Origin of the sequence: Serratia sp. L9 (assembly GCF_050632285.1) — a bacterium.
Taxonomy (GTDB): Bacteria; Pseudomonadota; Gammaproteobacteria; order Enterobacterales; family Enterobacteriaceae; genus Chania.
Genome location: NZ_CP192591.1, coordinates 2994091 through 3109433, shown reverse-complemented (window position 1 = coordinate 3109433; position 115343 = coordinate 2994091). Strand labels below are relative to the sequence as shown.

Here is a 115343-nt window from a genome sequence, read left to right as displayed (position 1 = left end):
TTTGTGGTCGAGTTCTGGAAATATCTTTTCTCATCGACAACAGTATTTAAATCCTGCGTCCCTAACTGTGTGGCCTCAGATAATAATCGTGCTGTACCAGAATATACAGTTGATGGAAACGTTACTGTGCCATCAGGTTTAAATAATGCACTGTATGCTGTACCTGCCCACCTAAGCGTCATTTGTCCAGTAGCAACAGTGTTATAAAGTGCTCCCTGTTCAACTGCATCATTATCCTTAAACCTGATAATAACATTAGCGCCGGGGGTCTTTGACTGTAGAACACTATCACCGAGCGACGTTGTTCCGTTATTAAACTTCACTGGGCTGGCTACAGTTTGCTCTGCTGTCGTTACTTTGCTGAGCGCGTTTGTCATTGCTGCGACAGAGTTATTCTCGCTCTCTTTTGCCGATGCTGCGCTGGCTGCGGCCTCGGCACGCATACGATCTACAGTTTCTACAATAGCCGGATTTAAGTCAGCCTCGCCAGGGATTGTGAGGAAATCATTTAGTGTGCCTGGCTGCGAGTTAAGCATTACCTGAATGCCGCCCACGCGCTCCGGAGTACGGCCACTGGCAGTAATCATTACATCATACTGACCTGGTTCAACACTCAGCGAGTAACGCCCTGTGGCGTCAGTAATGGCCTGCGAGCGAGCCTGGATTACAACGGTTGTAGAGGTTCTAACAGCACGTAATTCAATTACTACACCGACTCGAGCATCGCCAATGGGGCCTTTTAATACACCACTTATTACTGCCATATTTTTACTCTCCAAATAAAAAACCCGCCGAAGCGGGTTATGACTAGTACTTATGCCTTTTTACTGATGGCCACCCGAACCGATGCAATTTTTACCTGGCTGAGCTTCACCAACCCACAACTCATAGCAAAAAGGCGTCCTTTTATGCTCCACTGAACTACAACCAACAATAGTTAAAACTAAAGCAATGACTAAATACCTCATCATCTATTCCCTTATTTTATTGCCATCTACCAGAGGCATTGAAAACCATAGCGATTCCGCTAGTGTTATATGTAGTCCCGCTCATGCCACTGCTAACGAACTCAACTCTCATTTGCGGTGTTGTGTTTGCAGGGATAAGTACGGGGGCGAAAAAAGCGTGCATGTTGCCGAGCGTGAACCTGATGTGCTTGATGTACTCATATCAAACCCTTGAGCACCTACTATCTCACCATCCCTGTAAACATTTATTACCATACCTCCCGATCCTGAGTTACCAGGCTTATATAAACTAATGTTAATTGGACCGTAAATGAAATAACGGTCAAATGGCATTTGTTCAATAAGCTTCTTGTTAAAAAAGTTAATGCCCTGACTGGAGTTGCTTGCACTTCCGAGAGTAACAGAAACAACATCCCCAATAATTTTGTTCGCACGAACAGTTCCAGAAAAGTCCCCACTTGCAGCACTAATATCCCCTGCAAAGGATCCGCTGGTAGCCTCAATATGCCCGCGAACAATTACGCTATTAAATACAGCACCTCCATTTTTTTCAATCGACCAGCCAGTTTTCTGCTCCCAGCTGTAATTATTGGACTGAATATAGTCGCCAATTTTAGCGTTGGTAATTGTGCCATCTTTGATGTAAGCAGAATCAATGAATGTTTGTCCGCCATCTATAGCAAAAGGCGTTGATACAACTCCATTTGTCATGTTCAAGAACGCAAATCTATCAGCAAGAAATAAAACCTGGCTCTGCATGCCCTCCGGGGTATTCTCTACACCAACGCCGATCCCGGCCGTATACATCTTACCGTCTTGTGTTTTGCCGACTTTAACCGCCCACATGTCTTTTAGCTGGCTTGCATCCTCGATCGGCCCCAGCAGTTCTTGGCCGAGCTGAGTTTGAGTAATCTGGCCCGTTAGATAATCTAAAATCTCGTCAGCCTGGTTACTCGATGTGCCTTGCACCCACGCGGCCCACGGCCCAGCGTTGCCCAGGCGATCGACAAGGCGAGCCTGAAACCAAAAGTTAACGCCGGCGGCGAGTCCTGTCATTGTGTGGCTACGCTGCGGGTAGGCGTAATCACCGAGATGCATCGCGGCGCTACCGTTCGAGTTAGGGCTATACCAGATTTCCGTCCTCTGGGTATCTTCGGCGCCAGGCGGGAACGCCCAATTCAGCACGATGCCAAACACTTGGCTTTCCGTCGTGAAACTCACCAGCGCTGGCGGGTCACCAATTTTCCCGTAGAGCTGCTGCTCCGGCGCGTAGGCCCACACGCTCGAAATTTCGGCCGGATTTATCGCCCGCACGCGGGCCTGATAGCGGCCGGCATAGATGCCCTGCACTTCGAAACCCAGCGTTGACACTCGCGGGCCTGGTATCCAGTTACCGTTATCACGGCGCCATTCCGTTTCGTATGCGATCGCGTTCTCGGCGCGATCATACGTCACATAGAGAGTGGCAACGGCCATACCTTGAATCGTCGCGGAGTTTTCGCGGATTTGGACGTTTTTAGGCGGTGCCTGGACGCCTGGCGGAATAACGCTGATCGGCCGGTCTTCGATGCGGGCGCCGGTATCGATACGAGCGTACTTATCTGGATCGTGCTCGATGGCGGTGATATCAAACGATATGCTGTCTTCGTTCTCTGTGATGCCCGTAACACGGAATTGCTGAATAGCGAGATCGGTAGCATCGACCGCCCAGACAGATTCCGGCGCTGGCACTTCACTGTAGTTTGTCGATACCGTTACCACTTTGCCGCTGACCGCGCTGATTGTCCGGGCCTGCGATTTGCCACTTGGCAGGTTAACGATCAGACGTTCACCGACTTTAGCCGAGGAAACGCGATCCAGCGTGATATTACGGCCAGAGACAGAACTGATACGGCCACCAAGCGGACGTCCCGCCATTGCCTCATCTGCCACGCCGATGATCCAACCCGGCAGCGGGATATTGCCATCCATCCCCACGGTGAAGGAGATCACCCGGTCTTTGTCGTTGGTCAACAGCAGCCACTTGCCGCGCCTGATGGCTTCGGTTTGTCGGGTGCAGCCGATGGCTGTTAAGTCAGCCTGCTTGACGTTGTAACGGCGGATCAGGTTGTTATCAAACACTGGCTCTACAGAGTCCTGGTAGCCGTTTTCCGGGTCGCTCCAGCTCACCATCGCAACGCTATAATGCGTCTTCTCACTAGCGCTACTGTCCGTAAACAGCCCATCTTTAACGTTGGCGCGGGTGTAGATGTAATCAACATCCCGGGGCATATCAGCCAGCGCGTTCATGCTGTTGTTGGCCCAGTACGTCATGCCGCGAAAAATGTTCGCGAAGTCGCGCAGTACCGTCCAGGCTTCCTCTTGGGACTGGATGTAGGCGTCACACAAGAAACGCGGCTCTGTACCGCTACCACCGCGCCCATCCGGCACAAGCTGATCGCAATATTGAGCGATTGCATACAAATCCCACTTAGTGAGCGCCAGATTTTCAGCTTTTACCCTGCTGCCGATGCTGTATCGATCGTTGATAAGCAGATCGTAAAATACCCATGCTGGGTTGTTCGTCCAGGCCCATTTAAATCTGCCGTCCCATGTGCCGTTATAGGTACGGTTAACCGGATCGTAAGTCGTGGGGATACGGATAACGCTACCCTTCGGTTCACAAGACACTTGAGGGATATTTTGGAACTGTTTCGCATTAAACTCCACAAACAGCAGTGCGGTTTCTGGATAGCGAAGTTTTACGTCGATCAGCTCTGTAATCGACTCGATAACCATTTTATCTGCTACCCGGTTGCTTGCGCTGTTCGGTGTGATCCGCCGTACACGGATCTGCCACCCCGTTAAAGCAGCAGGTAGGTCAATGCGGTGGCTACGCTCATATTTTGTCGTAGTTTTGCCGTCTACAGCTGTGCGCAACACTTCAACATAAGCACCGCCATCGGTCACAACGTCGATCGCGTATTCGATGCGGTAGCCAACAACATCACCGTTATCTTGTTGCTGCTGAAGCTGCTGCCAAGAAAAACGCACGCGCACGGCGGAAAGCTGGGTATTGGTCAGCGAACGAACCCAGGGGCTAGCGCCGGTGAGTTCGGTGCCAATAGTGATTTCATTCTCAACATCCGGCATACCGGGGATATAGTCTTGATCGGGTGTACCCGACCGAAATTCCCACTTCACGCCGGGAAAATTCTCTGAGCCATCAGGGCCAATGATCGGCGTACCATCGAGAAAAATGTTGGTGCCATCCAAGCCGCCAGCTATCTCCCCTCAGCAATGGCGAGCAGGATTTTGGCATAAGAGGTAGATTGCAGAGAGTCGGGGGATTCTGTAGGCGTACTGGGGCTACTGCTGCCGCCTTTGCGTCCTTCTATTGCTGCCATTGCTTTTCTCCAGGCGTAAAAAAACCAGCCGCAGCTGGTCATTCGGGAATAATGTTTATTTACTGCTGGTCTTCGGCATAGATGCCCGCTGAAATGATGGCCCCGCCGATACGGCGTTTTCCGTACAAAATCGGCACCGGGTTACCCTGGGCGATAGTGTTTACCGGCCCGCCGAAGGCGTAGCTTGGCTTATTATCTGGGCTTTCACGTCGCGCTAAGCCGCCTTGCATTGGCGATAGCATTTGTATGACGCCGCCGATCATCATGGCTGCACCTGCTTGTAAGGCTGCCGATCCCCATGCGGCACCACCGAATGCTTGCCCCCACGGGGACATACCAATCGCGCCGATAACGACTAATACAGCTCCAAGGATGGTCTGAAAAACCCCCGCTTTTTTACTTCCGATAATCATTGGCGCGATCCTGATATCGTCACTGCCGGAAAATTCAAGCTCATCCTTGCCGATATTGTTTTTCCCGACAAACACCGAGAAAGTGAGCCCTCTCTCTTTTGCTGTTTGCAAAAAACGCTCAAAACCCGGAATGGTGACAGATAACGCCTTGATGGCTTCTTGCGGTGTGGAGATAACCAATTTATGGACCCGGCCAAATGTTGCGCCAAGAACGCCATAGAGTCTGACCATTCGATATTCGTGTATTGTGATATTCATATTTACTCCAATAAAAAACCCTCCGGAGAGGGTAGCGTTATTTTTCACAAAATATAAGAAACTATCCGCTCTTCGCTTTCTTTATGAAAGCATTAAATTCTTCATCAGACATATTTCCAAAATCATCCAAGGTAGGCTCACCCTCTCCGGGTATATACTCTTCGAAACCGTCATCAATATATGGCGTTTTCAATGAGTCAAACTTCATTTTTGCAGCAACAAGCTCTGTATATGCTTTTGCGTCAGTTGTTCCCATTAACTGGCGGTCATCTGTTAATCCGAGAATGAACGTAACTTGCTTTTTATTTCCTCCAAGCATTGCGCCTGCCAAAATTCCAACAGGGCCAGCCAAAACGCCCCCAACAGTCCCCCACCCTACAGCGCCACCTATTTTTTTTACGTTTTCCTCAGTACTAATCTCTATGGACTCAAACTTATCTCCCGTAACAGACTCCCCACTTAACTGAAAGGCTCCTGTTTTTATTGATAAAACCCCGAAACTGGTGCTGATTTCTGTATATGGAAAATTTGCATAGTGTACTTTTATGTTTGCCATATCCCCATCCTCGCAGTAAAAGTCGCATAAAACTTTAACACGCTTGACGGCAAGATCACTATCCGTTATCTTCCTTTCTACGAGGCGTCGAAACCTTAGCAAAAGCGGACAGAGCCAACCCCGTCAGTGTTGGATTTTTTATGCCTATATTTCTGTGAACGCATAGTGCGAACACACCCCGATCAGAGTCGGGAGGGCGACGAATACAACACCCGAAAGGGGAATAAGTCCGCGGTCTCTTTTGCGCCGTTTCGAACCTCCCGGCGCCACTTCGTTAGTGGCAATTCGAAAAAAGCAAAAGGAGGCTATCATGGCCATTCAAATCACAGCCGAAACCCTTTCTCCAGTTACCTATAATTCAATCGCTGTAATTACCACAGAGTTACTGGCACAGCTGTATTCCGCAGACGTCAAGCATATCCAAAATAACTTTCTGCGTAACACTGATCGATTTACGGCTGGTAAGCACTACTTCAAATTAGAAGGTGTTAAATTAAAAGAATTTAAGAACAGACCATCTTTAAGAGGGTCTGTTGCAAAACATACCCGCTCCCTCATCCTCTGGACAGAACGCGGCGCGGCCCGCCATGCCAAGATGCTTGAAACCGATCAGGCTTGGGAGGTTTTTGAGAAGTTAGAAGATCACTACTTCAACCAGTCGAAAGCGAGCCAGCCACCAGCGCCGGAGATCAAGATGCACACTATAGAACTGACTGATGAAGAACTGTGCAACCTGTGCTGGCTGTGGAGCGCCGCCGAATACATGCGCGAGCAGATTGCCGCTGCTCATCCGGCCCTTGAGTTACTCCGCTCACAACTGGCCCCGTCATTTTACTCTATGGGCTTTGAGTACATACGAACGCTGGATCGCGCAAAGCAGACTCTGGCGCGGGAAACTCAGACCATAAAACCACACGCGCATAAAATAGAGGATGCCAACTGGCGTAGTGTATTGCCTCGCCTACGCGACGTTGAACTTACACGGGTCGCCTGTATCGGAGTTTGATAATCGTCCTATCCTGCCAATATCCACCATATGGCACACGCTGGCTAAGCTGGCCGTACATGTGGTGGATCATGATCCCATCACCGAGGTATACCCCTGCGTGATTCGGCTCATCGGCACGTACCTGCATAATGATTACATCACCGACCTGCAGATCGCCGGATGCCGGGATAAATCCCGCTTCAGCATAGTGCTGCATGTAAAGGTTTTCGCCCCGGTTCCACCAACCATCTGAGCGCTCAAAGTTCGGGAGGTCGATATCACTTTCCAGCCGGTACCAATCACGCACTATTGCGTAGCAATCCCAGATACCGTGCACGAACGGGCGGCCCAGCAGCGGCTTAATCCCTTTCGTTGGCATAATCGTTCTGATATCGCCCTCCGGCCAACTGGCGATAACCCACGGCAGTTGTGACAGGTCACACTGCGCGATGTCGAGTTGGCTCGGTTGCGTGGTGGCGTCCGGGTGACTGTGAACGATAGCAACGATCTCCCCGGCGTCTTCTGCAGCGGCATAGTCTTCCGGGTGCATGCTAAATTGTTCGGTGGGCTGCGGGGCTGTATTGCGGCAGCGAAGATATTGCTGGCGGCGCCCATTTTGCACAACGATGCCGCAAATCTCGCGGGGGTAGCCCTCTTCTGCATGCGCCATGACGGCGCTGATAATGTGCTTCCTCATAGTTACCTCTTCAACAACGCAGAACCAGGGAAGCCACCAAACGGCAGCAGATTGCCTTTACCCCAGCGCGGCTCACAGCCAGTGGACAGCAGGCCCGAACATACATCTTTCGCCGGGTCGTCAACCGGGTTGCCGTCAGCATCAAAATACCGGGTTCCGGTGTAACCACACGATGCGCCGCGATACTGCCCCCTGATGCACCAGGTGCAAAGGCTGTGGATCTGCCGTGTGGGGATCATGATGCCCTGCAGGTCTGCGGGGGAAGACAGTGCAAATTGAATACCGGTGTTATCTCCGCCAGTCTTGCGATCGATGTACCACACGCTAACCTTTTCCTGCGTCGGATCGGCCTCCGGGTTACCCTCTGGAAAATTGCGAGCATCAAGATAATGCGCGTAGGTATCGCGGATCGTGACCTTGAACAACGCCAGGTTTTGATACGCAAGGCACATTGAGCCTACCGTTCCGTCGATGTTACCTACCGATAAAGTAGGACTCGGTGCCGTGCCATCGCTCGTCACTTCCAGCCCCTCAATCTCCACCGGCCACGGCTTATATTCCTGGCCCTGCCACCAGATCGACTTGGCCGGCAGCTTATCGGGGTTAGTGCCGGCCGCTTCCAGTTCTGCCGGGGTGAAAGGGATGGGGTGGCTATGAAAATACAGCTCCGGGCCGCTGTACTGACTGCCATCGACAACAAATAGCCGCACTTTGCTCCCAGGCTCCAGAACCTGGTGATCAGCGTTTATAGACATTGGTTTTCCTATGGTTTAAAGGCGGTGTCGAAAGTGGCCACAAGCTGGTACATAGGTTCGCTACGGGCATTTTTGCCCATTGCGGTCACTTGAAACTTATTGCAGGTGTAGAGCCCAAGTTCGAAATTAGGGCTCGTCCATTTAAACGATTTGTAGCCTGCGTGCCGTTTGAAGAAGTTCCTGATCTCGGTGATGCGCTGCCAGTTACCTACAAACGTTAAAGACCAGCTTTGAAGTTCGGCATTCAGCCCGTCACCAACCTGCTGTTTATACCCATCACCGAATTGCACCTCACGAACGCGGAAAGAGTGATCGCCGGTCGGGTTTACCCTGGCAGCATACGTGAACGTTTCCAGCGTCATTATCTACCCCCTTTTATCGCACGAGTGAATACACCGTTCTGCCCCAGATCTTTATCCCGCAAGGCACGATAACGCTGATCGACAAATTGCCCGATCTCATTGCCAAACTGTTCAAGCCCTGCTGGCGCCGATGTAGTCGTCTGCCCGTCGCTATGAACAGTGATATGCACTATCGGTGCTCCACCGCCACCGCCAGAATCAGCCCCCGGACGTATAGCCCGAACACCCAGCGAACCATCAGCAGCGCGAGTTAACGGCATGATCGCCTCCGGCCCCGCTTCGCCCATCAGTCCCGCGCCTTTCGCAAAAGCAAACGTTGTAGGACTGCTAACCACCTGGCCGCTGAACTGGCTCAGATCGCTAGAGGCAACGACGCCCCCTTTCGCATAAGCCATATAGCTTGTGCTCAGGCCCATTGCCCCGGTGCTTCCGGCTGCCGCTGAGGCACCACCAGCAGCCCCACCCGCAACACCACCAAAAATACCGGTAATAGTTTGCATAATGGTACTGGTGACCAGCGCTTGTGCGGCCATGTCGATCAGGTTCTGAACAATGGATTGAGTCAGGGATGAGAACAGGTTTACCGTCGCTTCTTGCCATGTTTGCGTATTGGTTAGCAAACCGGTAAGCATGTTTGTGGCACGCTCTTTCGTGCTTTGGAACAATTCAACCGTCAGGCGCTGCATATCGCCCTGGCTGGCGAAAAGTTGCAACGATGCCTCATAGCGCTGTTTGTTGGTTTCAGTTTCCGCAGCAAGAATCAACTGATTTTTACGTTGTTCCGTCAACACACCGGCGGCAGCATAGTTCTCAATCAGCGCCTGGCGCTTTGCAAGTTGGTTTTCGATGTTCTGGACTGGATCGACGTTACCAGCCAGTTCAGCAGTACCCGAAACGGCATAACGCTGATTGGCTTCAGCCACCGCTTGCAAATACGCCGTATTAATGTCCTGCTTACGGCGGGAGAGTTCTTCGGCGCTCTTGATTTCCCCGTCGGCGATTTGGCGCTGTAACTGCTCATTCGCCTTTTTCTGAATATCAGCAGCCGCTCGGTAAGGGTCTGACGCAATCGCCGCGTTGTGGTCATCCCAGCGCTGCTTTGCCTCTGTTAACGTTTTATTGAGTCGCTCCAGTTCGGCCCGTTGAGCACCCGTCCATTTGCTACCGGTCTCCAGTGACGCAGAGAATAAGGACGCGGCGGCATCTCCCTCATTCATCCTTACCCGCTCAATCTGAATTTCTTTATTCAGGTTGGCGATCTTCTGTTGATATTCACCGGTAACAGTGGCGGATTTTTTCGAGGCGCTAGCAGCATCCTGCTCCGCTTTTTGTTGCGCTTTGGTTGCTGCTGTACGTGCCTCCGTTTTCTGTTCAGCGCCCACTTTAGCGGCGATATATGCCTCATAATGGCCAGGGGGTAGCTGTAGATCATCGGCTTCAAAAGTGGCCGACCGGCGAACTTTGTCGAGCCCTTTCAGCCCAGCCAGTTGCTGGTCGCGCAATGCGCGAGTCATGGCGTCCTGTTGCTTGGTGTCCAATTTCGGTAACGGCATGCCAGGGAACGCTGGCAAAGAGGCTGATGTGACCATCCCCGTAACTCGATTTAGTTGCGCATACATACCAGCAAGCGAACCCACTGCCCCGGATAGAGCCACCGTTTTATTAATTGATTCGTTCAGTGCCTGAGTACGCAAAGCCTCTGTAGCACGCAGCTTTTCAGTTTGTTGCTCAAGGGCATAATTTTTTTGCGACAACTCTCCTTGAATCTCAACTATTTTCTGTTGTGCCTCAGCTAACGAATAAAATGTATTTAGCTCAGTGAGTCGCGGGTTCTTCTTCGCCGAAGCCTCAATGTCCTGCATGTTTTTCAGGCTATTGTTTAGTTTTCTAATTTCTTGCTCAGTTTTTGCTATTTCCGAGCGCTGCGCAGTAATTGAATTGTTGGCATCGACAGCGGTAGATTGCAGACCGGCAATCGACATGCCTGATATTTGCTTTTTCACCTGCTCAACGGTATCGCCATAGGCGACGGCCACTTTACGCGCCTGTTCGTTCTTCTCGTTGACGTACATCCAGGCGGCGCCAACGCCGAGCACGATACCAGGAATTCCTCCCACTACACTCAACAGACTGCCACCGAGCCGTGCACCAAGCGACGTCACTGAATTGAGTCGGGTCTGCGCAATGCTGCGGGCACCCACACTTGCTGCAAGTTGACTCTGTGCAACGGCTAATTGGCGCTCAGCTACGATTTGCTGTTCAAGCCCTACCGCAGCGACCTTTGCCTGCTGCGCACGGTATAACGTTGCACGGGCGGCGGCTGTTGCCGTTTTTGTCCCTTCAACCTGTGCTGCGGCCACGGCAACCTCAGCGCGATAGGTCGCCATCATATTGGCGGTGGCCGTTCCCATACTGCTGACCAAACCACCAAAATAACGAGCAGCGCCAACGGAGACAAGCGCACCAAGAGCAACGGCCACGTTATCGATATTTTCTGATAACGTATCCAAAACCCCGGATAGTGATGCAGTTACCCCGCTGGTTTTGTTTGCTTCTCCTACCCATTCCAAAAAGGCGTTTTGAACTTTCACCACAGAACGACTGACAACACCAGGCATTGAGGCATATTCTTGCTGGAGGGTGCCAAGCTGGCTGATTAACGCAGGGATCACTTTGTCAGATGTCAGCAACCCCTGATCGGCCATCGCCTTCATGTCCTTGCGGGCAATACCCATACCTGCAGCCAAAGCCCGGATCACACGGTCGCCGTTTTCGTTCACAGAGTTAAATTCTTCCCCGCGCAGAACGCCTGAAGAGAACGCCTGAGAAAGCTGTGTAATAACAGAATTGGTCTCCGCTACGCCAGCACCAGAAAGTTTCAAGCCCGTTGAAACAGCTTCTGTGACCTTCAGCACGTCAGCAGATGAATAACCGAACTCACGCATCGATGCAGACGAACGCGCAAATAAGTTGGCATTATCATTAAAAGCGGTACCGGTGCGCTGGCTGATCACCATTAACGCCGCCTGGTTATTCTTGAAGTCCTCGGTCGATTGAGAAGCCAACTTTAATCGGGCATTAATTTGCGTCCACTGATCGGCTAAGCTAATGAGATTGCCCGTTGCAAAGGCCCCCGCAAATGCTCCAGCCATACCCATCGCTGTTTGACGCACGGTAGACAATTGTCCGTTTAGCTCTACTAGTGCTCGCTGGCTCTGTCTGGTAGCGTATTCAGCTTTACGGTTTCCCTGCTCCATAGTTTTGTAATAATCGGCCCCCATGCGTGAGGCGCGGGAAATCTCAGTCTGGAACGAACTGGAGTTTGCCGAAATTTTAATGATTAACTCACGCAGCGAAGCCATATTTCACCTATAAAAAAGCCCGCTACGTGCGCGGGCATCAATCAGCCAGATTTCCCAAAAACGCTTCAAGTCCTGCGGTGTCTTCTTCCTCTGTTTCTACTGGCTCATTCCAGCGGATCAGCAAATCGCCGATAGACAGCGGGTCTTTTGTGCGTTGCGCGTTGAACGTAGCCGCGGAGATTTGCGCGGCGTGATAATCATTACGCTCATCACCGATCGGAGTCACGCGATCAAAAGCCATCCACAAACGTAATTCACTGACGCTCATCGTCTGGCGCATTTCGCCGAGGGTTTTCCCCAGGCGAAGCGCCAGCTTCATCAGGAACTGAGTTTCTGGCTCTTTGACTTTTTTCGGCATCTGCCGGGGTGGTGCTCAGATCCAGCGCCTGCTTCAATAGCCGTGCATGCACTGGCCCGTAAATTCCTGCCACCAGCTCTTTGTCTTCAGCACTGAAAACATGCGCCCCGCTTTCATCCAGCAGGGTATCAATAAACAAGACGACATCGGCGTCGATATTCCGCCTTGCTGTCTGTGCGGTGCTGAGTTGTCCGGGCGTTTCATCCTCAGGCGGCGTAATGATTTGCCGCCACTCTATCCACGCCGCACCGGAAGGTTCGCGCAATACCACGGTGGCCCCCTTCCACTCGTCAACAGTTACCGCCTTGGTACGGAAGCCCGCCAATGGCGCTGATGCCAACGCCTTGAGATTCATTTTCTTTGCTGCCATGAATTAATACTCCTTATGCGGCGGTGACAGTCACAACACATGTAGCGGTTTTGGCGCCGTCCGTAGTTTTGACTGTGATAGTTGAGGTACCAGGTGTAAGGCCAGTGATAACGCCCTTATTGGTCACCATCACGTTACCCGGCGCGGAGGATGTCCAGGTCATACCACGGTTAGTTGCTGATGCCGGGGCGATCGTTGGAGTTAGCGTGAGGCTGGCCCCCGCAACCACTGAGGCGGTGGTTTTATCCAGGGTTACACCGGTGACAGGAATGTTTACGGCATAAATCCGCAATGGTCTACCTTTGATACGCAACGTATATGATGCAGTAACAATCCCTGAGGTTGCGGCAGACCAACTGTTTTGACGCACCTGAGCCAAATATGAATATCCATTTCCAGAAGGGAATACCACTCGAATAGCACGGTAGGAATCATCCTCGTAGGCTTCCATTAGCGACTCTTGCGCATCGTCGTAACCACTCCAGTTTTTACCAATGGTCATTTCTGATGGGGCGCGAAGTCCATTTTCCATCTCCTGATCATCAGAACACAAGGTGGTCACATCAATGTCCGACTTCTGCCCCCTGTGTAGCTGAGTTCTTTGATGCTGCATGATGCGGCAAGCCAGGTAACACCAACAGGGTTTGCCTCGGTAACCTCACCAGCAGAAACGCTGATCACCGTGCCTTGCGTTTTTTCAAACTTACTTGCCATGAGTTTTTCTCCAGACATAAAAAAACCCGCACAAGGCGGGTCGGGGTCAATGATATTGATTATTGCCACACTCGGAACTCAAGCGAGGCACGGAAAAGGCCAGTTTCGGGCTCGTGGCCACTGAATAGGTGAATTTCTGCCGGGGATAGCACGGTTATAGCCGCTTCGGCCTTCTGGCGTATGGTTTTCGCCTCGTCAATGCTACTGGCGTAAACGTCGATTTGCGCCAGGTAGGCAGTTTCCGCAGCGCCACAAAACACATCGGCTCGGTTTTCGTCGGGTACCGTGTAGACGATCCACGGCGGCTTCACCGCTGGCATTCCCTCCGGCGTCAACTTGACAACGTAAGGGTAAGCCTGACCATTAACCAATGGTTTTAGCAATGGATTCAGATCGGCTTCGGTCATTTGGAAAGTACCTTATCGATCGCCTCGTTGGCTTTAGCGAATGCCGCCGCTGCAGCATCTTCCTCTTTGGCGTCATACGCGGGCCTGATAAACGGGATCGCAGGCATTCGCAAGGTACCCAACTCGACGAAACGCCAGTAAAAAGCGTTGTTTCGATTCTCTGGCTTACCGGAGCTTCGCACATGCACACCGGCCACCGCTCCTCCATCGCTCGACCGCTGGTTTATGGCGACGATATTGCGTTTCAGCTTGCCCGTTTTCTCTGGCGCCAGAGAGCGGGCTTCATCACGGAAAACGACCGCCGCTGCACGCGTCGCCTGGCGTAACACATTGCGACTTTCCGCCTTGCTCAATACCTCTAAATCTTTCGAAAGGTCGAGCAGGCCGGAAAAGTCCAGGCTGGTTCCAATCATGGTTTCACCCCACTTTTACAGAGAATTTCCAGCCGGGTACCCTTGGGATCGGGGATTGGTGGGCCGGTAATCTCCAATACAGCCCCTTTAAACGGGCCATTCAGACACAGAAGCCGGGAGGCGGCGGTAACATCGGTGCGGTGACGCATCCAAACGCGGATAGTGGCTTCTGCCTTTTCAGCACCTGAGGCTACCAATTCTCGCCCGCTGATCGCCTTCACCTCAGCATGCACAGTTTTACCGTCTTGCCATTCTTCCAATTCCTGCCCTGAAGGTAACTCCACAGTGACGAAATTCTGAATGGTGACGCGGTGGCGTAGTCGGCCTGCTTTCATGTTCCTGGGCTCTTTCGCTTGCCTTTCAATAGGTGATAAAAACCCATCGGGACTTCATGCAGTTGAGTTTCTGAAGAGCTTTCCCGGTTTTCATACCAGTGGCCAACTGCCAGCATGATCGCCAGTTTGACCTTCCCCTCAATGATTACGCCCTCGTCAACATCCTCAGGAACCTCTGTATCAAACAAGGGAAGATTCAGGTATTCCTGAGCTAAATCCCTTGCAGCCTCTGCATAAATTGTTAGTAGTGCTTCGTCGTCATCTTCATCAATTCGACATTGGGCGCGTAGTTCATCAAGTGACGGGGTCATAGCTGCCTCACAAGAGAGCGGCCGGAGCCGCCTGATTATTTCTTACCTTTCTTGGCCTCTGGCTGCTGCTCTGGCTGCTGCTCTGGCTGCTGCTCTGGCTGCTGCTCTGGCTGCTGCTCTGGCTGCTGGCCAGCGTTTTGTTGGTCACCTTTGGCGTCAACGAATTCGATGATATGCAGCTGCCCGGCAATAACCACAGCACGCTCTGGCAGTTCATCCCTCGGGTATTCGCCAGCGGGAATAGTTTCAATAACGCAACCATCCGGTGACCACTTCAATTCTTTCAATAATTTGAGCATTCTCTACTCCAATTAAAAACAGGGGCCGAAGCCCCTGCGATTAAGCCGCAGTTCCAATTTTCAGCAACTTGATAGCCTGGGAGTCAGACAGCATGCCGCCTGTGCGCTTGGTGGTATAGAAGCCAACAAATGGCTTGTTGGTGTACGGATCACGCAGAATGCGGGTACCAATGCGATCAATGATGGTATAGCCGCGCTTGAAGTTACCAAATGCGATCGCCTTGGCATCCGCCGCAATGTCTGGCATCTGCTCATTTTCAGCAATACCATATCCCGCCAAAATGGAAGGCTGGCCCAATTCCAGGCCAGGACGCCACAAATAGTTACCCTCAGCATCCTTCAGAATACGCACCTGGAACAGGGCGTTATTGTTCATCATGAACTTTGCCCCGCCACGGTGGACTTTGCGCAAGGTGTACACCAGTTTAATAATGGCATCAGCAGTGACACCAGCAGCGGCACCGGAAGCAATGTGCTGAAGCACCCCAAATGCCCGCTCTTTATCAATTTCAGCATTTGAGCTGTAGGCCAGAAAACCTTTTGGCTTTTTGGTACCACTTCCGCTGGTGAAAGCGATCTCTTCCTGCTCTGCGAACTCGGTAGCCAGTTCACTGTTGATCCAGCTTTCCGCATTGAAGAAAACATCATCAAGCATCATCTGGGTAGCCTGTGGGAACCCGTAGATTTCCCCCATGAACGGGGTGATCTGCCCAAGTTTGGAAGGGTCTGTGGCCGGGCGCGGTTCAGTTTCACCAACCCAGCCGGAGGCAGTGCCGCCGAGATTGACCAGCTTTTTATACTCAGAGCCACCAATAGTAATGATATTGGCCTCTTGGCGCATCACCACCTCATCCTTTAACAGGTTCAGGATGGAGCGATCTAGCTCTTCAGGTACCGCATAACCACCATCAGAATCAACGCCCACCTGTAGTGCTTTTTGCTCCAGATCACGCAGCCCATCTTCCTTACCCTTACGGACAAAATTCATAAAGGCTTCTTTATGCTCTTTCACTTCCTTGGTTTGCGTACCACCGCCAGGACGCTTGACCTGCTTCAGTTCTTCTTCCAGTGCGGTTTTCAGCGCATCCAACTCTGACAGTTTACCGTTGAGGGTATCAACCGTTTCCGCCAGCTTGCCTTTTTCCTGCTCGATCGCCTCCAGGCGTTTGTCATTTTTTGGGTAAATGTTTCAAAACTACCTTTCAGTTCCTGCGCGACCAGTTCTACGTCTTTGATATCAACTGCCATAATATGATTCTCCAGATTCAGAATTTAATAGATTTCAGAATGTTAAGTGCGGCATCTGCGCCACCGGCTTCACGCGAGGACAGAGCGCTGTAGCCTTCGGCCATAAAAGCCTTGGCTTGAGAGCGGGATAGTCCAACGTCGCGCAGGACTCGCTCAATGTTCTTGGGTAACGGGGTTTCACCACGGGCAAATGCAGATTTAACGTCACTGATCCGCGCTTCATCATTGGCCGCGAACGTTACGGGGCTGACCTCCCACAGATCGATCTCCTTCAGCAGAAATGCGTCCTTGGTGCGGTCGTACTCCCAATCCTTGAGCATGTACCCAATAGAAAGGCCGGTTAAAGAACCGGCCTTCATGTGAGCATGTGCGCGTTTTGCCAGGGGATCGTCATCGATAAGTAATCGCCCTTTAACAAATAGCCCCACGTCATCCTCCCTCATCTCGGTATAGACGCCGATCGGCTCATCTGTTTTATGCTGCCAAAGCATGGCTGGTTGGCCCCCTTTGGCCTTCCAGTTATCCAGGGATTTAGTGAATGCCCCCGGAATGACGATGTCGCTGTAACTGTCCTTCACGCCAAAAACTGAACCATAGCCTTCAAACTCACCGGTATCACTGACCGACTTCAGTTTTAGAGGGACGTCCAGCCGCTGTTTAGTCATCACCATCAGTGTTTTCCTCGGTTGGTTTGCGCTTGCTGCTCTCACTCGGTTTGGTTGTCATGTTCATTGGGGTAAGGTAGATATCACCGGCATCACGCGGGTTAAGCTCCTCCAACTCACGGCATTCGTTCGGCGAGTAGATCCCCCAGTTAATACCGGTCGCATAGGCTTCAAACCGCGATTTCATATCGCCGCGCAACAGCGCCCCGGCGTTAAACTTGGCGTAAAAGCGCCCTTGGGCGGAGGGTTTGACCAAACCGATATTGATCCGCTGCTCAATGCGGGTGAGGTAAGGCACCAGCGAGTAGTTGATAAACCCAATCCCCAAGTTTTCGATATTGTTGAAGGTGGCTCTATCCGTGTTCTGTACCATATGAAGCGGAACGCGGAAGATCCTGCATATTTCTTCAAGCTGAAACTTGCGGGTTTCCAGAAACTGGGCATCTTCAGAAGTGAGGCTGATTTGCTGCCACTTAAGCCCCATCTCAAGGATCATCGGCTTATGGGCATTTGATAACCCCTGGTGGTTGGTTTCAAAATCATTTTTTAGCCGGTTAAACGCATCGTCCGTCAACACCTGATCGGTCTGCAAGACACCGCTGGTAACTGCCCCATTTCCAAACAGGCGGGCGCCATGTTCTTCCGTAGCCATTCCCAACCCGATCGCCTGCCGCGCATACGCAATAGGACTTAAACCCGTTAAACCATCAAGCGTAAAAATACGAACATGCCAAATCTCTGACTGGTTCAATATGTCTTGAGAACCATCAGGGAATGTCACCTGGTATTCTGGCTCCCAATTGCTGTTGAGCTTTGGAGCAACGCTGCCAGGATCGAGGGGAAGTAGCTCCACCACTTCACCTAAGGCCATGACCTTGTAAGCGTAGAAATTCCCCCGTAAACATAGGCAAGCAATCAACAGTTCCCAAAACTCCTGAGGAGTCATATAGCCGTTGGGTTTCACTGACAGCAGTTTATTCAGCCGCTCTTTAACCGCCCGTTTATTGCCGCGCTCCAGTTGCTCATACAACCCGCAAGGGAGCATGCCTACTGATTCGGCCAGCACGCGAACACAACTGAAAACGGAGGTTAGCTGCATGGATAGTTGAGGGCTGATCCGCCTGCCAGCATAAGTGTCGTAAGAAAGGCCGATGATTTCGGCCAGTTCTTTCGGCGTTAACGACTTGTCTGCCGATTTCCGAAACATGCCAGGAAAGAACATCAGTCCCCCTTATCCGGCTTCACTGGATTAAACATTTTTGACACCAGCCACGACCAGAGAAGACAGAGCAAGCCAGCAGCAATGAACCCAGCGGGTGGATAAATTAGCCAAACGCCATAGGTAAGCAACAGCACACCGGCAATTCCCACCAGAACAGACAGCGTGGTGAAAAAATATAAGATTCTCATAGGGTGACCTTTATCAAAGGGTGCGTAAGCCGTGGGTTTGAATGTGCTCAGATAGGCTTTCAACATCACTTCCGCCGTTAACCAGTACCCGGCTCATGGCCGTAAACAAGGCTGCAGGGCCGTCGATCTTGGCCTCTGGGGTCGATTTGTTGGGAAAAATGTTGTCGTTCTTGTCCGGCTTGACGGTGACGTTGCTCATCATCCAGTTCATTACCGGGTGATTGCTGTGGTGGAGTCGCCCACTGTACACCAGCGCTTCGATTTCCTTCATCGCCTCAGAGAAATTGCGCACCGTCTGTGGTACCTCCACCAGCGGCAATCCCTCTTCGGCCAGCGCCAGGCTAAACTGAGTGGCGCTCCAGGGGTCAAAACCGATTTCACGCAGGCTTTCACCCGCGACCCACTGTTGCAATTCTTCTTTGATCTGCGCGTGATCGATAACATCGCCATCGGTCAGCGTCAGCTTGGTAAGCTCGGCCCACTTACGGTACAGCTCGGCCATTTGGCGGGAACAACGCTCCAGTCGCCCTTCCGGCAGCCAAAACTTGAAATCGGCATGTACATGCCCATTATTGGCCTGCCAAATCTTCACGGCGGCGCAGATATCGATCTTGTTTGACAGGTCAACACCGACCCATAGCGGGTAGGTCTTCAATTCATGCTGTGGCGCGATGAAGTCACACTCACCCCATTTCAGCATGTCCATCCAGGCGGCCTCGGCGGTCACCCATAGGTTCATGTGTTTGGTGAAGAAGTTATGACGAGCGGAAACCTGCTCTTTAGCCTTCTTGGCCAGGCGGCGCAAATCATCCCAGCGCTTACAGATACCTAGCCCTGGATTGGCTTTCTGCCAGACCTTTTCATCAAAGGGATCGTCCTCTTTATCCAGGGTAAAAATGATGCCGAAGAAGGTATCATCTTCAAACTGGCCGGTGGCCGCCCCCTGCAAAACCTTGATGGCGTAATCGCGCAGCTCGTAGCAGATCCCCTCCTTGTTAAACCCCGATGTAGTGATGCCGAATAATAATGATTGCAGACGGGCACCGGTCGCGGTTTCCAACACATCCCACACATCACGGGTTTTATGAGCGTGAAGCTCGTCAACAATGGCACAATGGATGTTCAAGCCGTCGAGATTATTGGCATCGCTGGACAGCGGGCCAAAACGTGACGAGGTTTGCTCCTGAAAGATCGCCAGCTTGTTGAACTCAAACAGCCTGCCCAGCGTTGTCCGGGCCTGCTTGATCATACTTTTGGCATCTTCGAACACGATACGGGCCTGCTCGCGGGTGGTTGCAGCGGAATAAACCTCGGCCCCACCTTCACCATCCGCACCAGTCATGTACAGACCAACACCGGAAGACAGCGTAGACTTGGCATTTTTACGCGCCACCTCGCTGTATGCTGTACGGAATCGGCGCACCATCACAGGGCGGCCACTGCCATCATTGCGCAGCACCACTTCACCGGTATTTTCATCCACCAGCGGAATGATGAAGCCGAAGATGTTGATCAAGATAAAAATATGCCAATCCATCAGTTCAATGGGCTGGCCAGCCAGCGCACCTTTAACGTGTGGCACGAACTTATAGAAATTGAGGATGTGTTGCGCCCGAGCCTCGCTGAATGTGATCCCGCGCTCCGGCCCGACTTTCAGATCATTAAGGAAGCGTTGGCACGACAGCCTGACCAGTTCGCAGGCAACAATTTCCCCCGCCACGACGCGCTCGGCGTAGCGAATACCATCGGCAACTTTAGCCATTAATCTCTCGCTTTCATAAACTCAACCATCGGATCAACCTGGTCGGGACCGGTGGTATTAACTTTTGAACGGCTGGAAGGGGTCATTCCAAATTCACCCAGCATCCCGCGCATGCGTTTCCATACATCAGCTTTCATCGCGGCCTGTGGGTGCGGCTTGACTAAACCCTCATCAGTTTTATAACTGTACCCTTCCTGATCCAATACTTCGCAGTGATGCCGGTACTCGGTATAAGCTTCAACCAACAATTCCAAAGCCCGCGCATCGAGCTGAGACATAACGCCGAGGGCGTCAAGTTCTTCGGCCATCCGCTTAAACCAATACTTCCCCTGCTTATCAAAATGCTTGGGAGTTGGGGGTACCCCTGAAGGGGTTTTGGCTCGTTTTGATTTATGGCCCGTTTTGATGGGTTCCCCTTGACCAAACGTAGATGGGTAGGGGTTTTCGGTGGCCCTGACATAATCGAAAACTCCTATTAATCATTGCTTGGGGTATCCCAAAAAAAGTTTCTAACCTGCGGGTGTGTGAGAAAAGGTAAGGCGGCGGTACTTTGGGCGAAAGGTTACAGAGATTTGATCCCCCTCCCGCAGATGAGAATTGATATCATTTGTCTAATTTGGTCTGAATATCCAAATCGACGCGTACTGGGTTCTCTACCATTTCATTGGTAAGGTGGAAAGTTGCAGCAATACAGGCGATTTCACCTGGTACAGTGGTAATGGTTGTCTCGGCATGTTGCTCAAGCAAAGCGCCCTCTACAGTCAATCCGTACCCAAAGAACCGACCGCCTTTATATAGGTGGGCAAGCTGAATAGGTTTACTTTTCATCTCAATCTCTCCGTTGCTGTCTTGCTGCGGTGGCAAGGCCAGCACAGGCTTTCAAGGTTAGAATCATCATCGGTACCCCCATGTGCTTTAGGGAGGATGTGATCGACGGTTGTAGCCGGTACCGCTCTGCTGTTACGCAGGCAGTTCTGGCAGATGTGGTTATCGCGCTTCAAGATGCGATCGCGGCGGATTGTCCAATCGTTACCATAGCCGCGCTGGTGCCTGCTCTTGCCCTGCTGGTGCGTCTCCCAGCCGGTATTCTGATGCTCGGTGCAATAGCCTGAGCGGTCGGTTGTGGTGTGGCGACACCCATGCTTACGGCATGCTCTCGGTATTCTGGGTGGCATGGAGTACCTCAAATAGAAAAGCCCCGGACTATGCCGAGGCTCTTGGTTGTCCCGCCGCTGCGGGTTAATGTTTGGTAGCTGGGGTGGGATTCGAACCCACGGTCGATACTGTATAGGCCACGTGCACCACAGCTCGATCTAGCTCATGTCACGCTTAGTCCCGTCAGAAGCAAAAGCTTCGGCCATCTCGCGCACCCAACTATATTAGAAAGCATCTTACAACATTATCGAGCGCCCACGTATAGACGCTCTGTAATGTTACTTTGTCACATTATCCCGCTGCCACTTAATCAGCCCCTCGATGCGAGAGGCGCACACGTCCAGCTCGTTCTGTGCCACCTGCAACGCCAGCACGGCATCACCGAACGTGGTACCGGTGAACGGGGTCTGTTCGCATTGTTGGAGCAGTACAGCGGGCGGGTATACGTAGATCAGTTGCGGGGCCGGTGCGGGCTTAACCCTCTCGGCGCAGGATACGCTTAACATCATCAGGCAAAGGCTGATTGCCAGCGTCGCTATGCTCCAGCGCCTGGCGTAACGTTCTGTTTTCAGCATCGGCTTTAGCCCTCTTTTGCTGTTCTATCCGTAACTGTTCCTCAGTGGCGCGACGGTCAGCGCTAGCAGCATCCGTGAGCGCAGTGATTGTCCCGTCACGGTCTTCCACTGCATCAATCAGCGCTTTGTTCGTGTCGCTTAACGTCTGGTTTGCGGCGTTGGCTTTATCGAGTCTACTGGTAAGCACCGCGTTAATGCCGCCAAGAGCGATAGCCACAAGCAATGCGCCGATTAGGCTGTATTTCTTTATCGCCGTCATGCGGGGTAATCCTTAAGCGTTAACTGGAAGTGCGGCCCGTCTTTAAGCGTCTTCCAGTCGCCGCCCCATTCAATTGGGATATTCAACTCACTACTAGCCCGCTTAAATGCGGTGGCGATCTGCTCGTAGTATTTCCATTCCCAACTAATATCCCTGCCGAGATATGCCACCACGTCAACAGCATGTCCGGTAAGATGGCGGCTATTCAGTGTTTGGCTTTTGCCTGCGGCCAGTAGTTCTTTCTGTCGCTCCTTGCTCCGCAGCCCTTCGGTAATGCCAAAATCAACGGCGGTAAGCTCAAGGGCACGACGAACTACTTTCACCAGCGCCGGGTTTACGCCCACAAGGTTTCCTTCGCTGCGCTGGCTGAATCTAAAATTATTGGTCATTCTTCCGATCCTTATCGTCCATCGGCGGTGTGTTGGTTTTCATGCTGGCGAACATGCGGAGGATAGCGATACACCGCTCTACCCCCATCCCACCAATCACCACACCGACAATCAGCGCGTTATCCTGGCTCATCCCGAATAGCTCAAGGGAATTGATAACGCCCAGAGTAATTAACAAACAGATAAGCCCCGCATAGAGCGCATCAAGCCACGATTTACCGTCACGTAGCGTTAATAGCGTCGCCATGCCGAACGCAGCGAAAGAACCGTATACGGCGGGGGCGTTGAGTTTTATCCACATAAGAAACGCCTCGACAAAGCCGGGCGGCAGATTGTTGTCCATTGCCAAAACTCCGGCGTTAGATATGAAAAAGCCCCGGACTATGCCGAGGCTCGTTTATTCCTCCGGATATATCTCCCCGAAGGTTTGATCAAATCGTTCTTTCTCAAGCTCCACGCCCAAGCCAATGCGGCCCAGTCTTATGGCCTCTTTTATAGTGGAGCCTGAACCCATGAAAAAATCAGCCACAACTTCACCGGGGCGACTGCTGGCACTGATGATGTGCGCCATCATGGCTGCTGGTTTTTCACAGGGGTGTTTACCTGGGTAATACTGTACCGGCGGGTATGTCCAGACATCAGTATACGGCACATCAACTGTGACGCTGAAGTGACGCCGCAGATGCTTATCTTTTGATTGATATGGCCCAGGATAATGACCTGCAAAGATTATTCGCTCAGTAGCGGGAAAATACTTTCGCAGGCTCTCTTTGTTCTGGCGCTTCCACGGGCCTGATGGTTTGGCCCATATGATATGGCTCAATACATCGAAGCGCTGACGAACTAACAACTCAGTATCTGACGCCAACCGGCTACCGCAAAAAATGTACATGCTGCCGTTCGGCTTTAGCACCCGCCAAAACTCAGCCAGCAGCGCATCCAGCCAGGCTAGATAGTCTGCTTCCGTTTTCCATTGGTTATCCCAGGAACAGGCTTTAACACGGTAATACGGCGGATCGGTAGCGATCAGGTCAATACAGTTGTCAGGCAGGGTTTTGATGTATTCGACTGTGTCAGCGTTGACAAGACTAGTAGCTGAGATCATAAGCGCCCTCTTTGATAGGCTCATACCGCTGTTATGCAGCATGGGCAAAGGTTCGCTTGTGACTGAAAAGCATGAGCACCTGGCGGTTAGTGTGCTGATAACACCTAACCGCCGCCCATTTCACAAACTTAGTAAACGACAAAACCTCGCAAAAGCGAGGTTTTTTGATTGAGTAAGCTACTGACTGCGTAACTATTCTTACCACACTATCGTCATTTTTGCGTACGCGTTAATGATTTTTACTTTAATTTCGTTTATGTTCTGAAATACATAGCAATGAAAATAAAAAAAGATGAACCGATTGTTGTACTGGAAGTAGCACTTCAATCGCCGTTACTCATATAAAATTAGAGGGCGTACCCTTGGCTAATGGTGAGCTTTTAATCAACTCGGAAGAAGAAGCTTTCGCACTAATTGAGAACTATCTTGCTGGCTATCCGCTTCCCGACCACATATCATTTGATGGCTGGCCTAGCCTATCGTTTAGGTTGGAGGGTGATAATTTCCAGCAAAGCATTACCCCTTCTGTAATGAAGGGCTTCATTGAGATGCAAAGCCAGATCAACAAATCTTACGCTTTAGCAAAGTATGGAGTCCCCGACCCGCGCAAATTGACAAAAGAAGAACGGGAAGATCTCGAAATCAAAGTCAAAGTTGAGAAAGGGTCATCTGTTTTCAATGTCGATATCGATGGTTTTTTGACCAAGCTTGGTCAGGAGTTAGTCGGAAAAATGAGCCCACAGGAAATTATGGTAACGTTGCTGGGCGCAGCCTTGATATGGGGCGGCGTCTCCATATTTAGACGTTTTCTCGATAACAGGAAAGAGGTTCGCTTATCAGAACTCAATAAAGACGCTGATAAGGAGCATCTGAAAACCATGCAGTCCATGTCCCAAGAAGAAACCAAGCGTTTGGAGCTAATGACCAGATTCATTAACAAAACGCCTCTTCTAGACAACATGGAAAGGATGTCATATGACGCTAAAACTGAAATGGTTAAATCATTCGTTCGGGCTGATGAAGCTGAAATCGATGGCATTATTCTCGATTCTGAAATGGCAAAAGAGTTGACCACTAACGCCCGCAGAAGATCAACAGAAATGCGGATTGATGGAATTTACCGTATTGAAGAAGTGAACAACACCGATCCTGAAGCTTTCAAAGTAAAAGCCAGGAATACAGTTACAAATCAGAGGCTTACCTGTCTTGTTCAAGATATATTTTTAGATGAGTCTGGAAACAAAGATGCTCTTGTAAGAGCTGAATGGGAAAGAAGACCTGTTCATTTAAGCATCAATGCTAAACATGTAGATGGTGAAATTAAGTCGGCCATCATTTTATATGTTCGCGATACTGAAGATAAGCCCGAGTGATCGGGCTTTACACTTCAACAATCCATATCCATCTTCACATCCAGCATAGCCAGGCAACCACCTACAAACCCCTCTGCTGTCTGCATCATCTTTCGCACCGTACCATCTGAGCACTTCCAGCCTCGGGCTATTGAACGTATAGATTGGCCATAATAGTGGTGCCTGATAACCAGCTCATACTCTTCAAGCTCAAACTTTTGCATTCTGGCCACGCAGCCATCGATCATTAGACCATCATTGTCACTGCATGCCTGCTTCCCATTAGATTGCGGCGGTAAAAGCCCTTTAAACCCGGCTGCTATGCTGGAATAGCCAACGCCTTTGTTATCTCGAGCCCACACTCCCCACCGGGACAAAACTTCATACATGTCTCTCATACTTTTGCCCCGCGCTTGTTTGCCGTAACGATTGCCCCGATGCCGTACGCCCGATCGATAGTACGCGCCAGGTGATAAAGTTGGCTGCCGTGTTCGGCCTCCCACGTCGCCACATCGTCATGTAGCTTGTCGTGGCACCTCCGCGTTAATGGGATGGTGAAAATATCGTGCGGTTTGGTTCCGGTACCGCCGAACCCCTGATCTATAATATGGTGCGGATCATCGGCAGGCTGGCCGCAGCCGCAACAGCACATCTGCGATTTAACCCACTGGGTGTATTTCTCGCACTCCCAGCGCTTCATTTTTGGCCTCAACATAAAACCCGCTGGTGGCTCGGGATCGACATCGACAGATAGCACCGGCTTAATCTGCTCAACGTATTCACTAATTATTTCCACCGGCGCCCGCTCCCAGACAATATTCGCCTCTTTCTTGGGCCCGGAAATGAACTCTGCAGGTGGTAGACGAAGGAATAAGCGGGCGATTGAATCAGGAAGCAAATCAGAAACACGTTCCATAACCGCCCAACAGAATAATTCCGGCAGGCTCAACTGGTGGTCTGCGTTAAAACCGAAATGTGTACGGGCACGGTAAACAACAAAATCTGCGGCGTTCGTGATAGCCAACTCATCAAGCGCTGGCAATGTTTGTTCAGAAAGTATGTGTTCGTGATGCCAGCAAAGGCGCACAGCGCCGACGCCATAGCGCAAAGTGCTCATATTCTTATCGTGGTAATCGGCGGGGGATCTCCCCACTGGCATGTAGTTGAGCGCTCCATCCAGGACACCAGCGAATTAATGCCACCAGCCGCGTAAATAACCCGGCTATGACGGAAGAAGGAAGAAAGGCGCGGATCCGTTGCCAAGTGCTGGTTGGCCATCGGTAACAATCCAGACGGCAGATCCTGCAGCTCTTTCGGTTCAGAGGAAATCAGCAGCCGCACGCGGCCGCTGAAATGTTCTAGCAACTCACGACCAGGGCGCAGTAATACCACGCCCAGATCACGCTGCAGGTAAGGCGTTAACAGCATCCTCATGCTGCCACCTCCTGGCGCGGTACGCACATTTCGGGCAGGTTGGCTCGAACCAGCGCTTCGGCGAACGGCGGAGGAACGGCATTGCCACAACGGGCTACCTGCTTATCTTTCGCGTATTTCTTGCCACGGAAGTCCTGATCGATGATGTACCAGGAAGGGAAGCCCTGGGCAGCGTAAAGCTCATGTGGCTGCAGCATACGCATGCCGATATCAATGATCTGATAATCCACGCCTTCAACCGTTACCAGGCCAAAGCGATCGTTGGTTGTGACGGTATGTAGCGGATCCGCCAGGCTTACCCCGTCTTTGTCGGTACCGTAGTATTTCAGCAGGAAGGCACGAACCTCACCAAAATGATTGCCGCCGGCGGTTACCGTTTGCAGGGGTACGGTAACTTCCTGCCCGATATTGGTGCCGCGCATCTTAATGAGGTTCGACGTAACCAGAGCGTGGTGATCGACAGTCGTCACAGTGTGAACCGGTTCCGCCAGATCCGTGCCGGGCCCAGTATAGTTGCCTCCGAAGTGCTTGGCTAAGAACGCGGAAACCAATTGACTCTTACCACCGCCACCCGCCGTGATCGTGCCGTTTGGCTCATCCACTGCATGCCCTACGCTATTGCCAAACTGACGAGCAACGATCGGAGCCACCAGCAGGTGCTCTGCTTTCGTCGTGACCGTTGTCAGCGGCTTATCCGCATCATAAGCCAGACGATCCATACCAAAACCAGTCTGACCGATACGGGCAATGACGGGCGTCACAAGCGCGGCGCGGGACTCCTTCACAATAGTATGCATAGGCTGATCGGCGCTACGCGGTTTGCCTTGATACTCTGAACCACCTGCACCAGCAATAACGGGGCTAACCAACGCATAGCCGTGAGTTTTTGTGATCGTCTGTAAAGGCTCATCAAGCGGCTGACCACGGAAACAATCATAGGTCGTCTTGGTGCTGGTATGGTTGCATTTGACGATAAACGGCGTTGGATTGTCGATCACAAAGCGCTGAATGCCTCGGGCGATGCGGCGCAGGGTGTTCTCTGCCAGCGGGCGTTTGCGCTCGAAGATACTCGAGCACGGAATAGACCAATCAATGCACTCCGCCGCGGTGCGCCATGGCTTCAACTTGCCGCTTTGCACTTCCAGCGATTTCGGATCCCCGTGCGTTGGCTCCGGCCAGACAATTGGCCGCCCGTCGCAACGCATCAACATGAAGAAGCGTTTACGGATGGTTGGCGCACCGTAGTCACAGGCCCGTAACTCGCGGTAATCGACAACATACCCCAGACCGGCAATCAGCCGGCGGTGGTCGTCACTACCCTCTTCAATGCCTAAAATATCGCAGCATTCGGCCAGCGCAGGGTGATCTGCAGCTATACCGTTGGTCAACATTGCCACGAACCCTGCGAAAGTTTCCCCTACGCGGTCAGGACATGGGTAATCATTGCCGTTTTCGTCGGTGGCCAGCGGCCCCCACGTCTTGAACTCCTCCACGTTCTCCATCGGAATAAATCGAGGGTTTACCCTTAAAATCCATCGGATAATGATCCAGGCAAGGCCGCGGATCTCCTTTTTAACTGGCGTCCCCCTCTCGCTTTTGAAAAATGAGAGCAATCGGGACTAAACCATGCCAAGCCCACTGGCCGCCCTGCAGTTGCGGCGACTGGGTCTACGTCATAAACCGACTCACAATAGTGCAGCGTGTCCGGGTGATTGGTTTCGTGCATGGCAATAGCATGCGGGTCGTGGTTGATCGCAATATCAACACTGCGGCCAATAGCCAGCTCGATCCCGGTGCTCGCACCGCCGCCACCAGCAAAGTTATCAGCAATAATCTCACGCATGAGCGCCTCCCATTGATTCAGCCATACCGGCTACAGCCGATAAAATCTCGTGGCTTGGCATGCGCTCTAACCACATTCTGTTGATATGTGCCTTCAGCTTGTTCTGCTGGACCGCTGGTAATTCGATAGCCTGTGGTACCTGTTCAAACATCAAGCCAACCTCCAGGGGCCACACTTTGTTTTCTTCAAATGTGGTTTCCACTTCTTGCGGAATAATTTCTGGAATATTTTGGGGCTGGATTTGTGGCGCCAGGCGCTCCGCTTGCCATCTGATCTGCGCCAGAAATGCCCTGCCCTGGGCTTCAAGCTGATCTCGGCTGATATAGCTCGTCGCCGGACCGCGCCACGTCTTATCAAATACAGCGATCGCGCCGGCAAAGAATGCACCTGTCGGTACCTGCTTTTCGTCTGCCGGCACAAACCATTTAGGGACATCGAAGCCAACGCGCCCGCGAATGAACGCAATGTGATCGGCTTGCTCCGGCCACCAAGTTTCGGACGTTGCAGCTTTGATCAGGAAAACATATCGGCCGCCGAGCTCACGCATAGCCATTGTGTGGGCCATGATGTGCGTCATGCCGGTAATGTACCGGCCTTCATGCTGTTGGGTGCGAGAATACGGCGGGTTGCCGAACGCTGCGCCGTGCAGGTCTGCCAGCTTTTCTGACCAGTCTTGTGTGAGAGCGTTATCTTCAGCAGTGTAGAACGCCGGGCATTTGCTATTTTCGCCGTCGCTGAACAGGTCCAGCACCAGCGGGCCAAACATAGCGTTAATCCCCCAAAATAGCGGATCAGGCGTACACCACTGATCACCAACTTCATTCAGCATGTGGGATGGCTTCAGGCGCAACGCCTCGAGTTTTTCGCAATAAAGGCTCACAGGTGCCCCCTTTCTTTCCCGGCGCGGGCGTACAGCTTGATTAAGCGATATCGGCTTTCGGTGTTCATCCATTCAAGATTGCTAACCCATCCACGTCTCTTGCAGATTTTTCGATAGCACATGTCTTCCCACCACAAACGCTTCAACTCGCGGATCTTCCACCACCGGCGGGCCTGTTGCAGCATGGCGATCAGCGGATAAACGTTAACGCCTAAAATCTTCTGTGTTACTGGTTTCATGCTGCTTTCCCTCCGCTTAATCGCTGTGTACATGCCGTCCAAATACGGTTCCAGGCATCAGATGAATAAAGCTGATTCATACTGCGCACATTGGCGGCATCAGCAGCCTTGCGAGCCTCAGTCTCAATTTGGCTTGGTTTTTTCAGTGGGAGCGCGGAGCCAATGAAGCGCATGTATGCCGCGTCACGTTCGGTATTGTCTTGATCAGGGGTCTCGCCGGGTCTTAGCCACTTTCCGTTTACTGCTTGCGGACGACCGGACTTGTCCCATTTGGTAGCGCTTAACAAGTAACCTTCGAACTTGCTTGGCTGATACAGGGTTGAAGGGCGCAGGTATTCGGCCATTTCTGCCGATGATCCCCAGTGCGCTTGCTTGTAGTCGGCAACCAAACACAGATCATCGGTGGTATGGCCTTCGCGCAGCCTAGCCCGGATATTCTCCAGTGTGCCAGTTGCTGGCTGGTACTTAGAGCCGGTGACCATGTTTAGGTGTTTTAGAACCTGTTTAGCCTGATCAGTAATTTCAACCTCAGGGTCGGTCTGCACAGCAGGCTGACCAGTAGGTTCTATGATCTGTTTGTGTTGATCTGTGTACTGATCTGTATAGAGATAGGATTCCGCAGCTTCGCGGCTTTGTTCACGCACTTCTGCGTTTTCCATTACGCGCTTCTGCGGATTGGATTCCGCACTTTCGCGTTTTCCATTCCGTGATTCTGCGGAATCCAGCACTGGCGGGAATATCAGGGCAATTAGCTTATCGCCGTCGATACGATAATGGTTGGTTGGAGTACCGTTTACCTTACGGGTAGACACTTCAATAACACCGGGCAAATACTTCTTGCGCAGCTTGGCCACAACCCGCTGAACCTGGTCTTCACTCACGCCACGCAACTCGCCAGCAAGCTCTTCATGGGTCTTATAGAACCAGCCATCATCCTGCGACGATTTACCCGTCCAGAACACCAGTTGGTTAAGAACCGCCGCCAGCGCGAATGCCTGCTGATCACCGGCGAAATAATCCAAGTACGGGCCAGGGATCACGATGCAGTTCTTCTGCCCAGACATAGCCTGAACAACGTCAAATATTCTGCTCATATTACAAACCTGAAAAAGCGTGAACGAAAGATGATCTGCGCCGTGGTGATCTCCCACGAGTAACCGACCGGACTGTAGGTAACGGTCTGTTTTTCCTGATCAACATCGTGGACAAAGACCACAACATGGTTGTTGTCGCGATAATGGGATTGGGCCTGAATGGCTAAAGTCTTCATATCAGCTGCCCCTCAGTTCTGAGGAATAGCGATCGGAGATCCACTTAATACCCCGCGGGGTTACCCTGGTCTGGGTAAAAGCGCGGCCAAAGTCAGACGTGCCGGTTTTTACGGTGAACAGGCCATCACGCTGCTTTAGGGCATGCGGCAGGAGGTTGCCAGACTGGCGGAACAGGGCTTTATCGCGCAGCAATGCATCGATCATCGCCTTCTCTGGCATGTTCAGGATCTTGGCGGTTTCACGCAGGCTCTTTGCGCCACTGGCATCAACGTAGTGATCGACAAAGGCCACTTTCGGGGCGTCGGTCTGCACCTTCTGTTCCAAGGCTGCTTTCTGCTCGGCCATGTCTGCTGCTAGGCGAAGTGCCTCGGGCAAAGATTGGGGCACTGGTGGTGCAGTTGCGTTTTCCAGTTCCTGCCAGCGATCGACTACGGCGGCAGTGAGCTGGGGGGATAGGCGGGCGACGAGAACCAGGGAATCGCGTTTGTTGAAACGGTACTCCTGATAAACGTTGCCGTTGTGCTCAAAATCGAACTCAGCCAACGGCTGGGTTAAAAGGTGAGCAGCATGCAGCCGTTCTGCTGAGCGTTTCACATCCGAGTGGTTGCTCTGTACCAAGGCTGCAATTTCACGGCTGCTCATAGTGGGCAGCACCGAGTTGGTTAATTGGTTCACTTGACACCCCCACGCTCCCAGCGGCGTTTGACAACAGCCACAATAGCCAGTGCTCGACTGTGGGTGCAGGAAACCCAACGGGCTGCTATCCTGCGCTTGTACTGAAACGGTGATTGCTTATCACCACCCGGCAACGCCAGACAGCGAAGTTGCGGTTGCCGATAAGTTGTTGTTAAAATGCTCATGCGATTATTTCTCCACACACGATTTATTCGCACCCGACGCCCGAGGCTGCAATCCTTGGGCGTCAACCTTTTCAGCCTCGCAATACACGCGGTATAACAAGGTCATGTGCTCCTGCCACTTCGCCATTACTTGATAGCTGGTTTCATCCAGATCTTGGCGTTCTGACCTGTCGATAACACCATCCGCAATAGCCTGACGTACTCGTACCGAATGCTTGCCAATCCACTCAATGGACTCCATCAGACGCACGTTGATATCAGCGTTATCAACCTCTTCAAGCTCCACCAGCGGCACATTGACGCTATTGGATTGGCGAGAAAATGCATCAGCGATATGCTTTGTGCCGCCAGCCTGTTGCAGAACCATCGCCCACCCCATGGGAAAAATCTGATCTCCACCAGTACGAAGGCGGTTAAAAATTGCGTCTTGTGTGACGTCCAAAATCTCTGCAGCTTCGGTATACCCGCCCGGTAAGGCTGCAATAGTTTTTCTGACCGCGGCCACCAGCCAGACTGGTTGTTTCTCCGCTTGCCAATTTGGTTGTTGCCCCACGGTTACCCCCTTGGATCTGTGGTTTTGGTTAAGCTGCTGGTGCAGTAGCATCGCTACCATCGGGCGGTAGAAGGGATTCAAGAATTTGTTCTGCCGTTATTTGGCTGCCGGTTGCAGTTACCAAAGCAGGTATGTAGCGAGAGCTGATCTCAGCCCCGCCTAGCCACTTGCTAATCGTGGACTGCCCTACCCCAATCCGTTTTGCGAGTTCAGACTGCGAACCTGCGATATTGATCGCTTTCTCAACAATTTGGTTCATTACGTTATTCCCTCCATCATAATTATTCTTGATTATGCTTTAACGAATAACATTATGCAAGTCATTGGAGACTTTGACAGGGTATGCTTGAGGGAATAAGTTTGAGGCATGAAAACATTATCTGAACGATTGGCGGAAGCCATGGCAGAGACGGGCTTTGAAAGCCAAACCAAGCTGGCCAAAGCGTCAGGGGTTGAGCAGTCTGCGATCTCTAAAATTCTTGCAGGTGCAAGCAAAACATCAAAGCATAGTGGCAAGCTGGCTTTAGCTATGGGTATAAGTGCTGATTGGCTGATTAATGGTGCAGGTTCGATGTATGGCGGCACGGAGAGTAGCATTCAAAAAATAGATGTATCTAAACTCGTGAAAGTCTATGACGAGAAAGGGTATACAGGAGAGGCTATTACCTGGCTAGCTGAGGTTCCTGATAATTTTCGAGCATACATAATGAAGAGAAACACGGGTGTAGCGCAAGCCCCAGCAGGCTCTGTTGTAGTAGTGAATCCTGATCAACCTCCAGCAACAAATGATCTTGTTGTTACAATAGTATCCGGATCAGTCTCAGTCTTTAGGTATCATATCTCAGGTGATGGCGGAGGATTTTTGTCTGTTGATGATCCGCGCATCCCCCTTACCTCTGTACGCTCTAAATCGGATATCGTCGGGCCAATAATACAAGTATTCATACCTGAATTAAGTAAGTGAACCACTTGTGAGTCAGGTGCAGGGGAGCTATCAAACTCTCCTGGTCTTGTTCTAACCAACCACGTACCCATCTTATCCCCCTCGCTTCACCAGACACTCTTTCGCTAAATCCTTCAATAAAGAAAAGGCTGTATATCCATACAGTATACAAGCGCGCAATTAATGTCACTGCAAAAAAAATTATACTTCAATTTTTCATAAAAAATTTCCATTGGAATATTTTTTGATATTCGTCATTGACTAGATATATTCCCTATCGCATAATCAATTCACCGAAGGCGCACCGCCACCACATAGCAACGAGGCGCATGAAGATCGGGATGATTCGCTCAGGTAACTTTCAGTAAGGGGTTTGCGATGGCTGACAAAGTGATGACGCTGGAGACTAATACCAGCGTCTTAGTAGCTCAAACTAAGGTGATAGCCGAGATCATTAAGAAGTTTGACCCGTTACTTAAAGAGTATCCCGACGAGATCATCAAAAATTTTCTCGTCGCCCTCAAGGGTTTCATCTTCAGTTACAACGTGACCACAGTCGGCACAGATGGCTCCCGCAAAACTGTCAGGGTGCTCAGATATCGCAGCGGTATCGAAGACTTCACAACCGCATTCTGGGCAAGAGAAATTAACGTTCTCCATTGAAGGTTCCTTTTCTTGGTTGATTAAGCACCACCAAGATAACACCGCCGCCTGAGGTGGAGAAGTATCCAGGCACACAACGGCCTGCTCACTCGCTTCTTCCCTTAATACTGGGGCGATGTGGATCCTAACCATGAGTGAGCAGACCGTTGTGGAATTGGCTGGTGGGCTTCAGGGCGTTGTCTGCCAACCACCACAACCCTGATTAAGGAATGTACGAATGAAACCTACAGATCTAAAACCCGGAATGCGGGTACTGATTGAGTTAATCGCCGGGACTGGCGTTGCTGCGGGAACATTCATCCGACGCGTTCCACATCAGCCAAATCGGCCTGCTCATAGCATTATCCGTGTTGATGATTTTGCCGGACTTGATGGCCCTAAGGATCTTGGCGATACCCCGTACTCAGATTATGAGGTGTCTAGGCGGGTTTCGCCGCTACAGAATGCGAACCGTAGGGCATAACCTTGCCGGAGCATGTACGCCGGTCACACCGCGCCGCCAGTTGATCCTGGGCGTTATCAGGTCAGTGAGATGCCAGCACTCTCGATGGTAGTGACGGCGGGAAGTAGACCGCTGACAGTTAGCAAAGACCAACCCGGCCTCCTGATTATTCAGGCAGTCCCGGCAACCGAATTCACCGAGTTTGGTTACCAAGACTGGATGGCTTACCACTTTCAAGACGGTCTTATATAAATGTCTACCAAGTGGCGTGTTCGCGACGTAGGCGCGGTGACAGCTGGGAAAGACCAGCACACAACGGCGTGAATCATTTCCGGTCCGTTCATTATGCGAATGAATTGGTCACGGTAGCCACACAAGCCAGTACGCAACTGGCCCGAGTGGAGTTAAGCGCGGGGAACCTTGCCGGGAGAGTGAAGGCCCGGGGAGATGGTTCACACCGTTGTGATGTGTACAAGCGTACTGCACCGCAGGCGGGAGGAAGACCGGAAATCGGCTGTGCGGCCACCATACCGCCAATACAGCGAACTGAGCGGCCGGAAGTAAGCAGGGGTAGCGCCCTGGTGTCACAACACAATGCTGTGTGTAGTCTTTGGCGGCCAGTCGATCTTCAACCAACACCAGGGGGAAGGCGACAATGTTCATAGGCTGGCCGCCCTTTTTACACACCAGGTGACGTACTGTCCGGACCCTTAAACCTGGATAGTCTAAGAAATACCGGAACGGTACGCCACCTGGTGTGTGGAGAAACATTGCGGCCCAGGCCGCTCCGTAGAGGGCTATTCAATGAGTGAAGATCGTAAAACTAACGTACCGGATTTTCTCGGGGAGTTGGATGCAGGCGTATTTATCAACAAAATCTCGGCAGCTTTAAACGCAACATCGCTGGGAGTTCTTAATAATGGCGGAAAAGGAAAGGTGGTACTTACCTTTGATATTGACCGCCTCAGTAATTCAGTTGAAGAAAAACGCGTCAGTATTAAGCATCAACTGAAATTCGTCACCCCTACCCCGCGCGGGAAAGTTTCAGAAGAAGATACCACTGAAACGCCTATGTATGTCGGCAAGGGTGGCAAGCTGACTATTCTACAGGAAGACCAAGGCCAATTATTTACGGTCGGTGGGCATCCTGACGGAAAATTAAAAGTCGCGCAGTAATAACGCGCATCTCTCAATCCAATATTAATAAGGATTAATTATTATGTCTCAATTAGACGGATCCGCAATCGCTCAAATTCAAGCATTAACGTTGGGAGCATCATTTCTTGAAGATGTAAAACGTACCGATTGCCCTGTTTCTGTTCTACCTAAAGATATTGATGTGGTTAGCCTGGAACGCTTCAGTGAAAACCGCTTCCGCTTCCGTGGCTTCATGGGAACAACAAGCATTGATGACTTCGTGCGTTACTCTGTTGGCTACGCCAATGCTGATGTACCTGCCCGCTGCTTTATCGATGCGGATAACATGAGTGCACGCTCTGTGTTCAACATCGGCACGCTTGCCGTTCCTGGTCACGCCGATAACGTCGCAGAGATCCAGCTCAAGAAAACCGCGCCATTCGGCGCACTGCTGGCCATTGATGGCAAGCGCCTTAATCAGAAGCAGATCGCAGAGTGGCTAGAGGACTGGAGTGATTTCCTCAATGCGTTCGACGCTGACGGACAAGTCATGTCAATTGCTCAGGCCGCTAGCGCAGTGCGTCGTGTCAGCATTAAGCAGATGCAGGAAGCAGATCATGAAGATGGTGATTTCAGTGGCAAGAGATCGCTAATGCAGAGTGTTGAGGCCACCAGTAAAGAGATCATGCCAGTCGCATTTGAATTTAAGTGTGTGCCGTATGAAGGCCTTGGCGATCGCCGTTTAAGTCTTCGCAACAGCTTGCTGAAAAGCGATGAACCGTGTTTCGTCCTCCGTATCGTGCAACTCGAAGCGCAGGAAGAAGAGATTGCTATCGAATTCCGTGATTTGCTGATCAGCAAGTTCGATGGCGAACCAGTTGATACCTTTATTGGTAATTTTAAAGCCTGATTTTTAATTAAGTAATGCAGCTTCAAATACCCCAGCAATGGGGTATTTGGTGAAGTATTGCCTAAACTGTGTGGGGAAATAATTATGTCATGGATTAAAACATTCACTGGAAAGCATTTTAATTATGCCAATCCAAAAATGGAAAGTATTTGCATTGAAGATATTGCACAAGCGTTATCTCATGAGTGCCGCTTTGCGGGTCACCTGCCTGAGTTTTACAGCGTAGCCCAGCATTGCGTTTTAGTAAGCCAAATCGTTCCGGTTGAATTCGCGCTGGAAGCACTATTACATGATGCTTGTGAGGCATATTGTAAAGATATTCCATCACCTCTGAAAAAACTTATTCCGGATTATTGCGGGATTGAAAACAGCATTGATTTTGCTATCCGCCATAAATTCGGATTGCCTGCAACAAATAGCCCGGCAGTGAAGCATGCAGATCTGGTCTTGTTGGCAACCGAGCGCCGGGATCTGGATATCGATGATGAAGAGCCATGGCCGATGCTTGCAGGCATCGAGCCATCAAAAGAAATCCTAGTATCCCCTGTTAACCCTATTCAGGCCCGCACCATGTTTATGCAGCGGTACCAGCAGTTGTATGAAGGCCGTGTGATGACAACTGACAGCACTAAATACATCGTCATTCAGCAAAGCGCCTGGTGCAACGATAGCAGTAGCGGGATTTACTACAGCTCAGACCTCGTTGAGTTCGATAAACGCGATAAGGCCATTAAACATGGATTAAAGCAGTGCGATTGCGACGATTTCAATATCGGTGTTCTCGTTGACGGGTGCCTTACATCACTCGACTGGATGAATGAGGTGGTGGATAACAAGCCTGAAATACTGGCCGAAATATCAGAGCACCTTTGCATTCACGAAGCCACACCTGCGCCAGCGGTGCCGGATGATTATTTCACGTCACTTGTGGTAAAAGCACGACTATCTGCCGACAAGGCAATAGTCAAATATCCACAGCCAAACTATGTATTGCTGAAGGTGGCCGAGGAGGCTGGGGAAGTTGTGCAGGCAGCTGTCCACTATGCTGAAAACCGCATGAGTTGGGAGCAGGTGGAGGGTGAAATTGTGCAACTGATGGCGATGCTTATCCGGCTGGTAACCGAGGGTGATCAGGTGAATGGTATTACTCCTCCCGACACCTGTCGTGCCGCAGCGCTCCAACCTGGAAACGAACTTGTAAGCCATAGTTACAAGTTGCCACCCGGCTATAAGCTGGTTCCAGCGGATCCGACACCGAAGCAATGGGCTGCCGGGATCAAAGCCATGGATTATGGAATCGACAAAGTCACGCTCGTATATAGAGCAATGGTTACCGAAGCACCTAAACCGGAGGGTTACGATGAATGATTTAATGCTTGATCTGGAAACCATGGGCAATAAGCCTAACGCGCCAATCGTGGCGATCGGTGCCGTGTTCTTTGAACCAGCCACAGGCGAACTGGGCAAGCAGTTCTATACCGCGGTGAATCTTTCCAGCGATATGGCGGCCGGTGCCGTGCCGAGTGGGGATACCATTAATTGGTGGCTGATGCAGAGCAGTGAGGCCCGGGCGGCAATCACAACCGATGCGGCAGTAACCATTAACGTGGCCATTTGCTCACTCAGTGATTTCGCTCGCCAGCACGGTGAAAATCCAAAATATCTCAAGGTGTGGGGTAATGGAGCCTCCTTCGATAATGTAATTCTTCGCAGTGCATATGAGCGCTGCGATTTACCGCCGTGCTGGAACTGGTTCAACGATCTGGACGTCCGCACCATAGTGCACCTCGGCCAACTGATTGGGTTTGACCCAAAGCGTGATCTCCCGTTCGCCGGTGATCGGCATAATGCCCTGGCCGATGCCATTCACCAGGCACAGTACGTTTCAGCCATCCACCAGCGGTTATTGGCACCCCACCAGCAAGATCTTTAATTTTGGCGGCCCGTTGCAGCGGGCCTAATTTGTGTGGAGAAAACCATGGCTAAAGAAGGCAAATTAATGCGCGCCAGCTTGTGGCTAAAGCGTGAGTTCGAGGAAGGATCAATCCCTGATAAACGCACGGTTAAGCGCTGGATTGAATGCGGGCGGCTGCGTGGAAAGGTAATTGATGGAATGTCTTGGGTTTATTCGTCAGAACGCTGGGGCGTTGAATCGGAAGTATCCCGAGCCGTCAGCCAACTGATAAGGGAATCATAATGGCCGCCCGCCCGCGCCGGAGAGAAAACCGGCATTTGCCGGATCTGCTCTACTTTGACAGGGCGGCCGGTGTATATCGCTTTACCCTGATAACAGGTAAGCGCAAGTCAATCGGCAGCGATCGTGCCATGGCGATCGCTATCGCCCGCGAATATAACAACCGCATGCGGCCGGAAAATACCGTTTCTGTAGATTCTTTGATCAGGGAATCCGGAGGTATTCAAGGTGAGGCTTTGCCATTTGCCGAGCATGTTGATCACATCATGACCCGGGCAAAAAAAGACGAGCAGCCGTCAGAAAGCACGCGCGACGATTGGAATAATGACGCCATCCGGGTGAAAGAATTTTTTGTTGATATTCCGGCGTGCGATATCGAACTGGAGCACGTTAACGCCTATATAAAGGAATACCATGCTGAAGCATCAGCGAACGTGCAAAACAGGAAAGTCAGCTTCCTGAAAAAACTATTCAGCTATGCGGTCGATGAATCCCTCATGCTTGATAACCCGGCCACACGCAAGAAAATGCACCGGATCGATGAAAAGCGGCGGCAGCGTCTTTCTCTCGACACCTTTCTGGCTATACGCCGTTCCGCAGCCCCCTGGTTGAGAACAGCCATGGACCTGGCACTACAGACGACGCACGCCAGGCTTGAAGTATCCCGGATCCGTTACTCAATCAAGGAGCCTAAGAACGGCGTGTGCGGTTGCGTGTGGCTGGATCAGCCGGAGAATGGTATCTACGGCATGCTGTACATCCATCGGCAGAAAGTACAGAAAAAGAGGCATCACACGTTGCTATACCGATCGGTGATGAGCTGAAACGGATTATTGATGATAGCCGGGATAACGTGGCCAGCCCTTACATTGTCCACCGGATACCGGCCAGAAGTGTGAAGCCCAGCAAAGAGGTTTCTCACCCTACCCAGGTTGCGCCGGACTATCTCAGCCGGGCATTTTCAGATCTGCGTGACAGGCTCAAGCTATGCGATCACCTGCAGATGGATGAGCGCCCAACGTTTCATGAAATCCGCGCACTGGCCGCGCATTTGTTCGATACCCAGGGAATTGATCCGCAGGGGCGCATGGCTCACAGCGATGCAAAATCTACCAAGATCTACACCAGCAATCACATTGATTGGGTTGTCGTTCCACACGGAGAAATTAAGGCAGGATAACGCTAAAATGGCATGGTAAAACCGGGCTTAAGCTATTGATGTGTATAAGCTGGTTTTTGCGCAAAATGCACTGTTTGCATAGACAGTAAAATGAAGTAAAAACCAGCACTGGCGCGGCTTGCAGAGGAATAGACCTGCTGACATGGGGTGTCGGGGGTCGGAGGTTCGAATCCTCTCATGCCGACCAAACTTTTATAGAGAAACCAACCTGTTACGGTTGGTTTTTTTATGTCTGCCAACATGAGGGTAAAAATCCCGATGAAACGCCTGGCGTAACCAGCACGTCTATCCTCTATTTAACTTCTTTATATCCAGGCGGCTAGCCTCGTATCTTTACCCTTTCCGTTTTAACTTACCCCCCCAATGATCATATTCAAAAGTGTTCAATCTCCTTCCTAAAACTAGCGGGTAAACTGGTGAAGCAGACCGTAAGGTTTTCGTTAAATACCGGCCCATTATAGTTGAGAAATTATACGGTTAACCTGGTTGAGGATTACCGTGGCAAATAGTGCGTAATCTTGGTCACCACGGCGATACTGTACGCCCCCCAAAAAGAGTTAACACAAAATTTCCCCACCCCTCTTGCGTTTCCCCCTTAGCTTCAGTCAAAATAACTGTATACATAAACAGTAATAACAGGGTTGAGCTATGTTCGTTGAATTGGTGTTTGATAAGCGTAATGTTGCAGGCATTCCGGGTGCAGATGAAATCATTAAAACCGAGCTGACAAAACGGGTACACCGTATCTTCCCAGGTGCTGAAGTGAAGGTAAAACCCATGCAGGCCAACGGCCTGAACTCCGATGCCAGCAAAAGCGATCGGGAGAAGTTAAACCGCATGCTGGAAGAGATGTTCGAAGAATCGGACCAATGGTTGGTCACCGATATTTAAGCAACCATTCTCTGGCGGGTTAGCCAAGCGTTTAACGCTCCCGCCTCCCATACTCAATCTGAATACTTAGGATGACCTGAGGATAAAATATGATTGACCATACAGGTATTAACGTTCGTGATTTTGCTCAAAGCCAAAGATTCTACACTGCCGTATTGGCGCCATTAGGTTACGCATTACGTTTACAGGTGGGCGGCACGGCAGCAGGCTTTGGCGAGAACCCTCTACGACCTGGAGATGATCCTGGCGGCGCGTTCTGGATTTCAGAGGGAGAGCCCAGTACACCCAGGATCCATATTGCATTCAGAGCCACTAGCGAAGCACAAGTGGATGCATTTTATGAGGCCGCCTTGTCTGCAGGAGCCAGAGATAACGGGGCCCCAGGGTTTCGCCATCATTATCATCAGAATTATTACGCCGCCTTTATCTACGACCCAGACGGCTATAACATTGAAGCGGTGTTTCACGGTGTAGAGGCCCCCCAGGCTTGATGCTTAGCTATTTTTTGGCCGTTGAATGGCTGGGCATCGCGCATATAAAAAAACCCCAGCATCGCTGCTGAGGTCTCTATATGGTGCCGGCTACCGGAATCGAACTGGTGACCTACTGATTACAAGTCAGTTGCTCTACCTACTGAGCTAAGCCGGCGAAATCTGTTGGAAGTCGCGCTTTTTCCGTGGAGCGCAATATAATACAGCCCCAGGGGAACAATCAAGGGTAATCAACAGATTGTTGATTCTTTTGCCTAAAAAAACAGCTTTCAGACCAAATCTCATCCGCACCCCCAATCTTTACAGCTTAGAAACTGACAGACCACACGGCAGCGGCCTAAAAACCGCCCTTGGCTGCTCATTTTAGTGGCTAAAAATGGCCACGCCGGAGGCACTAAACCAGAGCTGGCCCATCGATTTTATGCATGATGTACTGGGCTGTGGCAGACGCTTCCGGACCTTCAATGTGGTGGATGATTTAACCGTGAAGCACTGGCGATAGAAATTGACCTGAATATTCCGGCGCAACACGTTGGGAAAGTGCTGGACAGGATAGTGGCAAACCACGGCTATCGTTGAGTTGGTTGAAATTTTTAATACCGGCACAATCGGGTTGCCGGTAGAGGTTCCCGGCCCGGTGGAGAAAATAACCACATTGCACCCTGCGGCCACTAACCCGGTTACTGCATCAACATCGTTTCCCAGCGTGCAGGCCAGTGATAGCCCAACATCTGGCATCGGTTCCGTATAATCACATACCGCCGGGATCCCTTCAATCAGGAGCATCCCGAACCAGCCAGATTGGGTGTTGCAGATTGATGCCTGATAATGCTTTCCCAAATCATTACGTTAGTTAGCCAAGGTAAAGCCATTGCGATAACAGCGCATGAAGCTGCGAAGGTTCCAAGGGTTTGTAGAGCACCAGATAACCTTCACTTTCCGCTTGTTGCAATATCGCCGAATTAAATTCACCGCTAACCATGGCACCGCAAGCCTGTGGCAGACGTTGAAGCAATTCCTGCAAAATGTCGAACCCGCTCTCACCGGAACGCAAGCGCTGATCGCACAGGATCACCTGAGGAACAAAACCACAGTCAAGCACGGCAAAAGCCTCCTTAGCGGAGGCTACGCAGCGCACCGTTACCCCCAAGCTTGCATCAGGTTTGTCCAGGCGGAAGTAACCAGCGGATCGTCATCAACCACCAGGCAGGTGCCGCAAAGCGGCCCATGCGGCACCAAGCAGGGTTGTTGCTGGGGAAACAGCGGCGTTGTGGCCGGCAGACCTTGGCTGATAGGCAGCCGTAGCCAAAAGCGTGAACCTTTCCCTTCTATCGAACTCATGCCGCATTGTGCCTTCATCAGCTTCGCACACCTTGCCACTACCGCCAGCCCCAATCCATGCCCGGCGCTATCTACACGCCAGGCAAGCTCAGGGCGATAAAAAGGAGAGAAAATCTGAGGTTTTTCGGCATCTGCAACACCAATGCCGGTATCCCAGACCTCTATCGACCACTCTTCACCGCGTGGGCGAACGCAGATCAATACCCCGCCTTGCGGGGTATAACGTAACGCGTTGTGCGTCAGGTTAATTAATGATTGCTTGAGCAACGCCAAATCGCCAAGGACCACGCAGCGCCGCTGTGGGAGTTTTGAGCGCAATATCAAGCCCCGGTTATTCGCCTCTTCACGAAATAGCGTGATGACGGAATCGATTAACGGCGCCAACTCAACATCCGTTTGCGGAACATTGACCGCTTTGCTTTCAATGATGGTCAAATCTAGCAGTGAGTTAAACATCAGATGCAAGGTACGCACACTCTGCTGTAAGTCGCGGAGCTGCGGGTTTAAGGCAGTATCGCGATTCTTATGGACGATCGCCTCAATCAAAAAACCCATTGCGTGGATCGGTTGGCGAAGATCGTGACTGGCCGTGGTGAGGAACAGGTTTTTATCCTGCAACGCTTGTTCTGCCTCTTCTTTCGCTAAGCGGAATTTTTCAGCCAGCAGGCTCCCCTCTTCTTCCAACCTCACCTGCTGCAGGAAGAAAGCATGAGAGGTCAAAGCATGACGATAGATTGCTATGCCATACAAGATATTAAGTAGCAGGACGATTGGCCAGATATCACCATATCGCCAAGGAACCAGAACCAGTAATATTCCCCAGCAGCTGATAAAAAACCGCTGGAATGCGCCAAATAACGGCGTCAGGTGCGTCGCATTCGCCGCCACGATGGCGGCAATACTGATATTGAGCAGCAAAATGAAATCAAATGATGGGTTCATGGCGGTTACCAGAACCAGAGAAGAGAGACCAACGCCATGCAGCAGTGCAAGCCGGTTAACCCAAGGCAACCACAAAGCCAACATGGCGGTTTCCTCTGTCGTACTCAGCTTGCGGCGATAGTGACGGTGCCAAAACCTGGCACACAAGGCGGCAAGAAAATAACAGGCAGTCCAGCAGATGACCGGGGTCAACGGTAAGTGCAAATAGTAGAGCCAGATGGCAAATACCGTGCCAACGAAAGGAACTGCATTAATACTAAATACCAGCCGCGCCAACACGTTATTTAGCAAACGAATTTGCGAGTGTGAATTGATACCATACTGCGCTTTGCTACTGAGGGGATTGATCATAATGTCGGACGCTGCCCCTGAAGTAACGTAATAGCCTCAACTCTGTTGGTGACGCCAAGCTTGCTGAGGATGCTGGTTATGTGCTCTTTGATGGTCGGCTCCGACACCGCCAGCGCAATGGCAATGCGCTTATTCGAGAACCCCCGTAACATCATCGCCAACACTTCTGTTTGCCGTTGGGTCAGCCCGAATGTTTGAAAATGGGGGAGCGATGAGGGGAGCAGTGCTGGATCCGAGGTTTCAGGAAACCAAAATTGGCCATTCTGCAGTGCGGTGACCGCGCAGTTAAAAACCTGGGGTGAGTCGTGTTTGTGAACAAAACCGTGTGCCCCCACCTCACGGGCCTTGTGCTGGACATTGTTATTCTCATCCCCGCTGATCACCAGCAGGCGAATAGTGGAGGCTTTTTGCAGGAGCTCCCTGATCAATTGCAGTGCGGTGCCATCGGGCAGCCAAAAATCCAGCACCAGCAGCTGAGGGGAGCCTTTCTCCTCGATGAAACGATCGCACTCTTGGCGGCTGGCAGCCACATACGCCCGCTTATAGCCGCAATGCGTATTTAAAAAAGCCGCAATGCTGTTAGCCACCATCGGGTGATCGTCAACGACCAAAGCGTAGGGCTTACTCACGTCACTCTCCTTTTGCCGCCAATGTAACGTTTGCCTTGACCTGGGTAGACTCTATCACTAAGCCAAACACGTTAAATGACAATATTACACGTTTGGTTCCTCATTCACCCTCCCTACTTCGGTAGGGTTGTGCTTTTTTCTTCATATAAATACTATTTAAACGCATTAGCAAGAGCGCTATTGCGATAAGCAAAGAACCGGAAATGCTTGCTACCAATAAAAAAGCCCTCAAGTGACTGCGTTATCTCAATGAAACACCAGTGGAAATTCAATCTTCAGGCAAAGACGTCAATCTCCAGCCGGAGAGTTTTTCTTTTTAGTCGCCTGAGAACAGGCAACACAAGCGCTAATAGCTTGAGTTAATAGCGTTTATCAACAGTTAACTAATTGGATTAGGATATGCGTAAATATATAGGGAGCGTAATAGCAATTTTACTGCTTGTTGGTTGCAGCTCTATCGGGGAAGACAAATTCAGTTCATCGTATGTGAAGTCACATATTATAGCAAAAAAGACCACCAAGGCAGAAGTACAGGCTATTTATGGCGTACCGGATGATCAAAACGTTTATTCTGACGGGACTACCGAGTGGCAGTATGACAAGAGCGGCAATCTGAGTTCAGCATCGTCCATTGTTGGCTATATTCCTGGCGCAGGAGCCGTTTCCAGCGCTCTTGGTCTGGCGAATACCGCCTCAAATGCCTCAAGCAGTGCAACCAAAGCATCTGCAAAAATGTCAGGCGATACCGAATACCGTGCAAATCGATTTTATATCAGATTTGACGATAAAGGCGTCGTTGACTCATGGCATATGTAGATCACATTAGTGGCTTTCCGATGCGAAAAACTCTCAGCTGCTTGATTATCCTACCGCTGTTGTCAGGTTGCTCTGCGCTCTATGGCAATGGTGGGAACTTTGCGAAATATTATCAAGGCAGAAGTATTGCTGAAGTTAAAGCCAATGAAAATTATATTCCTTGTTCCTATCAGGAACTGACAGTTAATACCTTGGATGAACAGCAGTTCAGAGACATTGCCAATTTGCGTTTGAATGCGTACAGGCAGGGTTATGTCATTGTTGGCGAATCACATGGGGAGGGAACCTCGACTGCATTCACCAAGAACGATGTCACTGGCTTGGCGTTGCAATTATCGGTCTGCTTGGCTTATTGGGGTAACTCTGGTTTTTCATATGCTGAGAATCAAACCCGCACCTATTACGAGCAAGTGGTAGACGGCATCTATTATGATAATAATGGACAAGCGCAATATGCGATGCGTAATGAAGAACGCTATCAGCAAGTACGCGTAGATTATTACAACTTCCATTCTTATTATTTTGCCAGACTCAATCCAGATAAAACGTTTGGCGCCTGGTATCAGGAGATATCGCCTGAGCAGAAAAAAACGCTAGGCCTCAATTACGGTGTGCTGATCCGCGCCATTGCCAGTGGCAGCCAGGCAGAAACAGAATATAACCTGCGAGAAAATGATATTTTGCTTGAATACAATGGGCAGCAATGCACCATAGATAACAGCCCTGATTTTTGCGGTGTTAACGTTCCCGTGCATACTGCTCGCGTATACCGCAATGGGCAAATCATCAACGTTGACGTTAGGGCACGACCGGTAAAAAGCAAGTAACAAACACTGCCGGAGAAAGCTTGGTCTATCGCTCCCAAAAGGAGCGATATCGTGCCTGGTATGCTTTGTTACAGAGCAACTGGCCCCCTCAGCATAAATAGCATATTCACACCCAACCCCGCAGAAGCCAAAATCAGCTTTTCCTTGATACCCCCTCAGTGAAATACTCATATACAGGAATTTTCACGCCACTTAGTATCCCGCTATCAAAAATAAAGGCCTGATGACATATCAATAGAAGATTTAAATGATAGCGATTATGTCCGTATTCCTGCTGGCCGGGATAGTCGATGGCATACTGAAAAACAGCATAAACAAAAAACCCCAAGCTCTTTCAAGCTTGGGGTCTGTATTTGGCGGAAGGACAGTCTGCTTCCTTGGCGCGCAATATAATACAGCCGTACACAAACAATCAAGCAGAATCAACCGACTAATTTGTTTTTCCGTTCAAACGAACATAAATCACCCTAAACTCAAACAACCATTGATGGCATACTCGATGGCATACTGACATCTCAAGGATTTTACAGATGGCACTCCTCACCGATACCAAAGCCCGGAATATTAAACCGGACGATAAACCCTTGCCGCACGGTGGTATAACCGGCCTGACGTTGCACCCTTCAAACAGCAAAGGTCATGGTAAATGGGTCCTGCGTTATGTTAGCCCGACGACTAAAAAGCGCCGCAATGCCGGGTTAGGCAGCTATCCCGAAATCAGTATCGCCGAAGCAGGCAAACAAGCGCATGCCATGCGAGACCAACTCACCAACGGGATCGATCCGCTGGAGTTCAAGAAGGTTGTTGCAGCAGACAAACCGGTGATCCCGACATTTACGGATGCTTCGCGTCAAGTTCACATAGATTTATTACCCGGCTGGAAAAACGACAAACACGGGAAGCAATGGATAGCCACACTGGAACAGTACGCCTTCCCTTCCATCGGTTCATTACCACTGGACACAATTACACCTGCACATATGGCTGAGGTCTTGCGCCCGATTTGGTTGTCGATCCCAGAAACAGCAAGTCGCGTGAAACAGCGCTTGCACGCTGTAATGGCCTGGGGATGGGCACACGGCCATTGTGTGGCAAACCCTGTCGATGTGGTCACCCGTCTGCTGCCCCAGCAGCCTAGCAAAGCGATTCGGACAGAGCACCAACCTGCCATGCCTTGGCGAGATATCCCAAACTTTGTCGCTGTACATCTGCGCAATGCCAGACGCTTCGATTTAACCCGTTCGCTATTAGAATTGCTGATCCTAACAGCTTGCCGCTCAGGTGAGGTCAGAGGGATTCAGTGGTCTGAAATTGACTTCAAAGCTGCTGTATGGACTATCCCAGCCGAACGCATGAAGGCAGGCATTATCCACCGCATTCCATTGGTACCTAGAGCCATTGAGATCTTGGAAGGTATGAAAGGGTTGCATGACGAATTGGTGTTCCCCTCACCCCGTAACCAATCATTACTGTCTGATATGGTGTTAACTTCGTTCTTGCGCCGCATTGAGGCTCCCAGTGATACGCCAGGGCGTGTGGCAACAGCTCACGGTTTCCGCTCTAGCTTTCGGGACTGGTGCAGTGAGCAAGGTTATCCACGGGACTTGGCTGAGCGTGCATTAGCACATACGGTGCAAAACAAGGTCGAAGCAGCGTATCACCGTACTGATTTGTTGGAACAACGACGACCAATGATGGAGAATTGGGCTGATTTTGTTATTAAGCAAGCTAATATGAATTTAACAGGTATATAAGGAATGCAGACCGCCTCGCCCGATTGGCCACTGTGCCGGGATGCGTTTTCCCATGCTAAAAAGCAACCAAGCAAGCTATATTTATGCTGACATACTGACAACACCAGTAGCGACACTGGTGTTGTTAGCTCTAGCCAATTTATTTTTTCCTTTTTTGGTATTTTCTCTTCAAATTCTTAATGGTTTTATTTTTAACAAATTGTGCTGATCACGACTTGTTTTGCCTGTGCAACAACGATATCTGGCGATCAACTGCTGAGTTATATTAAATTGACCCCATCGAAAACAAACCGCACCTTAAGAGCTAACCAACTAATATTGTTGCGTTTTTTCCTTATTCCTAAGAGGATAAGAAGAGCATCTACATCACGCTTGCTAAGAATCACTGAACAACATTCGCCGCTATATCATAAAAAGTAGTGACGCATTTTCGGCTAACGGGTAAGTGAATAAAATCGTATGATTGACTATCCAAGATAGCCTTAGAGAAGAAGACACCCTGCCAAGGAACTGGCCAAAATCAATGAACCTTCTTATTATCAAGTCCAATTACTCATCTGAAAGGTACACACGGGTTTTAACATCCTGCTGGTACTGTAGTCCCCCCTGAATTTAGTCTTACCGCATTGGTTTTACCATGAGGCACTGCTAGTCCTTCGCCCAGAGCCGTTGGGCCCTGCTGCTCGCGCGCAAAAACAGCCTTAAGGTATTTGTCCTTGTCGTGCAGTTTTCCCTGCTGATCCAACTTGTTTGCTAGGGCGATTATCGCCTCATCGCGGCTTTCAAACCTTGTTTGCAGCGCGATCAGCGACGGATTGGTTAGAGAAGTCAGGTTCATCATTTTCCCCAAGTATTGGTTTATGCCTTTGCTATTATTGGTACATATACAATACCAATTAACCACCATGAAACGGTGAATATGATCTTGTAGTCCCTCCAGTTTTTAGTATCACCGCCAATGAGGATCTCCGGCCAGTTTTTGCCTCGCATAGATAACCGGTGGCATATCACCCAGTGAGCTATGCGGGCGTTCCTCGTTATATTCTGTGCGCCAGTCTTCTGTTAGTTCACGTACTTCAGACAATGTTCTGAACAGATACATATCAAGTATTTCTGTTCGCAACGTTTTGTTAAATCGCTCGATAAATCCGTTCTGCATCGGCTTTCCGGTCTGAATAAAATCGAGTATCACTCCATGCATCTCTGCCCACTCGGATAAGGCCGCGGCAGTGAGTTCTGGCCCGTTATCACTTCGTATATTAGTCGGGTAGCCGCGTTCTGCACTTAATCGCTCCAGAATGCGCACAACACGATGAGCCGGTATATTCAAGTCAACTTCGATTGCCAGTGCTTCCCGGTTAAAGTCATCAACTACGTTAAATAACCGGAATCGCCGCCCGTCGCTCAAGGCATCACTCATAAAATCAACTGACCAACAGTGGTTCATTTTATGTGGAATAACCAACGGCTGTGGATGCCTGTTCGGTAAGCGTTTTTTCCTTTGCGTCGGAAGTTGAGTTTTAACAATCGATAGATCCGGTAAACCCGCTTTGCATTCCACAGTAATCCTGCTTGGCGTAACTTATTGAACATAAGTCCAAAACCATAGGCCGGATACTGATATGCCAGTTTTTGTAGCGCCTCGACCACAGGCAGATCCCGTACTGTGTTCGGGCAATAATGCAACAGGCTTCGACTGATACCGATAATCCGGCACCCGCGTCGTTTGCTGGCCTAATGTTCCGTCATGACGTAACGCACCAACTCACGCTTTTCGGGTACCGTTAAAGTTTTTTTGAAACAACATCCTTAAGAATTTCATGATCTAAGCTCAAGGAAGCATACATCTGCTTTAACCGACGGTTTTCCTCTTCCAGCTCTTTCATTCGTTTGATATCAGAGGACTCCATGCCGCCGTATTTAGATTTCCAGTTGTAATAGCTGGCTTCCGACACACCGTTTTCACGGCACACATCCTTCACATGCCGACCCCCTTCAACTTCTTTCAGGACCCTCAGGATCTGAGTTTCAGTGAAACGCGCTTTCTTCATGATGAGCCTCCGTTGGTTGTATTTTAACCAGAGAACTCCATTAAGCGGTAAGACTAAATTCAGGGGGGACTACAGTTTACTGAAGATCGATCCGGGCATGCCAATTATTGAGAAGAAAACGAAAGGTTTTTTATCTGACGGCACTATCTTTGAATTCAGCAAAAATCATATCAGCCCGGTCGAATACAAATTTACGTTAATCGCAAAAAGGAGAAAGCCCTTCTGAGCAGATCTGTTATCCAACCTGGGCATTTATTCTAGCACGCTTCATCAACTTTCAGACTCGGTTAACACCACGCTGTTGCTTGGCATCACTCAGGTCAAAATAGGGGTCTGAAGCCCAACCGTACGAAAACGTACAGCAAGCTTATTTATTAACCAATCATGTCAGGTTTGATTAGAAACAGACATGTTATTGAGGCGGCATATTTTTTGTAAAAATCAATTTATCTTCATCGATTGCATAGTAGTTACCGATTCTTGCCTCATTGATAAAACCTTGTTTACTATAGAATGCTCGGGCTGCGCTAAATTCTATTTGGCTTGAAGTCTCAACTAGCAACAGTCTGGCATGTTTATGTCTCAATTCATTTTCGACCTTGTTAATCAAAGCCTGACCAACACCCTGCCGCTGATGAGAAGGATTGATCCACAACATCAATAGGTTCCACACATTATTAGTCATTATTTCTGGGGCACAATATGCAATCCCTGCCAGGCCCTGCTGTTCCGCGCTAAACCATAACTCTTCTGAATTGCCAGAAAGATAGTTTTCCAGCATTCCCCGTACATGCATTAACCCTTCCTCATCAAATTGACCACTAACCTTCAACATATTGAGTAGTGGACCAACGTCAGAAGATTCAACTGGACGGATAAACATAAATTTTCCTTTTTACGAGGTGAGATTGAAGTCGTCAGTTTGAATTATACCCTAGTGATAGCATGTCGCACTTCGCAAAAAATACTATCATATACAATGATTTATTACTTTTGATACCAGAGAATCACTTAATCTAGTACCTATTAAGATGAAAATAACAATGGCACTTGTCGGCTATACTCGGGTTTCAACGACTGATCAGGATTTGACTCACCAGGTAGAGGTTTTAACCGCTGCGGGTTGTCGCGGGTTGAGTCTGGAATAGTGCCTGCGATACAGTTCTGATACTACCATAACGTATAACGGCCTGAAAATTCTTGATCTGATTAGTTTTCGGTAGCTCTCTCATAATTCATTCCATATATAGCGGCTGAAAATATACAATCAAAATATTTATTTATAATAATAGTTCACAATTTTACTTTATCAAGAGCCAGCCACAGCTGTCGCTGCAGAAATGGATCCCAACTGGATTTTATTGTGCCAAGGGTGATTTTTACATTCACTCAGTAATTCACTCAGCATCACTCTGGAGACTTGTGTCAACGGTAAACGGCGAGAATATATAAAGTTATAGGATGCATCAGGCAGAAAGTCTTCGATGGGTATTACGCTCAATTTCGATTTGAGATAAGGTACCTGGACTATTTCTTTCGCTGCAACAGTCAGAAAATCAGCATCCAGAACCATCTGCATAGCCATTATCGCGGTATCACCATGGATAATTTGTTGTCCAGCTTGGCGGCCGTCAGGGAAAAGCACCTCTTCAAGTTGATTATAGTACCCCATTTTAGTCGATGGCAAATACCATTTTTCATTCCTGAGCTGATTCAAAGAAGTGCTTTGTGCCAGTGGATGACCAAGGCGTGCCAGCACACCACAGGGGGCGGTAAAAAAGGGTTCCTCAATAAACTCGGTGCTCAGATTACTTGCAGGTGAGGTTGTGCCAATCACAAAGTCCAATTTCCCCGCACGCAACGCAGGTAGAAGGTCTGAAACTTGACCTTCGGTGAGATTAACACTGATCTGTGGAAAACGTTTTTGAAAACGCTTTATTGTCAAAGGAAGCATGGTAAAAAAAGGCAAAGCCGAACTGCCAATTGCAATGGTTCCTCTGGAATCGACACTGAGTAGTTTTGCATCAATAACTGCACGTTCCAGTTCTTTTAATATCAGCTGTACTCGTTTTTCAAACAGTTTGCCTGCCTCTGTCAGTAAAACACCGCGAGGCCCTCGGACCATCAGCGAGGTTCCCAGCATCTTTTCTAGCTCACTCATTGACCGAGTCAACGCGGGCTGGGTTTGATTCAGGGCTTTAGCTGCTGTCCGGAAACTGCCATGCTCTATAATTGATTGAAACATTTTCAGTTGATTCGGCTTGGGTAATTTATTCATGAGCATAAAATCAATGTTTATCCGTTAATGATTACGCTATTTTTAGCATCCACTGTTAAATAGGTTAAAAAAATAACACCTAACAGTCTCTTTAACCAATCCATGCCAAACGAACCTCGCCGTTAGCCAAAATAAATGCATTCCTCCTTATAAGCATCAGCTCAGCACTTGTGTTCAAATAACTGACTCAACTTCCAGACTGGTTTGTGTTTCACTCCTCACCGGGTGTTTAAACCTTTGATATAGGGAGAGTGTATTGAGATTGTGCATCACCAAAGGGCATAACGAATTCATGCCAAGCTTTGCCAACGCACTACGTTTGTAGTGACTTATCGTCTTGTAGCTCAGCTTTAAGTCGACGGCGATCTTAGCAAGCGTTTCTTCATTCAGTAGCTTTTTCAACACCAGAAACTCGCGCGATGAAAGTCTCTCTGAGGCCCTTTCGAACTTCTCGCTGCTTTTCTCGCTCAAGATAATAATGTCCCACAGTTGCTTTTGTAATTTATCCAGCGTTGTTGTGCAATCCAGGCTTTTCCAAGCGCTATTAAACTCGTAGAAATAATGATTTAACATTTCAGTATACGTATATTCTGCCATCAAAACGACCTTACCAGCAGTATGGGCACAAGGTAACCTCCCCCAACTAACTGCAGAAACGATACCAAATTGCACTCATAGTGATTTAACATCACGATAATAATATCCACCTCTGCTAAACGACCTAACAGCGTTTTGGATTGTTCAAAATTACGGGGATAGGCAACAATCTCAAGATACTTAGCTAGCGGTGAGGAACTAATCAATTCACCCAATCCCACACGAGTAAAATTGCAAGAGCATTCCAGTATAATTTTTTCTTTCTCATAATTCATTCATTAATTTCATCGTGATACAACGCATTACTTTATCCAGATATCTTCGAGGATATATACCATAGGCATATTAATAGCTTTCAATAGCGCTTTTTCTATGGGGTTTTTTAAATATCAGTATTAATGATGCGTTTACTGGTAAGGAAAAATAAGTATTTAAACTTAACCTACAGGATTGTTGATAGTGTTCTGAATAAGTTTCGATTGTCCATATAGAGGCTACCTTTGTCATAAAATCCCTTTAATAACCTAGTAAGCGAGCATTTTTTGGTCGGAGAGGCATCCAAGCCAGATTCAAAGAAATACATGCCTAACTCAATTTTACAGAGCAAGTATCTATTGTTTTGCTAGGTAATTAATTGCATTCTCCTGTAATATACCTTCGATATCGAGTTAAACAAGCCGTAGTATAAGATTAACCTTACAGGTTGTGAAGTAATTAATTTTTATCAGTGATAAAAAAACTTCTTTGCATGGTTTTAAATTAAAATATATAGTGCACTTCGCTGAGCATTATTTAGAACAAATGACCCGTTCATCGGTTCACTTTCTTAATAAAAACCTGTTGTTTACGTGTCTCATTAATTCGTGAGGTGAAGAGATCACCCCCTTGTCCGTAAACATCAGATTGTCCTGCTCGGCAGCCAACCTAAGGAGTGTTGACGTTTCTTAATGATAAGGACGTCGTATTAATTGTAATTAAGGAATGCATTAATGAAAAAGATCCTTCTGCCTGCTGTCGCTGCTGCTGTTTTGTCTTCTGGTATGGTCCAAGCTGCCTCGACCGGTACCATCACGTTTAACGGCGAATTGACTGCCACCACCTGTAACGTGATTGTTGACGGTCAGGCTGCGGACGCGACTGTCGCTTTGCCAACCATTGGCACCAACCAACTGGCATCAGTGACCAAAACTGCGGGCGCCACCGGCTTTGTGATGGCTCTGAGCCAATGTTCTGGTACGCTGGAAACCGCATCTGCGTTCTTTGAAGCTGGCTCTTCTGTTGACCAGGCCACTGGGCGTTTGAAGAACATGACCGGTGATGCAACAGGCGTCAGCCTGCAACTGCTTGACGGTTCAGCCACAGGGACTTCCGTGATCCAGGCGGGTAACCAGAGCCAGCATCTGAACACTGTCTACAAAGATATTTCAGCCGGTAGCGCCAATCTGCCTTACATCGTTCGTTACTACGCAGAAGCGCCGACTACGGCAGGCACCGTAGTCAGCAACGTGGTTTATTCCATTCAGTATCAGTAATCGGTTATGGGAGGGGTTCTCCTCCCTATCGATATGCCAGTCAAGAGGTTAGTATGAAATTTTTCTCTCACACAACGCGCCAAATTTGCGCCTTGGCGGCGGCCGCACTGTTCAGTGCGAACGCTCTGGCCAGTGTGGTTATTAGCGGAACACGGGTCATTTATCCGTCGGATGCCAAAGAAGTCAGCGTCAAAATCACCAATGGCGGCCCCTCTCCCGTGCTGTTACAAAGCTGGATCGATAACGGCGATGCGAATGCCAAGCCCTCGGCTATCAAGGTGCCATTTGTGTTGACCCCACCCATGAATCGGGTCGAAGCCAGCAAAGGCCAAACGCTGCGTATCAGCTATGCCGGTGGCAACTTACCTATGGATAAAGAAAGCGTATTTTGGCTGAACGTATTGGAAGTCCCGGCCAAAAGCCAAGCAAAAACCGCAGAAAACCGCCTGCAAATGGCTTTCCGTAGTCGTATCAAACTGTTCTATCGCCCGGCAGGGTTGCAAGGCAATGCCAACGAAGCAGCCAAATTGGTCACCTGGAGCAGTAAAGGCAACACTCTTCAGGCCACTAATCCAACGCCATATCATGCTTCTTTCGCGAACCTGTCTGTTAACGGTAAAAAACTCGACGGCGTAATGGTGGCCCCGCGCAGCACGATTGATGTGGCATTACCAGGTAACGCTGGGAATAAAGTGATCGGCAGTTTCGTCAATGACTATGGTGCCGTCAATGCTTTTGACGCTGTCATAAAATAAGCACCAGCTACCCCCTCTTTATCTAATTAATATAGTAATCATTATTCAGGAAATCAGTTCTTGAAGGGATTTCATTATGTCAAAATCTTTGCAATGTGCCCCCCAGAGCCGGCTATCTCCTCTGGCTATGGCCATTATATCGACGTTCTTTGTGGCCAGTGTAAGCGCTGAGACAGCGGTTAATACCCCACAGGAAATCGTAAAGAACCTGGAGTTCGATGCTTCTTTCCTGAATGTTGATGACGAGAAGTCCGTAGACCTCAGCCGCTTTGCTAATGGTTCTTCGGCGTTACCTGGCGTGTATAGAACCGCTCTGTATATTAATGAGCAATTGATCAGTAATACCGATATTGAATTCAATGCACGGGCAGATAAAAGCGTCTACCCCTGTCTGACCAGCGATATCATTAAGAATATTGCGTTTAATTACGATAAATTACCGACGAACTTTTTAAGCCAGAAGAATAACGGTGATCAATGCCTAGACCTGCAAAACCAGCTACCAGAGGCGCAGGTTAATTACGACAGTAATGAGCAGCGCCTGGATATTCTGATCCCGCAGATTTACATGCTGAACACCGCCCGTGGCACCGTAAGCCCGGAATTATGGGACAGTGGCGTGCCTGCTTTGCTGCTGGGTTATAACGTCAACGGCTATACCAGTGATTCTCATGGAACCACATTCAACTCACTGTTTGCTGGCGTGAATGCCGGGATAAACGTAGGGGCCTGGTATCTGCGTCATAATGGCTCTTATACGCGCATGGACAATGGGCCAAGCGAGTACAGCAACATCAATACCTATTTGCAGCGTGATATTCCGCAGTTAAAAGCCCGCGTGCTGATCGGCCAATCGAATACCACCGGGCAGTTGTTCGATACGCTGCCATTCACCGGTATTCAGCTCTCCAGCGACGAACGCATGTTGCCGGAATCCCTGCGCGGTTACGCACCGGAAATCAGGGGATCGCCCGCACCAACGCCCGTGTTACCGTGCGCCAAAGCGGTCAGGTGTTGTATGAAACCAGCGTCACACCGGGTGAATTCCTGATTAATGACTTGTACCCGACCGGTTACGGCGGTGACCTTAACGTGACCGTGCGTGAATCGGATGGTACAGAGCAAACCTTCAGTGTGCCTTACGCCTCCGTGGCTCAGTTACTGCGCCCCGGCTCGTCACGCTATTCCCTCACTGCCGGTGAAGTACGCAGCGATAATCTGCGTGAAAAACCGGCTCTATACCAAGGCACTTACCAGTACGGCTTAACCAATGCCATCACCGGTTACGGGGGTCTGCAGGCCAGCCAGGATTACTATGCACTGCAACTGGGGGCGGCGGTCGGTACTCCGATTGGCGCATTGGCGTTCGATGTCACCCAGGCACGGACGCATCTGGGCAACAGCACCAACGCGAACGGACAGCATCAATCTGGCAATTCGCTGAGTGGGCAAAGTTATCAGATCAGTTACAGCAAGCTGATCAGTGAAACCAACAGTAACCTGTCACTGGCCGCCTACCGTTTCTCGACCAATGGCTACATGGATTTCATGACCGCCATGCAAACCCGTGATGCGGTTGCACAGGGCTATTCGCCGGATTGGATTTCACGCGCCAAAAATCGTTTCACCGTTACGGCCGGGCAAGGCCTACCCGAAAATTGGGGGCAACTGTATATCAGCGGTTCGGTGCAGAATTATTGGAACAAAGAAGGCAGTGAGAAGCAATACCAGGTCGGATACAACAACCGCTATAAGAGTCTCTCTTACGGTCTCAGTGCCAACCGCAGCTACTCAAGCCTGGGAATGACGCAGACCAACTACCTGCTGAGTTTCAGCCTGCCATTAGGGAGCAGTGGCCAGAGCCATACTCCGCAGTTGCGCCTGGATTTGGCCCATGACACCAGTGGCAGGACCGGCCAGCAGGTCGCCGTTTCAGGCACTGCAGGCCAGGAAAACCAATTCAGCTATGGCGTAACCGCAATGAATGCCAATCAGGGGATCGGCTCCAGCGGGTCAGTGAGCGGTAACTACCGCAGCCCGGTGGCGGCTCTGAGTAGCACCTACAGTACCGGCAAAGGCTACCAGAGCGCGTCTGCCGGTATTAACGGCACGGTGATTGGCCATGCGGGAGGCGTGACGTTTACGCCGTATACCTCGGACACCTTCGCGCTGGTGGAAGCCAAAGGGGCAGAAGGCGCCAGCGTATCGTCTTATCCTGGGGTGCGCATTGACTCACGCGGCTATGCGTTGGTGCCGTATCTGAATCCATACCAGATGAACGACGTCAGCATCGACCCGAAAGGCACCTCGTCCAATGTGGAACTGGATAATACCAGCCAGAAAGTGGCGCCATATTCCGGGGCAGTGGTGAAGGTGAAATACACCACCAAACAAGGCACGCCAATTCTGATCAATGCCACTTACCAAGGGGAGCCGCTGTCGTTTGGCGCCGATGTCTTTGACAGCAAAGGCAACAGCGTGGGTTCTGTCGGTCAGGGCGGGCAACTGTATGCTCGCGTGACAGAAGATCGCGGAAAACTGAGAGTGAAATGGGGTGAAGGACACGATACGCAATGCACCGTCAGCTATCGGCTGATGCCGCAGGCCAAAGAGCAACAGGTGGATCAGGTCCAGCAGTTTACCTCCGTCTGCCAAACCGAATTAGGGAAGATAACCCCAGGCCAGTTTGCTTATGCAGGCCAATCTGCCCATTACGCAATGAACAAAGAGAGACGATAGATGAATCAATACATGAAATTATTCGGCAACAAGAAGAGGGTATCCCTGCTCTCTTTGTTGCTCAGCACGGTGGTGATGTTTTCCCATCATGCTAGTGCAGCGCCAAACTGTTCACTTGCCCCCGGCAGTAGCGAGATCACTGCGCCGATGGTACTGCAGGCTCAAAATATCACTGCAGGGGAGGATTTGCCCAATGGCACGGTATTATTTAGTCAGCTTTTCACCCAGGCAGCCTTCCCCAGTATCACTTGTACTGCTTCGGCGACAGCTTATACAGCATCGACACAGTATAGTTATACTGCCAGGCCTAAACCCTTGTCGGCCTGGAGTGGCACTCCGCATCCAGGTCAGATTTACGAAACGGGTGTGCCCGGGATTGGTGTTGTTGTTTCGTACTACGGCAGAGCATTTCCTACGTACAGAGAGACTGGCATAGCTGCCCCTGCTGGCACAGTTTTTGGTTATAACAATATACCTCTGGAGTTTGATGTCAGTTTTATCAAGATTGGAACCATCGCCCCAGGGACAATTAAAGGTGCTGATTTACCCTCAGTAGCCATGGAGTTTATCACGCAAGGCAGTAATCCTGTGAGATTATTCTCAATGAGCTTTACAGGGGCGATAAATATAGTTGCACAAACCTGCCAGACATCTGACGTAAATGTCCCTATGGGAACAATCAATGCCGATCAGATTTTTAAAGGAAAAGGAACCGCGTCCAAATGGGTAGATGCATCGATAAACCTTACCAATTGCCCACAATTTTATGGTGTTAAAGGCAGGGGCTATTACTCCAATAACGGTATTGGCAGCCTTTCTTTACCAGCGAATCAGGTTAGTTTGATGCTAACTCCTAATACCTCCGTTATTGACAGTAGCAAGGGAATTATGGGGCTAAAATCCGGATCAGGGAGCGCCTCTGGGGTTGGTATACAGCTAGCCTACGGTGAAGTAAATGCCCCCTCTCCAGACTTGGTCAATTTTGATGTATTTAAGAACTACATAATGTCCAATGGTGGAGCTACAACGCAAAAGCTCCCTCTGGTGGCCAGATATATACAGACCGATGAACGAGTCACACCAGGGCGTGCAGATGCAACGGCAACCTTTACCATCAATTATTATTGAATAATATGCGCTAAAAAAATTGGATGTTTCTTAAGCGTCATCCCAGCTCCGTCTGGCGAATATCTGACACATTCGACAAAGGGGTTCCCACCAAATAATAGTGGGAACCAAAAATGTCATATATCCAGAAAAATGGGGAAAGAGTTAATCTCCCCATTTTTAACGGAGGTAATAAGTAGAGCAAGGTCATGCGGTGAATATGCTGCATCGGTGTGTAGCCATTCAACGCCATATTCGGTCGTTCGTGATTATAAAACCATTGCCACTGAGTGGCATAGTTCTGCAATTCTCCCAACGTAGAAAATAGGTACTGCCCAGCCAGTCATAACGCACTGTCCGGTTATATCGTTCAATATAAGCATTCTGCTGAGGTTTGCCGGGCTGAAAAAACGCAGGGTTATATTCTGCTGAGCTGCCCATGACATCAGTATCTTGCCGGTATATTCTGGCCCGTTATCACACCGAATGGCTGCGGGTTTTCCCTTCCATTCAATGAGTTGCTCCAGTGTTCTGACCACCCGAGTTGCAGGCAGGGAAAAATCCACCTCAATGGCCAGGGCATCACGATTAAAGTCATCGATCACATTCAGTAAACGGACGGAGCGACCATCCGAGAGCTGATCATGCATGAAGTCCATCGACCAGCATTCGTTGCTACTTTGAGGCACTACCAGCGGCTCAGGTTTATCCCGTTTCAGTCGTTTTTTCGGCTTTATTCGCATGGCCGAGATAATCATTAATCCAAAAATAATGACAAACGGGCTAGAGATAAAGGCAATCAACAGAAATCACTTCCATAGAAATGATAAGCCAGCAGTATGGCGGAAATAATCAGGGCCAGCGTACAAATCGAGCCTGTCCATAATTCTGTGTAATTGCCCACCTAGTCTAAACGATCACCGAACTCGATAATAAAACGACTCATGGCCAACCGCCAGTTTTGGATCGGCATATTCCATTTTTTCGACGCAGCCTGGATCTCCAGATAAATCACTTTGCGCACTGAGTCGTCTGTCGGGAACACTTTACGTTTCTTAATCGCCTGCCGGATCACGCAGTTCAGCGATTCGATAGCGTTGGTCGTATAGATGGCTTTGCGGATATCTGCAGGATAACCGAAGAACGTGTTGAGATTTTCCCAGTGAGTACGCCAGCTTTTGCTGATTTGCGGGTATTTTTCATCCCAGACGCTGGCAAACTTATCTAGCGCCATCAGGGCCGCTTCCTCTATCGGGGCCTGGTACACCGTTTTCAACCCGCTGGTGACCGCTTTGTAGTCTTTCCACGACACGTACTTCAGGCTGTTACGTACCCTGTGGATAATACACAGTTGGATGTGGGTTTGCGGATAGACGCTGTTTATCGCATCGGGGAAGCCCTTCAGGCCATCCACGCAGGCAATCAGGATGTCTTGAAGCCTCCGGTTTTTCAGTTCGGTCAACACGTTGAGCCAGAACTTGGCCCCTTCATTTTCTGCCAGCCACATACCCAGCAACTCTTTCTGACCCTCGGTATTAATGCCCAAGGCCAAGAAGACGGCCTTGTTAATCACACTGCCATTATGACGCACCTTCACCACGATACAGTCAAGGTAAACAATGGGATACAGTGCATCAAGAGGTCTATTTTGCCACTCGGTGACCTGCTCTTTAACGGCATCAGTGACTTTGGATATCAGCGTGGGTGACACGTCGGCATCGTACATTTCTTTGAATGTCGCAACGATTTCCCGTGTGGTCATCCCTTTGGCATATAAGGATAAAATCTGGCTGTCCATCTGCGTGATACGCGTCTGGTTTCTCTTGATTAACTGAAGCTCAAAGATATTCTCACGGTCGCGAGGTGTATGCAGTTCGAACTCACCATCATCAGTGAGGAGCGTCTTTGACGAGTAACCGTTACGGGTATTCGAGCCCGCTTTTGGGGCGTTCTTCTCATGGCCGAGATGCTCGGTAAGCTCAGCGTTCAGAGCCGTTTCGACGGTGAGTTTGGTCAACATACGAGAAAACTGGTTGAGATCAGCTTCGGTTTTAAGACCTTTGGCTAATTCAGCAGCAAGTGCCTTAAGTTTCTTTTCGTCCATAATTTGCCTGTCTCTGTGGTTAGGAAGAACATATCAAAAACAGGCAATTACACAATTTAAATTACAGTCTCATTGGTTGTTCGCATCTACCTGCACTTGATGTCATTCCTGAGTTGATTACTCATTTTAAGCGGCAATACAAAGACTCTCGGATACTCAAAATCAGTAGAAATGCATGATAAAATTTTCGGTACATTCATCGAACGTGAGTATTACCTGCAATGACCAAATCTACACATTAAATACGTGACCCATAAATCTTAAGTATTATAATTTAAAATAGACACTTACGATGGCTTTTTATCCTGTCACAAAATAGTAACTTAGTGAGTTAAACGACTTTGTTAATAATGGATTGTAAAATATTTTTTCTCGCCAGGAAAAAAGCCAATAAAGACTATGATTTAACCGTTAGACCATGAGTAACGTTACTCATTAATAACATTCACTTCATTGACTCGGTGTCAGTAAGGAAAACCATGACGAGCTCATCAACGAATAAACTGTCCCTAGGAGCACTTACCGCTTTGGTCGTCGGCTCCATGATAGGCGCCGGGATATTTTCTTTACCGGCAACCTTTGGGCGTGCTACAGGAGGGTTTGGCGCCATCATCGCCTGGTGTATTGCCGGCGGTGGTATGTTAATGCTGGCTTTTGTTTTCCAAACCTTGGCGCAACGAAAACCCAATCTTGATTCTGGCGTATTTATCTATGCCAAAGCCGGGTTTGGTGATTATCTTGGCTTTGCCTCCGCTCTCGGCTTTTGGGCCGGTACCTGTATCGGTAATGTCTCCTATTTTGTATTAATCAAATCAACACTGGGTGCCTTCTTCCCTATATTCGGCGATGGGAATACTATTCCGGCAGTACTGGTGGCCTCTGTCATTCTTTGGGCTTTCCATATTCTGGTATTACGCGGTGTTAAGAGTGCAGCTGCTATCAACACCATTGCCACCATTGCCAAAATTCTGCCAATCCTCATTTTCGTTATCGTATTAATTTTTGCCTTCAAAAGTGACGTTTTCATGCTCAACTTCTGGGGAGCACCGCAGGTGACCAGTCTGGCAGGCTTAGGGGATTTGTCGCACCTTAATGATTATGGCTATGTGGGTCACGCTGCCGCCACAATCACGGCAACGGCCGAGCCTGAATCGCTGTTCAGTCAGGTACGAAGTACTATGTTAGTGACTGTCTTCGTGTTCCTGGGGATTGAAGGCGCCAGCGTTTATTCCCGCTATGCCAAAGAACGCAGCCACGTAGGTATTGCTACGGTGATGGGCTTTATCGGCGTGCTGTGTCTGCTGGTGTTAATCACCATGCTGTCTTATGGCGTGTTGTTACGTCCCGATCTGGCCGCATTGCGTCAACCTTCAATGGCCGGGGTTCTGGAAGCTATTGTTGGACGTTGGGGAGCTATCTTCATCAGCGTCGGCCTGATTGTCTCGGTATTAGGGGCTTATCTTTCCTGGTCGCTGCTGGCGGCAGAAGTGCTGTTCTCCGCCGCGAAAAGCCAGAGCATGCCCAAGGTGTTCGCGACTGAGAACAGTAATTCAGTGCCCTCTGCTGCGGTTTGGTTAACTAACGTCACGATTCAAGTTTTCCTGATCCTAACACTGTTCAGCCAGTATGCCTTCCAATTGGCCCTTGAGTTAACCAGTTCCCTGACGCTGATCCCTTATCTGCTGGTCGGGGCTTATGGGCTGAAACTGGCCTGGACCGGGGAAACCTACGAAACCGATAAAACCGACCACAAAAAGGATCTGATATTCGCCATTATCGCCACCTTCTATGCCCTGCTGATGCTGTACGCCGGGGGTATGAAATATCTGCTGCTCTCCGCCATTATCTATGGCCCCGGCACGCTGTTGTACATTATGGCTAAACGTGAACAGCAGGCAAAACTGTTCACCCCGGCTGAAATGGTGCTCTTTGTAATCGTTATGGTCGCTGCAATTGTTGCAATTTACAGTATTGCAACGGGCGTTATCACAATCTGATCGAGGCAAGTCATTATGTCGACTAAAAAAAGGCACAACCCAAGTTTGGTGTTCATTCTGAAGTAGGGAAATTGCATAAAGTGATGGTGTGCGCCCCTGGCAAGGCGCATAACCGGCTGACACCAAGTAATTGTGATGAGTTGCTGTTTGATGACGTGCTGTGGGTGGAGCGCGCCAAGCGGGACCATTTCGATTTCATGACCAAGATGCGCGAACAGGGTGTTGATGTGGTCGAAATGCACAACCTGCTGACCGAAACCCTGGCATTGCCAGAGGCCAGAAAGTGGATCTTGGATCAGCAGATTGTGCCGAATGAAGTTTCGCTGGGGATCCTGAATGAAACACGCAGCTTCCTGGATGGCTTGGCTCCACGTGCGTTGGCTGAGGTATTGATTGGTGGCCTTTCCACTATCGAACTGGCGAAAGAGGGCTATGCTGACCATGAAGAGCTGAAGCTGATCCGCGAAGCGGTGGGGATCACCGAATACCTGTTGCCACCGTTACCCAATACGTTATATACCCGCGATACCACGTGCTGGATCTACGGCGGCGTCACCTTAAATCCGTTGTATTGGCCTGCCCGTCATGAAGAAACCATTCTGACGACGGCAATCTATAAATTCCACCCGGACTTTGGTTCTGCCAACGTCAATGTCTGGTGGGGGATCCCACTGTGCACCACGGCACTGCCACCCTTGAAGGGGGCGATGTGATGCCTATCGGTAACAAAACGGTATTGATTGGTATGAGTGAACGGACTTCGCATCAGGCGATCACGCAGTTGGCTGCCGCCCTGTTCGCCAATAAACATTCGGGTGTTGAACGGGTGATGATCGCCGCCATGCCGAAACTGCGTGCGGCCATGCATTTAGATACGGTATTTACCTTCTGCGATCGTGATGTCGTCACGCTCTATCCGGCTATCGTTGACCAGATTAAAACCTTCTCCCTGCGTCCGGATGAGGGTCCGACCGGCATGAAACTGAGCCGTGATAGTGGCACCTTTGTTGAAGCGGTGGCCGGTGCATTAAACCTGAAAAAACTGCGGGTAGTGGAGACTGAAGGTAACGATTACGATACTGAGCGCCAACAGTGGGACAGCGGCAACAACATGGTCGCGTTGTCTCCGGGTGTCGTGTTGGCTTACGATCGTAATACCAAAACCAATACCCAATTGCGTAAAGAAGGGGTTGAGGTGATTGAAATTGTCGGCAGTGAGTTGGGCCGTGGGCGTGGCGGTGGCCACTGTATGACCTGCCCAATTATTCGTGACGCTCTGGATGACTAATAAGTCAACAGTCAGGGGGAGCTTTGCCCTCTGACTTTCTCCCTCTGTTATTCAGGTACAAAGCTTACTCTAAAAGTACCCAACCCCTACTCAGTTGGTATTTGAGATCAACGGTAAGTCAGTACAAAAAGTTAGCGGTGCTTAAATTTGCTCTGAAGAGATTGTATCGTGAATATAAAACTTGTTGCCGTGGTAGTGTTCACCCTTTTTCTTTCCGCTTGCGACAGAGAGCGCCCAGAGAAGAACGAAAGCGTTCGGCCAGTAAACATTTTTGAGGTAAGCAACAGTGCCCAGCAAGGGGTGCGGATCTTCCCCGCCAGGATCCTCGCGGGCGATCGCACCGAACTGGCCTTTAAGCGCCCCGGGCAGTTGGAGCAGTTGCGGATCCGGGAAGGGGAACGGGTCAGCCAGGGGCAAATCATTGCTAACCTCAACAACAATGATGCGCGCCTGCGGCTGCGGGATCGGCAAGCCGCCTTCGATCTGGCACAGGCTCAGTTCAACCGTTTTGCCACGCTGAGCGCACGTAATGTCATTCCGCGCGCCGAACTTGACGTCCATCGGGCAGCCCGTGACTCGGCCCAGGCGGCGTTGAAACTGGCCAAGGAAGAAGTCAGTGATATGCAAATCCGGGCACCTTTTGCCGGCATTATCGCCACCGTGAGTGCCCGCAACTATCAGGTGATCCCGGCTGGCCAGCCGATAGCCACATTGAACGCGCTGGATTCACTGGATGTGGTTTTCAATATCCCCGAAAATCTGTTTATCGTCATTGATGAAAACAATGCGAAATACCAACCCATTGTTCAACTTAATAATCTGCCGGGCCGCGAGTTTACCGCCCGCTATAAAGAGCATACCTCCAGCACCACGGCAGGGTCATTAACCTACCAGATGACCCTGAGCATGCCGCGTCCGCAAGACCTGCCCATGCTTTCCGGTATGAGTGGCACTGTCAAAATCAATCTCGGCAATCTGGCCGGGGCGGCTCAGACCGCCAACGTGATTGTGCCCGTCGAGGCAGTCTTTAACCCGGATAACACCGCGCGTAACCAGCCCCACGTCTGGGTCATCAAGGATCGCGATGGCAAGCTGTTTGTTGAATCTCGCCAGGTTGAGACCGGGCAGTTAACGGCCAACGGCATCCAGATCGTTTCCGGTCTGGCCGATGGTGAACGGATCGTTGCCGCCGGCACCCGCGAACTGCGCCCAAATCAGGAAGTGCGCGCTTGGGTCCGTGAGCGAGGTCTGTAATGAAACTGACAGAGAACTTTATCAACAACGGCACCCGTATCTGGTTGGCGATCCTGCTGCTGGGTGTTGGCGGCGTGCTGGCGTTTCTGAATATCGGCAGGCTTGAAGATCCGGCCTTTACCATTAAAACGGCGGTGGTGGTGACCCGTTATGACGGCGCCTCCGCCCAGCAGGTGGAAGAAGAAGTCACCCTGCCGCTGGAAAACGCCATTCAACAACTCCCGTATATTGACAACGTGACCTCTATTTCCAGCGTCGGGCTGTCGCAAATCACCGTCAATATCCGTGCCGAGTATGGGGCGGCCGAGCTGCCACAGATCTGGGACATCCTGCGGCGGCGCATTGGCGATGCCGCCTTGCGTTTACCGCCGGGTGCCAGCCCGCCGATAGTAAACGACGATTTTGGCGATGTTTACGGCTTCTTCTTCTCTTTATATGGCGACGGTTATAGCAATCAGGAACTGCGCAACTTTGGTGAGTTGTTACGCCGCGAACTGGTGGTGGTGCCCGGCGTGGGCAAGGTAGCGATTGTCGGGGTTATACCGGAAGAGGTGCAGATTGAGATTTCCCGCGCCCAGATGACCGCCGCCAATATCATCCCCCAGCGGCTTTACGACCTGTTAAGCAGGCAAAACGTGGTGTCCAACGCCGGGGATCTGTTGGTGGGCAGCGAGTCGATCAGGCTGCATCCTACCGGTGAGTTTGCCAGCGTTCAGGAGTTGGGTAACCTGCTGATTAGCGAACCGGGCAGCCCCCGCAGCGTCTATCTGCGGGATATCGCCACTATCAGCCAGGGCGTGACGCACTCCCCCAACAATATCTACCGCGCCAACGGGCGGCCTGCGTTGTCTATCGGGGTCTCTTTTGCCCCCAACGTTAACGTGATTGTGGTTGGCGAAGCGGTCAAGGCGCGTTTGGCCCAGTTGGAGGCAGAACGCCCGGCCGGGATGGATATCAGCGTCTTCTACGATCAGTCTCATGAAGTGGAAGGGGCGGTTAACGGCTTTATCATGAACTTCTTGCTGGCACTGCTGATCGTGGTCGGTACCCTGCTGATTTTCATGGGTGTACGCAGCGGGCTGGTGATCGCCGCTTCGCTGGCGTTAAACGTGCTGGGCACACTGCTGATCATGAAGCTGTTCAATATCGAGCTGCAGCGTGTTTCACTCGGTGCACTGGTGATCGCCCTGAGCATGTTGGTGGATAACGCCATCGTGATCGTCGAAGGGGTACTGGTTGGTAGGCAACAGGGGAAAATACCCTGAAGGCCATCAACAACGTGGTAAAACGCACCATGTTTCCGCTGCTGGGGGCCACCGTCATCGCCATCCTGGCGTTTGCACCGATCGGTCTGTCGAACGATGCCACCGGGGAATATTGTAAATCGCTGTTCCAGGTCCTGCTTATCTCGCTGATGCTGAGCTGGTTTACCGCATTGACCCTGACGCCAGTCTTCACCAAATGGGCGTTTGAAAAACAGAAAGTCGCCGAGCCAAAAGCCGATGAACCAGCCAAAACGCCTTATGATGGCTGGCTGTTCCGCGCCTATCGCAATCTGCTGGGTAAGCTGCTGCGCCAGCGCACCATAACGCTATCGGTATTGGCGGGATTACTGGTGATTTCGGTAATAGGTTTTGGCAACGTTCGCCAAAGCTTCTTCCCGCCATCCAATACGCCGATTTTCTTTGTCGATCTCTGGCTGCCCTACGGCACCGATATTGCCTACACCGAAAAAATTGCCGCCCAGATCGAGCAGCATATCAAGGAACAAAGCGGCGTCAGCGATACCATGGTCACGATCGGCCAGGGGGCCATGCGCTTTATGCTCACCTATAACGCGCAGCGCCAGTATTCCAACTATGCGCAGGTCATGGTGCGGGCCAAACAGCTAAACCAGATCCCTGACATGATCGGCCAGATAGAAAGCTATGTACGCAATAATTTCCCTCAGGTGAATGCTCAGGCCAAACGCATCATGTTCGGGCCATCGAATAACAGTTCTATCGAGGCCCGCTTTATCGGCCCGGATCCGAATGTGCTGCGTTCGCTGGCTGCCAAAGCAGAGAAGATCGCCAGTGCCGATCCTGATGCCGATGGCGTAATGCATGACTGGCAAGAGCGTAGTAAAGTCATTCGCCCGCAATTCTCGGATTACCTTGGCCGCGAACTGGGGGTGGATAAACGTGAAATAGACAGTGCGCTGCGCATGAGCTTTGGTGGGATCGCCGTGGGCCTCTACCGCGACGGCACCCGGCTGATGCCGATTGTGTTAAGAACACCGGATGCCGAGCGGCTGAATGCGGAGCGGCTGAATGACGTCATGATCTGGAGCCAGGCGCGGCAGGCATTTATCCCTATTGACAACGTGGTTAACGGTTTCACCACCGATTGGGAGGATCCGTTGATCATGCGCCGGGATCGTAAACGCACTTTAACGGTACAGGCAGACCCAAGCTCGCAGAGCGGCGAGACCTCCGCCGAACTGTTGCAACGGATCAAGCCTGGCATTGATGCCATCCCATTGCCTCGAGGTTATGAGCTGAATTGGGGTGGCGACTATGAGAGCACCAAAGAAGCCCAGGCTGGGTTGTTCACCAGCCTGCCGGTGGCCTTTGTGATCATGTTCATCATCACCGTGCTGATGTTCAGCTCGTTGAAAAATGCCGTAGCCATTTGGCTGACCATCCCGCTCGCACTGATCGGGGTCACGCTCGGCTTCCTGCTGACGGGCATCCCGTTTGGTTTTATGGCGCTGATCGGCTTGCTGAGTTTAAGCGGCATGTTGATCCGTAACGGTATTGTACTGGTTGAAGAGATAGGCTTGCAGCGGCAGGAAAAACCGATCCTGGAAGCGATTATTGACGCGTCAACGTCACGTTTGCGCCCAATATTACTGACCGCTTTTACCACCGTGCTCGGTTTGGCCCCGCTGCTGAGCGATGCCTTCTTCCAGAGTATGGCGGTGGTTATCATGTTCGGCTTGGGTTTTGCCACCGTGCTGACGCTGCTGGTATTGCCCGTGATCTACAGCTGCATGAACTCCGACAGCAAAAAGGCGATGCCGGAAGCGGAAGTGTGATTAACGTAAGCACAGCTTCCCTTTTGGGGCATAGATAAAGATGGTTTCACCAAGTGCTTAATTTTTTAGCATGCTCTGGTCGGAGGAAAACAAGTTAGTAAATTGATTATAAATCAAAACGCTTCATCAACATGAAAGTAAGCAACTCCAGTTAAAACCCATGCGGTATGTGTGTAAGGTTCTCACCAATGACTTTAGTTTTACTGACTAAAAAACACACAGACTAAAAAATGCAACCAATTCGTGAGGTGACCCATGCTTTATGTCGACATTCCAAGCCGTGAAGAATATGCCTATCTAGCCGATATTCGTTCTGATGCCTGTATTTCGATTTATATTCAAACCTCCCCTCTGCATCAACAATTAGAAGCCAGCAAAATTCAGCTAGGTAATTTTATCAAGGAGGCGCTGTTGCAGGTAACGAGCGAAGGTTTGGATAAACGTCGTATTGCCTTGCTGAAAGACGAATTGTACTCCGTGCTGGAAGACGAATCTTTTTGGGATCTGCATGCTCGCAGCCTGGCGGTGTTTGCCACACCAGACAGCGTCCGAACCTACCGATTGGCAAATGAATTATCCAATCGGCTTCAGGTAGGAGAGCGTTTCTACCTCAAGCCACTATTGCGGGCATTAACCTTCCCACATTCGGCCTACATCCTCGCATTGTCTGAAAATCAGACGCGTCTGATCGAATTCTTTGCTGATTCACCAGCAGAAGAAATGAAAGTGCCAGCGATGCCCACACGCTTTAAGGACGCGATGGGGGACGCTGCATTAAACGATCACCATCATGGCGCGGTGCATCATAAAGTACGACTGGCACAATATACACGCAGGATCGATCAGGCATTACGCCCTTTGTTCGCCAGACATGACTCTCCCCTGCTCCTCGTCAGTACCGAGCCGTTGGCTTCGATCTACCGTTCCACGAACACGTTGCCTAACTTGACAGATGAAACATTTTTCAGCAATGCCGAGCATCTTGGAGCCTCAGAATTGGTGACGCTGGTGCGGCCATTAATGGATAACTATTATCAGGCACAATTGAACGCGCTAGCGTCACGCTTTGAAGTGCGCTCTGGCGAACGCCGTGTCACCCAGGATTTCTCAGATGTGGCCAGGGCTGCCACGTTCGGCGCCATTGACCTATTACTGATTAACCTCGATTGTACGATGAGCGGGACCATTGATGATCAGGGATTAATCACTTTCAGCGGCAACAAGGATGCAAGCCACTACGGTTTAATTGATGAGATTGCCAAGCGGGCGATAGCTACAGGTGCAAGAGTTTTAGCCGTACGCAGTGAGGATTTGCCTTCCGGAGCCGATCTTAACGCCATCTTACGCTACCCATTATAACGGGATTCGACTGTCAAAACTGGTCTGTGAAAGGATCATAGACCAGCGCTTATTAACAGAACATGGAATAGTTAGGGCTTAATGCACCAGTGGAGCTAGAAGATCACATAGTGAATAACAGTTTTTTTAGATTATTCCCCCTAACACCAAACAAAGAAGGACAACCCGGGGCCAGTGACACACTGACATTTTCCACAAACAAAAACTCCAAGCTCGTAAGAGCTTGGGGTCAGTATTTGGCGGATGAAAAGTCAGCCTGTCAACAATTCAACTCAGCGCAATTCACCTTAAAATATAAATATAAAACAATCAGTTAAAAATAAACCTACTCAAAGCCGCACAACCGCACCTAACCAAAATCAACCATTGATGGCATACTCGATGGCATACTGACATCTCAAGGATTTTACAGATGGCACTCCTCACCGATACCAAAGCCCGGAACATTAAACCGGACGATAAACCCTTGCCGCACGGTGGTATCACCGGCCTGACGTTGCACCCTTCAAACAGCAAAGGCCATGGTAAATGGGTTCTGCGTTACGTTAGCTCAACAACTAAAAATCGCCGCAATGCTGGGCTCGACAGCTATCCCGAAGTCAGTATCGCCGAAGTAGGAAAATAAGCGAATGCCATGCGCGAGCAACTCACCAACGGGATCTGCAAGTCTGTGTCACCCCCTTTCCTGATGCCTTACAAAGACATTCTGACTTTTATTTCTGGTACCACCACAAAATCTGTTTTTGGATTAAAAGGTGGATTGGAAATAAATTTAAAGCCTGGTGTTACGGTAATATTGGGTGCCAATGCGAGATTCCAGTAAGTTTCTATCCCTGTCTGCTCACGCTGGCCACTACCTGGAAATATATTATTAAAGGGACGTGACCACATTCCAGCCACCGCGACTTCTCCATTAATACCAAATGGATTAAGGAAAGCAAGACCTCCTGTTGCTATATTGTTGGAAAATGTTGTAGAGATACTTCCGCCACGAGCCTCGTTATAGGTGTAAGAAGCAAAGCTGACGATACTCCCCCATTGTTTCTCAGCCAAAAGTTTGAAACCGCTTCCGGCTTCGTTAGGCGTGGTTTCTGGGGAAAAAATACTGCGTGTTCCCGCATGAAAAATTAACAACGAGAGTTGATCATATTCACCATTTTCTCGACGCCATTGTTTACCTACTTCTAGCCCTGAAAACAACTCACTTGATTTTATGTGTGACCAGTTCAGACTGCCCTGGCTCGGATTTCCGTTCATGTCATTCAGGACACCATGGATATAAAATCCATTGTCATCAGACCGCCATCTGAAAGATAGCCCTGCTCTAAAAGCGGGATAAGGAATTGTCTCCGAAAATGCCAATGGGCTAGCAGTGAAGCTAGCACGAGCATCTTTGAATCGAAATGTATTAATGGTAGCCTGTGGGGCTTGATTACCCACGCGGAAACTAAATTCGGGGCCGACTCTTTGTTCCCAGAACAAATCTTCAATTTTGTATTGTGAATTCCATGAAGTGAATTCGTATGCCGACCAAGACGATCCCATGTTTAAAGGCCCAAATGGGGCTGGCCAAGTGTCGCCCCCCCAACAGGTCCCCTCCAGCCGGCTCTTGCAACTAATGAACCTTTATAAGGCACATCCCTTTCGACAGGCGTACAAGTTAATCCGGTCGCGAACTTCAGTAACGGAATATCCGCGTTCCGTAATCTGGCGGGCGCTTCCTCTTTAAATTCAGGGGTAAGTCGCGGTGTTTCAATACGCTCCTCTCATATTCAAACTATATGGCAGGATCGTCTTCCGAGGTGGGGTCAGTCCACTTTAAGTTTCTTTTCGTCCATAATATGCCTGTCTCCGTTGTTGGAGTGAACATATCAAAAAAAGGCAGATACACAATTTTAATTACAGTCTCTTTTTCGGGCATCTTTTGGGTTCCCCGTTTTGTCGTCACACCTAAACCAATTAGGACTGCATTCACAACAATGCCAGCAAAAAAATGTTGATTTTTGCAGGCATTACATCGCCTTCTTATTTTACTGCTGCTCGGTGTTTAGAAAACACCATCAAATGCCACCCCAAAAAAGCGATTGTAGAGGAACCAAAATGACAGCCCGCTGTAAAAATGCAAACCACTTCTCAGTACAACTTAATAAAAAATGGATCATTTGTAACCTCCAATTTTTGATCTTTTTTCATTACAACTGAAAATAAGCGGCGACCTTGGCCGCTGTGTTTTACAGTGGTTACTGGCCCATCGCATCTTTCTTCATTTTATCTTTTTTCATATGTTCTTTTTTAGTGCAATCCTTGCTCATGCAATCCTTTTTCATGTTGTCCTTAATCATACCATTATTGGACATCTGACTCAGATTATTCTTTTGCATCCCGTCGCTGCTCATACTATCTGCCGCATAAACGCTTGGGATACCCAGCATCAACGTGCTACATATCATTATCGCGAAAAGTTTTTTCATGGTATTTCCTCTGTCATTTTAACAAACACCAGTCAATGTATTAGATGTCAAGATAGCATTTATATGCCATCAAACTAATAATAGTATTTTTCCGGGTACCCATCCGTAACATATTGGTTAAAATTAATTAACTGAATTTAAGCATTCTTTTTTCCTCTCAGCTTCGTAACTATCAATAGCAACAGTGTATGATTGAGGAGCTTTTTTTGGTGTCATGCAAATACTTACAGCCTCTCCTAACAGAGTCTGATTTGAGAGGGAAATATCTTTGATTAACCCCAGTGCCTTGTGAAGAGTTAATTAAAAATGATAACCATTTGCTAAGCAGTAACCGTATAATACCTCGCACTGTATTATTCGTAAATATCAGCGGTTCCAAATGCATGGTTATTATTAGATAATGAGGTAATAACATAGTATTTTGCCCCCATCATACTGGCAGCCATTGACAACTTAGTCTCTAGTTCATCTTGAGTTTGAGCGGTGCCACTGATCGTACCAACCTTTTTATGCCCTTGCATCTCTTCAACTTTCATTTTTGCTGCGGCCTGACTTATTTCCATTGCAGAGCCCATTTTTGACATCTCAGCTTTATCATCAGCAAATGAGTTAGCTGACAGCCAAAATATTATGCATGCTAATGATGTTGCAACTATTAATTTCTTCATCGTATTCCCCTTCTAATGCGTAAAATAAATTTTAGAAAGATAGTCTGCTTCCGATATTGAACTCTGATCTTAGCTGAAAGTTAGGATTTAGCAAAGGTTAGCCGCCGTATTGAAGTTGATATAGAAAGCTGAGACTGGAAAGCATTAGCAACTGTCTCCTCGTCGCAAACCTGAATGATTTTAGTTCTTAACATATGTCTCAACCTAGATCCTTTGAGGTGGTTTACCTGCTTTCCGGAGTTTTTACTTACTGGCTTTCTCCAGCTTCAGAATGTTATCGACAACTTTTCTGGCTGACGACAGTCGCTCGACATCTATGTCAGTCCATTCACAATCATCCAGATTACCTGGCCTGCCATATTCATGCTTGGTCATGTAAGCCACGATCTCTTCGGTGTTTTTACCCTGATAAAATTCATCATAGACGTCATATGCTATCTCGGCTTTTTAACTACCGTTCTTACGGCTACTGTGGCGGCAAGCCAGAATGCATATCTTAACCGCGCATTTCCACGTTTTGATAATTTGTAACCGCTGTGCTTTTTCCCGCTCTGAAGGGCGCAGAGATTAAAGCCACAGAAGTTGAGGTACTGCCGGTAATGGGCGAAACGCGTCAAATCGCCACTTTCAGCAATTTTCATAAGGGCAATGACAGGTCCAATACCCGGGATCGTACATAAATGCTGGTAGTCACTTCGTTCCTGTAAATAATTTTCTGCCTGCTTCTCAAGTTGTAATCGCTGACCTGAAAGCTCAACATATCGATGAAGTTGTAATCGGAACGTGGCTACAGCAAGAGAATCATCTGACAACGGTAATGCAATGGAATTCTCAGCAACATCATAGAGATGTTCAAGAAACTGTTGTTTATACTGTTTCCGGCCAACAACATCCCATGACTGTTTTACAAACAAATCCCGGCTCATTGACGTGATACAGAACGGTGTGGGAAATAGAAGTAAAAATTGACAAAAAACTCTGACCGGGACGTATGCAGAAATTGTTCAGCCTCGGGAAAATAAAGGGTCAGGTAATGATTAACCAGGGTGTTCAGGCAGCGGGTACGTGCCAGTGTAACCTGATGGTAATTGTTTGATATTTCCTGTATATCTATAGTGTTATTCACCAGTGGATAGTAAAATGGTGAAGAGAGCCCTTGTTCCAACAAATACATAATAACACTGGCATCTTTACGATCATTTTTATCCCAGGTTTTAAATAGCATCTCGCGGGCTCGTGCACATCTGATAGATGAAACAAGATGACATTGTACTCCTTGCCTATGTAACAACCATGCTATGTTGTGGTGATAATCAGCTGTAGGTTCAAAGGCCGCAATAATATCGCTATGGGGTGAAGAGGTAAGCGCAAGCAACCGGTTGAACCCTTCCAGGGTATTTTCAATGCGCAGATAAGATGTTCGTCCATCTGGATGCCGAATTTTTGCATCGTGATGTTTTTTAGCGATATCCAAGGCAATTAATGTCCCTGGCATGCCGATGTTGCTAACAATAATGTTCATTGATTTTCTCCACTAGTGACAGGCATTACAAGTTGTAGAGAATCGCTGACTTAAACGCTAGTTGGGTACATTCAATAGGTATCATGGTCCGGAACTTATCTCTCTGGCGCTGGCTGAATGAGCAGAGAAACATGCAGTAAAACTGGAATTTATCAAACCGGGAAAGCCAACACAGAATGCGTTTATCGAACGGTTTAACAGGACATACCGAACAGAAATACTGGATTTTTATCTGTTCAGAACGCTGAATAAAGTGCGGAAAATCACGGAGAAATGGTATCGGAATATAACTGTGAACGCCCGCATGAATCGCTGAACAATATGACACCGGAGGAATACCGACAGCATCGTTATTTGGCCGGGAACTCAAAAAATGCATGGAACTAAAACGGGTCTATTTACATGCTGACCTGTCACTGAACAATGTGACTGATGCAGAAGCTTTCCCGGGTCTCATCAGGCAGACCCATCGAAAAATCAGGTCAGCCGCCGCCGACGGCGCTTACGATACTCGGTTATGTCACGATGAACTGCGCCGTAAGAAAATCAGCGCACTCATTCCTCCCCGAAAAGGCGCAGGTTACTGGTCGGGCGAGTATGCAGACCGCAACCGTGCTGTTGCGCATCAGCGGCTGAGCGGGAGCAACGCCCGGTGGAAATGGACAACGGAGTATAACCGTCGCTTGATAGCGGAGACGGCGATGTACAGGGTAAAACAGTTGTTCGGTGGCTCACTGACGCTGCGTGATTACGATAGTCAGATTGCGGAGGCTATGGCCATGGTGCGTACGCTGAACAAAATAACGAAGGCTGGTATGCCTGAAAGTGTGCGTATCGCCTGACTGGCACCGACCTGCTACGGGGAGGCTTATTCCAAATATGATTTATTCAACAAAGCCATTAATCTGCTAAAACGATCGGCCCCCTTTATTTGATAGCTAGTAACTATTAAAAATAAACAAAACAATCGTTATTGTCGATATGTTTCACAGATCGGTTTCGACAATTCGATCGGTATTAACAATTTTACCCCCTTTACCTTCCTGAAAAGATCACTAAATCCATACCTTCTGGTGGCGCATTGTTCACAGCCTGATTTCAGTTGTGCTGTCAGTAAGTTACTTCGTGCTGAAGGAGAACCGGCTCGTTCGAAGGAGTTGAGGTTTTAACGTGGTAAATGTGTGCACTGAAGTAATAGAAATGTGGGGATTACCTTCCTTGCGGAAAGCTACTTGCTGTGTTGGTCTATTTTTCGTAAAAAATAGCATAAAAAGTTAAACGCAATACATTAAATGTGATATTTATCACAATTATTGATTTTTGTTTAAATTTTTATTATGTGAATTAAGTCACATTTATTTGCGTTATTTTAACCACCTAAATTTCAATGGGTTGTTTTGTAATGATAAATTATTTTCTTCCTTGAGGGAGGCTGGTTTTGGCCTGAATTGCATTCGTTTCTCCACGCGAGTATTTTATTTTTAGCAACGTTGTGTACCCTAAAATTAAAATGAGAGAACACCTTATGCGATTAATTGACTTTTTTCCTGAAACATCGATTTCTATTAAAAATTCAGCACGAACGTGGCAAGAGGCTATTGATATCTGTATGGCTCCGCTATTGAGACATCATGTCGTTAATGAGAATTACGTTCAGGCGATTAAAGACTCAACTGTCAATAATGGACCATATTATATTCTGGTGCCCGGAGTAGCAATGCCTCATGCAAGACCAGAATGTGGTGCCCTAAAAACAGGGATGTCATTAACGTTATTAAAAAACGATGTTCACTTTGGTGAGGATAATGAGCCTGTGCGCTTGCTTATAGGGTTGGCCGCGTCGGATGCCAATTCACACATTGATGCAATTCAGGCGCTGAGTGAACTATTGAGTGAAGATGAACATCTGGAATCTCTTTTGAGAGCAGAAACGGAAAAACAACTCGCGGATATTATTTCCCGCGTATAATAACTCATTCCGCTATAGGATATTATCATGGAAAATAAGTCTGCTCGTGCAAAAGTCCAGGCTTTTGGGGTTTTTTGACTGCAATGGTTATCCCCAATATTGGTGCATTTATTGCCTGGGGTTTTATTACCGCATTATTTATACCTACAGGTTGGATGCCGAACGAAAATTTTGCCAAAATTGTTGGCCCGATGATTACCTATTTGCTGCCGGTGATGATTGGTTCAACGGGGGGCATCTGATTAGTGGTAAGCGTGGTGCGGTGATGGGGGGAATTGGCACCATCGGGGTGATTATCGGTGCAGATATTCCTATGTTTATCGGTGCAATGATCATGGGACCACTCGGTGGGCTGGTGATAAAACACATTGACCGCTTTTTTGAAAAACGGATACCTGCTGGTTTTGAGATGGTTATCAATAACTTCTCTCTAGGCATCGCCGGTATGCTCCTGTGCCTTCTCGGTTTTGATATAATTGGCCCAGCCGTACTGATTGCCAATAACTTTGTTAAAGCAGGCATTGAATCACTGGTACAAACAGGGTATTTACCTCTGCTCTCGTTGATTAACGAACCCGCTAAAATTCTTTTCCTTAACAATGCTATCGATCAGGGGGTCTATTATCCTCTTGGGATGCAACAAGCTTCAGAAACTGGAAAATCGATCTTCTTTATGGTCGCTTCTAATCCAGGGCCTGGCTTGGGACTGTTGCTAGGTTTTACCCTGTTTGGTAAAGGCATGAGTAAGAAATCTGCTCCAGGTGCGATGATCATTCACTTCCTTGGGGGTATTCATGAGCTTTATTTCCCGTATGTGCTGATGAAACCGCTGACACTTGTTGCAATGATTGCAGGGGGAATGTCCGGGATCTATACCTTCAACTTACTTGGTGGTGGTTTGGTAGCAGGACCAAGTCCAGGCTCGATTTTCGCTTATCTGGCATTAACACCAAAGGGGTCGTTTGTTGCAACATTGGTGGGGGTGACAGTGAGTACGCTGGTTTCTTTCGCAATTACCTCCTTTATCCTGAAAATGGAAAAAAACACGGGTGTGGAAAATGAAGAGGAATTCGAACAGTCAACCAAAGCGATGAAATCGATGAAACAGGAAGGGGCACGTTCATTCCGTCAAGTGAAACGTATTGCGTTTGTTTGCGACGCAGGAATGGGGTCCAGTGCTATGGGCGCGACAACGTTCCGTAAGCGTCTGGAAAAGCAAGGACTCTATATCGACGTTAAACACTACGCGATTGAAAATGTGCCTGATGATGCTGATATTATTGTTACTCACGCAAACCTTGAGGGCCGAGTAAAACTTGTCACTGATAAGTCGTTAATCTTAATTAAAAACTATATTGGTGATCCGCAATTAGATGATTTATTTCAGCAGATTGTCACTGAATCCAAAAACTGATTTCTCGAGGTCATTATGAAAACCAAGGTTGCTGCTATATATGGTAAGCAGGATATCCGCTTACGTGAATTTGAACTTCCAGAAATAACAGATAATGAATTGTTGGTCAGCGTTATATCTGACAGTATCTGTTTGTCAACATGGAAGGCTGCATTACTGGGTAGCGATCATAAGCGTGTACCCGATGACTTAGAAAATCACCCCGTGATTACCGGTCATGAGTGTGCGGGAATAATTGTTGAAGTAGGTAAGAATCTTCAGAGTAAATATAAGAAAGGACAGCGTTTTGTTTTACAGCCAGCAATGGGGTTACCTTCTGGTTATTCCGCTGGATACAGTTACGAATATTTCGGTGGCAACGCAACTTACATGATTATTCCGGAAGTGGCAGTTAATCTGGGCTGTGTTCTACCCTACAAGGGGTCCTATTTTGCTGCGGCATCCTTGGCGGAACCGATGTGCTGCATTATCGGTGCGTATAACGGGAATTATCATACAACGCCGTATGTCTATGAGCATCGCATGGGAATTAAGCCAGGCGGCAACTTGGCGCTGCTTGCTTGCGCCGGGCCTATGGGTATTGGTGCCATCGATTACGCCATTAACGGCGGCATTCAGCCTTCGCGAGTAGTGGTGGTGGATATTGATGAGGCGCGTCTGGCACAGGCAAAAAAACTGCTGCCCGTCGAGTTGGCCGCTGAGAAGGGCATCGAGCTTTTCTATGTCAATACTGCTGGCGTGGAAAACCCGGCAGAAGCGCTTCGCGCATTAACTGACGGTGCAGGTTTTGACGATGTCTTTGTTTATGCCGCCGTACCCTCGGTGGTGGAATTGGCTGACGAACTGCTGGCGGAGGATGGTTGCCTGAACTTCTTCGCTGGCCCGACGGAGAAAGACTTCAAAGTACCGTTTAATTTCTACAACGTGCACTACAACAGCACCCACGTGGTCGGCACCTCCGGCGGCTCCGCCGACGATATGAAAGAGGCCATAGAACTCAGCGCGACGGGACAATTGCAACCCTCTTTTATGGTCACGCACATCGGCGGGCTTGACGCCGTGCCGGAGACCGTACTCAACCTGCCAAATATTCCTGGTGGCAAAAAGCTTATCTACAACGGCGTGACAATGCCGCTGACGGCGATTGTCGATTTCGCTGAAAAAGGCAAAACCGATCCGCTGTTCAGAGAACTGGCGCGACTGGTAGAGAAGACGCACGGCATCTGGAACGAAAAGGCGGAGAAATATCTGCTGGAGCAGTTTGGCGTTGATGTCGGGGAGGCTTTGGAATGATGTCACTGACCTGGTCGCTGGTGCGTACGACGGAACAGGCGGCGCTCGCCGCCTGGCCACAAACGGGGTGCGGCGACAAGAACAGAATTGATGGCCTGGCGGTCTCGGCGATGCGCCAAGCGCTCAATAACATCCCCATGCAGGGGCGGATTGTGATTGGTGAAGGGGAAATTGATAAAGCGCCAATGTTGTGGATTGGTGAAGAAGTGGGTAACGGTATGGGTATAGAGGTAGATATTGCTGTGGATCCTATCGAAGGCACCAGGATGGTTGCGATGGGGCAAAGTAATGCGCTGGCGGTTATGGCTTTTGCTCCACGTGGCAGTCTGCTGCATGCGCCTGATATGTACATGAAAAAACTGGTGGTAAATAAGAAGGCCAAGGGGGCAATTAATCTGGCATTACCGCTGGAAGATAACCTGCGCAATGTTGCCGACGCGCTCGGTAAGCCTCTGGAGATGTTGCGCATGGCGACATTGGATAAACCTCGTTTACGGCCAGCAATCGAAGAAGCCTCTCGTCTCGGTGTGAAGGTTTACGCACTGCCTGACGGTGATGTCGCCGCCAGCGTATTAACCTGCCAACACGATAATCTGTTTGATGTCATGTTTACGATAGGTGGTGCACCGGAAGGCGTGATTTCTGCCTGTGCAGTGAAAGCTCTGAACGGTGACATGCAGGCTGAACTCATTGATTTTTGTCAGGCTAAGGGCGAATCGGATGAACATCGGCAGATAGCGGAAAGCGAGCGCCGCCGCTGTGCGGAAATGGGAGTTGATATTAATCGTGTTTATTTTCTTGATGAATTGATAACCAGTCGAGATATTTTGTTCTCTGCTACGGGTGTCACCGGTGGTGATCTGCTGGGAGGGATTCAGCAGATGCCTAACGGCCTACATACACACACATTACTTATCTGTGGCATAGACCAAACATGTAATATAATAGACTCCCTACATTCCTGGTGATTTATCGAGATACGAATGACAACGCTGACAGAGGATGATGTGCTTGAGCAATTGGACGCACAAGGTGATTTGCTCTCATTTATTACGATGGCAAACAGCATGTTGCAACATGGCGTCAAGCAATTTCTGCCGTCGTTATTCGTTAACAACGATGAAGAAATTATGGAGTATGCGGTGAAACCGTTACTTGCCCGTAGTGGACCATTGGATGATATTGATGTGGCATTACGTCTGATTTACGCCTTGGGGAAAATAGATAAAGAGTACTACGCTGATATAGCGCATTTTTCTCAATTCGGACAATATTTGCAGGAGCAGAAGGTCATCCCCAACTTTACGGATGATATATGTTGGGATTTCATCTGCAACGTCAATTGTATAATCAAGAACGTAACGCTATATAGTGCATTAACTTCAATGAAGTTCGCTGATTTTTCTACTTGGTCAGAACTCCGGTTTAGAGGCATGATCAAAACGGCGTTAGTACTGGCAGTAACAGCAATATTAAAGGAACTCACACCTTGAAAGTAATGTTGACCATTAATGGGCTGGTAGTTGAGGCTCATTATAGTGATAAAGAAATTGCTGATGTTCATCTACCGTTACTTCGGAAATTGGCAGACCGGAAAACTATCCCCTCACACAAGCGAAAGATTATTTTCCTCAGTGCACCTCCGGGTACTGGAAAATCTACGTTAACCGCATTTTGGGAATATCTAGCCCGGCAGGATCCATTATTGCCAGACATTCAGACCCTGCCAATGGATGGTTTTCATCATTACAATGATTGGCTTGAAGAACATGGCTTGCGTCCATTTAAGGGAGCCCCGGAAACGTTCAATGTTGATAAACTGGCAAAAAATCTTGAGCTGATCCGTGATGGTGATGGGGAATGGCCACAGTACGACAGGCAACGGCACGATCCGATAGAAAATGCGATCAGGGTCATGGCACCGGTAGTGATTGTGGAGGGGAACTGGCTGTTGCTGGATGATGATAACTGGCGAAGTCTTGAACCTTACTGCGATTCTTCCCTTTTTATTCAGGCGCCTACTGATACATTGCGCGAACGGTTGATTGCCCGGAAGTGTGCTGGCGGTTTAAGCGCTAACGAAGCGAGAGCGTTTTATCTGCGTACGGATGGTCCAAATGTCGAGCGCGTTTTGGCGCATAGCCGCCCGGCGGATATCACCCTGACGATGACTGAAAGTGGGGAGTACCGTTTTAGCTGATTTAATTTATTCCAATAATAACGTAAATATCATCAGAGTATAATTATACATTTCATTCTCCAGGCTGGCTATTTATTGGTGATAGCCATATTCCCTGGCTATGTATTATCTCTTTTTTTGTGAGTTTATGTTCTTGCCTTCCTGGTCGCACTTTAATGGTTTTGCGCATATAACCTGGAAGTTATTTAATGGTTTAATATACAAGTACAGGAGTGTTTACTATGTCTAAGATTTTTGATTTCGTAAAACCAGGCGTGGTGACGGGTGACGATGTTCAGAAAATATTTCAGGTAGCTAAAGAAAATAACTTCGCTCTGCCAGCCGTAAACTGTGTGGGGATTGACTCAATCAATGCCGTTATGGAAACCGCGGCGAAAGTTAACGCACCGGTTATTATTCAGCTCTCTAACGGAGGTGCTCAATATATCGCGGGTAAGGGCATTAAGGGTGACGGCCAACAGACTGCTATTTTGGGGGCTATCTCTGGCGCGCACCATGTGCATCAGATGGCTGAATACTACGGCGTGCCAGTGATCTTGCACACTGACCACTGTGCAAAGAAACTGTTGCCGTGGATCGATGGCCTGTTGGATGCTGGTGAAAAACACTTTGCTGCTACCGGTAAATCGCTGTTCTCTTCTCATATGATTGACCTGTCTGAAGAATCTCTGGAAGAGAATATTGAGATCTGCTCCAAATACTTGGAGCGTATGTCCAAAATCGGCATGACTTTGGAAATCGAACTGGGTTGCACCGGTGGGGAAGAGGACGGTGTGGATAACAGCCACATGGACGCGTCTGCCCTCTATACCCAGCCGGAAGATGTTGACTATGCGTACACCAAACTGAACGCCATTAGCCCACGTTTCACCCTTGCTGCGTCCTTCGGTAACGTACACGGCGTCTACAAGCCGGGTAACGTTAAGCTAACTCCGACCATTCTGCGCGATTCTCAGGAATATGTTTCTAAGAAACATAACCTGCCGCACAACAGCCTGAACTTTGTCTTCCACGGTGGTTCGGGCTCTTCCGCTGAAGAAATCAAAGACTCCGTCAGCTACGGTGTCGTGAAAATGAACATCGATACCGATACCCAGTGGGCAACATGGGAAGGTGTCTTGGACTACTACAAAACTCACGAATCTTATCTGCAAGGCCAGTTGGGCAATCCGAAAGGCGAAGACCAGCCGAACAAGAAATACTACGACCCACGAGCCTGGCTTCGTGCTGGTCAGTTGACGATGATCGCGCGTCTGGAGCAAGCATACAGAGAGCTGAACGCCATCGACGTTTTATGATCGGCTATTAGCGTTCATAACAAAGACTGATTTCTGTTAAAGAGTTAAATATGGAGTTTACAATGCCATCAAGAACAACCCTGGCGAATGCTATTCGTGCACTGAGCATGGATGCAGTACAAAAAGCCAAATCCGGCCATCCGGGTGCCCCGATGGGTATGGCTGACATTGCCGAAGTCCTGTGGCGTCATTTTCTAAACCACAACCCCCGGAACCCGTCTTGGGCTGATCGTGACCGCTTCGTGCTGTCCAACGGCCATGGATCTATGCTGATTTACAGCCTGTTGCACCTTACCGGCTACGATTTATCCATGGAAGAACTGAAAAACTTTCGTCAGCTTCATTCCAGAACTCCGGGCCATCCAGAAGTAGGTTACACACCGGGCGTGGAAACCACCACCGGTCCATTGGGGCAGGGTCTGGCTAATGCGGTCGGTATGGCTATCGCCGAGAAAACCTTGGCAGCGCAATTCAACCGTCCGAGCTACGACATTGTCGACCACTTCACGTATGTTTTTCTCGGTGACGGTTGCATGATGGAAGGCATATCCCACGAAGTCTGTTCTTTGGCGGGTACCCTGAAGCTGGGTAAACTGGTGGCGTTTTACGATGACAACGGCATCTCCATCGACGGTCACGTCGAAGGCTGGTTTACTGATGACACTGCGAAGCGTTTCGAAGCCTACGGTTGGCACGTAGTGCGCGGCGTTGACGGTCACGATGCTGACGCGATTAAATGCGCTGTTGAAGATGCTCATTCCGTTACAGACAGACCGTCTCTGCTGATGTGCAAAACCATCATCGGTTTTGGCTCGCCAAACAAAGCGGGCACACATGATGTTCATGGTGCGCCACTGGGCGATGCGGAAGTCGCAGCAACTCGTGAGACACTTGGCTGGAACCACGCTCCGTTCGAGATCCCGCAGGACATCTACGCGCAGTGGGATGCGAAAGAGGCTGGTCAAGCGAAAGAAGCGGCCTGGAACGAAAAATTCGTGGCCTACACCGAGGCCTTCCCGCAGGAAGCCACTGAATTCACCCGTCGTATGAATGGCGACATGCCCGCGGATTTCGACGAGAAAGCGAACGAGTTCATCGCTAGACTGCAGGCAAAACCCGCAAAAATTGCCAGCCGTAAAGCGTCCCAAAATGCTATCGAAGCCTTCGGTCCGCTGTTGCCTGAATTCCTTGGCGGCTCCGCTGATCTGGCACCGTCTAACCTGACTCTATGGTCCGGTTCGAAAGCCATCAATGGAGACACTACCGGCAATTACATCCATTACGGCGTGCGTGAGTTTGGTATGACCGCGATTGCCAACGGTATCGCTTTGCACGGTGGTTTTCTGCCGTATACCTCGACCTTCCTGATGTTTGTGGAGTATGCGCGTAACGCGGTGCGTATGGCGGCATTGATGAAGCAGCGTCATGTGATGGTTTATACCCACGATTCCATCGGTCTTGGTGAAGACGGTCCGACTCATCAGCCGGTAGAGCAACTGGCGTCATTGCGCATGACCCCCAATCTGAGTACATGGCGTCCCTGTGACCAGGTTGAATCTGCTGTGGCGTGGAAATACGGCGCTGAGCATCACGACGGCCCGACGGCGCTTATTCTGTCCCGCCAGAATCTGGCGCAGCAGGAACGTACGGAAAAGCAACTGGCGAACATCGCCCGCGGCGCGTACGTACTGAAAGACTGCGATTGCCAGCCGGAATTGATTTTTATCGCCACGGGTTCTGAAGTGGAACTGGCCGTGGCGGCGTGGGACAACGTGTCTGCTGAGGGCATAAACGCGCGCGTGGTGTCCATGCCATCCCCCGATGTTTTCGATAGACAGGATACTGCTTACCGGGAATATGTGCTGCCAAAAGCGGTGAGCGCCCGCGTGGCTATCGAAGCGGGCATTACCGATTACTGGTTCAAATACGTGGGCCTTGATGGTGCAGTGATCGGTATGAACACATTTGGAGAGTCAGCACCGGCTGAGCAGTTGTATGAAACGTTTGGTATTACGCTTGATAAGATCCTCCAGAAAGCGAAAGAGATTATCTCGTAAATAGACTTGCGCCTTATGAGGATCGATAATTCACGGTCAGCACTATCGGCCGTGAGTTTTGCATGATCATTAACATTCGTCAAAAACGCTGCTATGTGATGACAGCGAAATCGAGTTGAACACGCCGCGTGACCGTGAAAACACCTTCGAACCTCAGTTCATCAAGAAAAACCAGACACGTATTGCGCAGATGGACAGCCAGATTTTATCTCTGTACGACCAAGGGATGACCACCCGCGAAATCGTCGCCACCTTCAAAAGTGAGCATTATCACCGAGCACGGCCAACTGATTATCCGCACCACGCCAGCCACGGAGGGGAACGCATGAATATCACCTTTACCCCTGAACCGATCCCGGAACTGACCCTGGCAGGCGGCACATTGGCCGCATTGGGATTTACCCCTGGTACGCCGTTGCAACTGACGCTCCAACATCACACACTCTGGATCACTGTTGTCACCGATGAAGCCACCTGGAACGCACTGTGCGCGGCTAGCCAGCACCGCACGGATCTGGGAGTGGATTAGGTGCAGGAGAACGGTGAGGTGATTATCGGTGGCGACTGGATCGTTGAGTCTGGGATCATCGATGTGGCACAACTGGAGATCACCGCTGCACCCGGCGTGATCCGGTTGCAGCGGCAAGAAGATGGGGGATTTAAAGCATAGAAGCAAGAACCCCGGCCAAACTGGCCGGGGAGCATGACTATTCAATGAGGTCTTTCTTCGCCTCTTCCAGCACAGCTAAAAACTCATTTAGTGGGAACTTCATTGCCACTTGTTCAACAAGTATTCTTGCGTCAGCAAAGAACTCCACTTCAATATTGTCTATTCCTTTATCTTTATTAAGTTGGCAAAGTATTTGATCTTTATAAGAGATCTCCGCTGTCAGTTCTTCATAGCGAGAATCACTAAAGAAGACAACTTCAAAATCAGTACGCATAATTATTGCGGCCTCTTAGGGTCTAAAAATCCAGAGAAAGAACCATCAGAGTTATAACGGATACCACGTCCATCAGGTAACCGATATTCAACCCCGCCTCTTGAAAGGTCTGTTCTCACTGTGTTTGCATTATCCAGCACTTCATTCACAAAACGACCAGCAGCTTCATTCTTCTGAACTGGATTACCTTTTAATGGCTCGAAAACACCACCGGATCTACCAGCATGTTTTTCCCAAGCCCTTGCAGCAGCAGACAATCCCTGCTTATTGATGGGTTCATTGGCTGAAGAGACCAGATCATCTTTCTTAAACCGGTCGAAGTTATCTGCATTATTCCGAGCGTTCTCCTCGTCCTGAGGCTCCCAGCCACCTGGCGTTCCAGATCCTGTCCCGCCCGCTTCTGCTTTCTCTTCATCCGTCAGATCCTTCGCCACATTCGGCTGACGCGCGTTCTCTTCACGAGACTTGCTTGGATCTGAGCCATCATCCGCATCCCAGGCTTCATTTCCGCCTGCACCATTGATGGACGTATTCGGCAGCGCTACCGGTGGCGGAACCGGCACAGGAACCGCCAAGAAGTTATTCTCCACCGCATTCTTACCAGCCTGAGCGCCTGTCAGAGCGTTGGCTGTGCTATCCCCTGTCACGCCACCAGCCAGTCCAGCCGCCAGTGTCGATAGCGCACTGAGACTCTGCTTCTGCTCCTCACTCAGTTTAGCAATTTTTTCCGGTGTATCTGCGCCATATAACTTCTCTGCCAGATAACGCGCGGCCAATTCACCACCAGCCGCACCCACCGCACCTGCGGCTGCCGAGTTGCCACTCACTTGCGCCGCTATAGCCCCCCACACCGCATGGGCAAGCGCGTTGGCCGTTTCATTCGTACCAGTAGACTTCTTGATTTGCTCTGCCACGTACGGGCTCAAACCACCCGCCAGCGCCTGAGCCATATCACCACCAGCCAGCCCCTGCAACGCCGCCGTTACCGCCTGCGCCGCTTTCTGCAAGTCGCTGCCCGTTCCATACTGCTTCATGGTCTCTTTATACGCAGCCGTGTCTTTCAGTTTGCTGGTGTAGTCATCAAGCTCTTTCTGCTTGGCATCGGGTCCCGGTTCCGGCGGCAGTTTTCCTTCTCTCGCCAGCTCCGCCTTCGCCGCATTCAAGCCGTTTATTTCCCCCTGCGTGCGGATGATATCCGCCGCCTGACCACCAATCTCCCCAATCAGCTGTGCCTCCCTCAGCCTATTCTGCTCCTTCTCCTTGTCGAAGATCGGCGCGATGCTGCCGTTGGCATTCTCCGTATCCCGGCTCAGATCGGCGACATTTTGCTGTTGATTGTCCTTGTCACGAACGGTAATAGTGCCTTCGCTCACCGCCGCTTGCGTGGTGCCGCTGGCATGGCCGCTGCCATTCAGCCCGGACAGCATGCCACCGGCCAGGTTGCCCTGGAACTCCTTACCACCAAAGTCACCACCGCCGCTGATCCCTACACCCACATGTTCAACATTGTAATCCGCCTGGTTATGCAGGTCACTGAACCCCAGCGTCCCCGTATCCAGGCTGTTTTTGTCCGCAGCGGCCGTTGAGCTGATTACCGCACCATCCAGTTGAGTATGCTCGCCAACCTTAACGTCAAAGCCACCTTTGCCCGCAAAGATCCCGGTCTGCTCCTGCACCGAGTCATAATTGCTGTGCATCTTGTCCTGACTCAGGTTCAGGTAGCCGGAGCCACTCATCGAGCCCCAGGTGAAGCTACCGCCAGCACTGGCGTTCTGCTGCTTCATGTCGTACCGGTCGTTGTCCTGTTGGCTGGAGAGCGTCAGGTTGCGCCCGACGTCAACATCCACGTTGTCGCCGCTAACTTGTGCACCGGCCAGGGTGGTATCGCGCCCGCTGTTCATGGCCAGCGTCTTGCCGCTGTCGATGGTCGTCTCTGTCCACTGCGTTCCGGTGCCTTTTTCACTGCCTTTGCCTGCATTGACGTTGGCAAACACCTTGATGCCCGTGTCTTTACCCAGGCTCAGGCCGATACCGATTTCACCGCCGCTGCTCTTGTTACTCCCCGTCTGCTGCTGGGTATTGGCGGCCCCGGTCAACAGGATGTCACGGGAGGCATCAAGGGTGGTATCACCACCTGCCTTCAACTGGCTACCCGCAATCACCACGTCGCCACTGTTGGCACTGCTGCCTTTTCCGGTCGCAGTTACTGACAGATTATTACCCGCCGTCAGCGTCGAACCGGTGGCAGTGTCAGAGACCTGTTTTTGCGTGGATGATGACTTCTGGGCTCCCAGGGAAAGGCTGATACCCACCGCATTACCCGCATCACCCTTGGCATTATCCAACACAGCGGCCTGGCCTGCCTGCACCCCAGACAGCGCCGCTTTGGTGCCCTGCAAGGCGGCCAAACGGCCATCGCTTTCACTTTTGGCACTTTGTGCCGTCGCTATCGCCGAGTTGGCCGCAGCCCCCGCCGCACCGGAGAGCGCTACGGTCAAACCACTCTGCTTTTGCTCGAAACGTTCTTCTACCGTACGCAGGTCATGTCCCGGTTCGATAATGACGCTGTCGCCAGTGACGTTGAGATTTTTACCGGCAATCAGATCCGCGCCGCCGATATGTGCCTGGTTGCCAGCAACGATGCTCATGTCGCCACCGGTTGAGCCGATGGTGCTCACGCTCTGGCTTTGCGTAGTGCCGTCTTCATTCACCTGATGGCGCGAGCTGGAACTGCCGATCGTTACCCCGATACTGCCGGTGCCCATCAGCCCGCTCTTTTTCTTCTCATCCAACCGATAGCTGGATTGCTCTTCTGTTGCCGCCAAAATCTCGACGTTATTGCCTGCTTGCAGGTTAACTTTGCCGTCACCGACGACTGCAGAACCCTTCACCGACAGATCGTGACTGGCAGACAGCGATACGTTATCGCCGCTCAGCAGCGTGCCTTTTTCCTGTGTGGTGGTGTCTTCCCGCACCGTGTGGGTGGTGGTCTTCGACAGGAATCCTTTCTTGGTTTTGGTTTCTTCGAAGAAGGCGTAGTCGCTTTCGGTGGCGCTGTTGAGCGTCAGATCGCGTCCGGCACTTACCGCCACATCACCGCTGGCCTGCACCTGTGCCGCATTCAAGGTGGCATCGCGATCGGCGTGAACAGTGGTGTTACCCCCACTGGCAATCTCCGTTCCCTGCTGGCGGATGGACTCGTCCACCTGCAGGCGTTTACCTGCCTTGCTCTCGCGGTATTCGCTGGTTTGCTGGGTGTTGAGGTTCACGTCACGCCCGGCGCTCAGGCTGACGTTGTTATCTGCTACCACCGCTGCCGCCTGCAAGGTCACATCCCGGCCTGCATTCAATGTCACATCACCACCGCTGGTCAGCGTACTGCGTGCCACGTCGGTAACGGTATTCAGGGTGCTGCCCTTGCCAAAACCTGATTGGGCATAACTCTGGGTCACCTGATTGGCGGTGATCGCGATATCCCCCCAGGCATCCAGCCACACATCGCCACCGGCAGACAGGTTGGCGCCAGTCAGACGGATATCTTTACCGGCACTCAGGCTCATTGACTCCAGCGAGGTGATAGAGGCGGTATTACCCAGCGTGGTGTTGGTGAACCCGACAGACTCGCCGTTGAGCCCTCTGGCATGGACGCTGTTGGTTTCTGCCAGCGTGAGGTTATTGATGCTGCCATCAAGACTTTCCAACTGCACCGTTTTACCACTGATGATTGAACCGATATTGTTGATATCGCCAATCGCACTCAATTGCAGATTTCCGCCCGTATTGAGCAGGCCCGCATTGAGGTTGCTGATACTGTTCTGGCTATCGAGCGCCAGAGTATTCTGCGCGGTCAACGTGCTACCACTGTTGGTGATATTACCGGCAGTGAGCGCGACATTTTTCCCGGCAATCACGCTGCCGTTATTGATCGTCACGTCTTTTGGTGACAGGTAGAGCTTCGGCACCATCACCGTCTGGCCATTGATGCGGGTCGCTTCCCACCACAAAATGCTGCTCCCCAGTGCGGCGATCTGCTGCGCCGTCAACGCAACGCCGAACTGCAGCCCCAGTGCCTGCTGTGCTCTGGCGGCGTTGTCCATCAGGGTCTGCATCTGCTCCAGATCTGAACCTATCCCGTTCAGATAGCGACTCCCGGTCTGATTGATCAGCGCATTACTGACATAACGGGTATCAAAGGCCGCATCTCCCAGGAAACGGTAGTCTTGATCCGGGTGGAGGTTCAGGCGGTCAAGGAAATAAGAAGAGCCGATAAACTTGTCCTGCACCGTGAACTGTTCGTTGGTTTCACGCGGGCTCTGGCCTGGGGTTATCCCCAGTAGCGCGTAGAGATCGCCAAACAGACTCGGATCGAGTTGCCCCAGCCCGTTGAGTTTCGGGTTGGTGGTGATCAGATAAGCGCTATCTGGATCGGTAGACGCAACAAAATAGCCGTTTTCGCCCGTAGGCAGGGGATACGCGCTGGTATCGACCGTTTTGCCTTGATATTGATTCAAACCATTGCCGCCCGAACCGACCAGATCCTTGCCATCGGTGGTAATGTTTTGTAACGCAGTTCCGTCCCCCAGGTTGGCGCTACCCTGACCATCGTCGCCGTATTTTCCTAACCCCGAGAGTTCAGGCGTGACGTTATCCAGGCCGCTGCCGCCGTTAATCTGTTGCAGGGCATTCTGCAGGCTGTCCTGCCACTCAGGGGAATTGACCGCCGCCTTATCATTGGCAGACAACGCCTGTTTCTCTACGGCACCGCCGATAGTCTGTTGGCTCAGGGTATTGAGCGTAGGGGCAATGAGGGTATTGCTTATCCTTCCGGCGTCGGCCGTGGCGTTGGTGTTGCTGATATCCTGAGTAAAGTTTGCCGTGACATTACCACCCGCCTGAATAACGGAACGGTAATTGTCATCTGAGGTCGTTTCTGTGGTATGGCCTGCCAAAACATAGTGAACCGTATTTTCGGTTTTGGAGGTGCCCGCAACGGGTGTATGACCGTAGTAAGGATTAGTCGCGTCTTTACGTACACCATCGATATAGTTGAAAACCGCATACTCGGTGTAGGCACCGGATTGATAACTCTGGTTGTTGAGCGTGGTGCCCGACAGCACAATATCGCCATTCGCCAGTAAGACACTCGCCTGATTATTAAGGTAATCGGCCTGAACCGTTAAGTTGCCACCCGCAGACAGGCGTGCGCTACCTCCCTCGGCAGAGGCTTGTGACAGGCTCTGGCTGACGGCAAATTGCCGGGTTTCATTACCGGTGGTAGGTAGGTAGTAATAGGTTTTATTGGCATAGACAAAGCAGGGGGCACCACCACAAGAACCGGATGTTGAATACCACGTGACACTGCTTTGTGTCAGCGTATCCAGCCCCAAGACATCAATAGGGATATCGGCAGAAGCACTGTTCAGCCAACTGTAAGTGTTACTCATATCAAGGGTCTGGGTTGAGTAGCTCAACCCGGTACGCTCATTGAGCAAACTGGCGGTGTTAACGGTGATATCACCATTTTGTGTCTCAATGGTGCCAGAGCTGTTCACCACTTCAGCGTTGGCATTGCCCGCCATATCACGCTGCATCCACAGGCTGTTGCCTGCCAGGATGTTACCGCGCAGGTTTTTGATGCTGTTGGCCAGCAGATACAGATTGTTACCGGCATACAGCAGGGCGGTGTTCACCAGGTTAGTGGCATTCAGCGTGAGCATACCCAGCGTGCCGGTAAACCCGTCAACGGTGATATCACTCTGGCTGTTCAGGGTCACGTCGCCCCCTGATTGCAGCGTTCCGGCTGCATTCAGGGCAATAGCGCTACCACTTAAGGTGCTGGCACCCTTCCCGCCGGTGATTTGACCGCTGTTGGTCAAAACGCCGTACGTCGTGAGATTGATGCTTTGCCCCTGCAAAGTGCCCTGATTGGTCAACGTTCCCTGGCTGTTGATATTCAGGCTCAGGCCTGCGGCAATCACGTTTTGGCTGGTAAAGGCATTCACCAGTTGCAGCGTCAGGTTGCCCAACGCCACGACTTGGCCCTGTTGGTCAAAGCTGCCACTGCTCAACAGTAAATCACCTCCGCTGAACATTTTCCCCGTCGTCTGAAGGGCCACCTGGCTGGCATTGATGTTAAGCCCGGAGGTGCCGAGCAGCGTACCGCCGTTGGTCAGTTGCTGGGTATTCAACGCCAGATGACTTCCCTGGACAGTACCCTGGTTGTTCAGGCTGCTTCCCGTGAGCGTGCCCTGTAGTTCAGCCAGCAAGGTGCCGCTGTTGTCTGATGCATCTGCATTCAGCAATAGGGTAGCCGCCTGCAGCCAACCGGTGTTGGTAAATTGCCCACCATGGAGTGACAGATTGGAGCCCGCAAGCAGGCTGCCGTCATTACGCCCTGACACCCTCCCCTCGATCCGGGTGTCAGCACCGCTTTGCATCAGGCCGATATTGACCCAGTACGGAGAGGTTATGGTGAGTGCGTTTTGGCTGAGGAGGGTGCCTGTCGTGTTATTGGTCAGTCCACCGGACAGGTTCAGCGTTAAGCCTGTTTCACCTTGTATGCGCCCGCTGTTGTCCAGCGTACCGCCGTTAACCCACACGTCGTTCCCCTGGATTCGCCCCAGGTTGGTGAATGAGGCCGCATCCAGTTTCAGGTCACCGGCTGTCAGCAGGGTATTATCTTGTTGTTGGGTGAAAGCCCCACTCAGCGCGACCGTCAACCCGTCGACACCGCTGATTTCGCCCTGATTATTCAGGCTGTCAGCGTGCAGGGTGAGGTTTTTTGCCAACCACAGCCCGGCGTTGGTCAGCGAAAGTGCCTGTAGCGCAGCCGTACCATTGGCGGTAATTTTGCTGCCTGCCGTCGCATTCAATGCCTCAGACAGAACCACTTGCAATGCATCCGCACTCTGGATAGCGCCACCGTTATTCAACGTTTGAGCATTCAGCAGGATCTGTTGCCCCTGCCAGCGACCCTCGTTGGTCACCGTACCGCCATTAACTCTTAGCGTGCCCTGAGTCAGCAGTGAGCCTTGGGCGCTGTTCACCAGCGCCAGCAGCGGGCCAGAAAACGCCTGAATGCCCAGCGTTAGCGACTGCAAGCCGATCAGCGTGCCCGCGTTATTCACCACGGACTGTGTCAGGTTGAGGACGTTACCTTGTACTGCACCTTGGTTGTTCAAGGTAGCACCAGCCAAAGACAGGCTGCCGTCACTCAGCACGGCACCGTTGTTGGTCAGCGTGTGTGCCTGTATCTCACCGTTGCCCTGGTTAAGCAGTGACCCTTCATTCATCAGCTCGTTGGTGACGTTGGCAGCCAGAGAGTCGGTACCCAGCAGGCTGCCACGGTTCAACCAGTCTGTGGCCGTGATGTGGGTTTGCCCGCCCTGGATCGTTCCTTCAGAGGTCAGTTGCCCAGCATTTAAAGACAACACGCCGCCCGACAGCGCACGGCTTGACGCGCCCAAAGTCAGTGCATCAGCGTGGGCATCAAGCCAGTCGCTTCCCTGCCACAGCCCGCTGTTATTCAGCGTATCGGCATTCAGCATCAACCGGTTGGCCACCAGCTTGCCGCTGTTGGTCAAGTTGCTGGCGCTGAGGTTCAACGCATTCAGGCTCGCAATCTGCCCGCTGTTTTGCAACGTGTTGACCGCGGTGCCAGTTAAACCCGACACCGCGTTTATCGATCCCGTGCTATCCAGGCTGTCGACACTAAACGTCAAGCTATTTCCCTGCCAGAACCCGGCGTTGGTGACAGCACCACTGTTAATGACCAACTCACCTCCGCTCAGCAGTTGTGCACCGGCGAGTACGTTCAGCGCGGTGCTATTGAGCGTCATCCCGGTATTGCCCTGCATGATGCCACTGTGAGTCACGCTGCCGCTGTCCAGTACCAGCGTATTGCCCGCCAGAACACCAGCATTGTTCACCGATTGGCTGCGGAAGATGGCATTTTCACGCGCAATGAGTTTGCCGTCTTGCTGGTTGTCAAAAGCGCCCTGCACATCCAGGCTCAGATTGTTCGCCACAATACTGCCCTGGTTGGTAAATTGCTGACCGGTGAGAGACAAGTCATCATTCACCTGCAATAAACCGGCATTGTTCAACTGATCGAGCGCCAGCGCCAAGGCACCACCGCTGATCAACTTGCCGCTGGCCAGGTTACTGATGTTAGGGATGGTCAATTGCAGATGGCTGTTGCCCTGTAACAGACCGCTGTTGGTCAACTGTGGCGCGGTCAATATCACCGAGTCTGCCGCCAAGGTGCCCTGATTGAGAATATCGGCTGCGGTGAGTTCAAACCGATCCTGGCTCAGCAACAGGCCGCTGTTGAGCATGTCACCAGTAAGCTCTGCCGCCAGGCGTTCTTGCGCCTGGGCACTGCCGCTGTTCTGCCAGCTCTGGGCGTTAAGCGTCAGTTGTTGCCCCTGCATCGCGCCCTGGTTGACCAACTGCTGGCCATTGAGGCGTAGCGCTCCGTTCGATAACATCTGCCCTGCGGTAGCATTCTTGAGCTGGCTGCCGGAAAGTTGCAGCGACTGGCTACCCTGTATCAGCCCTTGGTTGATGACGTCACCCACAACCGCGAGCACGGTGGCGGCCAGCCACCCGGCGTTATCCAATGAACCCGCCAAGACATTCATCCTCTTCTGACCGAGGATCTTGCCCTGGTTGGTCAACGTATTAGCCACTTTCAGGCTCGCCGTTTGCTCACTCAGCACATTACCCGCGTTGAACCACGCCTGAGCCGACAGATCCAGGGTGTTACCCTGAAGCAATCCGGCATTGGTCAGAGAGTCTGCTTGTAATGCCAGTTCTCCGGCGCTAAGTAATACACCTCCAAACTGGTTATCCAGTGAGTTGGTTTTAACGTTGAGCTGATGGCTACCTTGCAGAGTCCCGGTATTGAACAGAGACGTCGTATCCAGGCTCAGCGTCGTCGCGGCCAGCAGGCCGTCATTGTTGAACTGCGGGGTGGCCAACGTCAGAGAGCCACTCGCGCTGACGGAGCCACCTTGCTGGTTGCTGAACCGTTTGGCCAGCGACAAGGCCATGATGGCCGCCTGTATGACTCCGGCGTTGGTCAGGTTATCTGCCACCAGGCTCAGCGAACCGCCGGTGAGTAAACGCCCACGGTGACTCACGTCCGTCGCCTTGATGGAAAACGCGCTATCGCCCTGCAACGTACCACTGTTGGTGATGTTGGTGGTGTTCAGGGTCAGTTGGTTTGCCGCCAGTTGCCCGCTATTGGACAACGCCATCCCGGTGAGGGACAACGTCTGCTTGGCCAGCAGTAAACCGCCTTGCTGGTTATCCACCTGCTGGTTTTTGGCCGTCAGGTTCGCGGCATTGATTTCGCCGCTGTTGATCAGTTGATCGCCACCCAGTAGCAAATCCCGATCGGTGGTGATCAGTCCGGCGTTTTTCAGCGTCGGGATAGCCAGGGACAAGGCGTTGGCCGTATAAACGGTGCCGCCTTGCTGGTTGTCCATCAGGCGGGCGATAAGATCCAGGGTCTGAGTACCCTGAAGCAGGCCACTGTTGGTCAGCGTCTGGCTGTTGACTGTCAAGACAGGAGCGACCAGTGTGCCTTGGTTAGTCAGGCTGCCTGCATTCAAGGCCAGCGTTGCGGCATGGCTTTTGCCGCTGTGTAACAGCGAGTCGGCCTCTACCGTCAATGCCCCTTTTGCCGTCTGGGTGCCTGCCAGCGTGGCTTGTTGAACCTGGATGGCGAGGTTGCCCCCGCTTTGTAGCTGAGCCCGCGACAGCGTGTTCAACGCCGTGCCCCGCCAGGTCAGATCGCCCCCGGCATTCCATTCGCCGTCTAATGCGGCGTTGAGCGCGTTGACCGAAATGTTGCCCTGACTGGTCGTGATGGCATCTGCCGCCGTGGTCAATGCATCGCTGCCAAGGAATAACCCCGAGGTGCCAGAAATCAGGCCGTTCTGTTGCAGCGTTCCTGCCCACAACGTGAGGCTGTCATCGCTCAGTAATTCGGCGTAGTGGCCGTTGCGGAACGTACCGCTGACGGTAAGATCGGCTTTGCCTTTGGCACTCAGAATACCGTCCTGATCCACTGTCTGGCTGGAGACGCTCAGTGCTCCACCGCTCACTATCTTGCCACTGTTGGTAAGCGACAGGCCGCTCAGCGACAGGCTACCCTGACTCTGAGCTGTGCCACTATTTCCCAGATTGGCGAGGGTGCTTTGTATCGCCCCATTGGCCATCAGTGTGCCACTATTTACCAGCGAAGCACCGCTGAGGGTCAGGTTTTGCCCGGCGGTCACTTGCCCTTGCGTCAGACCGGTATTGAACAACGTCATGTCTACATCGCGTGCCGCATCAATCTGGCTGGTACTGTCCACCAGCACGTCACGGGCACGCAGGTTGACATCGTTTCCAGCGGTCAACTTACCGGTGTTCAGTTGCAACTTACCGCCACTGGAGAGAACGATATCCCGATCGCTGACCAAAGTGCCGTTCTGTTGGCTGAGGTCACCCTGGCTATTCAGTGCGATGGATTGGCTGGCTTTGTGGTCACCCAGCATGCTGATACTCTGCCCCGTCGCCGTGAGCGCACCGCTGGCAAGGCTGTTGTTGACCGTCAGTTTGCCGTTGGCATCCAGGGTGATATCCCCGGTGCGGGCATTGAGGTTGCCGAGGTTGACGCCCACGCCCTTGTCACTGGAAACCAGATGGATCCGGTTGGCATACATGCCACCCAGCGCACCGGTATCGATCGCAACTTTTGGCACATCTCCCTGACCCGCGATCGGGGTGACGTTACCCTGTGCATCCACTCGGTTGGCCCCCAGGGTAATGGTGGCATCCTGGGCATAAAGCTGGGCGTTGATCTCGGTGGCCCGGGCGATCAGGGCAAATTTCTCACTCTGGCTGGCATCCAACCCTTTGCCTTGAATTTTGATGGCCCCTTGTGTGACTTCCAGCGCCTGCACTTTGCCGTCAGGCCCTAGGATCGGTTTGCCGGTTGTTAGCGTGACATTAGGGGTGTTGATAAAGCCACAGCCATCGCAGGTGATGCCGTAAGGGTTGGCCACCATCACGTTAGCCTGCTTACCCGCCACTTCCATATAGCCCTGTAGTTGCGAACGGTTTGGCGCAACCACTTCGTTGATAATGCCTTGCGCTTCCTGGCCAGCCTTCAGATTGGGGTTATTCTGGATCAGGCCGCCTAGCTGGGTCTGATTAAGCTGCCCGGTGGCGTTGTTGAGGATCAGCCCCTCTTTACCCACGTTGAAATCGTTATATTTATTATGGGAAATACCGGCCTGATTAGGCGTGGCAATATTGACCACCGGCACACCATTGCCAGCCTGATCGAGCCGGGTATTACCTTCGGCAACGTTTACGCCATTAGCAAAAGCCGGCAGCAACGGCTGCCAGACCAAAACACCGCACAGGGTATAGCTCAACCAACGCAGAGTGACATGAACGGGTTGATTGTCTTTCTGCTTCATCCTTGAAACCTTTTCCTGTGAATTAAAGAACGATGTTAATGCGGTAATAAACAGAAACCCGATCTGGTTCCAACCAGTCAGGGTGAGCCAGCGGCCAACCAACGGTAAATTGGCTGCTGAAATAACGGTTGCGGTTACCCAACCCAACCGCGCCGCCCCACAACGTGCCGGAAGCGTAGCTATCCAGATTATCGTGACGCAGATAACCGCCATCCACTGCGGCTAACAGCGAAATATCGCCCAGAGTCGGCAGGCTGAACGGCGTCCAGTTAACCTCGTTACGCCAGTAACCTCCTTTGTCGCCAGAGAGATACTGTTCCTTGAAGCCACGCACCGAACTCTCGCCACCGAGGGTCAAGCGCTCGCTGCCGTAAAGGCTGCCGGGCGTCCATTGGCCATACAGGCTGGTGAGATAGTTCCAGTCTTGCGCCAACGGCAGGTAATAACTGCCGGAGAGGGTGTATTTATCAAACTCCGCCCTGGGGGCTTCGCTTACTTTGCCGCTGTCATCTTCCGCGCCTAGCCAAGGCACGCCACGGCTATAAGAAGGATTGAGCGTGGCAAAGCCGCCCCACAGTTTTTGGCTATGGCTGACGCCGAACGATACGCTGGTCAGTTTGCGGCTGCTGCTGTCCAGGCGAGTATCGTTGAGATAGTTGCGGTTGATACGGTGCGTCAGGCCCAGCGCCAGTCCGGTTTTCAACTCACTGTTGCGGAACAAGACGCGTGAGACGTTGAAGCGATGGGTTTGGCTGTCGCCGCTAGATCGCCAGTCAAAGCCCTGGTTGTCGATCGTCGAGAGGTAATCGCTGTAGGAGTAGTTGTAATCCACCTGCCAATAGCCGTAAGGCAGGCTGACACCGGCCTGAACGCTACGGGCATCATGATCGTTGGCGAAATCGCTGCTGCGCGCGCCGGTCACAAACCACTGATCCGCCAGCCCCAACACATTGTTGCCGGTCAATGACCCGTTAATTTGCCCGGTGCCGGTGCTTTTCTGTCCGCTGTTATCAAAACCCAGCCCCAGCATCACCGGGAACTCGGGTTTGGCGGTCAGGTTGACCACCGAATAACCCGGTTGGCTACCGGGCAGGATTTCAATCTGTACCGGTTGCTGGCGCAGGCGGTTGATCTGCTCCATCCCCTGTTCGATATCGCGCAGGTTAAGGGTGTGCCCTACCAGTCCGGGGAATGCCATCTTCAGCATCCGGTCGTCCCGTTGGTCCAGCAGGATCTTCTCTAGCTGGCCTTCCAACACCCATAGCTTCAGTTCGCCATGAGACAAGTCTTGCTCGGTCAGGAAGGCACGGCTGGTGATATAGCCCCGCTCGATATACCAATCGGAAACCTGCTGCACCAAGGTATTGATCTGAGACAGGTTCAGGCAACGTTGCAGATAAGAGTGTGTCAACGCCTGTCGCGCACTGGCAGGCAGAAGGTTGGCACCTTCGAAGCGCACAGTATTGATGGTGAAACACGGACCGCCGGGGGCCGTAGCTGCAGGCGTTTGCGGCAGCACCGGCGTCAGACTGCGTTGCAGTTCCTGGCGTTGCTGTTGGTTTTGCTGCAACAGTTCACGTTGCTGCTGTTGGATTGTATCGCGATCTGCGGGGCTGAGAAACGCGCCTGAAACGGGAAAGACCGCACAACTCACTACCATGAACGCAACATTGCTCCACGCCTGCTTCCTGCATGCCAACATGAGTGATCCCTGACGGTGTCAAAAATGATAAGAAATGTGTCAATTTATATTTGAATTATCCCGTGATGGAGAACAAAAAGCAACCAGACAACGTGTAATATGCTGCTTTGGTGAGCATAATCCATTAAGACTGCTGTAGACTCGTAGAGGCTACGAGGTCATGCCCACTTTTCATCAAGGCGCTTCTGTGGGCAGAAGCGTAACTGACATCCCGGAAACTTGCGCGAGGAGGTCACAGGCTGCCAAGGCCTCAACAACGTGTCGGACCTCACCCACAACCCTGAACACCAGCGGTGTGATTAATCGACCTTCTGAGGTAAACGCCGAGTTTAACGCTGACTTGATCACATACAGTGCAGGATCCGATCCACCGGATACACCGTTATTCCACTCGGTCAGAGTGAGCAGTTCATTACACCACCCCTGTGCCTTGAGGCTCTCAATGGCATACGTCAGCCTGAACAGGTCGTTTTGGTGTTTCAGCGCGCCCGTGCAGGAGGACCAGACGTACTCCAGTCGGGGTCTGAGTTTGGCCTCAATGCCTTGTTTGCGCCCCTTGTCGAGCAACTGCTGAATGTCCAGTGCCATACTGCGGGGAAACCGTTTCTGTTTTTGCGCTGTGGCCAGCCAGCGAACAAGAAACAGGTGTTCCGCCATCAGAGAGGTGACAGTGCCTTGCTGAACGGCAGTGTGTAACGCTACAAGGGCACAAAAAGCGAGATGGGCAAGGTCTTTTACGGTCTGGTCGGGCGGCGTTGTCATTAGTGCTATTAATGGTCAGTGAAATGGCTGCCAAGAGTAATGGAGCGAGATGTCTGTGACAATCCCCCTTGCATCAGCAATGATGAGTATCAGGCGCAGAGGTATGCCGGTACCGGGCGGAGGGTATCGGTGAGACGGTCCCATACCTGAACCTCTGAGGTCGTAATACGCATCCCCTTTTTCTGAGTATTGCCACATCGGCTGCGATCCGCTGCATACCGAACCAAAACAGACCATCCAGCGCCGTTACCGCCAGCCCGTTTTCCAGCGCCCGCTTAAGCCGCTCGCGCGGCATTTTTATTTCCCTGGCAATCTTCCGGTAGGGCTCTGCGGTTTCGCCTGACGATACTTCCCGGCGAATGCGAGTTGACATACGGTATTGAAATTCATCCGGTATCTTACTCAAATCAGACTTCACGCTGTAAACACAGCCAAAACGCTTGCCGTTAAACACCGTGTTTTTCTGACTGAGTTGCAGTTCATCACGCAGCTCGGCAATCAGTTGCGGGGCGCGCACCAACAGCAAACGAAAAGGCAGTTCAAAACTGGTGACATAATCCACATTCAGCAAGGCGATACGCAGACGCTCGATGCTTCCAGCCCTTACTTGGCGGCATTCTCCGATGACTTCAGCCCACTGCTGCGCAAGACGCGGCGTTTCATTGACGTCCACGAAGCTGTATTTTTCAATCTGGTAATCAATACGTTCGATCATGCTGGGCTTCCCTTCATCTACCCACCGCTAATTTAACAACGGCATACGATAATCGAAAGCCAATTCGCATGTTGCAGATAGCCTGCATGCATGCGTATCGCTCATCTCATCGTTGAGCCGTTGACGTTGATTAAAAAACTCAAACTATTTCAATAGCAGCATCAACATGCACAGAAACAGGGGCTGCAATATTGCAGCCCCTACTGGTGCCAGACCATGATGCCCTTAATAAATGACGCGTGGCAACGTCATCCATTTAAGAGCCTTACGCTAACAGGTCATCAGATGCCCCAAGATGTGTCACACCGAATGTAGGTGCCCCATCCGGCAACACTAGTCGAGCGCAAAGATCCATTTCAGTCATAAACGTCAACGCACACTCAACCTCATCGAGTATGGCATTGTCTCCGTTCACTACGTGGAGGCAACCCGGATAGAAATATTCCTCCTGTACAGCGTCATTGGCATAGTAACGCCCTCGCTCTTCGGTCACCGTCTTTTGCCAGTACTCACCAATCTGTCTCGCCAATTCTGGAGCAGTATTCGGTTGCTCTGTAGGATACAGAAACAACATTTGTAAAAAATGCCCTTTCCGCTGACCGAACTCAAGATGCCAGAAAACACCTGCACAATGCTGAAACTCAGCGTGGGTACGCATATGGTTCAGAAGTTGCTCACGGTCTTGTATTATGCGTTCCAAGGGTGTGTCAGCCTGCTGATAAGAGAGTTCAATCCCTATCGCCGCAAAGGAAGTATGGGCTGCATGGACCTCAGCCAACAGCGAATAGGCTGCATTGCGACTTTGAAGCCCCTCGTGAACCCAATCGTTCACAGCCTGCTGATGCTCATCGCTTGAATCCGCCTCATACAGCTTACCCATCAGATCCATCCAAAACTTCTCGCCAAATCGTTCATCCTCCTCTACAGACGCTATAAACTCGCAGCACCGCTGCAGTGTCGGGTTAAAGAGACGCAGCTCAGGCCAGGCTTCCATCATGTGAGCTATACGCCTAGACAAAGACTCTACAAAACTGAAGTTGTAATTACTCGTTACCACACTCAATGGTAGGATATGCATCAACAGGTAAGGTTCGGCCAAATCGTCGAAGTCTTTTGTTATTATGAGTGTGTTGGAGTCAGATACATCTGACCGCTGTGCCAACAAGAATGTCAAATAAGTAAAGAAATCATCCTGCCTCGAAGCACTGAATGTTTTAAGCATATTATTCATTGTTAATTCCCTGATTAAATATTGTTGTTAACAGACTGGCGGGGACGGCCACGCGGTGTGTCTGACAAAGAAGGTAATTCACCTTTGCCAAACGAGCGCCCATTTTCAGGTAGAGCCAGGCGTATCCATTCATCAGCTTTGGTCAGGTAACGTACACCGCGTAATAACCCCTGCTGCATACGAGAGTCGTTCCAGGAAACCATCCCTATCCCTAACTCGGTATATTGCTCTTTTCGGGCATTACAGTTGTAATAACATCCACGTCCATCGGTGATGTTTTGTTTCCAGTACTCACCGATCAACCCAGCCAACGTCACGTCTTGCCGTACCTGAGCACCATCGAAGAAAAAGAACATGTGATAGTGATAACGTTTCTTATTACCAAACTCACACTTCCAGATGTACCCTACGAGGTGCTGAAAAAGTCGATTGGCTTTGGCATTACGGAACAAGCGTTCACGGTCAGCACATGTCTGTTGAGCCGTAACAGTCTGCTTTGCATGCTCACCGTAAGAGATGTCAACACGCACCACCAGCAAGCGGCTATAGCGCTCAAACAGCCGTACAACATAACGTTGAGCGCTACGGGTGTTCTTCACGCTTGCACGTTGGATCTTACCCAGAGCCTTACGGTATTGAGGCGTATTCACCGCAGCACGGAAATCTGCCAAGAACAGATTCAGTATTTCCGTCCTAAGAGGCTCTGTCCTTGCCAAGACCGAAGTAGGGTCAATAGGCTCAGCCGCAAACAGGCAGTCAGCCAACCAGTTGAACCACTGGATTAACTGATTCAAATTGCGACCGAAGTAAACTGAAGGCTGTTGTAGATGGAATTCCAGCGCCTTTAATAACTCTTTAGCTATCCCAGCCACGCGAGGAAATGCGCCTTGCGTCATAGGAATATAAGCCGTACTTTCAGCTAACTTCTGAACACGTTTAACTTGTTCGATGAGAGCATCCAGTTCATCATTATCTCTAAGTGCAGATAACGTGTCGTAGTCAAGCGCACCGAATGTTTCATCATGAAATAATAAATCTGATTTATTAATCAATGACGTTGCTGACGCCTCAGGTATAAGTGAGTTACTCTTTAAGAATTTATGCATAATACCTCATAGCTCTTCTGCAGGCATAACCAGCCCACAGGAGAGCATGCTCCTAAATTAGTTCATGTTAATGAAATAAAGCACAGTCAGTTTACTATCAGCCATCACAGGCAATAGCTACCCAGTCAACGTTATTGCTAACAACGTTGCTATTACCTTGCAAGTGAACGCCCAGATGTAGTGTTACTAGTGACAGGTATCGATTACTTACCTGCTCCATTGGCATTATTTCATGGCACTACTACTGATATTGATATATAAAAAACTACAATAACCTACTGACTTCAACTATAAGCTATAGCCTGCGCTTTATTTCCCGTTGGTAGCTATAGACGCAGACCCTACCGCAGCCTGGTTATAGCAAGTTAGTGATCTGGGCTGAGGCCTTTGCTACGCAGCACGCAGCGCTTTTTGCCCTTCAATCCAGATATCGACTTCCTTTTTATCCCACCCAACAGCCCCCTTGCCAGTGAGGCCAAGACGAAACGGTTTAGGGAACGTCGGATCATAGTACTTCGACTTCGGGTTCAAACGGTTGCGCACAGAGGACACGGATATCCCCACCATTTCGGCTACAGCACCAATACGTAAAACATTAGGCATAACAATAACTCTTTGCGTTTCCAAGCATACTGACTGCCTGTATTTATCAATCAACACTCAAGCATCAGCATTTGCCTACTTGAGCAGCTCAGGAAGCGACGACCTAGCAATATGTGCATCCGTGCTATTTTCAGTTCGCTTGAAGTGTCACCTCATGTACTAACAATAATAACTTGTCACATAGGAAAAAATAATAACCAGCGGGGAAATTAAGGGGTTGGTGTATTTTTATACAGTACACTTTAAAAAAGTTTAATCCGCTTTTTATCATTGTTTTTCAATTAACTATAACCATTGCCGATCCTCTAGGAAGAAGTTTTACTAACTTTGATTTTATCCTTTCGTTTGATAGTTTTCTCTGTTCTGTAACTTTGTACCGCAACTTTCAGCTCTTCCTCTGTCATATCTGCAACCTCCGGGGTTGCCCGGACTCTATGTATAAAGTCATCGAAAAAATCATAGGCACTCCCCTCCCCTATGCCTAGAAAAGTTTCAGCTTTACTCAAATAACGCTTTTTGAACACCGTAGGATTAGCAAGGCTTTTATCTTTTTTTGAGAAATTATGAAGTTTTTTATAAAAATCTGGAATCTTGATAGTGACTTGGTTTTTAAATGCCCATAGGTAGAGATCCATAACAGCTAAGATATGATTGTCGAAGATGCTTAGCAGGCGAATATCGGTGAAAAGTGTCTTTTTATTCATGATGGCCTGCTGCAAGCATACTTCATATTTTTTACACTCTTCAGTGTCTTTGCAGTTATGGCACGCATGGCACTCATGGCATTCGCAACATTTAATACAATAGCGGCATTCATGATATTCCGATCGCCAAAATCGCAATGATGATTTTATGGTGCGTAGGATATCCTCATCATTACTACCAAGATTAATTGCAACAAATAAAACCCCAGGAGTTGGAATATTATGCGACGCCAAAACATCTCCTGTCTTGACCGACTCCATTGGACCATACCCTGCTTTAATAATCATTCCCGACATACGTTCAACCATCTGGATATAACAACGCTGAATATCCTCACCTTTTAAAAGCCTAGCGGCACTAGTTTGATATTCAATATATGCTAAACTCCCCTTCAGATCAGCCTTCTCTTTTGTATTTTTCTTCCTGAAGTGACTTACCTCCTGATTCGACCACTCTTCGCTATACTTATATAAGCGTGGGTTGCCATTGATAATGCAGTCATATTGCTTTGCTGAGCTTATGAGTAAAGAGTGGTTCGCATGTAACTCATTTTCTTTAGCGGATTTTAAATTGACCATAAGTTCATACCTAGCCAGTATCTCATTGATCAAATCCCCTACTGTAATACCTTTGAAAACATCATAGTTTTTGATATCAAACCATCCAAGATCTTCAAAAGTTGCTTTACGATTCATTTCCCCTCCTTGTGATAACTGCACTACAGAAAAAACCAATCTTCACCAGCTCTACTCGCTCAGACCCCGAATATGATCATCATGCCTGACGAGCTATTCAGTCAAGCGCACTCACGCAAAAATGACATCTCAAGCGAAACTTTCTGGACCACATTAGCTTTTAAGAAACTCTTACAGAGCAAAAACAACCCAAAAATTCCTTAGCGATAAGCGCTATTTTGCTACTTGTAGCAGAGTTGCCGGTGTCGCAGCCCTTATTCTTAGAAAAAATATAACTACAATTTGTGGTAAGGGACGCTGTAGACGTCACAGCGTTCCGGGCATTTATGGGGCTTTAGCGAAACTCTCTGTTTAACCCCACAGTGCCGCCTAATCCGATTCCTGTTCGTCAGGCCAGCATTTTGCCTGAAGTTTACTTCATATCCCACCTCACGATGGGCTGCCTTACCGTTCGGCTAACACTTACCTTGCCGAGTGCGTAGAGGGCTTTCACCTCCAAGTAGCCTATTTGACCACCAGAACCAGCCCAGTTGCGCTGACAACGCGCGACGCGTCATACTCTACGCAGCATAAAAATAGGCCTCTACACTGGAGGCCTATTGGACACAATAACTAACATGCCTGTTAGACAATGAGCGGCTGATGGAAATACTGCCCCGCATTTACGTAAGTTGTATTATTAGGGCCTATGCCAAAAGTGACTCGACCGGTATGCGCCAGGAGATCCAGCGCTGCGACCAACTTTTCCTTATCGCGAAGCCCACTAGGCCCATTGCGGCGAATATCGTTTTTCTTCATGTACATGACATTTTTTCTCGAAATTTTCTGTCAAGCCAAACTAAAAGCTCGCTGGCATCTCTGGTGTTCTGCAAACATTCCGCATCAGGTGAAAACATGCGCAACGCCTGGTAGGCATACCACTGGCAAATATCGAAAGCCGCATCTACTTTCGTTCTTGAGATCTCACCCTCACCTTCTGTTACATACTGGAACAATGCCGCGATACGAGCAATGTTGTTGGCCATTTTGGACGCTATATCGCTGATACTGTGATAGGTACCCTCCGGCCGGATCTGATGTTCAATATGATTGGCATACTCCATCCAACGCACTTGTGCTTCACGGGAAAAACAAAGTATCTTGCGTGGCTGAGCATTGACATGGCTTTCTAGCAACTCACTAATACGTGCATGTAAACTGTCCAAACCGTCTCGGTGCATATAACGACCATCAATAAAGCGATAACCTTTAGTTGAAGTGGATTCATCAACTTGCGCAAACAGACAGCGGGCAACAAACCCACTGCCACGCAGTACGTCCCCCTTACGCCGCAAAAAACGATCATTAACCGCTCCCTGTACCTGCAGCGAAAACGTCAGTCGCCCCTCTGTGATCTGGATACTCTCGGTCGTTTTACGATCAATCGACATTGACCCTCCATCCCAAAGTTGGTTAAGCGAGCTCAGATCCTGCATGACACCGCGATCTAGGATAGTCCCCCCTCATCAGCAATCAGTCCTACGCTACGGCCCACGCCGTCCATGTCCGCCAACAATGCCTGCGGCGTGGTGTTGCTGTACAACAGCTTACGTAAACACGGACGTTGGGGCTCACGAGCTTTGTGCTCCAGGAGTTGCAACTCTTCAGCCTCCGTTGACTCATTGCGCTTCGTTTTGCGCTTGAGCACGTTGAAATAAGCTGATTGTTTCGTGCTCCATATCTGATGACGAGCCTCATAATCCTTTTGAAGCACCATATGCGCCTCCGACATGGCCAGATCAAAAGCGCGGAATGGTGCCATAATCTCATCATCAACACTGGATTTACGCTCTCCCGATTCGGCAATAGCGTAGGTGTACAATGACGTCGGATGGACCAACCCCTCCATCGGACTGACGTCTATATGGCCTTGACAAGCCAAAGAGATGGCCGCCAGTAACGCATTGGCGATCAACCCTTCTGGGGCCTGCGTTTTATTCCTCACGTTATGGAAAGTTTTGTTCAGCATCTCAGGTAACGCATAACAGGGGAAAGGATACTGCATTAGCGGTAACATACCTGGTTGCCAGTTAGTAGGTATATAGCTCATGATATTATTTCTCTTGATTGAAAGTAATGTCATCCCACAAAGTGCCACAACGGGGAGAAATAATGAGAATTGACAAACCATTGCAGATAGACACTTTTTGCAATGGACGCTAAAAGACAATAAAAAATCGACAAACGTTCTACTTGAGCATATGAAACATCTTACTGTTATAATTAATTCGCATTGCATCATATTGAGCAATATTGAAACCGGTCGACTTGCGCTCCTATGCACGATACTGTGCCGCAAGTATGAAAGAGTATTAACCCGCGATAAACTCGTCTATAGATAAACCGGTAACGAAAAAAGTGGGAACGGTAAAGTTATTTTTAATCTCACACACTAATTAGGTCAAGGCGTACCTTCATTTTATTTCACGATTGGGGCGTATTTCGTTCCATTGTGCAAATATATTTTCACCGGTTCTTGTTTTTAATAACCCGCTGCTTCTCGTTCACTATTTTTTGAATGATTTCTACCAGTCGTAGAAACGGCAGACATACTTTAAAATTTTAGGGTATCTGGGGTATCTGGGGTATCTGGGGTATCTGGGGTATCTGGGGTATCTGGGGTATCTGGGGTATCTGGGGTATCTGGGGTATCTGGGGTATCTGGGGTATCTGGGGTATCTGGGGTATCTGGGGTATCTGGGGTATCTGGGGTATCTGGGGTATCTGGGGTATCTGGGGTATCTGGGGTATCTGGGGTATCTGGGGTATCTGGGGTATCTGGGGTATCTGGGGTATCTGGGGTATCTGGGGTATCTGGGGTGGGTATCTGGGGTATCTGGGGTATCTGGGGTATCTGGGGTATCTGGGGTATCATTTTTTCTCGTTTCTGTTAACCTTGTAAAGATGCATTTCTCACTCTGAGATTTCTGATGCCACTGACTGACGAAGACATGGATGCTTTGATAGCAACCGGCAAAGCCTATCGGCGTTATGATGGTTTGGGGTTGTATGTTCAGGTATCAAAAACCGGAAAACGTTACTGGCGCTACAAATTTCGCTTTGATGGTGTAGAGAAACTCTACGCATTAGGCAAATACCCCGAGACTTCCCTGGCCGAAGCGCGACAAAAACATTCAGAAGCCAAAGAGAAAGTCGATGCAGGGATCAATCCTTGCCATACGCGTAATGTCGCCAAATTCATGCGTGCTGTGAAAAACAAAACCACATTTCAGCAAGCTACATTAAGCCTGTACCACCAGCGATTACAGAATAAACCTGAGGCTAAAGAACAATTTTCAGCATTGCTGGAAAGGCTGGAGCAGGATGTTTTCCCCTACATTGGCGCACACCCAGTTCTGGAAATAACTCCTGTTGAGTTGATGACAATCCTGTTGAGAAAAGAGCAAGCTTCTGGCTCAACCCCCGAAACACAAATCATGCGCAATTTTTGTGCTGGGGTCATTAGTACTGTCATCATGCAAGGCGATATCTATGGGGAATTAACATCGGTTTTTCCCTGTGCTGATAGCGAGAAGTGATATCACTAAAGCCACAGCCACCAAGCTGGAACAATTTGAACTCACCGACTTTTTATTGCATTGCAGAGTTATCATGGAACACCGCAGCATTAGGCTATTGGTGCGCGAGTACTCTCAGAGCGAGGCCAATTACTGCAGGCTTATGCCACTGTCATCGAAACAATTGAAGGTGGTGGTGCGTTAGTGCTTGGCATTGTATTTCCTACTTTTTTATTCCACGGCCCACCAACCGTGAATCAACACATTTTCACACCTATATCACTGAAGGGAATTACGCCACAGCATCCACCGTGGCGTGTGTTTTCCACTCAATGAAACAGGTTGTAATATGCATGATGAGAAGCCCTCTCTTTCACCGTTATCCCGCTGGCTGGATGCCTTATACGCCAAAGCTCTACAAGGTGGTCCAGGCATCAGTTCTGCCCATCAGTTGGTAGAGCAGTACCGCAATACCTTCTCAACCCCGCAAAGCGCCGCTCTGAGTCTGGTTCGCTGGGAAGCCGCCAAGGCGGCTACCAGTGGGTTTATGCTGGGTGTAGGCGGTATAGCCACACTTCCCGTTACGCTCCCCGCCAGCCTGGTTGGGCTGCTGTTGCTACAGTTCAGGTTGATTGCTGCCATCGCTTTGCTGGCTGGGCATGATGTTCACGACGTGCGTACCCGCTATCTGGCTTATCTCTGTCTCGGCGGCACTGTCGCTAAAGATGGCTTGCAGGCGTATGCCACCTGTTTGTTCCAACAGATGTCAACACGCTCCCTTGAACAGGTGACTGAAAAAACCGCCACAGGCCTGGCCGCTCGGCTGACTACTCGCCTCCCCACGACTCCTCTAAGCCATCTTGTGCCACTGCTGAGTGGTGTGGTCAGCGGCAGTCTGGATTATCTGGCTGTGCGGTCATCAGGGGCATTAGCCTGCGCCGCCTTTCTGCACAAGGTCTGAGCCGACTTTTCCTCACCTGCCGCGTCACACCCTGTCCAATTTATCCCCTTAGCTTCGGGAAAATCACCATTTTGGTCGCCATACCCTGTCAACCCCCTCCGTTACAGTAGTCGCCAGTTCACGACCTACGGCCAACACAGGAGAAATACCATGGCGACCTACCGCATCGACCCCGACCTAACGTTTTTAGGGCAGTGCTCCAACGAGGACCTGGGCGCACTGGTCTCTGTGCTCACCCACGATACCAAAGATGGCAAAAAGCGCTGGTCGGAAAGCCTGACCAGCACCCCGGAATACACCCTGTTTTATCCCGACCACCAGAAGTATTGGACGGCTATCGGGGCTGAACTCCAGGCCTTTGGGGCCAACAGTCTGGCGACACTGACCCGACTCAACAAAGGTGTGCTCTACCGGGAGTTACTGACGGATGTGTGTAAAAAGCTCAAGGTCAACTTCAGCAAGGAGAGCTCCATCGAAACGATTGAACTGAACATGTTGTTGAAAGTAATGGAAAAAAGCCTGGCGAAAATGACCGAAGAGGAGCTGCAGCAGTTGTCACGTGACATGCAGCTCAATCTGTCCAATCCCACACCTCAACTGGTGTTGATGGCGCTGCAAGCCGCCATTCGTACCTCGGGAGTCGCAGCGCTGGAACTGGCCACACTGCTGGCCATTAATATCATCAATACCTTGGGCGGGATTGCCACGATAGGGGCCTACTTTGTTGCACAACGTGCACTGACCGTACTGGCCGGTCCCATCGGCTTGACGCTCAGCTCCGCCTGGCTGATTGCCGATATCACCGGCCCGGCCTACCGGGTCACCGTACCGGCCTGCATCATTGTGGCCTACCTGCGTCAGAAACACCTCGCACAACAATAACCAACGCCCCTGTACGGTCGTGCAGGGGAACCTTTCACTCAGGGAATCGATTATGTCCGCACAGGAACGTCGCCATGACAGGCTCGCTTACCGGCTGGCCTCCATCATCAGTCGGCTCTTCAATGGCGAATCTCTCTCCGTGGCTGCGTTGGCACGGGAGTTCAATGTCTCGTTACGTACACTGGACCGGGATTTCAACACGCGTCTGGTCGGTCTGGATATGGATTACCGTGAGGGCTGTTACCGGCTGGCTGACTCGCAACGCCCCTTTCGTACCGACAGGGACATCATCCAGTTTGCCAGCATCACTGACGTGAAGCAGTTCTTTCCCGCACTGGACAGAAAGCTGTTATCCATTTTACTCAACAAGGAGCTGGACTCACCCTACATCGTCTATAACGCGCCGCCTAAACGGCTGCCGTCGTTATTCGGCGGATTTTATGTCATTACCCAGGCCATTGTGGAAGACCGCATTATCCGCTTTGTTTACGAAGGCCTGAAACACGCAGCCGCAGAGCCCTACAAACTGATTTATTTTGCCGGAGATTGGTATCTGTGTGCTGCCATCAACAACATCATTCAGGTGTTTGACATGCACCACCTGAGCGATATCACGCTGACCATCAGCACATTTGTCAAAAAGGAGGCCATCAACAGCATCATCAGCGAAGAGAAGTTCATCACCGCGTTACCGCATTTTCAATATATCAAGGCATTGACCGCATCCGAATCGGGTCAATAAATATCACAGCATCGTCTATTACCTTGTCAATGAAGGGAGCATCATGTCTCTATTTCGCAACCTTGCTACGGCAACGGGAATTATCGGCACCCTGCTTACTGCCTACCAGGCACAAAAAGCCGCTGCGGACATAATGAAAGCGAATGCCTTTTCATCAGAGAATATTCGTGCCGGGCGAGTGGGTGCCCTCTTCATCACCACACTGTTTATCGGTGGCCTGGCAGATGCCCTTATTAAACGTACATTCACCTGAAAAGCAATTATGCCGCCGACGGACACATTCATAGACCCGTTTATATTTACACTAAATAATCAATAAGGAATCCTTAATGAAACTGACATTATCCCAATCTATCGTAGCAAGCCTGATTTTTACCTCTACACTGACGATGGCCGCTCCGTGGCAAAGCGGTTACAGCAACGGTAACGACGTCTATGCCACCACAGATAAAAGTGGTTCGGTCAAATTCGTGTTGTCCTGTGATGGCTTTGCCACAACGGCAGCCGAAATCGTCAATGCCAAGAGTAACAAACAGCTTGCTTACAACTATGCCATTCCCGGTGTCACCGTTATGTCCGTGACGATTGATGGTCGATCCTACTCTGCGCCATTCAGTCAGGAGGTCTACAACACGCCACAGAAATTTTCAGCCTTCTATAACGCCTTCCGCAATGCACGCAGCCTGGAAATGACCGTGGGGAATAAAAGCTATACTTTCCCAACCGAAGGGCTCAAACAGGCGTTTCCCGCTTATGGCAGTCATGATTATAAATGCCATGTGGAAAAATAACGGCATTGATTGTTGATGAATCTCAGCGCTTTATTTTTCGTCAATAAATATCTATACCAGCGTGATTAACTGAATTTAATCAGGCAAGAAGACTGACGCTCTTCTTGCCTGTTATTCCTATCATTCTTTAACACAAGAGGAGATATTAATACTGACGTATTAATACACTTCATAAACCCCCTTCCTTTTATGGTTTCCCCCTTTCGGTCTGTTATCCATAGTATTAACGACATTAGTGTAAAAATAAATTAGCAGTGTTCAACAGGCCCCCCGGTTATCCGGTGGAACCTGTTTTGTTATTTAGTGATATTTGAAAAAGGAAAGACTCATGACACGTTTAGCCTCCCGTTTTGGTCGGGTGAATTCCGTTCGCCGCGACCGCCCATTAACCGTTGATGAGTTAGCCCAGTACGTGCCCAGCGTCCTGGGTGACGACAAGCATCAATCCCGCAGTGCCCGTTACGCCTACATTCCGACCATTACGTTGCTGGAGCGGTTGCGCGAAGAAGGTTTTGAACCGTTCTTCGCTTGCCAGACCCGTGTGCGGGATGTGGATAAACGTGAACATACCAAGCACATGCTGCGACTGCGTCGTTCAGGGCAAATCACCCAGAAAGAAGTACAGGAAATCATTCTGTTAAATAGCCACGATGGCTCTTCGAGCTATCAAATGCTGCCGGGCTGGTATCGTGAAGTTTGTTCGAACGGGTTGGTTTGCGGACAGAGTTTTGGCGAAATTCGCGTGCCACACCAGGGTGATGCGGTGGAAAAGGTGATTGAAGGGGCCTACGAGGTCTTGGGGATATTTGACCGGATAGAAGAAAGCCGCGAAAGCATGCTGGCATTAACGTTGACGCCGGAACATCAACATGCACTGGCGCACGCAGCACTGACCTACCGTTACGGCGAAGAACACCACCCGGTGACCGAAAGCCAAATCCTGATGCCTCGACGATGGGAAGACAAGAAAGACGATTTGTGGACAACTTTTCAACGGGTTCAGGAAAATTTGAGTAAAGGGGGATTATCGGGTCGCAGTGCCAAAGGCAAACGGGCTCAAACCCGTGCCGTCAAAGGCATTGACAGCGATATCAAGCTCAATAGAGCCTTGTGGGTAATGGCAGAGCAACTTAAGCAGGCGGTGGCTTGATGCAACATGTTCCCGCTGACGCACAGCAGACAGACGAACATCCTGTGCCATTGGACAACGAACCCGGCAGTCGCTCGATATCCGATGACGATTTATGCGCCTGGTGCAGCCATCTTTGCTATCGACCGGGTGAAAGCAGCCTGTGCCGATTCGTCGAGGTAAAGGGGCATTGGCCTGCCTGCTTTGATACTGATGGCTATGCTCAATCCTGCACCGAACTGCACCTGATAATCCCTACCATGCTTCAAAACGGCTAAGCACAGCAACGCTCACCGTCTTTGCCTGACGATAAACGATCGGTTTAGACGATCGGTTTACGATTATTGATCTGCACAATCAATTATCTTTGCCGTTTATCGCCCGATAGGATGGGTGGGGTTGTCTGTTGGTATTTCCATAACACTTCAGCAGCATTTTTGTTACACCAACATCAGGGAAACACCTTGTCCGTTATCACTGCGATAACGGTTTTCAAGAAGGCAAGGGAGAGGCTGTCAATGACCACCTGATCCTCAATAAGCCTCTATTAAATCAATACGTTATTTTATTACCGACCACTACGTGCAGGCTCCACCGGTTTTTCCGGTGGGGCCTGTTTTGTTATTTATCTCATACAGAAGGATATTTTTCATGAATACACATTCTACACCGCCTACAGCAATCCCTCAGACCAACACAATGACCGCCACGGCAGTACCAGCCCAACAGCGCTCACGTTTCTGGCCACAGCACTTCGGCAGCATACCGCAATGGCTCATTCTAGAGGCTCACATCTTTGGTTGGCTGGATCGTCTGTGTGCAGACTATCACGGGGGTTCCTGGAATTTTTATACACTCAGTAATGGCGGGGCCTTTATGGCTACAGAAGGCGATGAGCGATGGTCACTGTTTAACGGTATGAATGGTAATGGTGCCGACATGAGCGCCGAAGCCGCAGGCATCACCGCCTGCCTGATGGCCTACAGCCACTACGCCTGCCGCATCGAAAGTGAGGCGATGACCGACCATTTCTATCGCCTGCGGGAATACGCGCTGCACCACCCCGACAGCCGTGCCATTTTCGCCCTGATTGACTGAGAGCACCGACATGAACTCCTCAACATTATTGGCGTCAACCGCCCTGCCGTTAACGGCACAGCGCACGGTGAAACGCGCCCTGTCATTGCTGGAAAAACACCTGCGTGAGCCAGGAGCATTGTTCACCTCCACCAGCACCGCACGCGACTGGTTACGTTTACAACTCGCAGGACAAGAACGTGAAGTGTTTATCGTGTTGTATCTCGACAATCAGCACCGGTTGCTGGCGAGCGAAACCTTGTTCACCGGCAGTATCAGAAGCACGGAAGTTCATCCCCGTGAAGTCGTGAAGGCGGTGCTTCGTCACAACGCGGCGGCTGTCATTCTGGCGCACAATCACCCCTCTGGGGAGGCTGAACCCAGCCAGGCTGACCGGCAGATCACTGAAAGGTTGGTCAACGCGCTGGCACTGATTGATGTGAAGGTCTTGGACCATCTGATTGTCGGTGGTCTGGATATCGTGTCATTCACCGAACGCGGCTGGTTACCTAGCTGATAGCCAATTTCTTCCATTCTATTTTTCAGCATTGCGCTGATGTCGTGCGTCTCCCTCTTTATAAGGAACCTTCTCTATGGCTGGTTATTTTCACACCGCTCTCGCCGTGAGCTGATCGCGGCACTGATCCAAACCGATGACACTGAACACTATCAACACGTGACGCTGGCGCATGCGCTACGGGGCAATGTCCTGTGGTCGGTTGTCCAAAGCACACCGAAAGATCCGTCCAAAGCCTCCAGAACCGCGATCCACTGTACCCTGATGCAAGGTTCCGGCGGAAGTTGGGGCTATAAGGCGATGGATGAGTCGGTACAGCCTTGTTATTACTCCTGCCCAAAGATCTACCTGACGATGGCCCCGGTCATCAGCCCGGAATGGCGTGAGAAGGTATTGGCACATCATCAACGCCGTTACCCGCAACCGGGTGCAATAAAGGAGGGGGACCGATGATAGCAACAACACCGCTTTTACGTTTTGGTCTGCAATGCAGTTCGGCCCATATCAGTGAGAGCGACAATTTGCTGCTCTACCAGATCTCGCATTGTCAGGATGAATTCAGCGACGGTGAATGGATTGCTTTTTCCGGCACCGGCTACCTGCTGCGCTTGGATGCCTGGACCCACCCGGTATTGCAACTCAAACAGCTGGGGCTGTCCAAAACCTGCCGCCGATTGGTCACCACGCTGATGAAACGCCATCATCTAAGCTACTTACATATAGATGCCCTGGGTGAGGTCTTACCCGACTTTACCACCTTCGACTGGTAATACCCTCAAGTTTCGCTTTCGCATTATCTCTCTACTTTACAAGGACATTGGCTCATGAATAGGAGCGCATCACCCGTGTCTGGCGTCTTTCATTTTCTGCAACATGGCAACGTGACATCGCAGGACTGGAAAGCCTTATGCCAGGCGATCACCACCGCTTACCAGGAACTGTGTCAACACCCAGACAAGCTGGGATTAACTGCAGCACCCGTTATCTGTGAACACACCGGCAACAGCCGATACCAGTTCGACAACAACCTGATGGGATTGGGCATGCTCGGTTTTAACGGTGAGCGGATTACCCATCTAGCAGGCGATCCATTCATTCTCTACCAGCGCCAAACACCCTATGCACTGATCCGCTGCGATACGCGAGGCTATCCCTACCAGTGGCTGGTGATGGCTGCACTGTTGTTGGCCAATACGCAGTGCCCCACTACCTGGACGATTGAATCTGATATCCCCGTGAAGCACTGGCGAAA

Annotated in this window: 98 protein-coding genes, 1 tRNA gene and 24 pseudogenes (2 of these 123 only partly in view); 51 read left to right on the top strand and 72 right to left on the bottom strand. The window is 50.2% G+C overall.

The annotated features are described in order from the left end of the window. The 4 genes and pseudogenes from ACQ86O_RS14695 to ACQ86O_RS14680 all read right to left on the bottom strand — a co-directional run. A protein-coding gene (locus ACQ86O_RS14695; RefSeq protein ID WP_431221733.1) for a prophage tail fiber N-terminal domain-containing protein crosses the window boundary here: on the bottom strand, positions 1–764 show its 5' portion. It extends 1051 nt beyond the left edge of the window; 764 of the gene's 1815 nt are visible here — the first part of the coding sequence; the start codon lies at positions 762–764; its stop codon lies off the left edge, out of view. Positions 765–1076: 312 nt separating this feature from the next. Next, positions 1077–4354: pseudogene (locus ACQ86O_RS14690) on the bottom strand (host specificity protein J). A 59-nt stretch (positions 4355–4413) separates the two neighbouring features. Next, on the bottom strand, positions 4414–5025 hold the full coding sequence (locus ACQ86O_RS14685; RefSeq protein WP_431221732.1) for a tail assembly protein: 612 nt from the start codon (positions 5023–5025) through the stop codon (positions 4414–4416). A 61-nt stretch (positions 5026–5086) separates the two neighbouring features. Next, complete coding sequence (locus ACQ86O_RS14680) at positions 5087–5581, bottom strand: hypothetical protein (protein ID WP_431221731.1); 495 nt, start codon at positions 5579–5581, stop codon at positions 5087–5089. A gap of 310 nt (positions 5582–5891) precedes the next feature. Between ACQ86O_RS14680 and ACQ86O_RS14675 the strand changes: the two genes are divergently transcribed. After that, complete coding sequence (locus ACQ86O_RS14675) at positions 5892–6587, top strand: ORF6N domain-containing protein (protein ID WP_431221730.1); 696 nt, start codon at positions 5892–5894, stop codon at positions 6585–6587. Here the strand turns inward: ACQ86O_RS14675 and ACQ86O_RS14670 are convergent. From ACQ86O_RS14670 to ACQ86O_RS14540, 27 genes and pseudogenes are all read right to left on the bottom strand, one after another. Continuing rightward, entirely contained in the window at positions 6559–7266 is a 708-nt protein-coding gene (locus tag ACQ86O_RS14670) for a C40 family peptidase (protein ID WP_431221729.1), read from the bottom strand. The genes ACQ86O_RS14675 and ACQ86O_RS14670 overlap by 29 nt on opposite strands. A 2-nt stretch (positions 7267–7268) precedes the next feature. Further along, positions 7269–8021 (bottom strand): phage minor tail protein L, encoded by a 753-nt coding sequence (locus ACQ86O_RS14665; RefSeq protein ID WP_431221728.1) that lies wholly within the window; start codon positions 8019–8021, stop codon positions 7269–7271. A gap of 8 nt (positions 8022–8029) precedes the next feature. Next, positions 8030–8383 (bottom strand): phage tail protein, encoded by a 354-nt coding sequence (locus tag ACQ86O_RS14660; RefSeq protein WP_431221727.1) that lies wholly within the window; start codon positions 8381–8383, stop codon positions 8030–8032. Further along, complete coding sequence (locus ACQ86O_RS14655; protein ID WP_431221726.1) at positions 8383–11745, bottom strand: tape measure protein; 3363 nt, start codon at positions 11743–11745, stop codon at positions 8383–8385. The genes ACQ86O_RS14660 and ACQ86O_RS14655 overlap by 1 nt, the downstream gene beginning before the upstream one ends. Positions 11746–11782: 37 nt before the next feature. Then, the gene (locus ACQ86O_RS14650) at positions 11783–12013 is read right to left on the bottom strand and encodes a phage tail assembly protein T (protein WP_431221725.1); all 231 of its coding nucleotides are present in this window, start codon (positions 12011–12013) and stop codon (positions 11783–11785) included. 79 nt (positions 12014–12092) lie between these two features. Beyond that, positions 12093–12473, bottom strand: a pseudogene (locus tag ACQ86O_RS14645) (phage tail assembly chaperone); the annotation flags it as partial. 13 nt (positions 12474–12486) lie between these two features. Next, positions 12487–12702: an Ig-like domain-containing protein gene (locus ACQ86O_RS14640; RefSeq protein WP_431225732.1), complete on the bottom strand. Its 216-nt coding sequence runs from the start codon at positions 12700–12702 to the stop codon at positions 12487–12489. 48 nt (positions 12703–12750) lie between these two features. After that, positions 12751–13187 (bottom strand): annotated as a pseudogene (locus tag ACQ86O_RS14635) (phage tail tube protein); the annotation flags it as partial. 59 nt (positions 13188–13246) lie between these two features. Continuing rightward, positions 13247–13594, bottom strand: coding sequence for a tail completion protein gp17 (gene gp17 / locus ACQ86O_RS14630; protein WP_431221724.1), 348 nt, complete (start codon positions 13592–13594; stop codon positions 13247–13249). Continuing rightward, the gene (locus ACQ86O_RS14625; protein ID WP_431221723.1) at positions 13591–14007 is read right to left on the bottom strand and encodes an HK97-gp10 family putative phage morphogenesis protein; all 417 of its coding nucleotides are present in this window, start codon (positions 14005–14007) and stop codon (positions 13591–13593) included. The genes gp17 and ACQ86O_RS14625 overlap by 4 nt, the downstream gene beginning before the upstream one ends. Continuing rightward, on the bottom strand, positions 14004–14342 hold the full coding sequence (locus ACQ86O_RS14620) for a phage head closure protein (protein WP_431221722.1): 339 nt from the start codon (positions 14340–14342) through the stop codon (positions 14004–14006). The genes ACQ86O_RS14625 and ACQ86O_RS14620 overlap by 4 nt, the downstream gene beginning before the upstream one ends. Next, positions 14339–14653 carry a head-tail connector protein gene (locus tag ACQ86O_RS14615; RefSeq protein WP_431221721.1) on the bottom strand — a complete coding sequence of 105 codons (315 nt, stop codon included), beginning with the start codon at positions 14651–14653 and terminating at the stop codon, positions 14339–14341. The genes ACQ86O_RS14620 and ACQ86O_RS14615 overlap by 4 nt, the downstream gene beginning before the upstream one ends. Before the next feature lie 35 nt (positions 14654–14688). Next, a complete protein-coding gene (locus ACQ86O_RS14610) occupies positions 14689–14952 on the bottom strand; it encodes a hypothetical protein (RefSeq protein ID WP_431221720.1) in 264 nt (87 codons plus the stop codon). Between the two features lie 40 nt (positions 14953–14992). Continuing rightward, positions 14993–16200: pseudogene (locus ACQ86O_RS14605) on the bottom strand (phage major capsid protein). 17 nt (positions 16201–16217) lie between these two features. Further along, the gene (locus tag ACQ86O_RS14600; protein ID WP_431221719.1) at positions 16218–16871 is read right to left on the bottom strand and encodes an HK97 family phage prohead protease; all 654 of its coding nucleotides are present in this window, start codon (positions 16869–16871) and stop codon (positions 16218–16220) included. Beyond that, positions 16858–18087 (bottom strand): phage portal protein, encoded by a 1230-nt coding sequence (locus tag ACQ86O_RS14595; protein WP_431221718.1) that lies wholly within the window; start codon positions 18085–18087, stop codon positions 16858–16860. Before ACQ86O_RS14595 ends, ACQ86O_RS14600 begins: the two co-directional genes overlap by 14 nt. Next, positions 18087–18275, bottom strand: a complete 189-nt coding sequence (locus ACQ86O_RS14590) for a hypothetical protein (RefSeq protein WP_431221717.1) — start codon at positions 18273–18275, stop codon at positions 18087–18089. The genes ACQ86O_RS14595 and ACQ86O_RS14590 overlap by 1 nt, the downstream gene beginning before the upstream one ends. A 13-nt stretch (positions 18276–18288) precedes the next feature. Continuing rightward, entirely contained in the window at positions 18289–20037 is a 1749-nt protein-coding gene (locus ACQ86O_RS14585) for a terminase large subunit (RefSeq protein WP_431221716.1), read from the bottom strand. Then, positions 20037–20497: pseudogene (locus ACQ86O_RS14580) on the bottom strand (phage terminase small subunit P27 family). The gene ACQ86O_RS14585 and the pseudogene ACQ86O_RS14580 overlap by 1 nt, the downstream one beginning before the upstream one ends. 143 nt (positions 20498–20640) lie before the next feature. Continuing rightward, complete coding sequence (locus ACQ86O_RS14575; protein ID WP_431221715.1) at positions 20641–20865, bottom strand: hypothetical protein; 225 nt, start codon at positions 20863–20865, stop codon at positions 20641–20643. Next, on the bottom strand, positions 20862–21212 hold the full coding sequence (locus ACQ86O_RS14570; RefSeq protein WP_431221714.1) for an HNH endonuclease: 351 nt from the start codon (positions 21210–21212) through the stop codon (positions 20862–20864). Before ACQ86O_RS14570 ends, ACQ86O_RS14575 begins: the two co-directional genes overlap by 4 nt. Positions 21213–21284: 72 nt before the next feature. Next, positions 21285–21413, bottom strand: a pseudogene (locus ACQ86O_RS14565). Positions 21414–21470: 57 nt separating this feature from the next. Then, positions 21471–21701 (bottom strand): Rz1-like lysis system protein LysC, encoded by a 231-nt coding sequence (lysC, locus tag ACQ86O_RS14560; RefSeq protein ID WP_431221713.1) that lies wholly within the window; start codon positions 21699–21701, stop codon positions 21471–21473. After that, positions 21667–22026, bottom strand: a complete 360-nt coding sequence (locus tag ACQ86O_RS14555; RefSeq protein ID WP_431221712.1) for a hypothetical protein — start codon at positions 22024–22026, stop codon at positions 21667–21669. The genes lysC and ACQ86O_RS14555 overlap by 35 nt, the downstream gene beginning before the upstream one ends. Next, positions 22023–22415, bottom strand: a complete 393-nt coding sequence (locus ACQ86O_RS14550; RefSeq protein WP_431221711.1) for a M15 family metallopeptidase — start codon at positions 22413–22415, stop codon at positions 22023–22025. Before ACQ86O_RS14550 ends, ACQ86O_RS14555 begins: the two co-directional genes overlap by 4 nt. Beyond that, on the bottom strand, positions 22405–22758 hold the full coding sequence (locus tag ACQ86O_RS14545; RefSeq protein ID WP_431221710.1) for a phage holin family protein: 354 nt from the start codon (positions 22756–22758) through the stop codon (positions 22405–22407). Before ACQ86O_RS14545 ends, ACQ86O_RS14550 begins: the two co-directional genes overlap by 11 nt. Before the next feature lie 54 nt (positions 22759–22812). Continuing rightward, entirely contained in the window at positions 22813–23520 is a 708-nt protein-coding gene (locus ACQ86O_RS14540; protein ID WP_431221709.1) for a DNA-methyltransferase, read from the bottom strand. 362 nt (positions 23521–23882) lie between these two features. On the opposite strand from ACQ86O_RS14540, the gene ACQ86O_RS14535 reads away from it, so the two are divergent. Then, the gene (locus ACQ86O_RS14535) at positions 23883–24893 is read left to right on the top strand and encodes a hypothetical protein (RefSeq protein WP_431221708.1); all 1011 of its coding nucleotides are present in this window, start codon (positions 23883–23885) and stop codon (positions 24891–24893) included. 14 nt (positions 24894–24907) lie between these two features. On the opposite strand, the gene ACQ86O_RS14530 is transcribed toward ACQ86O_RS14535, so the two are convergent. The 12 genes from ACQ86O_RS14530 to ACQ86O_RS14475 all read right to left on the bottom strand — a co-directional run bounded on the left by ACQ86O_RS14530 (position 24908) and on the right by ACQ86O_RS14475 (position 32211). Continuing rightward, a complete protein-coding gene (locus ACQ86O_RS14530; protein WP_431221707.1) occupies positions 24908–25261 on the bottom strand; it encodes an antiterminator Q family protein in 354 nt (117 codons plus the stop codon). A 5-nt stretch (positions 25262–25266) separates the two neighbouring features. Next, on the bottom strand, positions 25267–25980 hold the full coding sequence (locus ACQ86O_RS14525; protein WP_431221706.1) for a DUF968 domain-containing protein: 714 nt from the start codon (positions 25978–25980) through the stop codon (positions 25267–25269). 5 nt (positions 25981–25985) lie between these two features. Then, on the bottom strand, positions 25986–26306 hold the full coding sequence (locus tag ACQ86O_RS14520; protein WP_431221705.1) for a hypothetical protein: 321 nt from the start codon (positions 26304–26306) through the stop codon (positions 25986–25988). Continuing rightward, a complete protein-coding gene (locus tag ACQ86O_RS14515; protein ID WP_431221704.1) occupies positions 26303–27799 on the bottom strand; it encodes a DNA cytosine methyltransferase in 1497 nt (498 codons plus the stop codon). The genes ACQ86O_RS14520 and ACQ86O_RS14515 overlap by 4 nt, the downstream gene beginning before the upstream one ends. Before the next feature lie 32 nt (positions 27800–27831). Further along, entirely contained in the window at positions 27832–28149 is a 318-nt protein-coding gene (locus tag ACQ86O_RS14510) for a hypothetical protein (protein ID WP_431221703.1), read from the bottom strand. Next, positions 28142–29029: a phage N-6-adenine-methyltransferase gene (locus ACQ86O_RS14505; protein WP_431221702.1), complete on the bottom strand. Its 888-nt coding sequence runs from the start codon at positions 29027–29029 to the stop codon at positions 28142–28144. The genes ACQ86O_RS14510 and ACQ86O_RS14505 overlap by 8 nt, the downstream gene beginning before the upstream one ends. Next, positions 29026–29268, bottom strand: a complete 243-nt coding sequence (locus ACQ86O_RS14500; protein WP_431221701.1) for a hypothetical protein — start codon at positions 29266–29268, stop codon at positions 29026–29028. The genes ACQ86O_RS14505 and ACQ86O_RS14500 overlap by 4 nt, the downstream gene beginning before the upstream one ends. Beyond that, positions 29265–30362, bottom strand: a complete 1098-nt coding sequence (locus ACQ86O_RS14495; RefSeq protein WP_431221700.1) for a conserved phage C-terminal domain-containing protein — start codon at positions 30360–30362, stop codon at positions 29265–29267. Before ACQ86O_RS14495 ends, ACQ86O_RS14500 begins: the two co-directional genes overlap by 4 nt. Then, positions 30359–30538: a DUF4222 domain-containing protein gene (locus tag ACQ86O_RS14490; protein WP_431221699.1), complete on the bottom strand. Its 180-nt coding sequence runs from the start codon at positions 30536–30538 to the stop codon at positions 30359–30361. Before ACQ86O_RS14490 ends, ACQ86O_RS14495 begins: the two co-directional genes overlap by 4 nt. Before the next feature lies 1 nt (position 30539). Further along, positions 30540–31214, bottom strand: coding sequence for a phage antirepressor KilAC domain-containing protein (locus ACQ86O_RS14485; protein ID WP_431221698.1), 675 nt, complete (start codon positions 31212–31214; stop codon positions 30540–30542). Positions 31215–31403: 189 nt separating this feature from the next. Next, a complete protein-coding gene (locus ACQ86O_RS14480) occupies positions 31404–31952 on the bottom strand; it encodes a YmfL family putative regulatory protein (RefSeq protein ID WP_431221697.1) in 549 nt (182 codons plus the stop codon). A gap of 28 nt (positions 31953–31980) precedes the next feature. Next, on the bottom strand, positions 31981–32211 hold the full coding sequence (locus tag ACQ86O_RS14475) for a transcriptional regulator (RefSeq protein WP_431221696.1): 231 nt from the start codon (positions 32209–32211) through the stop codon (positions 31981–31983). 108 nt (positions 32212–32319) lie between these two features. Between ACQ86O_RS14475 and ACQ86O_RS14470 the strand changes: the two genes are divergently transcribed. Then, positions 32320–32916, top strand: a complete 597-nt coding sequence (locus ACQ86O_RS14470) for a helix-turn-helix domain-containing protein (protein WP_431221695.1) — start codon at positions 32320–32322, stop codon at positions 32914–32916. Positions 32917–33366: 450 nt separating this feature from the next. On the opposite strand, the gene ACQ86O_RS14465 is transcribed toward ACQ86O_RS14470, so the two are convergent. Continuing rightward, the gene (locus ACQ86O_RS14465; protein ID WP_431221694.1) at positions 33367–33555 is read right to left on the bottom strand and encodes an ECs_2282 family putative zinc-binding protein; all 189 of its coding nucleotides are present in this window, start codon (positions 33553–33555) and stop codon (positions 33367–33369) included. A gap of 1249 nt (positions 33556–34804) precedes the next feature. Between ACQ86O_RS14465 and ACQ86O_RS14460 the strand changes: the two genes are divergently transcribed. From ACQ86O_RS14460 to ACQ86O_RS14425, 8 genes and pseudogenes are all read left to right on the top strand, one after another. Next, positions 34805–35176: a hypothetical protein gene (locus tag ACQ86O_RS14460; RefSeq protein ID WP_431221693.1), complete on the top strand. Its 372-nt coding sequence runs from the start codon at positions 34805–34807 to the stop codon at positions 35174–35176. Positions 35177–35219: 43 nt separating this feature from the next. Further along, positions 35220–36047 (top strand): YfdQ family protein, encoded by an 828-nt coding sequence (locus ACQ86O_RS14455; RefSeq protein WP_431221692.1) that lies wholly within the window; start codon positions 35220–35222, stop codon positions 36045–36047. An 84-nt stretch (positions 36048–36131) separates the two neighbouring features. Continuing rightward, positions 36132–36656: pseudogene (locus ACQ86O_RS14450) on the top strand (HD family hydrolase); the annotation flags it as partial. Between the two features lie 751 nt (positions 36657–37407). Beyond that, positions 37408–37980: a 3'-5' exonuclease gene (locus tag ACQ86O_RS14445; protein ID WP_431221691.1), complete on the top strand. Its 573-nt coding sequence runs from the start codon at positions 37408–37410 to the stop codon at positions 37978–37980. Between the two features lie 45 nt (positions 37981–38025). Next, positions 38026–38244 (top strand): hypothetical protein, encoded by a 219-nt coding sequence (locus tag ACQ86O_RS14440; protein ID WP_431221690.1) that lies wholly within the window; start codon positions 38026–38028, stop codon positions 38242–38244. Further along, positions 38244–39421, top strand: a pseudogene (locus ACQ86O_RS14435) (phage integrase Arm DNA-binding domain-containing protein). Before ACQ86O_RS14440 ends, ACQ86O_RS14435 begins: the two are co-directional and overlap by 1 nt. Before the next feature lie 648 nt (positions 39422–40069). Next, complete coding sequence (locus ACQ86O_RS14430) at positions 40070–40312, top strand: DinI family protein (protein WP_431221689.1); 243 nt, start codon at positions 40070–40072, stop codon at positions 40310–40312. Between the two features lie 89 nt (positions 40313–40401). Then, positions 40402–40803, top strand: a complete 402-nt coding sequence (locus ACQ86O_RS14425; RefSeq protein WP_431221688.1) for a VOC family protein — start codon at positions 40402–40404, stop codon at positions 40801–40803. Positions 40804–40884: 81 nt separating this feature from the next. Here the strand turns inward: ACQ86O_RS14425 and ACQ86O_RS14420 are convergent. Then, positions 40885–40960: transfer RNA gene (locus tag ACQ86O_RS14420), tRNA-Thr, on the bottom strand. Between the two features lie 219 nt (positions 40961–41179). Here ACQ86O_RS14420 and ACQ86O_RS14415 point away from each other — a divergent pair. Beyond that, a pseudogene (locus ACQ86O_RS14415) lies at positions 41180–41376 on the top strand (IS3 family transposase); the annotation flags it as partial. Here the strand turns inward: ACQ86O_RS14415 and ACQ86O_RS14410 are convergent. From ACQ86O_RS14410 to ACQ86O_RS14400, 3 genes and pseudogenes are all read right to left on the bottom strand, one after another. Further along, positions 41371–41571, bottom strand: a pseudogene (locus ACQ86O_RS14410) (hypothetical protein); the annotation flags it as partial. The pseudogenes ACQ86O_RS14415 and ACQ86O_RS14410 sit on opposite strands and share 6 nt — an antisense overlap. 85 nt (positions 41572–41656) lie before the next feature. Continuing rightward, a pseudogene (locus ACQ86O_RS14405) lies at positions 41657–43437 on the bottom strand (ATP-binding protein). Beyond that, entirely contained in the window at positions 43434–44066 is a 633-nt protein-coding gene (locus tag ACQ86O_RS14400; protein ID WP_431221687.1) for a LuxR C-terminal-related transcriptional regulator, read from the bottom strand. The pseudogene ACQ86O_RS14405 and the gene ACQ86O_RS14400 overlap by 4 nt, the downstream one beginning before the upstream one ends. A 399-nt stretch (positions 44067–44465) precedes the next feature. On the opposite strand from ACQ86O_RS14400, the gene ACQ86O_RS14395 reads away from it, so the two are divergent. The 3 genes from ACQ86O_RS14395 (at position 44466) to ACQ86O_RS14385 (ending at position 47463) form a co-directional block, all read left to right on the top strand. After that, positions 44466–44882 (top strand): hypothetical protein, encoded by a 417-nt coding sequence (locus tag ACQ86O_RS14395; protein WP_431221686.1) that lies wholly within the window; start codon positions 44466–44468, stop codon positions 44880–44882. Beyond that, positions 44870–45709 carry a hypothetical protein gene (locus ACQ86O_RS14390; protein ID WP_431221685.1) on the top strand — a complete coding sequence of 280 codons (840 nt, stop codon included), beginning with the start codon at positions 44870–44872 and terminating at the stop codon, positions 45707–45709. The genes ACQ86O_RS14395 and ACQ86O_RS14390 overlap by 13 nt, the downstream gene beginning before the upstream one ends. Before the next feature lie 530 nt (positions 45710–46239). After that, the gene (locus ACQ86O_RS14385; RefSeq protein ID WP_431221684.1) at positions 46240–47463 is read left to right on the top strand and encodes a tyrosine-type recombinase/integrase; all 1224 of its coding nucleotides are present in this window, start codon (positions 46240–46242) and stop codon (positions 47461–47463) included. A 577-nt stretch (positions 47464–48040) separates the two neighbouring features. Here the strand turns inward: ACQ86O_RS14385 and ACQ86O_RS14380 are convergent. The 5 genes and pseudogenes from ACQ86O_RS14380 to ACQ86O_RS14360 form a co-directional block, all read right to left on the bottom strand. Then, the gene (locus ACQ86O_RS14380; protein ID WP_431221683.1) at positions 48041–48304 is read right to left on the bottom strand and encodes a PTS sugar transporter subunit IIA; all 264 of its coding nucleotides are present in this window, start codon (positions 48302–48304) and stop codon (positions 48041–48043) included. Between the two features lie 108 nt (positions 48305–48412). Next, positions 48413–49514 (bottom strand): annotated as a pseudogene (locus ACQ86O_RS14375) (IS3 family transposase). Positions 49515–49926: 412 nt separating this feature from the next. Further along, positions 49927–50397 carry a GNAT family N-acetyltransferase gene (locus ACQ86O_RS14370; protein ID WP_431221682.1) on the bottom strand — a complete coding sequence of 157 codons (471 nt, stop codon included), beginning with the start codon at positions 50395–50397 and terminating at the stop codon, positions 49927–49929. A gap of 426 nt (positions 50398–50823) precedes the next feature. Then, positions 50824–51792 carry a LysR substrate-binding domain-containing protein gene (locus tag ACQ86O_RS14365; protein WP_431221681.1) on the bottom strand — a complete coding sequence of 323 codons (969 nt, stop codon included), beginning with the start codon at positions 51790–51792 and terminating at the stop codon, positions 50824–50826. A gap of 174 nt (positions 51793–51966) precedes the next feature. Then, on the bottom strand, positions 51967–52389 hold the full coding sequence (locus ACQ86O_RS14360; RefSeq protein ID WP_431221680.1) for a LuxR C-terminal-related transcriptional regulator: 423 nt from the start codon (positions 52387–52389) through the stop codon (positions 51967–51969). Positions 52390–53378: 989 nt separating this feature from the next. Between ACQ86O_RS14360 and ACQ86O_RS14355 the strand changes: the two genes are divergently transcribed. The 4 genes and pseudogenes from ACQ86O_RS14355 (at position 53379) to ACQ86O_RS14340 (ending at position 58543) form a co-directional block, all read left to right on the top strand. Beyond that, positions 53379–53921 carry a fimbrial protein gene (locus ACQ86O_RS14355; RefSeq protein ID WP_431221679.1) on the top strand — a complete coding sequence of 181 codons (543 nt, stop codon included), beginning with the start codon at positions 53379–53381 and terminating at the stop codon, positions 53919–53921. 53 nt (positions 53922–53974) lie between these two features. Continuing rightward, positions 53975–54676: a fimbrial biogenesis chaperone gene (locus ACQ86O_RS14350; RefSeq protein WP_431221678.1), complete on the top strand. Its 702-nt coding sequence runs from the start codon at positions 53975–53977 to the stop codon at positions 54674–54676. A 76-nt stretch (positions 54677–54752) separates the two neighbouring features. Beyond that, positions 54753–57415 (top strand): annotated as a pseudogene (locus tag ACQ86O_RS14345) (fimbria/pilus outer membrane usher protein). Then, positions 57416–58543: a fimbrial protein gene (locus ACQ86O_RS14340; RefSeq protein WP_431221677.1), complete on the top strand. Its 1128-nt coding sequence runs from the start codon at positions 57416–57418 to the stop codon at positions 58541–58543. It abuts the pseudogene before it with no gap. A gap of 196 nt (positions 58544–58739) precedes the next feature. Here ACQ86O_RS14340 and ACQ86O_RS14335 read toward each other — a convergent pair. Beyond that, positions 58740–59265 (bottom strand): annotated as a pseudogene (locus tag ACQ86O_RS14335) (DDE-type integrase/transposase/recombinase); the annotation flags it as partial. 161 nt (positions 59266–59426) lie between these two features. Further along, complete coding sequence (locus ACQ86O_RS14330; RefSeq protein WP_431221676.1) at positions 59427–60626, bottom strand: IS256 family transposase; 1200 nt, start codon at positions 60624–60626, stop codon at positions 59427–59429. Between the two features lie 135 nt (positions 60627–60761). Between ACQ86O_RS14330 and ACQ86O_RS14325 the strand changes: the two are divergent. The 7 genes and pseudogenes from ACQ86O_RS14325 to ACQ86O_RS14295 form a co-directional block, all read left to right on the top strand. Continuing rightward, positions 60762–60851: pseudogene (locus tag ACQ86O_RS14325) on the top strand (IS1 family transposase); the annotation flags it as partial. Positions 60852–61105: 254 nt separating this feature from the next. Then, positions 61106–62623, top strand: coding sequence for an amino acid permease (locus tag ACQ86O_RS14320; protein ID WP_431221675.1), 1518 nt, complete (start codon positions 61106–61108; stop codon positions 62621–62623). 83 nt (positions 62624–62706) lie between these two features. Continuing rightward, positions 62707–63911 (top strand): annotated as a pseudogene (locus ACQ86O_RS14315) (arginine deiminase). 168 nt (positions 63912–64079) lie between these two features. Then, entirely contained in the window at positions 64080–65165 is a 1086-nt protein-coding gene (locus ACQ86O_RS14310; RefSeq protein WP_431221674.1) for an efflux RND transporter periplasmic adaptor subunit, read from the top strand. Next, a pseudogene (locus ACQ86O_RS14305) lies at positions 65165–68244 on the top strand (efflux RND transporter permease subunit). Before ACQ86O_RS14310 ends, ACQ86O_RS14305 begins: the two are co-directional and overlap by 1 nt. Positions 68245–68499: 255 nt before the next feature. After that, positions 68500–69603, top strand: coding sequence for a hypothetical protein (locus tag ACQ86O_RS14300; protein ID WP_431221673.1), 1104 nt, complete (start codon positions 68500–68502; stop codon positions 69601–69603). Between the two features lie 412 nt (positions 69604–70015). After that, positions 70016–70225, top strand: a pseudogene (locus ACQ86O_RS14295) (integrase arm-type DNA-binding domain-containing protein); the annotation flags it as partial. Positions 70226–70296: 71 nt separating this feature from the next. Here the strand turns inward: ACQ86O_RS14295 and ACQ86O_RS14290 are convergent. The 5 genes and pseudogenes from ACQ86O_RS14290 to ACQ86O_RS14270 form a co-directional block, all read right to left on the bottom strand. After that, positions 70297–71148 (bottom strand): carbohydrate porin, encoded by an 852-nt coding sequence (locus ACQ86O_RS14290; RefSeq protein ID WP_431221672.1) that lies wholly within the window; start codon positions 71146–71148, stop codon positions 70297–70299. A gap of 695 nt (positions 71149–71843) precedes the next feature. Then, positions 71844–72074 (bottom strand): pentapeptide MXKDX repeat protein, encoded by a 231-nt coding sequence (locus ACQ86O_RS14285; protein WP_431221671.1) that lies wholly within the window; start codon positions 72072–72074, stop codon positions 71844–71846. Between the two features lie 353 nt (positions 72075–72427). Next, positions 72428–72742, bottom strand: a complete 315-nt coding sequence (locus ACQ86O_RS14280; protein ID WP_431221670.1) for a DUF1471 domain-containing protein — start codon at positions 72740–72742, stop codon at positions 72428–72430. 243 nt (positions 72743–72985) lie between these two features. Further along, complete coding sequence (locus tag ACQ86O_RS14275; RefSeq protein ID WP_431221669.1) at positions 72986–73117, bottom strand: hypothetical protein; 132 nt, start codon at positions 73115–73117, stop codon at positions 72986–72988. Positions 73118–73197: 80 nt separating this feature from the next. After that, positions 73198–74264 (bottom strand): annotated as a pseudogene (locus ACQ86O_RS14270) (IS110 family transposase); the annotation flags it as partial. A gap of 82 nt (positions 74265–74346) precedes the next feature. Here ACQ86O_RS14270 and ACQ86O_RS14265 point away from each other — a divergent pair. The 12 genes and pseudogenes from ACQ86O_RS14265 to ACQ86O_RS14210 all read left to right on the top strand — a co-directional run. Beyond that, positions 74347–74651 (top strand): annotated as a pseudogene (locus tag ACQ86O_RS14265) (integrase core domain-containing protein); the annotation flags it as partial. Beyond that, on the top strand, positions 74642–75106 hold the full coding sequence (locus ACQ86O_RS14260; RefSeq protein WP_431221668.1) for a transposase: 465 nt from the start codon (positions 74642–74644) through the stop codon (positions 75104–75106). The pseudogene ACQ86O_RS14265 and the gene ACQ86O_RS14260, both read left to right, overlap by 10 nt. Before the next feature lie 683 nt (positions 75107–75789). Beyond that, complete coding sequence (cmtB, locus tag ACQ86O_RS14255; RefSeq protein WP_431221667.1) at positions 75790–76233, top strand: PTS mannitol transporter subunit IIA; 444 nt, start codon at positions 75790–75792, stop codon at positions 76231–76233. A gap of 27 nt (positions 76234–76260) precedes the next feature. Beyond that, positions 76261–77647, top strand: a pseudogene (locus ACQ86O_RS14250) (PTS mannitol transporter subunit IICB). Between the two features lie 15 nt (positions 77648–77662). Next, on the top strand, positions 77663–78940 hold the full coding sequence (locus ACQ86O_RS14245; protein ID WP_431221666.1) for a zinc-binding dehydrogenase: 1278 nt from the start codon (positions 77663–77665) through the stop codon (positions 78938–78940). After that, positions 78937–79908 (top strand): class II fructose-bisphosphatase, encoded by a 972-nt coding sequence (gene glpX, locus ACQ86O_RS14240; protein WP_431221665.1) that lies wholly within the window; start codon positions 78937–78939, stop codon positions 79906–79908. Before ACQ86O_RS14245 ends, glpX begins: the two co-directional genes overlap by 4 nt. A gap of 15 nt (positions 79909–79923) precedes the next feature. Further along, the gene (locus ACQ86O_RS14235; RefSeq protein WP_431221664.1) at positions 79924–80433 is read left to right on the top strand and encodes an MltR family transcriptional regulator; all 510 of its coding nucleotides are present in this window, start codon (positions 79924–79926) and stop codon (positions 80431–80433) included. Beyond that, a complete protein-coding gene (locus ACQ86O_RS14230; RefSeq protein WP_431221663.1) occupies positions 80430–81140 on the top strand; it encodes a nucleoside/nucleotide kinase family protein in 711 nt (236 codons plus the stop codon). Before ACQ86O_RS14235 ends, ACQ86O_RS14230 begins: the two co-directional genes overlap by 4 nt. Positions 81141–81361: 221 nt before the next feature. Next, the gene (fbaA, locus tag ACQ86O_RS14225; RefSeq protein ID WP_431221662.1) at positions 81362–82438 is read left to right on the top strand and encodes a class II fructose-bisphosphate aldolase; all 1077 of its coding nucleotides are present in this window, start codon (positions 81362–81364) and stop codon (positions 82436–82438) included. Between the two features lie 62 nt (positions 82439–82500). Next, positions 82501–84495 (top strand): transketolase, encoded by a 1995-nt coding sequence (gene tkt / locus ACQ86O_RS14220; protein ID WP_431221661.1) that lies wholly within the window; start codon positions 82501–82503, stop codon positions 84493–84495. Positions 84496–84571: 76 nt separating this feature from the next. Continuing rightward, positions 84572–84754 (top strand): annotated as a pseudogene (locus ACQ86O_RS14215) (transposase); the annotation flags it as partial. 66 nt (positions 84755–84820) lie between these two features. Continuing rightward, positions 84821–85165 (top strand): annotated as a pseudogene (locus ACQ86O_RS14210) (hypothetical protein). Between the two features lie 37 nt (positions 85166–85202). Here ACQ86O_RS14210 and ACQ86O_RS14205 read toward each other — a convergent pair. The 12 genes and pseudogenes from ACQ86O_RS14205 to ACQ86O_RS14150 form a co-directional block, all read right to left on the bottom strand. Next, complete coding sequence (locus ACQ86O_RS14205; protein WP_431221660.1) at positions 85203–85439, bottom strand: hypothetical protein; 237 nt, start codon at positions 85437–85439, stop codon at positions 85203–85205. A gap of 2 nt (positions 85440–85441) precedes the next feature. After that, on the bottom strand, positions 85442–96916 hold the full coding sequence (locus ACQ86O_RS14200; RefSeq protein WP_431221659.1) for a hemagglutinin repeat-containing protein: 11475 nt from the start codon (positions 96914–96916) through the stop codon (positions 85442–85444). A gap of 22 nt (positions 96917–96938) precedes the next feature. Next, a complete protein-coding gene (locus tag ACQ86O_RS14195) occupies positions 96939–98576 on the bottom strand; it encodes a ShlB/FhaC/HecB family hemolysin secretion/activation protein (RefSeq protein ID WP_431225731.1) in 1638 nt (545 codons plus the stop codon). A gap of 216 nt (positions 98577–98792) precedes the next feature. Beyond that, entirely contained in the window at positions 98793–99380 is a 588-nt protein-coding gene (locus ACQ86O_RS14190) for a DUF2913 family protein (RefSeq protein WP_431221658.1), read from the bottom strand. Between the two features lie 89 nt (positions 99381–99469). Next, positions 99470–100095, bottom strand: a pseudogene (locus tag ACQ86O_RS14185) (DNA-binding protein). Between the two features lie 265 nt (positions 100096–100360). Further along, positions 100361–101326, bottom strand: coding sequence for a hypothetical protein (locus tag ACQ86O_RS14180; RefSeq protein WP_431221657.1), 966 nt, complete (start codon positions 101324–101326; stop codon positions 100361–100363). A gap of 14 nt (positions 101327–101340) precedes the next feature. Then, the gene (locus ACQ86O_RS14175; protein WP_431221656.1) at positions 101341–102432 is read right to left on the bottom strand and encodes a YagK/YfjJ domain-containing protein; all 1092 of its coding nucleotides are present in this window, start codon (positions 102430–102432) and stop codon (positions 101341–101343) included. A 390-nt stretch (positions 102433–102822) separates the two neighbouring features. After that, positions 102823–103035 (bottom strand): helix-turn-helix transcriptional regulator, encoded by a 213-nt coding sequence (locus tag ACQ86O_RS14170; protein WP_431221655.1) that lies wholly within the window; start codon positions 103033–103035, stop codon positions 102823–102825. A gap of 305 nt (positions 103036–103340) precedes the next feature. After that, positions 103341–104435 (bottom strand): DUF6387 family protein, encoded by a 1095-nt coding sequence (locus ACQ86O_RS14165; protein WP_431221654.1) that lies wholly within the window; start codon positions 104433–104435, stop codon positions 103341–103343. Positions 104436–105229: 794 nt separating this feature from the next. Further along, positions 105230–105865, bottom strand: a complete 636-nt coding sequence (locus ACQ86O_RS14160) for a DUF3987 domain-containing protein (RefSeq protein ID WP_431221653.1) — start codon at positions 105863–105865, stop codon at positions 105230–105232. 56 nt (positions 105866–105921) lie between these two features. Beyond that, positions 105922–106524, bottom strand: a complete 603-nt coding sequence (locus tag ACQ86O_RS14155) for a DUF3987 domain-containing protein (RefSeq protein WP_431221652.1) — start codon at positions 106522–106524, stop codon at positions 105922–105924. Between the two features lie 504 nt (positions 106525–107028). After that, entirely contained in the window at positions 107029–107349 is a 321-nt protein-coding gene (locus ACQ86O_RS14150; RefSeq protein WP_431221651.1) for a hypothetical protein, read from the bottom strand. Between the two features lie 55 nt (positions 107350–107404). Between ACQ86O_RS14150 and ACQ86O_RS14145 the strand changes: the two genes are divergently transcribed. From ACQ86O_RS14145 to ACQ86O_RS14085, 13 genes are all read left to right on the top strand, one after another. Further along, positions 107405–108013 carry a tyrosine-type recombinase/integrase gene (locus ACQ86O_RS14145; protein ID WP_431221650.1) on the top strand — a complete coding sequence of 203 codons (609 nt, stop codon included), beginning with the start codon at positions 107405–107407 and terminating at the stop codon, positions 108011–108013. 328 nt (positions 108014–108341) lie between these two features. Beyond that, on the top strand, positions 108342–108953 hold the full coding sequence (locus tag ACQ86O_RS14140) for an EcsC family protein (protein WP_431221649.1): 612 nt from the start codon (positions 108342–108344) through the stop codon (positions 108951–108953). Positions 108954–109103: 150 nt separating this feature from the next. After that, positions 109104–109835: a DUF3944 domain-containing protein gene (locus tag ACQ86O_RS14135; protein ID WP_431221648.1), complete on the top strand. Its 732-nt coding sequence runs from the start codon at positions 109104–109106 to the stop codon at positions 109833–109835. A gap of 52 nt (positions 109836–109887) precedes the next feature. Then, the gene (locus tag ACQ86O_RS14130; protein ID WP_431221647.1) at positions 109888–110577 is read left to right on the top strand and encodes a helix-turn-helix transcriptional regulator; all 690 of its coding nucleotides are present in this window, start codon (positions 109888–109890) and stop codon (positions 110575–110577) included. Positions 110578–110620: 43 nt separating this feature from the next. After that, on the top strand, positions 110621–110830 hold the full coding sequence (locus ACQ86O_RS14125) for a hypothetical protein (RefSeq protein ID WP_431221646.1): 210 nt from the start codon (positions 110621–110623) through the stop codon (positions 110828–110830). Between the two features lie 76 nt (positions 110831–110906). Beyond that, on the top strand, positions 110907–111368 hold the full coding sequence (locus ACQ86O_RS14120) for a hypothetical protein (RefSeq protein ID WP_431221645.1): 462 nt from the start codon (positions 110907–110909) through the stop codon (positions 111366–111368). A 328-nt stretch (positions 111369–111696) separates the two neighbouring features. Continuing rightward, the gene (locus tag ACQ86O_RS14115) at positions 111697–112518 is read left to right on the top strand and encodes a DUF932 domain-containing protein (RefSeq protein ID WP_431221644.1); all 822 of its coding nucleotides are present in this window, start codon (positions 111697–111699) and stop codon (positions 112516–112518) included. After that, positions 112518–112775, top strand: coding sequence for a hypothetical protein (locus tag ACQ86O_RS14110; RefSeq protein WP_431221643.1), 258 nt, complete (start codon positions 112518–112520; stop codon positions 112773–112775). The genes ACQ86O_RS14115 and ACQ86O_RS14110 overlap by 1 nt, the downstream gene beginning before the upstream one ends. A 373-nt stretch (positions 112776–113148) precedes the next feature. Continuing rightward, positions 113149–113595: an antirestriction protein gene (locus ACQ86O_RS14105; RefSeq protein WP_431221642.1), complete on the top strand. Its 447-nt coding sequence runs from the start codon at positions 113149–113151 to the stop codon at positions 113593–113595. A gap of 10 nt (positions 113596–113605) precedes the next feature. Next, positions 113606–114091 (top strand): RadC family protein, encoded by a 486-nt coding sequence (gene radC, locus ACQ86O_RS14100; protein WP_431221641.1) that lies wholly within the window; start codon positions 113606–113608, stop codon positions 114089–114091. Between the two features lie 39 nt (positions 114092–114130). Next, positions 114131–114544, top strand: coding sequence for a hypothetical protein (locus ACQ86O_RS14095; protein WP_431221640.1), 414 nt, complete (start codon positions 114131–114133; stop codon positions 114542–114544). Continuing rightward, positions 114541–114861, top strand: coding sequence for a DUF5983 family protein (locus tag ACQ86O_RS14090; RefSeq protein WP_431221639.1), 321 nt, complete (start codon positions 114541–114543; stop codon positions 114859–114861). The genes ACQ86O_RS14095 and ACQ86O_RS14090 overlap by 4 nt, the downstream gene beginning before the upstream one ends. A gap of 75 nt (positions 114862–114936) precedes the next feature. Further along, positions 114937–115343, top strand: partial view of a hypothetical protein gene (locus ACQ86O_RS14085; RefSeq protein ID WP_431221638.1) — the 5' portion only. The gene runs 55 nt beyond the window's last position; the window shows 407 of its 462 coding nt (coding positions 1–407); the start codon lies at positions 114937–114939; its stop codon lies beyond the right edge, outside the window.

Bases quoted from the DNA above. Each gene is read 5' to 3' on its own strand.
- ACQ86O_RS14600 (WP_431221719.1), bottom strand. From the start codon at position 16,871: ATGGTGATGACTAAACAGCGGCTGGACGTCCCTCTAAAACTGAAGTCG.
- ACQ86O_RS14275 (WP_431221669.1), bottom strand. From the start codon at position 73,117: ATGACCAAGCATGAATATGGCAGGCCAGGTAATCTGGATGATTGTGAA.
- ACQ86O_RS14495 (WP_431221700.1), bottom strand. From the start codon at position 30,362: ATGAGCAGAATATTTGACGTTGTTCAGGCTATGTCTGGGCAGAAGAAC.
- ACQ86O_RS14455 (WP_431221692.1), top strand. From the start codon at position 35,220: ATGTCTCAATTAGACGGATCCGCAATCGCTCAAATTCAAGCATTAACG.
- ACQ86O_RS14205 (WP_431221660.1), bottom strand. From the start codon at position 85,439: ATGCGTACTGATTTTGAAGTTGTCTTCTTTAGTGATTCTCGCTATGAA.
- ACQ86O_RS14280 (WP_431221670.1), bottom strand. From the start codon at position 72,742: ATGAAGAAATTAATAGTTGCAACATCATTAGCATGCATAATATTTTGG.
- lysC (WP_431221713.1), bottom strand. From the start codon at position 21,701: ATGATGTTAAGCGTATCCTGCGCCGAGAGGGTTAAGCCCGCACCGGCC.
- ACQ86O_RS14340 (WP_431221677.1), top strand. From the start codon at position 57,416: ATGAATCAATACATGAAATTATTCGGCAACAAGAAGAGGGTATCCCTG.
- ACQ86O_RS14675 (WP_431221730.1), top strand. From the start codon at position 5,892: ATGGCCATTCAAATCACAGCCGAAACCCTTTCTCCAGTTACCTATAAT.
- ACQ86O_RS14110 (WP_431221643.1), top strand. From the start codon at position 112,518: ATGCAACATGTTCCCGCTGACGCACAGCAGACAGACGAACATCCTGTG.
- ACQ86O_RS14660 (WP_431221727.1), bottom strand. From the start codon at position 8,383: ATGACGCTGGAAACGTTCACGTATGCTGCCAGGGTAAACCCGACCGGC.
- ACQ86O_RS14095 (WP_431221640.1), top strand. From the start codon at position 114,131: ATGTCGTGCGTCTCCCTCTTTATAAGGAACCTTCTCTATGGCTGGTTA.
- ACQ86O_RS14195 (WP_431225731.1), bottom strand. From the start codon at position 98,576: ATGGTAGTGAGTTGTGCGGTCTTTCCCGTTTCAGGCGCGTTTCTCAGC.
- ACQ86O_RS14575 (WP_431221715.1), bottom strand. From the start codon at position 20,865: ATGAAAAGTAAACCTATTCAGCTTGCCCACCTATATAAAGGCGGTCGG.
- ACQ86O_RS14390 (WP_431221685.1), top strand. From the start codon at position 44,870: ATGGCATATGTAGATCACATTAGTGGCTTTCCGATGCGAAAAACTCTC.
- ACQ86O_RS14135 (WP_431221648.1), top strand. From the start codon at position 109,104: ATGGCGACCTACCGCATCGACCCCGACCTAACGTTTTTAGGGCAGTGC.
- tkt (WP_431221661.1), top strand. From the start codon at position 82,501: ATGCCATCAAGAACAACCCTGGCGAATGCTATTCGTGCACTGAGCATG.
- ACQ86O_RS14355 (WP_431221679.1), top strand. From the start codon at position 53,379: ATGAAAAAGATCCTTCTGCCTGCTGTCGCTGCTGCTGTTTTGTCTTCT.
- ACQ86O_RS14685 (WP_431221732.1), bottom strand. From the start codon at position 5,025: ATGAATATCACAATACACGAATATCGAATGGTCAGACTCTATGGCGTT.
- ACQ86O_RS14175 (WP_431221656.1), bottom strand. From the start codon at position 102,432: ATGCATAAATTCTTAAAGAGTAACTCACTTATACCTGAGGCGTCAGCA.
- radC (WP_431221641.1), top strand. From the start codon at position 113,606: ATGAACTCCTCAACATTATTGGCGTCAACCGCCCTGCCGTTAACGGCA.
- ACQ86O_RS14260 (WP_431221668.1), top strand. From the start codon at position 74,642: ATGGAACTAAAACGGGTCTATTTACATGCTGACCTGTCACTGAACAAT.
- ACQ86O_RS14500 (WP_431221701.1), bottom strand. From the start codon at position 29,268: ATGAAACCAGTAACACAGAAGATTTTAGGCGTTAACGTTTATCCGCTG.
- ACQ86O_RS14190 (WP_431221658.1), bottom strand. From the start codon at position 99,380: ATGACAACGCCGCCCGACCAGACCGTAAAAGACCTTGCCCATCTCGCT.
- ACQ86O_RS14590 (WP_431221717.1), bottom strand. From the start codon at position 18,275: ATGAGAATCTTATATTTTTTCACCACGCTGTCTGTTCTGGTGGGAATT.
- ACQ86O_RS14120 (WP_431221645.1), top strand. From the start codon at position 110,907: ATGAAACTGACATTATCCCAATCTATCGTAGCAAGCCTGATTTTTACC.
- ACQ86O_RS14200 (WP_431221659.1), bottom strand. From the start codon at position 96,916: ATGAAGCAGAAAGACAATCAACCCGTTCATGTCACTCTGCGTTGGTTG.
- ACQ86O_RS14320 (WP_431221675.1), top strand. From the start codon at position 61,106: ATGACGAGCTCATCAACGAATAAACTGTCCCTAGGAGCACTTACCGCT.
- ACQ86O_RS14460 (WP_431221693.1), top strand. From the start codon at position 34,805: ATGAGTGAAGATCGTAAAACTAACGTACCGGATTTTCTCGGGGAGTTG.
- ACQ86O_RS14665 (WP_431221728.1), bottom strand. From the start codon at position 8,021: ATGTCTATAAACGCTGATCACCAGGTTCTGGAGCCTGGGAGCAAAGTG.
- ACQ86O_RS14130 (WP_431221647.1), top strand. From the start codon at position 109,888: ATGTCCGCACAGGAACGTCGCCATGACAGGCTCGCTTACCGGCTGGCC.
- ACQ86O_RS14625 (WP_431221723.1), bottom strand. From the start codon at position 14,007: ATGATTGGAACCAGCCTGGACTTTTCCGGCCTGCTCGACCTTTCGAAA.
- ACQ86O_RS14245 (WP_431221666.1), top strand. From the start codon at position 77,663: ATGAAAACCAAGGTTGCTGCTATATATGGTAAGCAGGATATCCGCTTA.
- ACQ86O_RS14235 (WP_431221664.1), top strand. From the start codon at position 79,924: ATGACAACGCTGACAGAGGATGATGTGCTTGAGCAATTGGACGCACAA.
- ACQ86O_RS14490 (WP_431221699.1), bottom strand. From the start codon at position 30,538: ATGAAGACTTTAGCCATTCAGGCCCAATCCCATTATCGCGACAACAAC.
- ACQ86O_RS14380 (WP_431221683.1), bottom strand. From the start codon at position 48,304: ATGATGAACCTGACTTCTCTAACCAATCCGTCGCTGATCGCGCTGCAA.
- ACQ86O_RS14550 (WP_431221711.1), bottom strand. From the start codon at position 22,415: ATGACCAATAATTTTAGATTCAGCCAGCGCAGCGAAGGAAACCTTGTG.
- ACQ86O_RS14470 (WP_431221695.1), top strand. From the start codon at position 32,320: ATGAAAACATTATCTGAACGATTGGCGGAAGCCATGGCAGAGACGGGC.
- ACQ86O_RS14520 (WP_431221705.1), bottom strand. From the start codon at position 26,306: ATGAGGATGCTGTTAACGCCTTACCTGCAGCGTGATCTGGGCGTGGTA.
- ACQ86O_RS14365 (WP_431221681.1), bottom strand. From the start codon at position 51,792: ATGAATAAATTACCCAAGCCGAATCAACTGAAAATGTTTCAATCAATT.
- ACQ86O_RS14300 (WP_431221673.1), top strand. From the start codon at position 68,500: ATGCTTTATGTCGACATTCCAAGCCGTGAAGAATATGCCTATCTAGCC.
- ACQ86O_RS14105 (WP_431221642.1), top strand. From the start codon at position 113,149: ATGAATACACATTCTACACCGCCTACAGCAATCCCTCAGACCAACACA.
- ACQ86O_RS14150 (WP_431221651.1), bottom strand. From the start codon at position 107,349: ATGATACCCCAGATACCCCAGATACCCCAGATACCCCAGATACCCCAG.
- ACQ86O_RS14115 (WP_431221644.1), top strand. From the start codon at position 111,697: ATGACACGTTTAGCCTCCCGTTTTGGTCGGGTGAATTCCGTTCGCCGC.
- ACQ86O_RS14290 (WP_431221672.1), bottom strand. From the start codon at position 71,148: ATGGGATCGTCTTGGTCGGCATACGAATTCACTTCATGGAATTCACAA.
- ACQ86O_RS14430 (WP_431221689.1), top strand. From the start codon at position 40,070: ATGTTCGTTGAATTGGTGTTTGATAAGCGTAATGTTGCAGGCATTCCG.
- ACQ86O_RS14145 (WP_431221650.1), top strand. From the start codon at position 107,405: ATGCCACTGACTGACGAAGACATGGATGCTTTGATAGCAACCGGCAAA.
- ACQ86O_RS14585 (WP_431221716.1), bottom strand. From the start codon at position 20,037: ATGGCTAAAGTTGCCGATGGTATTCGCTACGCCGAGCGCGTCGTGGCG.
- ACQ86O_RS14620 (WP_431221722.1), bottom strand. From the start codon at position 14,342: ATGAAAGCAGGCCGACTACGCCACCGCGTCACCATTCAGAATTTCGTC.
- ACQ86O_RS14610 (WP_431221720.1), bottom strand. From the start codon at position 14,952: ATGCTCAAATTATTGAAAGAATTGAAGTGGTCACCGGATGGTTGCGTT.
- ACQ86O_RS14170 (WP_431221655.1), bottom strand. From the start codon at position 103,035: ATGCCTAATGTTTTACGTATTGGTGCTGTAGCCGAAATGGTGGGGATA.
- ACQ86O_RS14595 (WP_431221718.1), bottom strand. From the start codon at position 18,087: ATGTTCTTTCCTGGCATGTTTCGGAAATCGGCAGACAAGTCGTTAACG.
- ACQ86O_RS14395 (WP_431221686.1), top strand. From the start codon at position 44,466: ATGCGTAAATATATAGGGAGCGTAATAGCAATTTTACTGCTTGTTGGT.
- ACQ86O_RS14530 (WP_431221707.1), bottom strand. From the start codon at position 25,261: ATGTATGAAGTTTTGTCCCGGTGGGGAGTGTGGGCTCGAGATAACAAA.
- ACQ86O_RS14140 (WP_431221649.1), top strand. From the start codon at position 108,342: ATGCATGATGAGAAGCCCTCTCTTTCACCGTTATCCCGCTGGCTGGAT.
- ACQ86O_RS14555 (WP_431221712.1), bottom strand. From the start codon at position 22,026: ATGACGGCGATAAAGAAATACAGCCTAATCGGCGCATTGCTTGTGGCT.
- ACQ86O_RS14370 (WP_431221682.1), bottom strand. From the start codon at position 50,397: ATGTTTATCCGTCCAGTTGAATCTTCTGACGTTGGTCCACTACTCAAT.
- ACQ86O_RS14160 (WP_431221653.1), bottom strand. From the start codon at position 105,865: ATGTCGATTGATCGTAAAACGACCGAGAGTATCCAGATCACAGAGGGG.
- ACQ86O_RS14655 (WP_431221726.1), bottom strand. From the start codon at position 11,745: ATGGCTTCGCTGCGTGAGTTAATCATTAAAATTTCGGCAAACTCCAGT.
- ACQ86O_RS14180 (WP_431221657.1), bottom strand. From the start codon at position 101,326: ATGAATAATATGCTTAAAACATTCAGTGCTTCGAGGCAGGATGATTTC.
- ACQ86O_RS14545 (WP_431221710.1), bottom strand. From the start codon at position 22,758: ATGGACAACAATCTGCCGCCCGGCTTTGTCGAGGCGTTTCTTATGTGG.
- ACQ86O_RS14510 (WP_431221703.1), bottom strand. From the start codon at position 28,149: ATGCGTGAGATTATTGCTGATAACTTTGCTGGTGGCGGCGGTGCGAGC.
- glpX (WP_431221665.1), top strand. From the start codon at position 78,937: ATGATGTCACTGACCTGGTCGCTGGTGCGTACGACGGAACAGGCGGCG.
- ACQ86O_RS14680 (WP_431221731.1), bottom strand. From the start codon at position 5,581: ATGGCAAACATAAAAGTACACTATGCAAATTTTCCATATACAGAAATC.
- cmtB (WP_431221667.1), top strand. From the start codon at position 75,790: ATGCGATTAATTGACTTTTTTCCTGAAACATCGATTTCTATTAAAAAT.
- ACQ86O_RS14570 (WP_431221714.1), bottom strand. From the start codon at position 21,212: ATGCCACCCAGAATACCGAGAGCATGCCGTAAGCATGGGTGTCGCCAC.
- ACQ86O_RS14165 (WP_431221654.1), bottom strand. From the start codon at position 104,435: ATGAATCGTAAAGCAACTTTTGAAGATCTTGGATGGTTTGATATCAAA.
- ACQ86O_RS14445 (WP_431221691.1), top strand. From the start codon at position 37,408: ATGAATGATTTAATGCTTGATCTGGAAACCATGGGCAATAAGCCTAAC.
- ACQ86O_RS14350 (WP_431221678.1), top strand. From the start codon at position 53,975: ATGAAATTTTTCTCTCACACAACGCGCCAAATTTGCGCCTTGGCGGCG.
- ACQ86O_RS14285 (WP_431221671.1), bottom strand. From the start codon at position 72,074: ATGAAAAAACTTTTCGCGATAATGATATGTAGCACGTTGATGCTGGGT.
- ACQ86O_RS14440 (WP_431221690.1), top strand. From the start codon at position 38,026: ATGGCTAAAGAAGGCAAATTAATGCGCGCCAGCTTGTGGCTAAAGCGT.
- ACQ86O_RS14615 (WP_431221721.1), bottom strand. From the start codon at position 14,653: ATGACCCCGTCACTTGATGAACTACGCGCCCAATGTCGAATTGATGAA.
- ACQ86O_RS14425 (WP_431221688.1), top strand. From the start codon at position 40,402: ATGATTGACCATACAGGTATTAACGTTCGTGATTTTGCTCAAAGCCAA.
- ACQ86O_RS14650 (WP_431221725.1), bottom strand. From the start codon at position 12,013: ATGAGCGTCAGTGAATTACGTTTGTGGATGGCTTTTGATCGCGTGACT.
- ACQ86O_RS14090 (WP_431221639.1), top strand. From the start codon at position 114,541: ATGATAGCAACAACACCGCTTTTACGTTTTGGTCTGCAATGCAGTTCG.
- ACQ86O_RS14385 (WP_431221684.1), top strand. From the start codon at position 46,240: ATGGCACTCCTCACCGATACCAAAGCCCGGAATATTAAACCGGACGAT.
- ACQ86O_RS14475 (WP_431221696.1), bottom strand. From the start codon at position 32,211: ATGAACCAAATTGTTGAGAAAGCGATCAATATCGCAGGTTCGCAGTCT.
- gp17 (WP_431221724.1), bottom strand. From the start codon at position 13,594: ATGACCGAAGCCGATCTGAATCCATTGCTAAAACCATTGGTTAATGGT.
- fbaA (WP_431221662.1), top strand. From the start codon at position 81,362: ATGTCTAAGATTTTTGATTTCGTAAAACCAGGCGTGGTGACGGGTGAC.
- ACQ86O_RS14360 (WP_431221680.1), bottom strand. From the start codon at position 52,389: ATGGCAGAATATACGTATACTGAAATGTTAAATCATTATTTCTACGAG.
- ACQ86O_RS14670 (WP_431221729.1), bottom strand. From the start codon at position 7,266: ATGAGGAAGCACATTATCAGCGCCGTCATGGCGCATGCAGAAGAGGGC.
- ACQ86O_RS14125 (WP_431221646.1), top strand. From the start codon at position 110,621: ATGTCTCTATTTCGCAACCTTGCTACGGCAACGGGAATTATCGGCACC.
- ACQ86O_RS14465 (WP_431221694.1), bottom strand. From the start codon at position 33,555: ATGGAGAACGTTAATTTCTCTTGCCCAGAATGCGGTTGTGAAGTCTTC.
- ACQ86O_RS14330 (WP_431221676.1), bottom strand. From the start codon at position 60,626: ATGGACGAAAAGAAACTTAAGGCACTTGCTGCTGAATTAGCCAAAGGT.
- ACQ86O_RS14540 (WP_431221709.1), bottom strand. From the start codon at position 23,520: ATGATCTCAGCTACTAGTCTTGTCAACGCTGACACAGTCGAATACATC.
- ACQ86O_RS14155 (WP_431221652.1), bottom strand. From the start codon at position 106,524: ATGAGCTATATACCTACTAACTGGCAACCAGGTATGTTACCGCTAATG.